Below are 115343 nucleotides of genomic sequence, written 5' to 3' on the forward strand. Positions count from 1 at the left end.
ATTTCATTGCCGATCTTGGGGAAGAGTGGCAGCCGTTGACCGCCGCCGATGGCCAGACGGCCATGAGCATCGTGTCGGCCTCGCCGGTCGATGCGGTCATTGCCTGCCCCACCCTGCCCGATCTCACCGCGACCACGCTGCTGGGCCAGATCCGGACGCTGCGTCCGGAGACGATCCGCATCGCGCTGGTTGAAGCGCCGCAGGGCAACCGGCCGCCGCCGGCGCGCCTGATCGGCGTGGCCCACCGTTTCCTGCCGTTGCCGCTGGCGCCGGAAGTGCTGCTTGAAGCGCTGACCAGCCTGGAAGAGCTGCGCGAGCTGCTCGACAGCGAACGCCTGCGCAGCGCCATCGGCCGCATCGAAAAACTGCCGTCGCCCCCGCACCTGTACCTGAGCCTGACCCAGGCGTTGGAGCACGACGACGACACCGACACCGCCGACGTGGCCAAGCTGGTCTCGGCCGACCCGGCGATTGCGGCCAAGGTGCTGCAGCTGTCGAACTCGGCCTTCTTCAACAGCGGGCGGACCATTTCCGACCTGCGCAGCGCGGTGACCCGGCTGGGCCTGGCCACGCTGCGCGACCTGGTGCTGGCCAGTGAAGTGTTTTCGGCGTCGGCGTTGTCCGGTGCCGAGCGCAATGCGCTGCAGCAGCGCGCGCTGCTGGCGTCGCGGCTGGCGGCCAAGCTGCTGCCGGAATCCAGTGCCGAACTGGGCGCCACTGCAGCGCTGCTGGCCGACATCGGCCTGCTGCTGCCGGGCGTGCGCAACGAACGCACCGAGCCGGCCAGCGACGCCGACCCGCGTCCGGGCCACAGCGAAGCCGGTGCGTACCTGCTGGGCCTGTGGGGCCTGCCGATGCCGATCATCGAGGCGGTGGCGTTCCATCTGCAGCCGCAGCGTTCGAACACGCGCAGCTTCTGGGTGACCGGTGCGGTGCACGTGGCGCTGGCGCTGGTCAACGGCGAGCCGGTGGACGAGGAGTACCTGCAGCGTGCGGGCGTACTGGGCAAGTTGCCGCAGTGGCGCGACCATGCCAATGGGTTGATGGGATTGGCGACCGCCGACGCCTGATATCGGATTTGCGTGGAGCCGAAAAGCCGACCTTTCCAGGTCGGTTTTTTTTTCCTGCGTTGCGGGCAAAGAAAGAGGGCGGCCCTTGCGGGCCGCCCTCTCTTTATTGCACCAGTGGTTCGATGGATCAGAACTTCTGGGTGTACTTCATGTACAGGAAGCGGCCGATATCGAAACCGCCGTAGTAGGCGAAGCTCGAGTTCTGCTGCGAGTACATCAGCGGACCCTTGTGGTCGAACACGTTGTTCGCGCCCAGGGCGATGGTGGCATCCCACGGTGCCTTCCAGCTGACCTGCAGGTCGTGGAAGGTGTTGGAGCCAGTCTTGCGCAGCGGAGCGGTCTCGCCGTAAGCGATGCGGTCCGGATCGGTGCAGCCGATCGCGATGCAGTCTTCGTTGAGGCCCGAGTAGTAGCGCGCGGTGTAGTTGACACCGAAGTCACCCAGCGCCCAGTTGACGTTCAGGTTCGAACGCACGCGGAACAGGGCATCCTGCGCCACGCGGCCGATCATGATGTCCTGGCCCTCAGCGTTCTGCGCCGATTCGTCGTACTTGGACAGGTAGCTGGTCTGCCAGTCGATGCTGAACTGACCGATGCTCAGTTCCGGCAGGCGGTACTTGATGCCCAGGTCGTAACCTTCGGTGTCCATCTTGCCGAGGTTGGCGGTGCCGTAGGTGATGGCGCTGATGTGGCCATCGGCGGCACGGGTCACGCTGCCGCAACGGCTTGCATCGCCCAGCACGTAGCAGTCACGCAGGATGCGATCGACGGAGTCGTCGATGATCATGTTGCTGATTTCGTAGCGGTACCAATCCAGCGAGACGTCCAGGCCCTGCACCCAACGCGGGCTCCAGACCAGACCCACGGTCTTGCTCTTCGAGGTTTCCGGCGACAGGTTCGGGTTGGCACCCGAGATGAACTGGTCACCCGACTGGCACGGCGTGGTCGAGCACGGGACGTTGCCCTGGCCCAGCTGCACGTAGTCAGCCGGAGCGCCACCGGCCAGGCAGGCGGCATTGCCGGCCACGCTGCCCGAAACGCCCACGGCGCACGGATCGGTGTAACGCTCGAAGCTCGAGCTCAGGCCGCCGTAGAGGTCGGCGATGGTCGGAGCGCGGAAGCCCTCGGCGTAGGTGCCGCGGACCAGCAGCTCGTCCATCGGACGCCAGGTCAGACCGAACTTGCTGTTGGTGGTGCCACCGAAGTTGCTGTAGTCCGAGTAACGGCTGGCAACGTTCAGGGTCAGTTCCTTGGCGAACGCCATGTCGGCCAGGATCGGCACGTTCAGTTCGAGGTAGACCTCGTTCAGATCGTACTCACCCTGGGTCGGCTTCTGGCCCAGACCGGTGGACATGCCCGACTGCGCGAAGGCGTCCGGCACGTAGGTGCCTTCTTCCTTGCGGTGCTCCACGCCCACGGCGAAGCCGAGGTCGCCGGCCGGCAGGGTCACGATGGAACCGGCCAGGTTGGCGGTGAAGCTGGTGGTCTTGGTTACACCACGGGTGGTGTAGGTCGGGAACAGGAAGTCCTGCAGTTCCGGGTCAGCCAGCGAACCCTGGCCTGCAACGCCGTACGGCAGCAGCGGGTTCCACGGACGGCAGTCGCCCAGCGCGATCGGGTTGGCAGCGGTACCGCACTGTGCCACGCCCTGCGCGTTGATGAAGGAAGCACCCAGGGCCTGCTCGGAACCGATCAGGCTCATGTCGCCGCGCTGGGTCTTGATCGACTCATTGCGGTTCCACAGCGCGCCGACGTCCCAATCGAAGGTCTTGTCGGCCAGTTCGAAGTAGCCGCTGATGGTCGGCGCGAAGCGCAGGGTCTTCAGCTGGCTGTCGGTGGTACGCGGCACTTCCCACAGGCGGCGACGGAAGCTGACGTCCTGGCCGACCGGGTTGAAGGCGCTGTCAGCGGCCAGCGGAGTCTCGAACGAAGACGACTGGTACGGGTAACCGGCAATCTGCTGGAACGTGTTGCGCTCGTTGTAGAGCACATCGGTGTTCAGGCTGATGGTGTCGGTGAAGTCGTAGGTGCCGTTGACGTACAGCGACTTGCGCTCGACGCCGGTCAGCAGGCTCATCTGCTGGTTGGAGTTGGCGTACTCCTCGGCAGTGAGGGTGTGGTAGTCGTTCGGGTTGTTCGGGTTGCCACCGGCGTTGAGGGTCTTCCACACGGCGGTCTTGGAGTCGGCGCAGTTCACCTGCAGCGGGTTGCACCAGCTGCCGTACTGGCTGATCGGGCTGCCGTCGGCAGCGACCGAGTTCGGACCACGGCCGCCATCACGGCTGTACCAGCGGTCCTTGGCCCACACCGGATCCTGCTTGGCGTATTCGGCCGACAGGGTCAGGCTGCCGCGCTCGCCGGTAGCACCCAGGGTCATCGAGTACTGCTGGTTCTGGCCATCGCCCTGGTCGTACTGGCCGATGTAGACGTTGGCTTCGCCGCCGTCGAAGTTCTTGCGGGTGATCACGTTGACCACGCCGGCAATGGCGTCGGAGCCGTAGATCGAGGAAGCGCCGTCCTTCAGGACTTCAATGCGCTCGACCGCCGACATCGGGATCTGGCTCAGATCCTGGTAGCCGGCCGTGGTGGCGCCCAGGCGCTTGCCGTTCATCAGCACCAGGGTGCGCTGGGCGCCCAGGTTGCGGATGTCGACGTAGTAGCCGCCCACGTTCTCGCCCGAGGACAGCGAGTCCGAACGCGAGATGGCCGGCGAGCCGGCCGAGGTCAGGTTGTTCAGCACGTCTGCGACGTTCGAGAAGCCCTGCTTTTCCAGGGTTTCGCGGGTCATCGTCAGGATCGGCTGCTGGGTCTCCATGTTGGCGCCGCGAATACGCGAGCCGGTGACCGAGATGCGATCGAGGTCAGTGGTGCCGGAGGCTGCTTCCTGTGCCGAAGCGAAGCTCGGCACGAGCGCCAGCGCAATACCGGCCGGCAGGAGGCCGAGCCGCACTGCGGGAGTACGAAAATTCATCAATCTCTCCAAGGTACGTTAGTAGCGTGTTAAACCGCCTCGGAAAGTTACGATTGCGTTACCGTTAATTATTTGCGCGATGCCACCGGACTGTTTGCCGACTTTGGCGGAAGCGATCCACCGGTCTGGCGGAAGCCCGACGCAGACTGGCCATAACGGGCGCGGAACGCACGCGCGAAGCTGCAGCAGTTGTCGAAACCGCTGGCCGCTGCGACTTCTCCGATCATCATGTCGGTGTCGCGCAGCAGGTCCGCGGCGCGTTCCAGGCGAAGACGCGCCGACAGCGACTGCGGGCTTTCTTCGTACAGGCTCTGGAAGGTTTTGGACAGGTACCAGCTGGAGAAGTTGGTCAGCTCGGCCAGTTCGCCGATGCGCACCACGCGGTGGCTGTTGCCTTCCAGGTACAGGCGCGCACGCTGCATGCGCCCGAACACCTGGCGCTTGCGGATGCGCGAACGGCCGGGGCAACGCTGCACGCCGGTGGCCATGCCACGCTGCATCGCGGCCAGGTGCAGCAGCACCGGACGTAGTGCCTGCGCCGGCTGGCCGCTGGCCAGTGCGTCGCGCCACAGGCGCAGGGCCACCCGCACTTCGCTGCGCGACATGCTGCCGCGACCTGCGTACAGGCTGCAGTCGGCGAGTTCGCCCAGTGCACGCAGCGCGTCCGGGGTCAGGCTCAGGCCGATGCACAGGCCATCGCGGCCGGCCTGGATCATCGGCTTGGACTCTCTCTCGAACGCAATCCATTCGCGCTGGCGCAGGCGGAAGCGGCCCTCCTTGGATTCGACCCAAGCGCTGCCACGCAGCTGCATCCACACGGTGAACGTGGTGCCGGCGGTCTGCAGGCTGCCCAGCCGGGCGACACCGAGACAGGTCGGCAGCGGACCGTCGTCGACGATCTTGTCCAGGGAGAGCGATTGGCCGCGATCGGCCAGGGAAAGCTGACGCATGACGTACACCGGGGTTTGCCGTAACAGGGCTCCCGTTTTGCCAAATCAGGTCAACTGCGTCAGGACGATTCGACGAGATTGATCCGAATTCGTCACGATGCCATCACGAAGAAAGTACGACGACTACTTTCCCTTCCAGAACAACAGGTTGGGCGCGGCCGAGAACACCGGGCGCGGCGGTTCGGGCAGCGTCATCACGCCGATATCGGCGCCATCAGCGACCGCCAGGGCCAGGTACACCGCACTGCCGTCGGGCTGCGCGCTGAAGCCGTTGCCGGCACTGAGCCGATTCGCGTCCAGGCACACTTCTTCGCCATTGGAGGGCGCATTGATGCGCGCGAACACGGTAGAACAGTCGGCACGGCTGGACAGGTAATCCAGGCTGCCGTCGCGTGCGACCGCCCAGGTGCGGTAGCGCCAGCGCGACGGGCGGTCTTCGCTGACCTGCTGCACGCTGGCCGGATCCAGCTGCAGGTTGGCCGACCACAGGCCGCCTGCGGACAGGCGGGTGAACAGCACGCGCTGGTTGGCTGGATCCAGCCGCGCCTGGGACACGCCGTCCACGCTGCCGAGCAGCTTCCACGGTGTTGTGCGGCGGTCGAACAGCGACAGCCGCATGCGCTCGTCGTGGTCGCGCTCCACCACCAGGATGTGGTCATTGTCGCCGGCGTACAGCGCCTGCAACGGTTGCGCCACCGGTACCGGCAGTGCCACGACCTGCTCGTCGCGCGGTGAGACTTCGTAGATCACCGGCTGGGCCTGGGCATCGCGGCCGGACACCAGCAGGTGCCGGCTGTCGGGCGACCAGTCCGCGGACTGGCGGGTTTCGGGGCGCAACCCTTCCACCGGGCGCAGTGACTCCGGACGGCCCAGGTCGGCCCACCACAGGCCGTAATTGCCGGACCGATCGGAGGTGAACACCAGTTGCCGGCCATCGGGCGCCAGCATCGGCTGGCCATCGCGGCCGTTGGAGGGGAACAGGCGCTCGGGGGTGCCGGGGCGCCCGTCCTTGACCGGCACGCGGAACAGGCCGAACTGCGCCTTGCGGTGCACGAAGGCCAGCATGTTGTTGTGGCGCGACAGCGCCGGCGACTGCGCATCGTCCAGGCCGACATCGCGCAGCGTGCGCGTTTCGGTGTCCAGTTCGTACAGGCGCGCCTCGCTGTCGACACGCCGGCCGAACACGATGTGGCGGCTGTCGCCGCGCCAGGCCCAGCCACGGATCTCGGCCGAATCGCTGGTGAGCTGTTCGGGTTCGCCGCCGGTGGCGGGCAGGCGCCACAGGTCGCCGATCTGCGGATTGCGCACGAACACGATCCAGCGCCCATCGGGCGAGAACCGCGGCGCATAGTCGAAGCTGTCGTCGGCAACCTGATAGTCGATCGGGGTCCAGGCGCCGCTGGCGATATCCAGCACGCGGATGCCGCGGTGCGCATGGCGACCGGACAGCGAACCAAACACCAGGCCGCGCCCGTCCGGGGTCCAGTCGAAGCTGAGCAGCTCGGTACCGTCGCAGCGCGTGACGTGGCGGATCGCGCCGCCGGTCGCGCTGGCGATCAGCACTTCACAGCTGGCCTCGGGCCCGAAGCGCGCAAAGGCGATGTCGCGGCCATTCGGCGACCAGTTCGGGAAGCGGTCCGAATGCCCGACCGGGGTGTCGGTGAGCAGGCGCGCCGGTGCATTGCCCGAGGTCTGCACTTTGATCGCGCTGCCGCCGCCGCTGGCATCGTCGGCCTCGTAGGCGACCTGCGAGCCGTCCGGCGACACCGTGGGATAGGTTTCAAAGCCGGCCGTGGCGGTAATCAGCCGGTACGGGCGCTGCGGGCTGCCGACCACGCGGCTGCCGTCTTCCAGCACGCCGTTTGCCGTCGGGGCACTGGCCGGACGCTGCAGCAGCAGCGCGGTCAGCACCAGCAGCGCCACGGCCATGGCCAGGCCGATGGCCAGGAACACGTAACGCCGGGTACGCCGCCAGCGGCTGCGCGGACGCGGCGCGGGCGCAAGCGTGGGCGCGGCGAACACGGCGGCCAGCGCGTCGCGCTCGTCTTCACCGGGCGCACTGTCGACGTCGGGCAGCGGCTCGGCCAGCACCGATACCGGCTGCAGCAGCCGGTAACCGGTCTTGGCGATGGTTTCGATATAGGCGGTGCCGGCCTCGTCGTCGCGCGAGAACGCCTTGCGCAGCTGGGTGATGGCCTGGGTCAGCACATCGTTGGTGGGCAACGTGTCCGGCCAGACTTCGGCAAACAGGTCGTCGCGGGTCACCACGGCACCGGGCACGCGCATCAGCACCTTGAGCACACCCAGCGCTTTGGGCGTCAGCCGCCGGGGACGGCGCGCGCCATCCACCACCACTTCACGCGAGGACAGCGTGATGGTGCATTCGCCGATCCGGATGCGGTCGGCAGCGGGTGTCTCACTCTCTATGACGTTCATTCCGGTGCTGCTGCAACAACTGAACAACTGGAACGCAGCGACCGAACCGCCAGATTCCGCAAATGGCATCAGCGCAAAGCGCAAAAACACTGAAGCGCGCGAATACTAGCCTAAGCAGGTTAAACGGCGCCTGTGCGTCGGGAAGACATCAGGCCCTCTCTCGCCGACGAATCCATACAATTTGCTGCACTATTCGCGCCTTCGGGCGCGATTTTTTTATCTGCGATTCAGAAAAATTTTATTTTTGATTCAGCTTCGTGCATTCCGAATCATGGTCAGGCCCACCAGGCGCGATACCACCAGCGCCACGTACATCACGCCGGCGAACTGTTCGAGCATCACCAGCGCACGTGCCTGCGGATGGATCGGCACCACGTCGCTGAGGCCGACGCCGGACAACAAGCTGAAGCTCAGATAAAGCAATTCCATCCACGTGCGCAGCTCGTTCTCGCTGGTGGCCACGAAGCTGCCCGAGTACCACTGCTGGCAGACCGCGAAGGCGAAGGCGAACGCCCACGCCAGCAGGGTGAAGGTGGCCCCCGCGGCGAACAGCTCGTCGCGGGTGACCTTGTGGTCCTGCAGCATGTAGGCGATCAGGCTGCCGGCCGTATAGAAGTACAGCAGGCATTCGAGCAGCTGCGCGGTGGTGACCAGCGCCGGGCGCCCGAGCAGCGCGCCGGCGATGGATAACACGACCGAGGGAATGGCCAGCACCAGTGCCAGCCACATGCCCAACGGGCTGCGCCGCACCACCCAGATCGCCAGGCCAAGCACGGCGATGCCGAAGGCGCCGAACAGCGCGCGACCGGCCCCGGACTCGTCCATCGCGGGATAGAGCAGCACGCCCAGCAGCTGCACGGCCAGCAACCAGGCCGACGGATGCCGGCGGGCAATGGCCAGCCACTTGGTGGTGCGCGCTATCGCCATCGTCCGTCCCCCGGGGCCAGGTGTAATGCCCGGAGCTTAGCTCAGCCCTGCCCGGCCGCGTAGTCGCGCACGTCCTGGGTGATCTTCATCGAACAGAAGTGCGGCCCGCACATTGAACAGAAGTGCGCCTCCTTGTGCGCCTCCTTGGGCAGGGTTTCGTCGTGGAATTCACGCGCCTTCTCCGGGTCGAGGCCGAGGTGGAACTGGTCTTCCCAGCGGAACTCGAAGCGCGCCTTGCTCAGCGCGTTGTCGCGCACCTGCGCGCCGGGATGGCCCTTGGCCAGGTCGGCGGCATGCGCGGCGATGCGGTAGGCCATGATGCCGTCGCGCACGTCCTGGCGGTTGGGCAGCCCCAGGTGCTCCTTGGGGGTGACGTAGCAGAGCATGGCGGTGCCATACCAGCCGATCATCGCCGCACCGATCGCGCTGGTGATGTGGTCGTAGCCCGGCGCGATGTCGGTGGTGAGCGGTCCCAGGGTGTAGAACGGTGCTTCGCCGCATTCGTGCAGCTGCTTGTCCATGTTCTCCTTGATGAGCTGCATCGGCACGTGGCCGGGCCCTTCGATCATGGTCTGCACGTCGTGCTTCCAGGCAATCCTGGTGAGTTCGCCCAGCGCTTCGAGTTCGCCGAACTGTGCGGCGTCGTTGGCGTCGGCAATGCAGCCCGGGCGCAGGCCATCGCCAAGCGAGAAGGTCACGTCGTAGGCCTTCATGATTTCGCAGATCTCTTCGAAATGCGTGTACAGGAAGTTCTCGCGCTGGTGCGCCAGGCACCACTTGGCCATGATCGAACCGCCGCGCGAAACGATGCCGGTGACCCGCCTGGCGGTGACCGGCACATGGCGCAGCAGCACGCCGGCATGGATGGTGAAGTAGTCCACGCCCTGCTCGGCCTGTTCGACCAGGGTGTCGCGGAAGATCTCCCAGCTCAGCGCTTCGGCGCGGCCGTCGACCTTCTCCAGCGCCTGGTAGATCGGCACGGTACCGATCGCCACCGGCGAGTTGCGCAGGATCCATTCGCGGGTTTCATGGATGTGCTTGCCGGTGGACAGGTCCATCACAGTGTCGCCGCCCCAGCGGATCGCCCAGACCAGCTTCTCCACTTCTTCGGCGATGCCCGAGGACACCGCGCTGTTGCCGATGTTGGCGTTGATCTTGGTGAGGAAGTTGCGGCCGATGATCATCGGTTCGCTTTCGGGGTGGTTGATGTTGTTGGGCAGCACCGCACGCCCGCGCGCGATTTCCGAACGGACGAATTCGGGGGTGATCACGGCGGGAATGGCCGCGCCGAACGACTGCCCGGGGTGCTGGGCCAGCAGCGCCTTGTCGCGCACCTGCTCCAGCCGCTGGTTCTCGCGGAGGGCGACGAATTCCATTTCCGGGGTGATGATGCCGCGTCGCGCGTAATGCATCTGGGTGACATTGGCGCCGGCCAGCGCGCGGCGTGGCTGCAGACGCGAGGGGAAGCGCACGGCGTCCAGGCGGGCGTCGAGTTCGCGCGAGCGTCCAAACGCCGAGCTCAGGCGCGGCAGCAGTTCGGTGTCGCCGCGTTCGGCCACCCAGCCGGCGCGCAGCGCTGGCAGGCCGGTGGAGAGGTCGATGCGCGCTTCTGGGTCGGTGTAGGGGCCGGAGGTGTCGTAGACGGTCAGCGGGGCGTTGTCGCCGCTGAGCGCGATCTCGCGCATCGGCACCTGCAGGTCGCTGCGCGAACCGGGTACGTGGATCTTGCGGGAGCCGGGGATCGGCCGGGTGACCGAGGCGGAGAGTTGCTGGGCCTGCTGCTGCAGGCTGGAAGGGTGTGCGTTCATCGGCAGCGTCCTGGGTACTCGCCCGCACGGGGTGTGCGGAACGGGGACGAAGCGGCGGCGCACGGCAGGCGCATGGCGCACGCGGTCGGCGCGGCCTGCAGCTGCTGTAGCGAAGCTTCCCTACGCCGGTATCAACCGGATCAGGTTCGATGGGACTGTCTCAACCGTGGCCCCAGGGCCGCGGTACCCCCGCTTCGGGGCGGATTAGAGCACAGTGGCGGCGTAACGTGAACAGGAGGGTCATGCGCGGTTGGCTAGACTGCCGCGCATGGTATTTCGACTCTCCATCGCGCTGGTGGTGCTGCTGGTGCTGGCGGCCGGTGTTGCGCCGGACCCCTTCAACGACGTGGTGCGTGGCGGCCTGGTGCATATCGTGCGGAGCGCCGGCTGGCTGTACCTGCTGGTGGTGTTCATCACCCTCTCCTTCCTGCTGTACCTGGCGTTCGGCCGGCTGGGCAGCCTGCGCATCGGCGGCGAAGACGCCGAGCCGGAGTTCTCCAACGCCAGCTGGATGTCGATGCTGTTCGCGGCCGGCATGGGCATCGGCCTGGTCTTCTGGGGCGCGGCCGAACCGGTCTCGCACTTCGTGATTCCCCCGGAGGGCCTGCCGCCGCAGAGCATGGAAGCGGCGCGCGCATCGATGCGCTATGCGTTCTTCCACTGGGGCCTGCACCCGTGGGCGATCTATGCGCTGATCGGGCTGGCGATGGCGTGGTTCCAGTTCAACCGCGACGGGCGGGGCCAGATCAGCGACCTGCTGCAGCCGTTGATCGGCGCGCACCACCGTGGCTGGATCGGCACGGTGGTGAACGTCGCGGCGGTGGTCGCCACGGCGATCGGCGTGGCCACCACGCTAGGCTTCGGCACCATTCAGATCGCGGCCGGCATGGAGCGCGTGTTCGGCATCCGCGCCAACGTGCCGTCGCAGTTGACGATCATCGCGGTGGCGTTCGTGCTGTACATGGCCTCCACCGCCAGCGGGGTCAACCGCGGCATCAAGTGGCTGTCCAACTTCAACCTGGGCCTGGCCGCGCTGCTGCTGGCACTGGTGATGGTGCTGGGCCCCACGGCCTTCATCTTCGATACGTTCACCACCACGATCGGTTCCTACCTCAACCAGCTTGTGACGATGAGCCTGCGCATGTCGCCGTTCTCGGGCAGCACGTGGGTGGCGGACTGGACGATCTTCTACTGGGCGTGGTGGATCGCGTGGGCACCGTTCGTGGGCTCGTTCATCGCGCGGGTGTCGCGCGGCCGCACCATCCGCGAGTTCGTGCTCGGCGTGGTGATCGCGCCGAGCGTGCTCGGCTTCCTGTGGTTCTCGGTGTTCGGCGGCACCGCGCTGTGGTCGCAGATCTTCGGCCACGTCGACCTGGTGCAGGCATTGGGCAATGGCTACGAAACCGTTCTGTTCACCATGTTCGACAGCCTGCCGATGCCGACCGTGCTGTCGGTGATCGCGCTGGTGCTGTTGATGATCTTCTTCGTCACCTCGGCCGACTCGGCGGTGCTGGTCCTGGCCAGCATGTCCACCGACGAAGCGGGCGACCCACCGCTATCGCGGAAGGTCACCTGGGGCGTGGCGATTGCGCTGATTGCAGGCGTGCTGCTGTTGGCCGGCGGCCTGGATGCATTGCAGGGCATGATCACCATCGCCGCCCTGCCGTTCGCGCTGCTGATGCTGGCGGTGATCTACTCGCTGTACCGCGTGTTGGATGTGGAATACCAGCTGCAACGCCGCCGCGCATTGCGTGCGCGACGGATGATGGACGCATGGATCGAGCGCGAGATTGCCGCGCAGGAAGAGACGCGGGATGAGGCTTCTCGGGCTGAGTCCTAGAAGCAGCGTCTCAGTACTACGTGCAGGGGCGGCCGCCCCCATACATGGTCGCGTGCGGTGAGAAAGAGCAGCCGGGCAAGGCCCGGCTCTACCGCTTTTCGGTGACTCACCTGTCCACCGTCGGAGGGTCGGCGGGGGTGGGTTTGAGGGGGCACGAGCCGCATGGATGCGGCGATGAGCTTACATGGACGTACTTGCAGCGTCCCCCACAAACCCACACCCGACGGCCCTGACCAGGGAAACCATACAGACGGCGGCTGTTCGCCTTAATCCAACAGCGAGCCGGGCAGAGCCCGGCTCTACGGCATTCATGCAATCCGGGGTTTGCAGTTATTCCATGCAATCCGGGACCTGCACTCGTCAGTACCCCGCAGCCTGCCCATCCTTGCGGCTTTCCGAAGCGCCGTAGTACACGCCCGTTTCCGGGTCGCGCATGATCGCCTGGTAACCGCCGTACGGGCCGTCGGCGAAGGTAACGCGGTGCCCCTTGCGCATCAGCGCGCGCACGGTTTCGTACGGGTAGCCCGTTTCCAGGTTCACCTCGCCGCCGTCGCTCATCGCCGTCGCCTGCCCGGTCGGCTCCGTCGAACCCTCGTGCTGGATGCGCGGCGCATCGCCCGCCTCCTGCAGGTTCATCCCGAAGTCCACCATGTTCATCACGATCTGCGCATGGCCCTGCGGCTGCATCGCACCGCCCATCACCCCGAAACTCATGTACGGCTTCCCGTCCTTGGTCACGAAGCCCGGAATGATCGTCTGGAACGGACGCTTGCCCGGCGCATAGCCGTTCGGATGATCCTTGCGCAGCACGAACATCTCGCCGCGATCCTGCAGGATGAAGCCCAGCCCCGGCGGCGCCATCCCGCTGCCCATGCCCCGGTAGTTCGACTGGATCAACGACACCATCATCCCGTCCGCGTCCGCCACCGTCATGTAGATCGTGTCGCCTTCCTCCAGCTGCTTCGGCGTGCCCGGCTGCACCTCGCGCAACGCCTTGTCCATCGAAATCAGCTTGCGACGCTCCGCCGCATACTCCTTCGACACCAGCTTCTGCACCGGCGCCGGCTGGAACGCCGGGTCCGTATAGAACCTCGCACGATCCGCAAACGCCAGCTTCTTCGCCTCCACGAACAGATGCACATGCTCCGGGGACCCGAACGGAATCTTCGAGAAATCGTAGCCCTCCAGCACGTTCAGGATCTGCAGCGCCGCGATGCCCTGGCTGTTCGGCGGCAACTCCCACACGTCATAACCCCGGTAGTTGCTGCTGACCGGCTCCACCCACTCCCCGTGGTGGCTCGCCATGTCCTCATAGCTCAGGTAGCCACCGTTCGCCTTGAAGTACGTACCGATCTTCCGCGCGATGTCGCCCTTGTAGAACGCATCGCGCCCGCCCGTTGCAATCTGCTCCAGCGTGTTCGCCAGGTTCGGATTCTTCCACATCTCACCCTTGCGCGGCGCATGCCCGTTGATCGTGAACTGCTCCTTGAAGCCCGGGTACTGCGACAGCTTCGGCACCGAACGGTCCCAGTAGTACGCGATCACCTCCGCCACCGGATGCCCCTCGCGCGCATAGCGGATCGCCGGCGCCAGGTTCTCCGCCATCGGCTTGCGCCCGAACTTTTCATGCAGCGCGAACCAGCCATCCACCGCGCCCGGCACCGACACCGGCAGCGGCCCCGTCGCCGGAATGTCCTTCAGCCCACGCCGCTGGAACTCCGCCAGCGTCAGCGACTTCGGCGACCGGCCCGAACCGTTGTAGCCGTACAGCTTCTGCGTCTTCGGATCCCACACGATCGCGAACAGATCCCCGCCCACCCCGTTACCGGTCGGCTCCATCAACCCCAGCGCCGCATTGGCCGCAATCGCCGCGTCCACAGCCGACCCGCCGCCCTTCATCACCTCCAGCGCGATCTGCGTGGCCAGCGGCTGCGACGTCGCCGCCATCGCGTGCGGCGCGATCACCTCCGAACGGGTCGCGAAGTCCCGCCCGGTCACCCGGTCGGCAGCGGAAGAGAACAGCGGCAACGCGCACAGCAGCGCGGTGGCCAGTACGGCACGGGCAAGGGGTCGGGACACGGTTGGGGATTCCAGGTAGAGAGATAACCCACCGATGGTCGCCGCAGTGGCCGCATTCGCACATCCGACAATGGTCATGCACGACACACGCTCAAGCCGATATTCCGCGCGGAAACCCCGCTTCAATACTTGAACCCGGGTTCACCGGAACGATTTCACCCGCAACCATCCTTGTGCGACAGGGCTTTGCGCTCGATACAGGCGAAACTGTTGGAAATCGGCTTTCCACGGTTGACAGCGGCAAAACCGCTGTGGTTTTCTCGATCACATGTTGCAGCGCCACACGCCCATTCGCGAATCCATCGAGCACGCCGGACCCGGCGCGGCCTCGATCCGTTCGCTTCTTGTCCTCGTACTTATTACCCAACCAACAGGTGCGGGACGGACCGGCGTGTAAGCAGAACTGCCAGGTATCCATCAAAACCCGCACCCACCCAGGTGCGGGTTTTTTCGTTTCAGAACCCTTCGATTCTTCTTCCTTCCGCCACACCTTCCAGAGGACCTCCCCCATGAGCACCAACGACCTGCCCCAGATCAAGATCGCTGTTGTCGGCTATGGCAGCCAGGGCCGCGCCCACGCCCTGAACCTGCGTGAGTCCGGATTCGATGTCGTCATCGGCCTGCGTCCGGGCGGCCCGACCGAGGTCAAGGCGCAGGCGGACGGCTTTACCGTCAAGGCCCCGGCCGAGGCCGTCAAAGACGCCGACCTGGTCGCCGTGCTGACCCCGGACATGGTGCAGAAGAAGCTCTACGAAGACGTGCTGGCGCCGAACATGAAACAGGGCGCGGTGCTGCTGTTCGCGCACGGCCTGAACGTGCACTTCAACATGATCGCCCCGCGCGAGGACCTGGACGTGGTGCTGGTCGCGCCCAAGGGCCCGGGCGCGCTGGTCCGCCGCGAATACGAAATCGGCCGTGGCGTGCCGTGCATCTGGGCGGTCTACCAGGACCGCAGCGGCAAGGCCGCCGAGTACGCGCTGGCTTATGCCGCCGGCCTCGGCGGTGCGCGCGCCAACCTGATCCAGACCACCTTCAAGGAAGAAACCGAAACCGACCTGTTCGGTGAGCAGGCGGTGCTGTGCGGCGGCGCCTCGGCGCTGGTCCAGGCCGGTTTTGAAACGCTGGTGGAAGCCGGTTACCAGCCCGAAATCGCCTACTACGAAGTGCTGCACGAACTGAAGCTGATCGTGGACCTGTTCTACGAAGGCGGCATCACCCGCATGCTGGAGTTCATCTCCGAAACCGCGCAGTACGGCGACTACGTGAGCGGCCCGCGGGTGATCGATGCCGGCACCAAGGAGCGCATGAAGGCGGTGCTGACCGACATCCAGGACGGCACCTTCACCAAGAACTGGGTGGCCGAGTACGAAGCGGGCCTGCCGAACTACAACAAGTTCAAGCAGGCCGACCTGGAACATCCGATCGAGAAGGTAGGCAAGGAACTGCGCGCCAAGATGGTCTGGTTGCAAAGTCAAGCCGCGTAACCGCGGCTCCCCCACCGCTTTCGCAAAGGTCACCGCATGAACACCTCCGCACACAGCACCGCGCCCCGCAACGGCGCACGCTGGTTGACGCAGGCCCTGGAAGCCGAGGGCGTCGACACGCTGTTCGGCTATCCGGGCGGCACCATCATGCCCTTCTACGACGCCCTGGTGGACTCGGGGCTCAAGCACATCCTGGTCCGCCACGAACAGGGCGCGGCCCTTGCCGCCAACGGCTACGCCCGCGCCAGCGGACGGGTCGGGGTGTGCGTGGCCACCTCCGGCCCGGGCGCCTCCAACCTGGTCACCGGCATTGCCGACGCGATGCTGGATTCGGTACCGATGGTCTGCATCACCGGCCAGGTCGCCACCCCGCTGCTGGGCACCGACGCGTTCCAGGAACTGGACGTGTTCGGCCTGACCCTGCCGATCGTCAAGCACAGCTGGCTGGTGCGTTCAGTCGACGAGCTGCCGCGCATCGTCCGCGAAGCCTTCCGCATTGCCCGCGAAGGCCGCCCCGGCCCGGTGCTGATCGACCTGCCCAAGGACGTGCAGGTCGCTGACGCCAGCCACCTGCCGGCGCATGTCCCCGAAACGGTGAACCCGCCTGCGGGTCCGCAGGATGAGGCCGTGGCGGCCGCCATCGCCGCGATCCAGGCCGCCGAAAAGCCGGTGATCTATGCCGGCGGTGGCGTCGCCCTGGGCGATGCGGTCGAGGACTTCCGCGCCTTCGTCAACGCCACCGCCATTCCCACCGTGCTGACCCTGCGCGGCCTGGGCGGCCTGCCGGCGCAGCATCCCCATTACCTGGGCATGCTGGGCATGCACGGCACCCGCGCGGCCAACATGGCGGTGCAGGAAAGCGACCTGCTGGTGGTCGTGGGCGCACGTTTCGACGACCGCGCCACCGGCAAGTTGAACGAGTTCGCCCCGTTCGCGCGGGTCATCCACATCGACGCCGACGCCTATGAAATCTCCAAGCTGCGCACCGCAGACGTCGCCGTGCCGGGCAACGTCGGCACCGCGCTGCGCGCACTGACCGCCGCACTGCCCAGCCCCGCACCAACACAGGACGCGTGGCGCAAGCGCTGCGCGGGCCACCGCGAGCGCTTCGCCGCGCGTTACGACGCCCCCGGCGTACACATCTACGCCCCGGCGCTGCTGAAGCGCCTGAGCGAAGTCGCCCCGGCCGACGCCATCATTGCCTGCGACGTGGGCCAGCACCAGATGTGGGTGGCCCAGCACTGCCGCTTCAACCATCCGCGCAACCACCTGACCAGCGGCGCGCTGGGCACCATGGGCTTTGGCCTGCCGGCGGCGATGGGCGCGCAGTTCGCCTGTCCCGAGCGCACCGTGGTACTGGTCTCCGGCGATGGCAGCTTCATGATGAACGTGCAGGAGCTGGCCACCATCGCCCGCTGCCGCCTGCCAGTGAAGATCGTACTGCTGGACAACAGTTCGCTGGGCATGGTCCGGCAGTGGCAGGAACTGTTCTTCGCCGAGCGCTACAGCGAGATCGACCTGTCCGACAACCCGGACTTCGCCGCACTGGCCAAGGTGTTCGGCATTCCGGCCACCCGCATCGAGGCGCGCGACGACGTCGAAGGCGGCCTGGCCGCGCTGCTGGCCGAGCCCGGCCCGGCCCTGCTGCACGTGGCCATCGACGCGCGCGCCAACGTGTGGCCGCTGGTCCCGCCCAACAATGCCAACAGCACCATGCTGGAAAGCAACCCCGCCCACCAGCCGCAGGAGTTCCCCCATGCAATACCGGCTTGACCTGGTGCTGGTTCCGGCCGAAGGCGCGCTGCTGCGCGTGATCGGCATGGCCGAACGCCGCGGCTTCGCCCCGCGCGCGATCGTCGGCGCGCCCAATGCCGCCGACGATGGCCGCTGGCACCTGCAGCTGGTGGTGGACAGCACCCGTCCGCCGGAAACCCTGTGCCGCCAGATCGAGAAGATCTACGACTGCGTGTCGGTGCGGATCAGCGCGCTGGAGCCCGGCGCTGGAGTATCGGCATGAACGCCCGCACCGTGGTTACGGTGCCGGTACGGAGGGGCCTTCTCGCAGGCCCGTCGACGTCGCGCAACCGCCTCGCGCCTGCGTGCCATGGCCATGCCTGCTAGCCGCGCGCCCCAGGAACCGGAAGTAGGCGACGTAAGCGTCGCCGACGTGCTGGCCGCGCAGGCGCGGCTGCGCCGGTTCCTGCCGCCGACCCCGCTGCATTACGCAGAGCGGTTCGGTACCTGGCTGAAGCTGGAGAACCTGCAGCGCACCGGGTCGTACAAGGTGCGCGGTGCGTTGAATGCGCTGCTGGCCGGGCGCGAGCGCGGCGACGACCGTCCGGTGATCTGCGCTTCGGCCGGCAACCACGCCCAGGGCGTGGCGTGGTCGGCCTATCGGCTGGACATTCCGGCGATCACGGTGATGCCGCATGGCGCCCCGGCGACCAAGATCGCCGGCGTTGCGCACTGGGGCGCCACCGTGCGCCAGCATGGCAACAGCTATGACGAGGCCTACGCCTTCGCCCGCGCACTGGCCGAACAGCACGGCTATCGCTTCCTGTCCGCGTTCGACGACCCGGACGTGATCGCCGGCCAGGGCACGCTGGGCATCGAACTGGCCGCGCACGCGCCGGACGTGGTGATCGTGCCGATCGGCGGTGGCGGCCTGGCCTCTGGCGTGGCGCTGGCACTGAAATCGCAGGGCGTGCGCATCGTCGGCGCGCAGGTCGAAGGCGTCGATGCGATGGCCCGCGCGATCCGGGGCGACAGCCGTGAGATCGCGCCGGTGCCGACCCTGGCCGACGGCGTCAAGGTAAAGATTCCCGGCCAGCTGACCCGCCGCCTGTGCAGCGCGCTGCTGGACGACGTGGTGATCGTGCGCGAAGCCGAGCTGCGTGAAACCCTGGTACGGCTGGCGCTGGAAGAACACATCATTGCCGAAGGCGCCGGTGCGCTGGCACTGGCGGCCGGCCGCCGCGTCGCCGGCCGGCGCAAGTGCGCGGTGGTATCCGGCGGCAACATCGACGCGATGGTGCTGGCCCAGCTGCTTTCCGATATCCGCCCGCGCGCGCCGCGCAAGCCGCGCCGACGCGCCAGCGAGCGAACACGGCCGCCCCTACCGACCGTGCTCGCGCCACCCCCGACTTCCCCTGTTCTTCCTTCCCCTGCCTTGCCATCCGACCTTGCCGTCGAGGAGACCTCCTGGTGACTACGCCCAACTCCCCCCGAATTCGAATTTTCGACACCACCCTGCGCGACGGCGAACAGTCGCCCGGCTGCAGCATGAGCCCGCAGCAGAAGCTGGTGATGGCCCGCGCGCTCGATGAGCTGGGCGTGGACATCATCGAGACCGGTTTCCCGGCAAGCTCGCAGTCCGACCGCGACGCGATGGCGATGATCGGCCGCGAAGTGCGCCGCCCGACCCTGGCAGTGCTGTCGCGCTGCCTGGCGGCCGACATCGAGACCTCGGCCCGCGCCCTGGACGCGGCCGCCAATGCGCGCCTGCACGTGTTCCTGTCGACCAGCCCGCTGCACCGCGAGCACAAGCTGCGCATGAGCCGCGAGCAGGTGCTGGAGTCGGTGCACAAGCACGTCAGCCTGGCGCGCAGCTACATCGACGACGTGGAATTCTCCGCCGAGGATGCGACCCGCACCGAAGAAGACTTCCTGGTGGAAGTCGCGCGCGTGGCGGTAGCCGCCGGCGCCACCACCATCAACCTGCCCGACACCGTGGGCTTCACCACCCCCGAAGAGATCCGCGGCATGTTCCAGCGGGTCATCGCCGGGGTGCCCGACAGCGACCGCATCATCTTCAGCGCGCATTGCCACAACGACCTGGGCCTGGCCGTGGCCAACTCGCTGGCCGCCATCGAAGGCGGCGCGCGGCAGGTGGAGTGCACCATCAACGGCATCGGCGAACGTGCCGGCAACTGCTCGCTGGAAGAACTGGCGATGGTGCTGAAGGTGCGCAACGCCTTCTACGAGGAAGACACCCGGATCAACACCCCGCGCATCGTCTCCACCTCGCAGCTGCTGCAGCGCCTGGTCGGCATGCCGGTCCAGCGCAACAAGGCGATCGTGGGCGCCAACGCCTTCGCGCACGAGTCGGGCATCCACCAGCACGGCATGCTGCGCCATCGCGGCACCTACGAGATCATGCGTCCGGAAGACGTGGGCTGGGAAAACTCGCAGATGGTGCTGGGCCGCCACAGCGGCCGGGCCGCAGTGGAAGCACGCCTGCGCGCCCTGGGCTTCTGGCTGGAGGAAGAAGAGCTGAAGCTGGTGTTCGAACAGTTCAAGTCGCTGTGCGAACAGCAGCGCGTGGTCACCGATGCCGACCTGCAGGTACTGATGCAGGGCAGCTCCACCCAGAACGGGTACCGCCTGGCCTCGATGACCATCAGCGACGTCGGCAGCCGCGCGAACGCGCTGGTCGAACTGTCCGACCCGGACGGCAACCGCGTCGCCGAAACCGCGCAGGGCGACGGCCCGGTGGATGCACTGTTCGGCGCACTGGCGGCCGCCACCGGCGTACAGCTGATGCTGGACAGCTACCACGTGCACAGCGTAGGCATCGGCGCCGACGCGCGCGGCGAAGCCAACCTGAGCGTGCGCCACGAGGGCGTGGAGTACGAAGGGACCGGCACCAGCCGCGACATCATCGAAGCCTCCGCGCTGGCCTGGCTGGACGTGGCCAACCGCCTGCTGCGCCAGCACCAGGCCAGTACCGAACACACCGCCGCAACCGCGGCCGCCTGAGGAATCCCGCATGAGCGCCTTCGACTCGCCGTTCGTCCCCGACAGCACCCAGCAATGGAATTCGCACGACTACGCCATCGACGCCGGCTTCGTGCCGGTGCTCGGCGGCGCGGTGGCACGCCTGCTCGACCCGCAGCGCGGCGAGCGCATCCTCGACCTGGGCTGTGGCGACGGCGTGCTGAGTTTCGACCTGGCGCTCAGCGGTGCCACCGTGGTCGGCGTGGACAGTTCGCCGGAACTGATCGGCGGCGCCCGCGCGCGCGGGATCGACGCGCGCCTGATGGACGCGCACGCGATGACCTTCGAGCGCTGCTTCGATGCGGTGTTCAGCAATGCCGCGCTGCACTGGATGCGCGAACCGGACCGGGTGATCGACGGCGTCCGCCGCGCCCTGCGCAGCGGCGGTCGCTTCGTCGCCGAGATGGGCGGCCAGGGCAACGTGGCCACCGTCACCAGCGCACTGCAGGCCGCGCTGTGCAGCAACGGCCATGCGGTGCCGGCGTTCCCGTGGTACTTCCCCAGCGCCGACGAGTATGCCGAGCGCCTGCGCGCGCAGGGCTTCCAGGTCCGCCATATCGAGTCCCTGCCGCGCCCGACCGTGCTGCCCACCGGCATGGCCGGCTGGCTGCGCACCTTCGCCTCGCCGTTCCTGGCCGGGCTGGACAGCGCCCAGCGCCAGCGCGTGATCGACGACACCGTGGCGCTGCTCGCGCCCAGCCAGCGCAACGCGCACGGCCAGTGGACCGCCGACTACGTGCGGCTGCGCTTCGACGCGCGCCTGCGCGCTTCCTGATTCGACCTTTCCGCACTATCGTCACATGAACCCGCAAGGCCATCCCATGACCCCAGCTCCCCGCACCCTGTACGACAAACTGTGGGACGCCCACGTGGTCGTACCCGAATCGGACAGCGCGCCCGCCGTGCTGTACATCGACCTGCACCTGATCCATGAAGTGACCTCGCCGCAGGCGTTCACCGAGCTGCGCGAGCGCGGCCTGTCGCCGCGCCGCCCGGACCGGACCAAGGCCACCATGGACCACTCCACGCCGACCCTGCCGGCGGCGGCCGACGGCACCCTGCCCTACGCCAGCGCTGCTTCCGAAGCGCAGGTGGCGATGCTGGCGCGCAACTGCGCCGAGCACGGCATCGAACTGTTCGACATGCAGTCGGCCAACCGCGGCATCGTGCACGTGATCGCGCCCGAGCAGGGCTTCACCCAGCCGGGCATGACCATCGTCTGCGGCGACAGCCACACCTCCACGCATGGTGCGTTCGGCGCGCTGGCGTTCGGCATCGGCACCAGCGAAGTGGGCCACGTGCTGGCCACCCAGTGCCTGCTGCAGCGCAAGGCCAAAACCATGGCGATCACCGTCGACGGCGCGCTGGCGCCGGGCGTGGGCGCCAAGGACGTGGTGCTGCACATCATCGGCGTGATCGGCGTCAACGGCGGCACCGGGAACGTGCTGGAGTTCCGTGGCAGCGCGATCACCGCGATGGACATGGAGCAGCGCATGACCCTGTGCAACATGTCGATCGAAGCTGGCGCCCGCGCCGGCATGGTCGCACCCGACCAGGTCACCTTCGACTGGGTCGCCAACACTCCGCGCGGCCCGAAGGGCATCGAGTTCGACGTGGCCGTGGCGCACTGGAACCAGCTGCGCAGCGATGACGGCGCGCGCTTCGACGCCGAAGTGCATATCGACGCCGCCGACATCCGTCCGACCCTGACCTGGGGCACCCATCCGGGTACCGCTATCGCGGTGGACGCGCCGATTCCGGCCGCCAACGATGCCGCCGACCAGAAGGGCCTGGACTACATGCACTTCCACGCCGGGCAGACCCTGGCTGGCACCCCGGTGGACGTGGTGTTCGTCGGCTCCTGCACCAATGGCCGGCTGAGCGACATGCGCGAAGTGGCGCAGGTGCTGCAGGGCCGCCACGTGGCCTCCGGCGTGCGCATGCTGGTGGTACCAGGCTCGGAGATCGTCAAGCGCCAGGCCGAAGCCGAAGGCATCCACGCCATCGTTCGCGCGGCCGGTGCCGAATGGCGCGAACCGGGCTGCTCGATGTGCATCGCCATGAACGGCGACCTGGTCGCCCCCGGCCAGCTGGCGGTGAGCACCAGCAACCGCAATTTCGAAGGTCGCCAGGGCCCCGGTTCGCGCACCCTGCTGGCCTCACCGATGACCGCTGCCTGGGCCGCGGTGAACGGCCGGGTGGCCGACCCGCGTGACCTGTATGCCGCACAGGAGGTGGCCTGATGAGCGGCTTCCGCACCCTGACCTCGACCAGCGTCGTGCTGCGCGAGACCAACATCGACACCGACCAGATCATTCCGGCGCGGTTCCTGTCCACCACCGAACGCGCCGGGCTCGGCAAGCACGCCTTCAACGACTGGCGCTGGCAGGCCGATGGTGCCCCGAATCCCGGGTTCGCCTTCAACCAGCCGCACAACGCTGGCCGCAGCATCCTGCTGGCCGGACGCAACTTCGGCTGCGGCTCCTCGCGCGAGCACGCGCCGTGGGCACTGGCCGACCTGGGCCTGCGCGCCATCGTCAGCAGCGAGATCGCCGACATCTTCCGTGGCAACGCCTTGAAGAACGGCCTGCTGCCGATCGTGCTGGACGAAGCCGACGTACAGACCCTGATGCAGCGCCCCGACGATGCCTTGACCGTGGACGTCGCCGCGCGCGAACTGCGCACGCCCGACGGCCGCGTTTACACCTTCCCGCTGGACGGCTTCTCGCAGACCTGCCTGCTGGAAGGCGTGGACCAGCTGGGATATCTGCTGGGCCGCACCCCTGACATTGAACGTTACGAGAGTGAACATGCACGCTGAGATCGTCGTTTTACCCGGTGATGGCATCGGTCCTGAAGTCGCCGCTGCCGCCGTTGCGGTGCTGGGCGCCGTCGCCGAACGCTTTGGCCACGCCTTCACCTTCAGCGAGCACGACATCGGTGGCATCGCCATCGACCGCCACGGCGAACCGCTCCCGGCCGCCACCCTGGACGCCTGCCGCCAGGCCAACGCCATCCTGCTCGGCGCCGTGGGCGGCCCGAAGTGGTCCGACCCGAACGCCAAAGTGCGCCCTGAGCAGGGTCTGCTGGCGATCCGCAAGGCCCTTGGCCTGTACGCCAACCTGCGCCCGGTGCGCACCCACCCCGCCGCCCTTGGCGCCTCGCCGATCAAGGCCGAACTGCTCGAAGGCGTCGACTTCGTGGTCGTGCGTGAACTCACCGGCGGCATCTACTTCGGCGAAAAGACCCGCACCGCCGACACCGCCAGCGACCTGTGCAGCTACAGCGTCGGCGAGATCGAACGCGTCATGCGCAGCGCCTTCCGCCTGGCCCAGCAGCGCCGCGGCAAGGTCACCTCGGTAGACAAGGCCAACGTACTGGAAACCTCGCGCCTGTGGCGCGACGTCGCCGCACGCATCGGCCGCGAAGAGTTCCCCGAAATCGCCCTCGAACACCAGCTGGTCGACTCCATGGCCATGCACCTGCTGGCCAAGCCGCGCGAGTACGACGTGATCGTGACCGAGAACATGTTCGGCGACATCCTGACCGATGAGGCGTCGATGTTGGCAGGTTCCCTCGGCCTGCTGCCGTCGGCATCGCTGGGCGAACCCGGCGCCGTGGGCATCTACGAACCCATCCACGGCTCGGCGCCGGATATCGCCGGCAGGGGCATCGCAAACCCGTACGCCACGATTTTCAGCGCCGCGATGCTGCTGCGCCATTCGTTGGGATTGGAAGCAGAAGCGGCAGCCGTGGAAGCCGCCGTGCATGCCGCGTTGGACGATGGTGTGTTCACCGCGGACCTGGCCGCAAAGAGCCAGGCGGTGTCGACCACGCAGGCCACCGACGCCGTGTTGGCGCGGTTGAAGTGACGGAAGGTGCCGGCCGTTGGCCGGCACCACCATTTCGATTCGGGGTCATGCGTTAAAGAACGTTGAGCAGTTCCGTGCGGTCGTTTGGGAACCGACCCTACCAGTGCAGCAATCCCTGGCATGCGTAGTGACACGCCATGCGTGTCCGCCGTTCCCTCCGCGCACGACCATCTATCGGGGGCGGCCGCCGGGTAGCCCCCGGAGGGACGCTAGAAAACATGGATGTTTTCTAGCAGCCCCCATGGATGGGATCACGGCGTGTCCCGGAGCGGGGCTGCCCGGCGGCCGCCCCTGCACGTAAGAACTGAAACGCCGCCGCTTTGCGCTTTACGCTTCCCCAGCCTCATCCGGTTTAACCCGGAACCATGCCGCATACAACGCCGGCAGGAACACCAGCGTCAACACCGTGCCCACGATCAGCCCGCCCATGATCGAGATCGCCATCGACCCATAGAACGCGCTGCGCGACAGCGGAATCATCGCCAGCACCGCCGCCAGCGCGGTCAGCACGATCGGACGGAAACGGCGCACCGTCGCATCGATGATCGCGTGCCAGCGGTCATGCCCCGCATCGATGTCCTGCTGGATCTGATCGATCAGGATCACCGAATTGCGCATGATCATGCCCGCCAGCGCAATCGTACCCAGCAACGCCACGAACCCGAACGGCGCCCGGAACAGCAGCAGGAACAGCGTCGCCCCGATGATCCCCAGCGGCGCCGTCACCAGCACCATCGCCGCCCGCGAGAAACTGCGCAGCTGCAGCATCAGCAACGTCGCCACCACGATCAGGAACAACGGCATGCCCGCCTTGATCGAATTCTGGCCACGCGCCGAATCCTCCACCGTACCGCCCGTCTCCAGCAGATACCCCGACGGAAGCTCCGCCCGGATTCCTTCCAGCGTCGGCAACAACTGCTGCACCACATCCAGCGGCTGCTTCCCGTCGCCGATGTCCGCACGCACCGTCACCGTCGGCAACCGGTTGCGATGCCAGATGATCCCGTCCTCGAACACATACTCCAGCCGCGCCACCTGCGACAGCGTCACCGACGTACCGCTGGCCGTCGGAATTGCCAGGCTGCCCAGCATGTCCAGCCGCACCCGCTCATTGTCCGGACCGCGCAGCAGCATCTCGATCAGGCGGTTGCCCTCCCGATACGTGCTCACGCTCATCCCCGACAGCGACGTGCCCAGCAACTGGCTCACCTGTGCACTGCTTACCCCCAGCGCCCGCGCACGGTCCTGGTCGATCACCAGCCGCACCACCTTGCTCGGCTCGCTCCAGTCCAGGTTCACGTTCATCACGTGCGGGTTCTCCCGCACCTTCGCCTCCACCTTGCGCGCGATCGCCTGCACCTGCTCGATATGCTCGCCCGAAACCCGCATCTGCACCGGATAGCCCACCGGCGGCCCGTTCTCCAGACGCGTCACCCGCATCTGCACGTCCGGGAACTGCGGGATCACCTCCTTCAGCAACCAGCTGCGAGTCGCCTCACGCGCCTCCGCGTTCTCGGTCAACACCACGAACTGCGAGAAATTGGTCGCCGGCAGCTGCTGGTCCAGCGGCAGGTAGAAGCGCGGCGACCCCGTGCCCACGTAGGCCACGTAGTTGCTGATGCCCTCCCGCCCCTTCAGCAGTTTCTCCAGCTTGTGCGCCTGTGCCTGCGTCGCCTGCAGCGACGCACCTTCGGCCAGCTCGATGTCCACCATCAGCTCCGGCCGGGTCGAATCCGGGAAGAACTGCTGCGGCACGAAGCGGAACATCAGCAGCGAGAACACGAACAACGCCGCCGTCGCCGCGATCACCCACCAGCGATGGCGCAGGCAGCCGTCCAGGAATCGCCGGAAGCGCGTATAGAACGGCCGCTGGTACGGATCGTGGTCGTGCGCGTGCTGCTTGGGCACGATGAACCGCGCCAGCGCCGGGAACCGATCACCCCACGCCTGCCGCCGCGCATGCCAGCGCGCCGCGAAACTGCCCGGCTTCGGCGGCTGCGGATTGAACAGGTCCGGCAGCATCTTGTCGCCCAGGTACGGAATGAACAGCACCGCCGCGATCCACGACACCACCAGCGCAATGGTCACCACCTGGAACAGCGAACGCGTGTACTCGCCCGTGCTCGACGCCGCCGTCGCGATCGGCAGGAAGCCCGCCGCCGTGATCAACGTACCGGTCAGCATCGGAAATGCAGTGGACTCCCACGCAAAACTCGCCGCGCGCAGGCGGTCGTAGCCCTGCTCCATCTTGGTGGCCATCATCTCCACCGCGATGATCGCATCGTCCACCAGCAGGCCCAGCGCCAGCACCAGCGCGCCCAGCGAAATCTTGTGCAGGCCGATGTCGAAGTAGTGCATGACGAAGAACGTCATCGCCAGCACCAGCGGAATGGTCACGCCCACCACCAGCCCGGTGCGCAGCCCCAGCGAGAAGAAGCTCACCAGCAGCACGATCACCACCGCCTCGGTCAGCACCTGCACGAACTCGCCGACCGACTCTTCCACCGCATGCGGCTGGTCGGAGACCTTGCGCAGCTGCATTCCCGCCGGCAGCGTCTTCTGCAGGCGTTCGAACTCCGCGTCCAGGGTCGAACCCAGCTTCAGGATGTCACCGCCGTCCTTCATCGCCACCGCAATGCCGATCGCGTCCTCGCCCATGAAGCGCATCTTCGGCGAGGCCGGGTCGGCGAAGCCGCGCTTGATCTCGGCGATGTCGCCCAGGTGCAGGGTGCGGTCGCCCGCCTGGATCGGGAAGCGACGAATATCGTCCACGCTCTGGAACTGGCCGGTCACGCGCAGCTGCACGCGGTCGGTCGGCGTTTCGAAGAAGCTGGTCGCGGTGATCGCGTTCTGGTCGGCCAGCGCCTGCTGCACCTGCTGCAGCGACACGCCCAGCGTGGCCAGCTTGGTGTTGGACAGCTCGATCCAGATCTTCTCGTCCTGCAGGCCTTCCAGCTCGATCTTGCCCACGTCCGGCACCCGCTGCAGCTCCAGCTGGATGCGGTCGGCGTAGTCGCGCATCACCGCGTAGTCGAAGCCCTGCCCGGTCAACGCATAGATGTTGCCGAAGGTGTCGCCGAACTCATCGTTGAAGAACGGCCCCACGATCTCGCGCGGCAACGTCGGCTTGATGTCGCCCACCCGCTTGCGCACCTGGTACCACAGGTCGGGAATCGCCTTGGAACGCAGGCTGTCGCGCGCCACGAAGATCACCTGCGACTCGCCCGGGCGCGAGTACGAGCGGATGAACTCGTACTGCCCGGTGTTCAACAGCGCCTTTTCGATCGGCTCGGTCACCTGCCGCGAGACCTGCTCGGCGGTGGCGCCCGGCCACAGCGTGCGCACCACCATCACCTTGAAGGTGAACGGCGGATCCTCGGACTGGCCCAAGTGCTTGTACGACCACGCACCGATGATGGCGAAGGCGAGCATGGCAAACAGCACCAGCGCGCGGTTGCCCAGTGCCCACTCGGAAAGATTGAAGCGGCGCACGGGTCAGTGCGCCTTGGCTGCGGCAGCCGGCGCGGCGGCCGGCGTCAGCACCGGCCGGTTCTGCCGGTCGACCGGGGTCACCACCTGGCCTTCGCGCAGCAGGTGCCCGCCCGCAGCGACCACCCAATCCTGCGCGGCCACGCCGGAAAGCACCGGCACCGATTCGGGACCGTACGCACCTACCGTGACCGGCGTGGATTTCAGCGCCCCGTTGGCCGGGTTCACCACCCACACGCTGGGCGCGCCGTTGGCACCGCGCAGCACCGCACCCAGCGGCAACTGCAGGGTGCCACTGCGGCCGGCGGCGGCGAACACGCGCGCGCTCTGGCCCAGTTCCACTTCGGCCAGCGCTTCCGGCGCCAGGCTGACGCGGGTCGCGTAGGTACGTGCCTGCGCGTCGGCGGCCGGCGCGATCTCGCGGATCGTGCCCGGCAGCATCTGGCCCGGACGGTTCCACAACTCGACCTGCACCTCCTGGCCGACCTTGTAATCGCGGATGGTGCTTTCCGGCAGCGCGATCAGCACCTCGCGGCCGCCGTCGGCGGCCAGCGTGAACACCGTCTGCCCGGCGCCGACCACCTGCCCGGCTTCGGCCTGGCGGCTGGCGATCACGCCGTCGGTCGGCGCACGCAGCTGCGCGTAGCCGGTCTGGTTGCGGGCCACCGCCAGGTTGGCGCGGGCGGCGTTGGCCTGGCCCTGCGCGGCCTTGAATGCGGCGGTCTGCGCATCCAGCGTGGATTTGCTGACCAGCTGCTGCTCAGCGAGCGTGGCGTAGCGCTTCTGGTCATCGCGGGCGCGCACCAGGTCGGCCTCGGCGGCAGCCAGCTGCGCCTGCGACGCGCTGGCCTGGGCCGCGAAGTCGGCCGCGTCCAGTTCGGCCAGCAGGTCGCCCTTGCGCACGCGCTGGCCGGCATCGACATGCCGCTTGACCAGGTTGCCCCCAACCCGGAACGACAGCGGACTTTCCTCGCGGGCATGCACCTCACCCGGATACGCGGCCACTTCCTGGCCGCTCACCGTGCCCGGTTGCACCACCAGCACCGGGATCGGTGCGGCCGGTTCGGCGTCCTGCTTGCCACACGCTGCCAGCATCAACGCCAGCAGGCCACTGCCCATCCATTGCAACTTGTTCATGAGGTCTCGGACCTTGAAGTACCGGAGGAAGACCGCGTGGAATGCGACACTCTATTCCACGACGGATAATAGTGAACCAGCCGGTATAGTATAAATATCGAACCGATTGGTCTAGTATTGTTTGCATGACCGATCCCACCGCTCCTGCCGCCTCGTCCAAGCCCGCTGCCAAGGCCGCCGGACCCGGTCGCCCAAAGGATCTGGGCAAGCGCGCGGCGATCCTGGACGCGGCCAAGGCATTGTTCGTCGAACAGGGGTACGGCGGCGTCAGCATGGACAGCATCGCGGCCCAGGCCGGCGTGTCCAAGCTCACCGTTTACAGCCATTTCGGCGACAAAGAGACGCTTTTCACCGAAGCTGTGAAGTCCACCTGCGTCGAGATGCTGCCCGACGCGCTGTTCGTCACCGACGCCGAAGGCGCCCTGCGCGAGCAGCTGCTGGGCATCGGGCGGGCGTTCTTCAACATGATCACCTCTCCGGCCGCGGTGGCCGTGCAGCGGGTGATGATGGCCCCGGATACCGACGACCGGATCCGCGAGATGTTCTGGGAAGCCGGCCCGCAGCGCACCAGCGATGCCCTGGCCGAGTTCCTGCGCGCCCGCACCGAGCGCGGCGAGCTGGAGATCAGCGACTTCCACACCGCCGCCCTGCAGTTCTTCACCCTCATCAAAGGCGAGCTGCATACGCATATGATGTGCGGGCTGCGACCGGCCCCGGCCGAGTGCGACGCCACCACCCACGTGGAGGAAAGCGTCACTTTCTTCCTGAGGGCCTACGCCACCCGCCCCGCGCGGTGACACCAAGATGAATAGCTGGAGGTCGCGGTGACTTCCGGCACTGCGACCCCGGCGCGACGGCAGCGATGCTCCCAGTGCGCCGCCGGCTCCCGGCACCGGTAAAATGGCCGGCCCACTGCGCTGGATTAGAACCTCATGACGATCGATTACGCCCACGCCCGCGAACTGATGGTTGAACAGCAGATCCGTCCCTGGGACGTGCTGGACATCCGTGTGCTCGATGTACTGGCACAGTTGCCGCGCGAGGCGTTCGTCGCCGAAACGCACCGCAAGCTTGCCTACACCGACGTGGAACTGCCGCTGGGCTTCGGCCAGAAGATGATGAAGCCGGTCATCGAGGGCCGCACCCTGCAGGCGCTGGACCTCCAGCCCGGCGACGAAGTGCTGGAAATCGGCACCGGCAGCGGCTACCTGAGTGCCTGCATGGGCGCGCTGGCCCGCGAAGTACTGAGCCTGGAAATCCAGCCGGAACTGGCCGCCACCGCGCGCGCCAACCTGGACGCCAAGGGCCTGGGCACCAACGTCCGCATTGAAACCGCCGACGCGCTGACCTGGGAAACCGAACGCCGCTTCGACGCGATCTGCGTGACCGGCGCGGTCGACACCATCCCGGCCCGCTTCACCCAGTGGCTGCGCCCGAACGGTCGCCTGTACGTGATCCGCGGCCAGTCGCCGGTGATGGAAGCAGTCCTGGTCAAGGCCGATGGCAGCATCGATTCCCTGTTTGAAACCGATATCGACTACCTGCGCGGTGCCGCGCCGGCACCCCAGTTCCAACTCTGAGTCCAAGGAAGCCGCAATGATCCGCCGATCCCTCGCTATTGCGCTGGCCGCCGCACTGCTGCCCATGACCGCCTCTGCCGCCGACCTGCTGCAGGTCTACGAAATGGCGCGCAACGGCGATCCGCAGCTGTCCGCCGCAGAATCGACCCGTCTGTTCGACAAGGAAGGCGCCGTGCAGGCGCGTGCGGCACTGCTGCCGCAGATCAACGGCGAGGCGTCGTTGACGCAGAACCGCACCAACCCGAACCACGACATCAGCTCGAATTCGTACACCACCAAGAACCGCAACTACGGCGTCAACGCGTCGCAGACGCTGTTCAACTGGACCCAGATCTCCAACCTGCGTTCGCAGCGCGAGCTGAGCAAGGCGGCGGACTTCACCCTGGATTCGGCCAACGACGACCTGATCGTGCGCACCTCGGCGGCGTACTTCAACGTGCTGGTGGGCATCGAATCGCTGTCGGCCGCGCAGACCAACGAAGCGGCCGCCAAGAAGCAGTTCGACTTCGCCGACAAGCGCCTGGAAGTGGGCCTGGCCCCGATCACCGACGTGCATGAAGCGCGCGCCCAGTACGACCAGGCCCGCGCCAACACCATCGTGGCGCAGAACACCCTGGCCGACTCCTACCAGGCACTGACCGAACTGACCGGCCAGCCGGTCACCGACCTGCGCGCGCTGCCGACCGACTTCCGTCCGGAACTGCCGGCCAAGTACGCCACCGTCGACGAGCTGGTGAACCGTTCGGTCGAACAGAACCCGGCGCTGAAGGCGCAGGAGCTGAAGGTCAGCGCTGCCGAATCCAGCGTCCAGGCCGCACGTGGTGGCCACTACCCGACCCTGTCGCTGGGTGCCAGCGCCGGCCGCCAGGCCAGCTGGGGCGACGTGGTGGGCAGCGGCTCGAACTTCAGCCCGGATGCGCGCAGCAACAGCATCGGCCTGACCCTGAGCGTGCCGATCTTCTCCGGCGGCGCCACCCAGTCCGGCGTGCGCCAGGCCCTGGCACAGCGCGACATCGCCCAGGACGGTTACGAGCAGCAGAAGCGTGCCCTGGACCGCAACACCCGCAACGCCTACCAGACCCTGAAGGCAGGCATCAGCGAAGTGGAAGCGCGCCGCCTGGCGGTGGTCTCGGCACAGAGCGCGTATGACGCCTCGCAGGTGGGCCTGGAAGTGGGTACCCGCACCGTGCTGGACGTGATCCAGAACCAGCGCATCCTGTTCGCGGCCCAGCTCGAGTACGCCAACGCGCGCTACACCTTCCTGCAGAACCGGCTGCTGCTGGGCCAGGCAGTGGGCGTGCTGGACATCGCCGAACTGCAGGACATCAACCGCCTGCTGACCCAGCAGGCGGCAACGCCGAGCACCACGGTCAACAACTGACCGTACCGCAAAGCGGAAACGAAAAAGCCACCCGCAAGGGTGGCTTTTTTCGTACCTGGTCCTGGAACATGTCTTCGTTCCATCCGGTAGAGCCACGCCCTGCGTGGCTGCGCGGGAACATGTCTTCGTTCGACCCGGTAGAGCCACGCCCTGCGTGGCTGCGCAGGAACATGTCTTCGTTCGACACTGCAGCCACGCGTGAATCACGTCCCGTGTTGGCGGCAGGTTCCGCGCGCATGGCGATGCGCTCATCCTACTGGCGCCCGTCGGTCATGCGGCGCGGCGTGGCTCTACCCGGCGAGTGCCGTCATTTGTAGTAATCGCTCCGTCCACCCGGCTGCCGCTTGAACCGCCGGTGGATCCACAGGTACTGGTCTGGCGCCTCACGCACCATCGCTTCGATCGCCTGGTTGACCCGCGCGGTATCCGCTTCCACATCTTCGCTGGGGAAGTTTTCCAACGGCGCACCGATCTTCAGGAAATACTTCCCACCTTCGCGACGGTGGAAATACGGAATCACCGCGCACCCCGTCATCCGCGCCAGCTGGTGCGTCGCGGTAATGGTCGACGCGGTATGGCCGAAGAACGGCACGAACACCGTGTCCTTGCCACGCATGTCCTGGTCCGGCGCGTACCACAGGAAGCCGCCTTTCTTCAGATGCCGCACCGTGGCGCGGATGTCTTCATTGGCATACATCGCCTTGGCGTACCGTAGCCGGCCGAACTTCACTGCCCATTCGTACACCGGGTTGCGGTGCTTGCGGTACATCCCCGAAAGATCCACGTGGTCGCACAGCAGCCGGCCGCACATCTCCAGGGTCATGAAGTGGCCCGACACCAGCAGCACGCCACGACCTTCGGCCTGCATCTGCTTGAGGTGCTCCAGGCCTTCCACCTGGACCTTGGGTCGGATGCTGTCGATGCTGCCCCACCAGGCCCGGGCGAATTCGAAGATACCCACGCCCAATGCGTCGAAGCTGTCGCGCAGCAGGCGTTGGCGCCAGGCGTCGTCCTTTTCCGGGAAGCACAGCTTGAGGTTCACCTCGGCCGCGCGGCGGCGGCTGCTGGCCACGTGATAGGCCACGGTGCCCACGCCACGGCCCAGCGCGCGCTGCAGGCCCCAGGGCAGCTGGGCGACCACGAAGGCGGCCAGGATGAAGGCGAAGGTCGGCCAGTGCCGCGGATTGCGCAGGGACGGCCGGGTGGCGGTGGAAGCGTTATCGGACATGCCCCGATTCTAAGTCATGCGGCGGCCGCGCATGTCTTTCCCGGTGCCGCTCCCGTATCCTCCGTACATGCGTAAAAGCCCTGTCGAATGGATCCTGCGCGGCCTGTACTCGGTCGTGCTGTACCTGCTGTTGCCGATCACCGTGTACCACCTGGTCTGGCGGGGTTTCCGGGTGCGCGAGTACTTCCAGCGCTGGGATGAGCGTTACGCGTCCTACCCGCATTCCAGCGCCCAGCCCCGGGTCTGGCTGCACGCGGTGTCGGTGGGCGAGGTGAATGCCGCCGCGCCGCTGGTCAACGCGCTGCGCCAGCTGCGCCCGGACATCCGCTGGGTGATCACCACCATCACCCCGACCGGCTCGGAACGGGTGCGCGCGCTGTGGGGCGACGCGGTGGACCACGTGTACCTGCCCTACGACGTGCCCGGCAGCGTCGGCCGCTTCCTGGGCCACTTCAAGCCCAGCCTGGCGCTGATCCTCGAAACCGAGCTGTGGCCGAACCTGCTGTTTGGCTGCCGCGACCGCGGCATCCCGGTGTACATCCTCAATGCGCGGCTGTCGGCCCGCTCGCTGCGCGGCTACCGCCTGCTGCGCCCGCTGATCGGACGCACCCTGCGCACGGTGACCTGCGTGGCCGCGCAGTCGGCCGACGACGCCGAACGTTTCATCCAGCTGGGCGCTCTGCCCGAGCAGGTGCAGCCGCTGGGCAACCTGAAGTTCGACATCGCCACCCCGAACGTGCGCGAGTTCACCGCCCACTTCCACGCGGCCGTACCAAGTGCGCGACCGGTGTGGATCGCCGCCAGCACCCATGAGGGCGAGGAGCAGGCCACCATCGACCTGCACCGGCGCCTGCGCGCGGAGATTCCCGGCCTGCTGCTGCTGTGGGCGCCGCGCCATCCCGAGCGGTTCCCCCGTGTCGAAGCGCTGGCTCGCGAACAGGGCTGGAAGGTCAGCACGCGCCGCCAGCAGCAGTGGCCGCAGGCCGACAGCGATGTGTTCGTGATCGACACGCTGGGCGAGTTGATGGCGTTCTACGGCTGCGCGCAGGTCGCCTTCGTCGGTGGCAGCCTGCAGCCGATCGGCGGGCACAACCTGCTTGAGCCGGCCGCGATGGGCACCGCCACGGTGACTGGCCCGCACCTGCACAACTTCGCCGAGATTTCCCGGCGCATGCGCGAAGCCGGCGCGGTGCTGATTGCCGATGACGTGACCGGTGTGGGCGATGCACTGCTGGCACTGCTGCGCGACCCGCAGGCCCGCGAAGACATGGCCAGCGCCGGCTGCGCGCTGGTCAGCAATGGGCGTGGCGCGTTGAAGCGCACGGTGGAGCTGATAGCCCCAAAATTGCCGCCGCCGTTGGGGTAGAGCCACGCCCTGCGTGGCTGTCGCGGTGCCCGGACACGCACGGTAGAGCCACGCCCTGCGTGGCTGTCGCGGCGCCCGAAGGAAGAGCAGCCACGCAGGGCGTGGCTCTACCGGTCCCAGCGACACCAGGCATAGGGGTATCCCCCTATTTTTTCGGCGAGCCCCGCGCGTAGCGGATTTTCCACGATGTACCGCGCCTGACGCTCCAGCGACTCATCATTGCGCACTGCATGGTCGTAGTAGCCGTGTTGCCACACCCGTTTCCCGCCCAGCTTCCGGCTGCTGTATGACTTGAACACATTCATGCAGGTCGCAAGCGTGCCGCGCCGCAGCTCCATCAGCCAGTGCACGTGATCCGGCATTACCACCCAGGCCAGGGACCAGCTTCGACCGCTGCGCTCAACATGCCGCAGCGCGTCGATCACCAGCTCTGCGTTGCCCTCGTCTTCGAAGAGACGCCGCCGGCCGTCCACGACGGTGGTGAGGATGTAGAAGTACCCGATTTCGGAGACGCGACCGTGGCGGAGACGTGGACTGGACATGTCCACACGATGGGGGCAGCAGGACGCGGCAGATATCGCCGAATGCCGCACCAGGCGGTAGAGCCACGCCCTGCGTGGCTATCGGGATGTTTGAAGAAAAGCAGCCACGCAGGGCGTGGCTCTACCGGGGTTCGTCGCTGGCAAGAAGGCTGCCTGCGTACAACGCGGCCAGCAACAGCGTCAGGCCGCCCCAGAAGGTGGAATAGAACGCCAGGTGGGTGTTGAGCGGGAATACGGTGACGGCCAGCGCCAGCATGGCCGGGCGCGCGCGCTCGCGGGCGGCGTTCGGTGCGAAACGCCAGGCGCGCCATGCCTGCGCGGCTGCGGCCAGCCATAGCAGCAGGCCCAGCACGCCGGTTTCAGCCAGGATTTCCAGCAGGATCTGGTGCGCGTGCAGGGCCGGGCCGGCGCCCCACACTTCCTGCGCTTCCGGGCGCGGATTGCACTCCGGGTACGCGTCGCGGAAACCGCGGGCGCCTACGCCGTTGATGGGATGCTGTTCGATCATGCAACCCGCCGCCGCCCAGATCTGCGCGCGTCCGGACAACGCCTGGTTGACGCCGTCGCTCTCCCCTTCCCACGCCATCGCGGTGCGCTCCAGGCGATCGCGGACCTGCGACGAGCCCACGCCCAATCCAACCGCCACCACCAGCCCCACCGCCACGCAGGCCAGCAGCGTGCGTGCGCCAAGCAGGCGCCAGCCGGAGAACACCAGCACCAGCGCATAGGTGAGCCACGCCGCGCGCGAACCCGCCAGCACCAGCACCACGCCCAGCGCCGCAGCGGACACCATCCAGCCCCAGCGCCCGAACCGCGCCGCTGCAGCAAACAACAGGAACGGCGACAGACTCGCCAGCACCTGGCCGAACTTCAGGTTGCACGGGCCCAGCACGCCACTCAACCGATCCGCCGCCGCCATTTCCGCCGGCGGGCACAGGCCATGGCCACTGATCGCCCACTTCAACTGATCCATCGACCAGAACAGCGGGCTGGTGCCGAACGCCGCCTGCGCCAGCCCATCCAGCGTCCAGATACCGGTGATCACGGCAATGCCCTTCAAGGTCAGCGCGCGCCGCTCCGACGTGCCCACCGCAATTGCCACCAGCCACATGAACGGCAGGTAGCGCAGCCCGGCAGCGGTCTTGCGCCAGGCCGTGCCGGGGTCGATCGCATCGAAGGCGGAAAACGCCTGCGGCAGCCAGTAGCCCAGGAACAGAATGCTGGTCAGCGCCCACGCCGGGCTGCTGAGCATGCGCTGCTTGCCCTGCAGGCGCAGCTGCACCATGCGCGCGGCGGCATAGATCGCCCCCAGCCCCAGCACGGTTTCGGCAATGCCGGGCAGCGGCAGCAGCGCCACGAAGGCGATCACCCACCACGGCGCCCAGCGGCCCGCGCGGAAGCCCGGCGAACCCGGCGCCTTCAGCGGCTCAGCCAGCGAGGGAGGTATAGAGCTGGAGCGTGTCACGTTGCATCGCCTGCAGGGTGAACGGAATGCGCGAAGGCAGCGCCGGCGCCTGCGCCAGCAACTGCAGCGCGCGCGCCAGCAGAGCGTCGGCGTCGCCCAAGGGTACCGCGCCCGATGGCTGGAGGTGTTGCAGGAGCTCGCCCACCCCGCCGTGGTTCCAGCCCAGTACAGGTCGGCCCACCGACAACGATTCGACCACGGTGCGGCCGAATGCCTCGGGTTTGTCGGACAGCTGCAGCACCAGGTCGCTGGCCGCATACGCTTCTGCGATGCGCGAGGTGGGGGGCGTCATCAGCACGGCGTCGGCGATGACCAGGCTGCGCGCCTGCGCTTCAAGCTCGTCGACGTAGCGTTCGCGCCCCGGCTCACGGGTACCCGGCATCCACAGCTTCGCCGGCACCCCGGCGGCATGCAGCCCAGCCAGCAGCGTCAGCGCGTGGCCATGTCCCTTGAGCCGGGTGCCACGTCCGGGCAGCAACAGCAGCGGCGCATCACCGGCCAGCGCCGGATGCTGCGCGGCCACCGCCAGCCGTGGGCGCCGGTCCTGTCGACCGACGCGCGGAAACTGGGCCACGTCCACGCCACGCGGAATCACCTGCAGGCGCTCGGCCGGCACGCTCGGGTAATGGGTGAGCACGAACTCACGCACGGTGTTGGAGACACAGATCACCCGCTCGCCACTGGTCATCACCGCGCTGTAGCGGCTGGGCGAATTCAGCCCGTGCACGGTGGTGACCCAGTGCGGGCGCGTGGCAGCAGGCAGGTTGCGCACCGCGTACAGCCCCAGCCAGGCCGGCAGCCGCGAGCGGGCATGGACGATGTCCGCACCCGTTTCGGCCAGCAGGTTGCGCAGCGTGCGCACGTGGCGCAGCGTCCACAGCGACTTGCGGCCGATGTCCAGGGTGAGGTGTTCGGCGCCGCTGGCCAACAGCGGTTCCACCAGCCGGCCACCGGCCGACACCACGATCGCGCGGTGCCGGGCCGCGACCAGCGCGGCGGCGATTTCCAGCGTTGAGCGCTCGACCCCGCCGGAGTGCAGCGCCGGCAGCAGCTGCACCACGGTCAATCGGCGCATGTTCAGTGGTGCCTGCTCAGTCGGCCAGCACGAACACCGAACCGCAGTACGGGCACGCGGCTTCGCCGTTGGCCTCGTCTTCGATCGGCAGGTACACGCGCGGGTGCGAGTTCCACAGCGCCATTTCCGGCGTCGGGCAGCTCAGCGGCAGGTCGCTGCGGTGCACGGTGTAACGCTTTTCAGCATTGGCGGGCGCGGTGGCGGTATGGCTCATGGCGTGGACACGAAAGGGATTGCGAGGGCCACGATTCTAGCACCCGGGGGCCACCGCGCGATGCCGCCGGTCCGGCGCCGCGCCGCCGCCCGGAAACCCCGACATGCGATTTTTCCGGGTTTAGATCGAACTAATTTCACTTGCGGAGCCGCGCCGGGTGTTGCAGGATCGGACGCGTTCCGATCAAACACCCGATCGCATGGCCCGTCCCCCGCCGGACCTGCATCGCTTCGACTGCCCTTCCCGGGCGGCCGGCGCGCTGCTGTCTGCCGAGGTCGCCGATGCGGGCTTGCCCTGCCGCCTGTCCCACCCGGGAGATCCCTGCATGACCCTGCCGCACCCCCGTCCTGCCCGCCGCGCCCTGCTTCCGCTCGCGCTTGCCCTGGCCTGCTCGCCCGCCTTCGCACAGGGCCTGCAGACCTCGTTCGAGCCGGGTGAACCGGCCCCGCAGGCCAGCCAGAACGGCGTGCAGGTGAAGATCGGCGCGGGGCCGAAGGCGCCATACGCCGCCAAGTCGGGGGTCGGCTACAGCGGCCTGCATGCCCTGCACTACGCCAGCGCCGGCGGCACCGCCAGCACGAAGCTGTTCGCCACCGACGTGACCGTCGACGCCGACACCACCCTGTCCTGGCTGGTGCTGCCGGAGATCGTCGGCGACGACACCGTGGCCTCCACCTATGTCTCGCTCGACCTGATGCTGGACGACGGCAGCCGCGTTTCGGCCAGCGACGCGCGCGACCTGCACGGCATCGCGCTCGGCGCCATGGCCCAGGGCGACTCGAAGACGCTGTACCCGCAGCAGTGGGCGCACAAGTCGGTGCGCCTGGGCGACGTGCCCGCGCTGCGCGGCCGCCGCGTGGTCGGCGTGGAGCTGGCCCTGGCCAGCGCCGCGAACGCGCCGGTGTCGGGCTGGATCGACGACGTACGCCTGGACAGCCAGCCGCGCACCGCGCCGGCCCGCCCCTCCGACTGGGTGCTCACCACCCGTGGCACCCAGGCCAACGGCACCTTCTCGCGCGGCAACAACTTCCCCGCCACGGCGGTGCCGCACGGTTTCAACTTCTGGACCCCGGTCACCGACGCCGGCGCACTGAACTGGCTGTACCGCTGGAACGAGCAGAACAACGCCGCCAACCGCCCGCAGCTGCAGGCGCTGGCCCTGAGCCACCAGCCCAGCCCGTGGATGGGCGACCGCCAGACCTTCCAGGTGATGCCCTCGGCCAGCCATGGCGTGCCCGAAGCCGACCGCGCCAAGCGCGCACTGGCCTTCGACCGCGACAACGAAAGCGCGCGCCCGTACCGCTACGCGGTGCGCTTCGACAACGGCATCGCGGCGGCGATCGCGCCGACCGACCATGCCGCGCTGTTCCAGTTCGATTTCCCGAAGGACGGCGACGCCAACCTGCTGTTCGACAACGTGGACGCACGCGGCGGGCTGACCCTGGACGCGGCCACGCAGACCCTGTCCGGCTACACCGACGTGCGCAGCGGCCTGTCCAACGGCGCCACCCGCATGTACGTGGTGGCCAGCTTCGACAGGCCCTGGCGCAGCAGCGGCCGCATCGACACCGGCCGCCCGACGGCGTACATCAAGTTCGACCTGGGCAGCGACCGCCGCGTGAACATGCGCATCGCCACCTCGCTCATTTCGGTGGAACAGGCCCGCCACAACCTGGCGCTGGAGCTCTCCAGCGCCGACACCCTGGACAGCGTTGCCGCGCGCGCGCAGGATGCCTGGGACCAGCGCCTGGCCCGCTTCGACATCGGCCAGGCCAGCGACGACCAGAAGACCACGCTGTATTCCAGCCTGTACCGCCTGTACCTGTATCCCAACTCGGGCTTCGAGAACGCCGGCACCGCAGCAGCACCGGACTGGCGTTACGCCAGCCAGGCCAGCGCCGAAGACAACAACACCGACGGCAGCGCGGTGCGCAGCTTCGCGCCGATCCGCGACGGCAAGGTGTACGTCAACAACGGCTTCTGGGACACCTTCCGCACCACCTGGCCGGCCTATGCGCTGTTCACTCCGGACGACGCCGGCGCGCTGGTGCAGGGCTTCCTGGAGCAGTACCGCGCCGGTGGCTGGGTGGCACGCTGGTCCTCGCCGGGCTACGCCGACCTGATGGTGGGCACCAGCTCCGACGTGGCCTTCGCCGATGCCTACCTCAAGGGCATCACCGGCTTCGACCCGGACGAGGCCTACCAGGCCGCGCTGAAAAACGCGACGGTGGTGCCGCCGGACCGCCATGTCGGCCGCAAGGGCATGGACCGCTCCACCTTCCGTGGCTACGCCAGTGCGGACGTGCACGAAGGCATGTCGTGGACGATGGAAGGCGCGCTCAACGACTTCGGCATCGCCAACATGGCCGAGGCGTTGGCCAAGCGTGCCAACAGTGCGGCCGCGCGTGAGCGTTACACCACCGAAGCGGCGTACTTCCGCGCGCGGGCCGGCGTGTACAGCACCGTGTTCGACCCGGCCGCCGGCTTCTTCCAGGGCCGCAACGACGACGGCAGCTGGCGCGTGGATGCGAAAAAGTACGACCCGCGCGTGTGGGGCCACGACTACACCGAATCCAACGGCTGGACGTTCGCCTTCACTGCCGCGCACGACGGTGAAGGCCTGGCCGGCCTGTACGGTGGCCGCGCCAAGCTGGCCGAGAAGCTGGACACGTTCTTCAGCACGCCGGAAACCGCAGACCCGGCCTTCTCCGGTTCCTACGGCGGCACCATCCATGAAATGACCGAAGCGCGCGACGTGCGCATGGGCATGTACGCGCACAGCAACCAGCCCTCGCACCACATTCCGTGGATGTACCTGTACGCGGGACAGCCGTGGAAGACGCAGCAGCATGTGCGCGAGATCCTGTCGCGCCTGTATGTGGGCAGCGAGATTGGCCAGGGTTATCCGGGCGATGAAGACAATGGCGAGACCTCGGCCTGGTACGTGCTCGCCTCGCTGGGCCTGTACCCGCTGCGCATGGGGTCGCCGGAATATGCGATCGGCTCGCCGGCGTTCAAGCACGCCAAGGTCGAGCTGCAGGGCGGCGCGGTGCTGACCGTGAATGCGCCGAACAACTCCGACCGCAACATCTACGTGCAGTCGTTGAAGATCAACGGCCAGCCGTGGACCAAGACGTGGGTGCCGCACGATGTGATCGCCAAGGGCGCGACGCTGGACTTTGAGATGGGGCCGGCGCCGTCCACCTGGGGTACCGGGCCGGATGACGCGCCGCGCTCGCTCACCGCACGCGGTGAGCGCCCGGCGATCCTGCACGACCTGCTGGGCAAGGGCGCGCGGGCGACGGCGGAGAATGGCCGCGAGCTGGCTGCGCTGATCGACGATGACGCGGGTACGGTGGTGCCGATTGGCGGCGCGGGGACCGTGGTGTTCACCGGCGTGGCCGAGGGTGCGCCGACGATGTACACGCTGACCAGTGGCAATTCGCCGATTCGTGGGGCGAAGTGGACGCTGGAGGCGCGCACGGCCGGTGGCAAATGGGTTGCGCTGGACCAGCGTACGGGTGAGAGCTTCGAGTGGTCGCAGCAGACGCGGCCGTTCCGGATTGCCAAGCCCGGTCGTTATGCCGAGTACCGGTTGCGGGTGGAAGGGTCCGGGCGTGCGCAGTTGGCGGAAGTGGAGTTGTTGGCGCCGTGATTCGGTAATCGGTCCCCCGGTAGAGCCACGCACTGCGTGGCTTTGCCGTGGCCTGACCGGAATGCAGCCACGCAGGGCGTGGCTCTACCCGGCCTATCCTCCATGTATCAGAGCGGTGTTCCGGTTGGCGCGGAACTGCCCGGGCGCGTGACGACGCGTTCGTCACTATGGCGCCCGTGGGCTGACCTGGCGTGGTCGGGCCCGGGGTGGCAGGGTCTCAAGGACCACCGCCAAGCCGGGCCGCGTGGGCATATTGGGCCAGTACGAGGTTGCATCCGGGTTACGGTGCGGCTGCGGGAAAGTGGCAGGGTGTGAAACGTAAAAGGGATCGGCGCCAAGGCACCGATCCCTTTGTTTTACAGGCGTCCAGCCAACGGCCGGGGCGACCCGTTACGCCTTTTCCGATTCCAGCTGCTTCCGGATTTGCGCATCCACCGCCGCAATGGCGGTCATGTTCAACACGCGGCGCGAGGTCGCGCTGGTGGTGAGGATGTGCGCCGGCTTGGCCACGCCCATCAGGATCGGGCCGATCGCCACGCCGTCGGTGAACACGCGCACCAGGTTGTAGGCGATGTTGGCCGCTTCCAGATTGGGCAGCACGAACAGGTTGGCGCGGCCCTTCAGCGTGCTGTCCGGCAGCAGCTTCTGGCGCAGCGCTTCGTCCCATGCGGTGTCGCCCTGCATTTCACCGTCCACGTTCAAACGCGGGTTGCGCTTGAGCAGCAGGGTGCGCACGGTACGCATCTTCAGCGCGTCCTTGGAATCGTGGCTGCCGAAGTTGGAGTGCGAAAGCAGCGCCACCTTCGGTTCGATCCCGAACAGCTTCATGCGGTAGGCCGCCTGCAGCGTGGCTTCGCAGATCTGCTCGGCGGTCGGGTCTTCCTGCACGTGGGTGTCCACGAAGAAGAACACGCCCTGCTGGTTGATCACACCGGTCATCGCCGAGGTCGAGGTGACCTTGGACTCCAGCGGCAGCACGCTGCGCACATAGCCCAGCTTCTTGTGGAAGCGGCCGACCACGCCGGTCAGCAGGGCATCGGCTTCGCCGCGCGCCACCATCACCGCCGCGATCAGGGTCGGGCGCGAGCGCATCAGGTTCTTCGCTGCCGCCACGGTGACGCCACGGCGGCCGGTGAGGTTGTGGTAGTACTGCCAGTACTCGTTGAAGCGCGGGTCGTCGTTGATGTTGGTCACATCGAAGTCGGTGCCTGCCTTCATGCGCAGGCCCATGCGCTCGATGCGCGACTCGATCACGTCCGGGCGGCCGATCAGGATCGGGAAGGCCAGGCCTTCGTCGACCACGTTCTGCACCGCGCGCAGCACCACTTCTTCTTCGCCCTCGGCATACACCACGCGCTGCTTGTCGGCGCGCGCACGGTCGTACACCGGCTTCATCATCAGGCTGGTGCGGTACACGAACTGCGCCAGCTTCTCGCGGTAGGCGCCCATGTCGGCGACCGGACGCGTCGCCACGCCCGAGTCCATCGCGGCCTGGGCCACGGCGGCCGACAGCTCCACCAGCAGGCGGCGGTCGAACGGGCGCGGAATCAGGTAATCGCGGCCGAAGCTCGGGGTTTCATCGCCATAGGCCGAACCCAGGTCGCTGGCTTCGCGGCGTGCCATGGCGGCGATCGCGTGCACGCAGGCGATCTTCATTTCTTCGTTGATCGCGGTCGCGCCCACGTCCAGCGCACCACGGAACAGGTACGGGAAGCACAGCACGTTGTTGATCTGGTTCGGGTAGTCCGAACGACCGGTGCCGATCAGCGCGTCCGGGCGCACGCTGCGCGCCAGTTCCGGCATGATTTCCGGGGTCGGGTTGGCCAGCGCGAAGATCACCGGGTCCTTGGCCATGGTCTTGACCATGTCCGCAGTGAGGATGCCCGGGGCCGACAGGCCCAGGAAGATATCGGCGCCGTCGACGATCTCGGCCAGCGTGCGCTTGTCGGTGTCGCGCGCGTAGCGCTTCTTTTCCGGGTCCAGGTCGGCACGGCCGGTGTGGATCACGCCCTCGCGGTCGAAGGCCAGGATGTTCTCCGGCTTCAGCCCCAGCGAAACCAGCATGTTCACGCAGGACACGCCCGCCGCACCCATGCCGGTGGTGGCCAGCTTCACTTCCTCGATCTTCTTGCCGGTGACCACCATGGCGTTCAGCACCGCTGCACCCACGATGATCGCGGTGCCGTGCTGGTCGTCATGGAACACCGGAATGTTCATGCGCTCGCGCAGCTTGCGCTCCACCACGAAGCATTCCGGCGCCTTGATGTCTTCCAGGTTGATGCCGCCGAAGGTCGGCTCCAGCGAGGCAATGATGTCGACCAGCTTGTCCGGGTCGTTTTCATTGATTTCGATGTCGAACACATCGATGCCGGCGAACTTCTGGAACAGCACGCCCTTGCCTTCCATCACCGGCTTGCCGGCCAGCGGGCCGATGTTGCCCAGGCCCAGCACGGCGGTACCGTTGGAAATCACCGCCACCAGGTTGCCGCGCGCGGTGAGCTCGCTGGCCTGCTGAGGGTCGGCCATGATCGCTTCACAGGCGTGTGCCACGCCCGGCGAATAGGCCAACGACAGGTCGCGCTGGGTCAGCATCGGCTTGGTCGCCGTGACCTTGATCTTGCCCGGCGGCGACATGCGGTGATAGTCGAGGGCGGCCTGTTTGAAATCTTCGTTGGACATCGCTTTCTGCAGATGAATGGGCGAGAGGAACAGGGGATCATACCCCCGTTGGCGTAGGCGGACCTGTCGCTACGCTGTCGCGATGGTGCTGCGACCGCACAAAACAGGCCGTTCGCTGGCGTATGTGCTGCCAGCCTGCCGGGTTCCGATGACAGACAACATCATCAGGATACTGCATTGAAAAAAGCCGGGCCCCGCCGCCCGGGAGGACGGCGGGGCCCGGCCACACACACTCGGGGGGAGGGCGTGTAAGGGGTCAACCTCAGCGGGCCGGGGCCGGCAGCGGCGACGGCAGGTCGTCGGTGGCCAGCGGCGGCAGCTCGGCTTCGCGGCCGTCCAGCGCCAGCGCCAGGCGGTCGCGGTCCAGCGCGCCTTCCCAGCGCGAGACCACCACGGTGGCCACCGCATTGCCGATGAAGTTGGTCAGCGAGCGGCATTCGCTCATGAAGCGGTCCACGCCCAGGATCAGCGCCATGCCGGCCACCGGCACCTCCGGCACCACGGCCAGGGTGGCGGCCAGGGTGATGAAGCCCGCGCCGGTCACGCCGGCCGCGCCCTTGGAGCTCAGCATCGCCACCAGCAGCAGCGCGATCTGGTGGCCCAGGGTCAGTTCGGTATTGGTGGCCTGGGCAATGAACAGCGCCGCCAGGGTCATGTAGATGTTGGTGCCGTCCAGGTTGAACGAGTAGCCGGTGGGAACCACCAGGCCCACCACCGACTTGCTGCAGCCGGCCTTTTCCATCTTCTCCATCAGCGACGGCAGCGCCGATTCGGAGGACGAGGTGCCCAGCACCAGCAGCAGCTCGGCCTTCAGGTAACGGGCCAGCTTGAACACCGAGAACCCGCACATGCGGCAGACCACGCCCAGGATCACCGCCACGAACAGGAACGCGGTGAGATAGAACGAACCCACCAGCCAGGCCAGGTTGATCAGCGACCCCACCCCGTATTTGCCGATGGTGAAGGCGATGGCACCGAATGCACCGATCGGCGCGGCCTTCATCAGGATGTGCACCAGGCGGAACACCGGGGCGGTCAGGGCCTCCAGGAAGGTGAGCACCGGGCGGCCGCGCTCACCCACCAAGGCCAGCGAAATACCGAACAGCACCGCCACGAACAGCACCTGCAGGATGTTGCCATCCACGAACGCGCTGACCAGCGTGGCCGGAATGATGTCCATCACGAACCCGGTGAGGGTCAGCTCGTGGGATTTCTCCACGTAGCTGTGCACCGCGGTCTGGTCCAGGTCGGCCGGGTTGATGTTCATGCCGGCGCCGGGCTGCACCACGTGCGCCACCACCATGCCCACGATCAGCGCCAGGGTGGAGAAGAACAGGAAGTAGGCCATCGACTTGGCGAACACCCGGCCCACGGTACGCAGGTGGGTCATGCCGGCGATGCCGGTGACGATGGTCAGGAAGATCACCGGGGCGATGATCATCTTCACCAGTTTGATAAAGCCATCGCCCAGCGGCTTGAGCGATTCGGCGAAGGCCGGCTCGTAATGGCCGAGAATGGCGCCCAGCACGATCGCCACCACCACCTGGAAATACAGCTGGCGATAGAACGGCAACGGCTTGGCTGCCAGGGGGGCAGCGGTGGGAATGTGCATGGGAAACTCCGGCAGTGTCACGGGGATGCCGGCCGCAGGCGGCGGCATCGGGCGTGGTCTTTTTACGCCGGCTGCATCGCCACGCAGATAACCTATTGGTACTAGCCCCCCTGTTCAGCCACCCCCAGTGCCTACACTGCAACGGCACCGCGCCCCCACGGCGGCGGGTGGCCGTGTCGTTCCGGGCCTTGTGGGCCCACAGTTTTCCCGCTCGCGGCCGTTCTTGTACTGCCCCACTTTTTTGAAGCCAGACCCACTCCATGCGCCTGACCCCCCTCTTTGTTGCACTGACCGCCCTTTCCGCCCCACTTGCTGCGTCCGCCGCAGACTGGGACAACTGGCCCACCAAGGTCGCCTTCAGCGACGGCACCGAACTGGCCGCCACCGGCAACATCGCCTACGACCTCAACGACTTCTCCGGCAACAACGCCTTTGAAGACGACGACGCCGTGCGCCGCAAGGAATTCGGCGCCACCCTGAAGAAGAAGGGCGTGTACGACGCCATGGTGTATTACGACTTCCAGTCCGACACCTGGCTGGACGTGTTCTTCCGCTTCGAGAGCAAGGCCCTGTTCGGCAAGGACATCGGCCGCTTCCGCTTCGGTTACATGAAGACCCCGGTCGGCCTGGACGCCAACACCTCCTCGCGCGCCGGCAGCTTCGTTGAAACCGCCCTGCCCGTGCAGGCGTTCTACGCCGGCCGCCGCACCGGTGCCGAATGGGTGCTGGAGCGCCCGGCCTACCTGCTGCAGGCTGGTGCCTACGGCGGCAAGGACCTGCAGGGCGACAACCCCGGTACCACCCAGGCCGTACGCGGCGTGTGGACCCCGGTGAAGGCGCCGGGCGACGTGATCCACCTCGGTCTGGCCTATTCGCAGGAAAACCCGCGCGGTTACCGCGACGGCCGCGACGTGCACCACGAAGCCAGCGCTCGTCTGCGCGCCCGCCCGGAAGCCGGCCTGACCGACATCCGCCTGGTGGATTCGGGCGCGCTGGTTACCGCCGACCAGATCCGCCGCACCGGCCTGGAAGGCATCTGGATCCATGGCCCGCTCTCGGTGCAGGCCGAAGCCCTGCGCACCACCGTGACCCGTGACGGCAAGCCGGACTACACCGGCGACGGCCAGTACGCCATGGCCACCTGGATCGTCACCGGCGAATCGCGCCCGTACAACGCCGGCGCCGTGGCCAACGTGAAGCCCGCCCACAACTACGGCGCGGTGGAACTGCTGGCCCGTTACAGCCGTATCGACCTGGACGACGCCGACGTCTTCGGCGGCCGCCAGCACGACTGGACCGTGGGTGCGAACTGGTACCTGACCAGCCACTTCAAGTTCCAGGCGAACTACGTGTGGGCTGACGCGAGCCGTCGTGGTGTGCGGACGAAGCCGGAAATCTTCGAGCTGCGTGCGCAGGTTCATTTCTGATGTCCCACGGCGGGTGCACGCAACGTGCACCCGCCGGTACACCGTAAACTGACGCCATGTATCGCGTCTCCCGCTACCGCCCGCTGCTTCTGACCCTGCTGGTCATGGTGGGCGGTACGCTGCTGGCCGGCCTTGTTGCCGGCCGCTACGCCCAACAACGCGCCTTGGCCGCGGAAAGCACCCAGGTACGCCGCCAGCTCGACCTGTACGCCCAGACCCTTCAGCAGCGCATCGACCGATTTGGCACCCTGCCGCAGGTGATGGCGCTGGACCCGGACCTGCAGCAGGCGCTGCGCCAGCCGCTGGATGATGCAGAGCGCCATCGCTTCAACCTGAAGCTTCAGCAAGCCAACAACGTAACCCGCGCCTCCACCCTGACCCTGATCGACCGCCATGGCGTAGCGGTGGCCGCCAGCAACTGGGATCAGCCCACCACAAACGTGGGCGAGGACTACAGCTACCGCCCCTACTTCCAGCAGGCCATGGAAAAGGGCAGCGGGCGTTTCTACGGCATCGGCATGACCACCGCGGTGCCGGGCTACTTCCTGTCGCAGGCGATCCACGACAGCGACGGCAGCGTGCTCGGCGTGATCGCGATCAAGATCGAACTGCGTGCGCTGGAACAGGAATGGCTGCAGAGCCCCGACATCGTGATGGCCAGCGATGCGCACGACGTGGTGTTCCTGTCCAACCACGATGACTGGCGCTACCGCCTGCTGCGCCCGCTGGCGCCGGCGGAGCGCCGCGAAATGCTGGCCACCCGCCAGTACGCCGACCGCTCGCTGCAGCCGCTGCGCTCGCGCACGCTCAACCTGCTGGAGGATGGCGGCCGCATGGTGCGGCTGGAGCAACCTTCCCTGCCCCGCCCGGTGCTGTGGCAGACCTATGTACTGATCGACCCGCACTGGAAGCTGCACCTGCTGCACGACGCCGGCGCCAGCGCTGCCGTGGGCCGCAGCACCGCGCTGGCCGCGGGCGGCATCTGGCTGGCGCTGTGCTTCCTTACCTTGTTCGTGCAGCAGCGTCGCCGCCTGGCCTCGCACCGCCAGCGCAGCCGGCTGGAGCTGGAAGCGGTGCTGCAGCAGCACGCACAGGAACTGCGCACCGCGCAGGACGGCATCCTGCAGGCCGCGCAGCAGGCCGACAGCGGCCTGGCCCGCAGCCTCGCCCACCTGCCGCAGGGCGTGGTGGTGATCGACAGCGAACAGCGACTGGTGGCGTGGAATGCGCGCTATCTGGAACTGTTCCGATTCCCGCCGGACCTGATCCAGGTGGGCCGCCCGATTGCCGATGCCTTCCGCTACAACGCACGGCGCGGCCTGCTCGGCCCCGGTCCGATTGAAGAGGCCATCGAGCGCCGCCTGAACCACCTGCGCAGCGGCCGCCCGCATATGCGCGAGAGCGAGAAAGACGACGGCACCGTGCTGGAGATCCGCGGCAACCCGCTGCCGGATGGCGGCTTCGTCACCAGCTACGCCGACATCACCGCCTACAAGAACACCGCACGCGAACTGCGCTCGCTGGCCGACGCGCTGGAACACCGCGTGGCCGAGCGCACCCGCGACCTGGATGAAGCGCGCCGCGAAGCCGAGCGGGCCAACCGCTACAAGAGCCGCTTCGTGGCCTCCGCCGTGCATGACCTGCTGCAGCCGTTGAATGCCGCACGCATGTTCGTATCGGTGCTGCGCGGCAAGTTGAGTGGCGATGCGCGAGAGCTGAGCGAGCATGTGGACGCGGCGCTGGCGGCGCAGGACTCCATCCTCAACAGCCTGCTGGATATCTCGCGGCTCGAGTCGGGCACGCTTCAGACCCACGTGCACGCCTTCGCTCTGTCACCGCTGCTGGAAACGCTGGCGCGCGAGTTCGGCATCGCCGCGCAGAGCCGTGACCTGCAGTTGGACTGGGTGGACACGCGCGCCGTGGTGGTCAGCGATGAAGCGCTGCTGCGGCGCATCCTGCAGAACTTCCTTTCCAACGCGCTGCGCTATACCCCGCGTGGCCGGGTGCTGATCGGCTGCCGACGCATGGGCGACCAGCTGCGCATTGAAGTGCACGACCAGGGCCCGGGCATTCCGGAAAGCCTGCAGGGCGAGATCTTCGAAGAGTTCCGCCGGCTGGACGATGGCGTGGACCAGGAGCGCGGCGCCGGGTTGGGGTTGGCGATTGTGGAGCGCATCGGCCGCCTGCTCGGCCACCGCATCAGCCTGCGATCCACCCTGGGCCAGGGCAGCGTGTTCGCAGTAACCGTTGCGCTCGGCGATGCGGCGGCGATTCCCGTTCCAGTTCCCGCGCCCGTGGCACCCGTGGACGCCGGCGATGACAGCCCGCTGCGCCAGTGCCGGGTATGGAGCATCGACGACGACCCGCGCGTCTGCGCCGCCACCCGCGCCCTGCTGGAGCGCTGGGGCTGCATGGTGGAGCTGGCCGATGGCCCCCAGGCCGCGCTGGAGATCGCCTCCACCTTCAACGTGCCACAGTTGTTGCTGCTGGACGTACGCATGGGCCAGTGGCACGGCCCGGACCTGTACGAGCAGCTGTGCGAACTGTGGCAGGCGCGCCCGCCGGTGATCCTGGTCACCGCCGAGCGCGACGACGCGCTCAAGGCGCATGCATCAGAGAACGGCTGGGGCTTCCTGCCCAAGCCTGTACGCCCGCCGGCGTTGCGGGCGTTGATGACGCAGTTGTTGGTGCGGCACAGAGGGTAAACAAGCGAGCGGCAACCCGCTTTGCCAGGGTTCAATGAAACCAGGGGGAGGAACGATGGAAGCAGCCAAACTGAGACACTGGATGGAGGCAAACAGCGCTCGACTACGTTCGAACGGATATGCCTTGACCTTCAAAGATCATGAACAAGGGCAGACAAGCCTGGACTTGGACTCCACTGAGTTCATGGGCACGATCTCATGCTGGCCCAACGGACCATGCGAAGTTCAATTTCACTCCACCAAAAGCGGAGACGTTCTCTTTCTCATCCCCGAGATCGAGCTCGAGGGAGATCACCTCATCAAAGCTCTTGAGCAACACCGGGTGATCTGACGAGAGACGTAGCCCCGGTAGAGTCGCACCCCAGTCGACTGCACGTAACGGTGATCACCGCGACGAAGGCATGACCCCAAACCGAAACGCGCTTTTCCGCCTCAGGTCATGCCCCACCGACCGCACAACCATCGCCTGCGGTCGATTGGGATGCGACCCTACCGATCACGCCTGCCCATCGGCACCTTTTGCGTGACGCTTCTTCTTCGGAACATGATCCCGATACCGGTACGGCACCGGAATCGGCGTTTCATCCAACGTCAACGTGATCCGCTTCGGCTCCACCTCCACGATCACCTTCCCGCCAACCGGCAGCTCAAACCGCTCCATCCACATGCCACGCAACATCAGGCACGGAATGCGCCCACCGTCGGGCATTGGCACACCGCCAGGATGGTTGAGCGAGCCAATGCGCAGCGTATCCGGCGCATGCATGCCGATACGGGTCTGGGGTTGCTCGGTTGAGGGAACTTCGGAATTCGAACGACGCATTTGCCACCTCCGTGGAAGTCTCCCTCGCCAGAATGGCGAGGGAGTCGGGAGGCTGAAACCGCTCGAAAACACACGGCATGACGTATTCCCGCGAAGGTGTTGTATTCCGCCACCCTCCCGACATGAGACGTCCACACTGTTGTTTTCGAGGAGTGTTCAGGCTCCGAGGCAACACCATGCGCCACGGCGCACGCAAAGTGAAATTGCTTGTTTTGAATGATATTTGGATTTCGATAGGCACGCACTACTGAACGTCGTGATCGGCACGATTTCACCGCTACACCCTCGCACCCCTTTGTTAGTTGCGGGCAAGCCACGCCTGAGTTAATGTCCGGCAAACTGCATGGGGACAGTTACCGGGGATCCGATGAAGACCGCCTTCGCACTGGCTGTGACGTTCGCCGCGCTTACTGCAGTGCGCGCGGAGGCTACAACTATCAACTTATCGGACAGCGTTCAGATCGAGCCGATCACTACTGTCTCTACCCAAGAGCTTTGGAGTACAGCTGCTTCCAAGTCCGTGGAGTCAGGGGTCGTGATTGTAGAGCAGCTCGATATCGACCCCGAGGCGGCCCGCATGCGTGGCGGGTGGCGCTCGTGCACGCTAATTTCAGTTGGCACGAGCGACCTCGGAATCAAGCCTGTCGCGGTGCGAGTCTGGACCCTGCAACCGTGCGATGTCTCGATTTCCGTAGTTCGAGCACCCAATGCGCCAGGCGAAGAGAAGTTCCTCATGCGAATAGACCGGAAACAGAACTTCACGATCCACGTGACTGGCAATCAGAAGGTGACCATCTCAGACGTCGAGCTGGGTTCCATCGACTACTGATTTAAGTGCAATCTTGGCACCTGTGACTCATCTGTGAGCCCTTCCACCGCCGGCACGCTAGCCAGGGCTACCGCTTCATGCTGGCCATCAACCCACAATTCACGTCGAGCGTGGATGCCAAGGAAACTTAAAGTGGAAGCGCGCGACACAATCTCCATCCTTGCAGCCTACAACCTCCTCTACTACGCATTGGCGCGACGGGCTATGAAGCTCTTGGCAAGAGAGGCAGAGGGACCCCATGCGACGTTGAAGACTGGAATGTCGACCTCACTCAAAGTGATGTCAATGATCTTAAATTCAGAGCTGCCGCGCGAGAACCAGTCGAGACAGTTCAAGCTCCTCCTCATGACATCGCGAGTGATGCTTGGTGCCTCGCCCCTGGTGTTCTCAGTGGCTTTCCTGCTCCTTTAGCAGAGGGATCACGAACTACCATGCGCAAAGAATCATGCAAGACAGCCCTTCTTGCGGTGGCCAGCGTCGCAGCAGCTCTGACGCTGTTCATCCTGATCTTCGACAGATATGTCGACTACGACTATCGAGATGCCGAGTGCAAGGCAGGAGCAGTCACGTTGCGCGCCGCCCTGGTGGGCGACCCTCAGTCCGACGATCACAAGGGTCGGACCAGTCCCTACAGAGCGGTTCTTTCGGTGACCAGTCCGGAGAGATACTTCGCACTTCTGGATGTATCACTTTCCTCGAAGCAGTCTGGAGAACGGATCAGTCTTTCCGATGGACAGAGGGTTGCAGACATGGATTTCAAAGAGGACTCCGCGACCCACACCTTCGTGGTGCAGCCGCTCCACATCAGCTACGACGACTACGTGCTGAACGGAGTCCTTCGATCATTACCCCCTTCAGATGAGGTTGACGCCCCATTCTCCTGCCCACTTGTCCGGAATCGGCACAGCGAATGGCGGATGCCCTGGCTCGATGCCCTGATGAGCGTGTGAACTGACCCGTAGAGTTCCCCCGAGGACTGAACAGATGACAGGCGAGGCTGATGGATTCTGCGCGATAGCAATTCTGATGTATGGAGACTCGCTTTCGATGGATGAAGTATCAGCCCTGATTGGGCTGACGCCCACACGCACGCGAATCAAGGGAGACGTACGAACCACTTCCTCAGGCTCGCAAGTAGTGCAGCGCATCGGGTTTTGGGGATACAGGGTTAGAGTAGGAACCGATCAGATCGAATCCACCATCTCGGCGCTGGTCGGCGCGATTGATGCGGACTGCCTCGTTGGCCAATGCGGAATCGAGAAGGCGGAGGTGGACATCTTCGTACCGCTCGATCCTGACCTGCCAAGCGACGGTCCGCGCTTGAGCATGGAGCTGACCTCTGGGCTCATGCGCAGGTTGGCCGCGCTTGGATTCGACGTAATACTTACTTCGTACTGATCAAGGAGCCTCTACACTCATACAGAAGACTTGCAGCCAATGAGCAGGCTATCTTTCGCACTGGCAACAGCGCTCCTCGTTTGCGCCCAGAGCGCGCAGGCGCAACCCTACATCAACTACGCCCCCGACCTGAGCTGGGCGGGTGATGACTTCACCTCGCGGATCACCTTCGTGGTGGACAAAGGCCTTTTCGGCTACGGTCATAGCTACGGCGAGCTTGGACGCTGTAGGGACGGCGATTCGAGCTGCATGACCGTTGATTTCATGGCACTGCGGCCGCTTCCTGTTGGCGCGGAGCCTGGAACCAGCTACAAGGAGGTTCCTTACACCTTCAGGGTTTCACGAACGGTTGATCTTGCGATCCTGGGCCACCAGCTTCGGACGCTCCGCGTCGATGTTACAAAGGACGGGAAAGCCGCCAACGCTTACCTGTTTGACAGGGAGCGAGGCATCGTCGCAATCATGACCGTGAACTTCGGCGTCAAAGGCATTCCGGAATCAATTTATCTGTTGGAGGGCGAGCGCGGAGTCTTCGCAGAGGCTCCAAGATGAGGCGTGCATCCCGGCCATGACGACACACGTCGCGCTACTGTCACTGGAGCTGATCCATGAAAATGCGTAAGGCCGGTATCGTTGTGGGATTCGTTCTCATGCTACTCACCGCTGGCACCGGTTGCAGCGACAGGCCTAGGGCCCGCCAGAACGATGACCCCAAGCTAATTACCTTCTCCTCATGCCCCGGGTTGCCGGGCCCGGCCCTCCCTGTTTCGGTTTCAGCCATCACATCAGACCCATCGTCTCTAGATGGCAGGAAACTCTCCGTTACAGGCTATTTCTGCGCCGGTTTTGAGCTAAGCGGAGTCTTTGGAACCCAAGGCTGCGATGCTCCTGCGCAATCCGGCCTGTGGGTCGAGGGTGTTCCGGTAGATCTCGAGTTCAACGGCGAGAAGGTGGAAATTGTGGGCGCGTTCGGCAGTTCGCGTAGTGGCCATCTCGGCCAGTGGCCGGGCACGCTGTGTGCTCAGAGTATTCGACTGATTGATCCAGAAGCAGCGTTCAAGCGTCTGCAGACTTCAGGTGTACCCGGTAGCTAGACTTGCCTAGGCATACCGCAGGTCCTGATGTAGCTAAGTGAATCGAGGAGGTGGCCCATGTGGTACTGCGCCCACGCAATCTTCCATTATCGGTACGAGGGACAGACCTCGATTACCGTGCATGAGAACGTGTACCTCATTGAGGCTGCCAGCCCCGACGACGCCCTGCTTGAGGCGAAGCGACTCGCTTCAGAGTACGAGCAGGTAGGAGAAGACAGCTGTCTGGAGATTGGCGGCGTCAAGGCTGAGTATCGTTTCTCGGGTATACGCAAGCTCATCGCCGTCCAGCCGGATGGAGACAGCGCGACCGGAAAGGTGTGCTCTGGATCTGAAGTGACCTACTCCGTGTTTGAGGTCGACAGCCTGCAGGATGTTGAGTCGCTTGCTTCAGGCGACAGCACGGCTGTCGTTTACAGAGAGTAGTGATCCAGCGGTCTGGTCATGCAGACGCGCCCCTGCCTTGTCACCGGTTCCGTCTCCTTGCGCGCCGCGATTGGTTGCGGATCGCTTCCACCGGATCTTCATCATCTGCCGGCGATAGATCGAATGGCCTTTTACCAAGGCGGATGACGTTGCGGATTACGCCCAGCCAGGCATCTCCGAACAACAGTGACAGCGCTATCGCCGTATAGACCATGAGAAAGAAGCCCGGGGCCGCGATCATGCCGTCATCGGCGACTTGGCATGTTGAGAGCTGGTTGCCGAGGTGTGCGATTACGACCAGCTCTGTTGACAGCAGGAGGGCTGCTGACACGCGAACCGCAATCACGTTGGCTTTGAACAGCCCTGTTCTCATGAAGTCGAACTTCGAGTAGATCGCCAGGACCAGCAGGGAAAGTAGCCATGGCCAGAGGAAGGCGCCTGGGTATTGTTCCTGGTTGCAGGTCATGGTGAGCATGAGCTCGCCCAGGGCGAACAGGATGTAGGCCGTTCCAGCCAGCAGGGCGGTCCGGAGGCATTTTACGAAGATCTGTTCGCCGGTTAGAGGCATGGGGCTCGTCCTTGAGGGTTGTTGCGGGTGTTGCTTGATCGCAGGCAGAGAAGCCTGTCTTCGGTTTGGATCATGCCCTATCGCGGTGGGGTGCAGGGTCGGCGGTCGACTGGGGTGCGACCCTACCGCGGGTGTTTCGGCGCCAGGAAGGGCGGCGCGCAGTCTGGCGTTACGTCAGGTCTGCGCCTGCGTCGCCTTCGGGTTCCAGCGCCTTTACCAGCACGGCGGCCTGGGTGCGGCTGTGGCATTCGAGCTTTTTGAGGATGGCGGTTACGTGCACCTTTACGGTGTTTTCGGCCAGGCCCAGTTCGTAGGCGATCTGCTTGTTGAGCAGACCGTCTGCCAGGGACAGCAGGACGCGGAACTGCTGCGGGGTGAGCTGGGCGAGGCGCGCTGCGAGCAGGGCGTCGGATTCGGAGCGCTCTGCGGCCATGGCGGGGAACCAGAGGCTGCCGTCGAGGACGGCGGCTACGGCCTGGCCGATGGTTTCTGCCGGGGCGGATTTCGGGATGAAGCCGGCGGCGCCGAACTGCTGGGCGCGGCGGATGACGCGGGGGTGGTCGTTGGAGGAGACGATGACCACCGGGATGTCCGGGTGCGAGCCTCGTACGTGGAGGAGTGAGGAGAAGCCCCGGGCGCCGGGCATGGTGAGGTCGAGGAGGACCAGTTCGATTTCGGCGTGCTGGTTCAATGCCGTTTCAAGCGCCTGCGCGCTGGCGACCTCGATGACCTGGACGGCCGGGAGGGCCTGGCGCAGGGAGTGGACCACGGCGGCGCGGAGTAGCGGGTGGTCGTCGGCCACGAGGATGGTGATTTCGCTCATGGGGGCATTGTAGGGGGCGTTTTGGGTTGGCGCTAAGGGCGGACACGCATGGCGTGTCACTACGTGGGTTTTTTGCCACCGGGGTATGAAAATGCCATCGTCGCGGCGTAGAGACACGCCATGCGTGTCCCGCGCGCAAATGAGCGCAGCAGACGCGCCCGGGGAGTCAGCGGGGCTGCGTACTGCCCTTCCAGGCATCCAGGAACTGGCGGCGTTTCAGGCCATCCAGGTAGACCAGCAACCCCGGGCCCAGCAGGATCGGGCGGTAGCTGCGCCCCGGCGTCGGGCTGCGCTGGTTGGGGAGGATCGACATGAGCCTGGCTTCACGGGATAGCACCTGCTGGCCTCGTGGAGACAGCAGATAGTCGAGGAAACGCCGCGCTTCGGTGGCGTTGTGGGCCGTGCGCGGTATGACGGCGGTGCGCAGGACCACCAGGGTGTAATCCTCCGGTTCAACGATGCCCAGTGGGGCACCTGCATCAATTCGTGCCTGCGCATACGAGCCAAGCACGTTGTACACCAGCGAGAGCTGGCCGCTGCTCACCTTGTCCAGCAACACGCCGGTGCGCTCTTCCAGCTGAACCTGGTTGTCGCCGAGCGCGCCCAGCAACGCGCCCGCCATGCTGCCGCGCTGGCCGTCCTGGGTGGCGAGCAGGTAGCCCACGCTGCTGCGCTCCACGTCGTAAGTGCCCACCTTGCCGGCCAACGGGGCATCCGGCGCACGCAGCAGTTCGAGCAGCTGGCTGCGGGTTCGGGGGACGCGGGCGGCAGGCAGGGTGCGGGTGTTGTAGACCATCGCCACCGGTTCGTAGCTGATGCCAAAGGCTTCATGCCGCCATTGCGCCCACGCGGGCAGTGCCTCGGTCTGCGGCGAACGGTGCGATAGCGCGTAGCCGTCGTTGACCAGCTTGGCCTGCAGGTCCATGCCGCTGCTGATCAGCATGTCCGGGCCGTCGGGCCGGTTCCGCTCGCGCAGGTACTGCGCGTACATGTCCTGGGTGATGACATCTTCGTAGACAACCTCCGTGCCCGGGTACAGGCGCTGGTAGTCGGCGATGACGGTGCTGAACACTTCGATGTCGGTGGAACCGTGGATGCGCAGCTCGGCGGTGGCGGTGCCGGTGGCCGGAAAGCGCTGGATGTCGCCCGGCGCGGCGAGCGCGGGCGCGGACACTGCCAGCAGTGCGAGAAGAACGGCGCGCATCATGCGTGCAACCTCGGCAGACGAATGGTGGCGACCAGCCCGCCACCGGGGCGGTTGCTCAGGTCGATGTGGCCGCCGTGGCTGTCCACTACGCGCTTGACGATGGCCAGGCCCAGCCCTGCCCCGCCCGCCGGGGCTTCTTCGCCGCGCGCGAAGCGCTCGAACACGCGCTCGGCGTCGCCCGGTGGAATGCCCGGGCCATGGTCGGCAATGGTGATGACGCAGTGCTGCGCTTCTTCGGTAAGCGCCACCTGCAGCGGGCCGCCGCCGCCGTACTTGATGGCGTTGTCGATCAGGTTCTTGATCGCTTCGCGTAGCAGCAGCGCGTCGCCCCGCACTCGGCTGGATGCCACGCCCACGGCCAGTTGCACGCGCGGGGCCGGCAGCGCCTGCGGCAGCGCTTCATGCAGGGCCTGGTGCACAGTTTCCACCATGTCCACCGGGGCGAAGCGCTGAAGGTTGGAACGGTGGATGACGCTGGCGTCGCTGAGTAGCTGGTTGAGCAGGCGGCTCATATGGGTGGCGTTGCGGTCGATGGCGACCAGGCTGCGGCGCATGTCTTCGGGGTCTTCGTCGTCGAGCGCGAGCTGCGCCTGTGCACGCAGCGCGGCCAGCGGGGTGCGCATCTGGTGGGCGGCTTCCGCCATGAAGGCGCGCAGGGTTTCATTGCTGCTTGAGAGGCGCGCCATGAAGCGGTTCAACGCGGCCACCATCTGGTCCATTTCGCGCGGTACGCGGGCGTCCAAGGGGCTCAGATCGGACGGCTCGCGTCGCGACAGTTCGCGTTCCACCTTCACCAGTGGGCGGAATGCACGATGTACGCCGAAGGCGACCAGCGCCAACGACAGCAGCGAGAGCACGACAATGGCAATCAACGCGCGGTTGACGATCTCCTGCGCCACCGCTTCACGCGCAAGTCGTGTCTGGCCGACCTGCACCCGCACTTCGGCCTGTGCCGAGGGCGAGGAAACCCGCCGCGAGACCACCACGAACCGAATCGTTTCCCCGCTGTACTGCGCATCGAACAACTGCGGTTCGTCGGTAGGCGTACGCGGCGGTGTCGGCAGGTCCGGGTAGCCGGTAACGGTGCGACCCTGCGCGTCGTAGACGCGGTAAAACACGCGATCGTCCGGCGCCATCGCCAGCAGGTCGAGCGAGGCATACGGCAAATCTACCTGCCACTGGGCATCCACCAACGCCACTGAGTCGATGATGGACATGGCAGACGACACCAGCAGATGGTCGTAGGAACGGTTGGCGGCACGCTGACCGTAGTCGCGCGCGGCGAACAGCAGCGCCACCGCGAACACCGCCAGCAGCACGCCCAGGTACAGGGTGAGGGTGCGCCGCAGCGAGCTGGGCGCGCGGGCTTCAGCCTTGGGCATCGGGCGTGCCGTCGATGGCTTCAAGCAGGTAACCGCTGCCGCGTACGGTGACGATGCGCAGCGGTGCGTCGGCCAGCTTCTTTCGCAGGCGACCGACGTAAAGCTCGATGGCATTTGGGCCGGCTTCGTCGTCGAAACCGAACAGGCCGTTGCCAATCTCGTCCTTGCCGACCACATGGCCCAGCCGGCCCATCAGGATTTCCAGCAGGCGGTACTCGCGGTTGGGCAGCTCAATGGGCTGCCCATCCAGGCTCACCCGGTGCGAGGCGTTGTCGAACTGGAAGCCGCCAATCTGAACCACTTCACTGGCCTGCCCGCGCGTGCGCCGCAGCAGTACGCGGCAGCGCGCTTCGAATTCGCGGAAGTCGAATGGCTTTCCAAGGTAATCATCCGCACCTACATCCAGCGCCTGCACGCGATCTTCAATTCCGTCGCGCGCGGTGAGCATCAGCACCGGCGTGGCGTCGCCGCGCTCACGCATGCCGGCCAGCACGCGCAGGCCATCCAGCTTGGGCAGGCCGATATCCAGCACCACCAGGTCGAAGCTCTGGTAGCCCAGCACGCTGGCGGCGGCCAGGCCGTCGCTCTGCCAGTCCACCGCGTGGCCGCTGCGGCGCATGCGGCGAACGATGGCGTCGGCCAGGTCCGGGTTGTCTTCTACCAGCAGGATGCGCATGGGGCAGGAATGGGGAACGGTGCGGGAATCCTAGCGCGAGCGGCGTGTTTCGTGGGTCGCGCTGCGCTGCAACAGGCGCCGACAGGTGGATGACAGCTTCCCCGATCTAGGCTGCGCCATCGACAACCTGCGGGAATGCGCGGCCCTGGTGCCCTGCCCTCCCACGCCATGTACCTGGGAGGGTTCATGCACCACCAACTCCTGCGCTGCCGCGGGCTGGCCGCCTGCACCCTGCTGTTGGCCGCCGCCCCGCTCTGGGCCGCCGACGACACCGACACCGACCGCCCGGTCACCGCCACCCTCGGCGGCCGCCTGCACCTGGATTTCGCCGACTTCGACAACGATTCGCGCGGCACCCCGAACAAGAACGACACCGAGATCCGCCGCGCCTGGCTGGACGTCTCCGGCAAGTTCTTCGTGGTGGACTACAAACTGGAAGCGGACTTCTCCGGCGACCGGGTGGAAGCCAAGGACGTGTATGTCAGCCGCGATTTCAGTGGCGGCAAACTCAGCATCGGCCAGTTCAAGCAGTTCTTCTCGCTGGACGACCGCACCGGCTCCAACTACGGCAGCTTCCTGGAGCGCGGCAACGCCGGCACCACGCTGGCGCCGCTGTACCGGCTGGGTGCCTCGTGGCAGGCGGCCAAGGGCGACATGACCTGGGCCGCCAGCGCTTACAGCCTGGAAAGCATCGACGCGTGGCAGGTGAAGGGCCGTGCAGCCGGCGGCCGTGCCACCTGGGCGCCCGGCGCCACTGCGGGCGATGTGCTGCACCTGGGCCTTTCGCTGGCGCACGAGCGCTACGACACCCCCGGCGCCAACGGCGTGCCGGCCCTGCGGATCCGCCCGCGCCCGGCCGGGCACCTCTCCGACAACAGTCGCCTGACCCTGATCGACTTCTCGTCCGGCCGCGACACCGACGTGAACAAGTGGTCGCTGGAATACGCACAGGTGCGTGGTCCGCTGAGCTGGCAGGGCGAGTTCAGTGGCGCCACCTTCGATGACGGCAGCCAGCGCGGCACGGTGCTGGCCGGCTACGGCATGCTCAGCTGGTTCGTCACCGGCGAGTCGCGCGGCTACGACCGCAAGACCGGCCGCTTCGCGCGCATCAAGGACATCCGACATAAGGCCGGTGCCTTCGAGCTGGCACTGCGCTACGACCAGATGCGCGGCGAGCAGCACCTGTTCGGACAGCCGGACCTGATCGATGCGCGTACCGAGGCGTGGACGCTGGGCGGCAACTGGTACATGCGCCCGAACCTGCGCTTCATGCTGAACCTGATCGACAGCCGCAACCGCGATTACCTGGCGGCGGCCACCGTGGACCACACCCGCGCGGTCACCGGCCGCCTGCAGTTCGATTTCTAACCCCCTTTGCAAGGAAACCCGCAGATGATGCTGAGCATCCTCGGTTTTGGCATGGTCATTACGTTCATGTACTTGATCATGAGCAAACGACTGTCGCCGCTGGTCGCGCTGATCACCATTCCCATCGTGTTCGCGCTGTTGGGCGGCTTCGGTGCGGGTATCGACCAGATGATGCTCGACGGCATCAAGAAGATCGCACCGACCGGCGTGATGCTGATGTTCGCCATCCTGTACTTCGGGGTGATGATCGACGCCGGCCTGTTCGACCCGCTGGTGCGGATCATCCTGCGCCTGGTCAAGGGTGACCCGATGAAGATCGTGCTGGGCACGGCGGCGCTGGCGATGCTGATCTCGCTGGACGGCGACGGCTCCACCACCTACATGATCACCGTCTCGGCGATGCTGCCGCTGTACCAGCGCCTTGGCATGAACGCGTTGAACATGACCTGCGTGACCATCCTGGCCGGCGGTGTGATGAACCTCACCCCGTGGGGCGGCCCGACCGCTCGTGCGGCCACGGCGCTGCATGTGGACCCGGCGGACGTGTTCGTGCCGCTGATTCCGGCGATGGTGCTGGCCTGTGCGTCGGTGCTGCTGCTGGCGTGTTATCTGGGCCTGAAGGAACGCCGTCGCCTGGGCGTGGTGAAGCTGCCGACGGGTGGAAGCTGGATGGATTCCAGCGTGTCCGATGACGGCTCGCTGCCCACCGTGGAAGATGCCGAAGACACCAAGCGTCCGAAGCTGCTGTGGGTGAACCTGGCCCTGACCCTGGCGCTGATGACCGCGCTGGTGATGGGCGTGCTGCCGATGCCGGTGCTGTTCATGGTCGGCTTTGCGATCGCGCTGGTGATCAACTACCCGAACCTGGCCGAGCAGCGCCGCCGCGTGGTGAACCATGCCGGCAACGTGCTTTCGGTGGTGTCGCTGATCTTCGCCGCGGGCATCTTCACCGGCATCCTCAACAACACCGGCATGGTAGAGGCGATGTCGCGCAGCTTCCTTGCGGTCATTCCCGATGCCTGGGGCCCGTACCTGGCGGTGATCACCGCGCTGGCCTCGATGCCCTTCACCTTCTTCATGTCCAACGACGCGTTCTACTTCGGCGTGCTGCCGATCCTGTCCGAGGCGGCCGGCAACTACGGCATCACCCCGGTGGAAATGGCGCGCGCCTCGCTCGCCGGCCAGCCGGTGCATCTGCTCAGCCCGTTGGTCCCCTCTACCTATCTGCTGGTGGGGTTGGCCAAGGTGGAGTTCGCCGACCACCAGAAGTTCACCCTGAAGTGGGCGGTGATGGTCTCACTGGTGTTGATGTTCGGCAGCCTGCTGTGCGCGCTGTATCCCTTCGCGGCCTGATCCTGGAGCACTTGAAATGACTCTTCGCATTGCATACGTCACCAGCGGCATGGGCAGCGTGGGTACCGCCATCTGCCAGAAGCTGGCCCGCAACGGCCACACTGTGGTGGCGGGCTGCGCACCCGATTCACCGCGCAAGGCCGCATGGCTGCGCGAACAGCGCGAGCTGGGCTTTGATTTCATCGCCTCCGAAGGCAACGCGGCCGACTGGCAGTCCACGGTGGCGGCCTTCACCAAGGTCAAGGCCGAGGTGGGCGAGATCGACGTGCTGGTGAACAACGCCGGCGGCAGCCGCGACGTGTTGTTCCGGCAGATGAGCCAGGACGACTGGAACGCGGTGATGGGCTCGAACCTCCATGCGCTGTTCAACATCACCAAGCAGGTGATCGACGGCATGGCCTCACGCGGCTGGGGCCGGATCGTGAACATTGGTTCGGTGAGCGCGCACAAGGGCCAGATTGGGCAGGTGAACTTTGCGACCGCCAAGGCGGCGATGCATGGGTTCAGCCGGGCGCTGGCCAATGAGGTGGCTACGCGCGGGGTGACGGTGAATACCATCTCGCCCGGGTATATCGCCAGCCAGTCGATCAGCAGCTTTCCGCCGGATGTGCTTGATCGCTTGGCCGGATCGGTGCCGATCAGGCGCCTGGGCAAGCCGGAAGAAGTGGCCAGCCTGTGTGCGTGGTTGGCTTCGGATGATGCGGCGTATGTGACCGGCGCGGACTATGCGGTGAATGGTGGGTTGCATATGTTCTGAGCGGCGCCGCCCCGAACGGCAGGCCGCACCCGACCCTCGAACCGCCGGCCGCACCCGACCCTCGTAGTGCCGGCCGCTGGCCGGCTCCAGGCGGTATGTCGCACGAGACGTAGACCGCTTGGAGCCGGCCGGCGGCCGGCACTACGTCAGAATTCCGCGCCGAAGGTCAGGAATACCTGCCTTGGCGCGCTTGCGTGAATCGCGTAGCGCGTTCCATTGGGGTCGGTCGGCGCGAACGAACTCAGCTGACCTGCATATCGCTTGTTGGTCAGGTTGGTGGCATTCAGCGCCACCTTTACATCCCGCAGCCCCATCCCCGGACCGAACGAATACCCCATACCGGCGTCAAACGTGGTCACACCGGGCACCGACTGGTCATTGATATATGTGTAGTACCGCTTTCCGGTGTACTTCCCGCGCAGGCTGGCAAAGAAGCCGTCCCGGTTCCAGCTGATCTCGCTGGACACCATCTGCTGCGGCGTATCCACGGTGATCTTGCCGGCCACCGGTACCACGACACCGCCGGAGATGTAGTCATCCTCGTATGTAGTCTTGTTCCACGACACCGCGTTGTACCACTGCAGCCCTTCCACCGGCTTGAGGATGAAGGTCAGCTCGGCGCCCTGGCTCTTCACCGAACCGACGTTGATGAAGCGTGTGATGCACTCCGGCCGCGTTCCCACCTCAATGCTGGTGCACGGGTTGAGCGACAGCAGGCGGTTGTCGAACATTACGTGGTAGGCCGCGATGGAGGCTTCGTACTTATCGCCAAACGTACGGAAGCCTGCTTCCAGCGTGCGCGACTTCTCCGGCTCCAGGTCATCCACGCTGGCCGCGAACGACTCCGGCGAGACCTGCAGCGGGCCACCACTGCCGCCACCGACGAACGCGGCGATGTTCTCTGCATAGGACGCGAACACCTCATTTCGCTCGCTGAGCTTGAAGCCGATGCCTGCCTGCGGCAGCACCGACTCCTTCGCGGTGAGCGTGCCCGACGCATAGCTGGACTCGGTTCCGGGCTTTGAAACCGCCGTCATGCGGGTGTTCGGGCTCTTGATGCCTACGTCCACGGTCAGCCGGTCGTCCAGGAAACGCATGCGGTCCTGCACGTAGAACTGGCGGGTGCGGATGTCGTAGTCCTGGTCGAACAGGCGACGGTTCGGGTAGTTCAGGTAGCCGTCGTCCAGGAACGGACCCGTGATGTAGTAGAAGTTGCGCTCAACGTTGTGGTCATTCCGCCCGTACCACAGCCCTGCTTCCAGCTCATGCAGACCCCACTGCCAGCTCAGCGCAGCGGTGATGCCCTGCCGGTTGATGGTGTAGTTGGTGCTGCGGATGGAGATCGGCAGCGCCTGCGGCGTGCCCGGGTTGGACGGCTGGCCCGGCGCCCACCAGTGACCCTGGCCACGGTTCTCATGGTGGTAACCGAGCAGCTTCAGGCGAGCGGCGTCACCCAGCGCGAAGTCTGCGTCGAGCGCGTACAGGTTGTCGTCGCGCAGCGCACGACTCTGGTAGTACGCGTCGTCGATGCTGTTGACGCCGCCACTGAAGGCGCAGCGTTGCGCATCATAGGTGGCCGGTGCGCAGTAGGCGGCGGCCAGGGCGCGGTCCCAGTCCGGTGCATAGATGTTCCAGTCCCAGCCCAGGCCACGGGCCAGCATGCTCTTGGACAGGTAGGCATAGTTCGCCTGGCTGACCCGCGAGGTGGCCGCGAACGCGCCGAAGCGGTGGTCGCCCACCTGCCACACCGCCTTGGCGTTGAACTGCTTGGTGGTCTGGTTCTGGTTCGGCTCGGCCCACATATCCGCGTCTTGATGCACGCCGGAGACATAGGCCGAAAAGCCATTGAGGTCGCCGGTATCCACGCGCAGGTAGCCACGGCGCTGGTTGTCCTCGCCCACGGTGACGCTGGCGCGGCCGCCAAATTCCGTGGACGGGTCCTGCGAGAAGTACTGGATGGTGCCACCCAGGTTGCTGGTGGAGGCCACGCCCAGCGAGCCGATGCCCTGCGAGAGCTCGGCACCGGCCAGGTTCTCGGCGATCAACGCACGCGCGATGCTCAGGCCGTTGTAGTTGCCGTAGCTGTTGTCGCCCAGCGGCAGGCCGTCCAGCGTGTAGCCCAGGCGGCTCTTGTCAAAGCCGCGCAGGCTGATGGTCTGGGACTCTTCATTGGCGCCGAAGGCGTCGTTGGACTGCACCGAGACGCCGGGCAGACGGTCGAGGATCTTCTGTGCGCTGGTACCGGGCGGCAACACCTGCTTGTCGGCGGTGGTGATGCGCTGCACCTGGCGGGTCTCGCCCTGACCGATGACGGAGACGGCGTCCAGGGTGCGGGCGGTGGCAGCGGAGTCCGCGCTCAACGCTGCGTCTACGTCGGCAGCATTTGCATTGGCAGCGCACAGCGCGATCGCTACGGCGATCGTCAGGGGTCGGTTGAGCATGAGGGTCCGTTGCAAGATGGAGATGGCCTGCGTGGAGCAGGTGCATCGCCATGGTGCGAGCGGAAGATTAAGGGATTCTTACGTACGGACTCTGCTGGCCCAAAGTGCGACCTTGATCATGGAATGCTGATCCATTGGTCATGGAGGCTGGCAATGTGGCCCTGGCCTGAAAATCAATGACGTCGCTAAGCAGAGAGTGGGTCTGCTCGTGGCCAGAAGCGGACACACCCGCGACTCATCGCCGCGCGGTGCGGAAGCGAGCTACAGATGCAACGCGCGGTACGGCCGTCCGCGGCTCCTAGCCAGCCGCCCTCATCATTGCTGTTGCCGTATGAAAGCTTCCACAGCTTCCTCAACCGCCTCGGTCGGATTGCGGGGAAGAATGTTCACAGGAATCACCACTTCGCAGTCAATCGGCTCCCGACCTTCCAGAAGGAGTTCGACGACTGCGTTTCCTATCACGCGGTGAAATACCGTATAGAACGCCCGGACGTCTTGCTCGACCGGACGATGCTCGTCGTTCTGGAGGAGGCAACTGTTATCAAGCTGCGTGTGGACCTGCCCGTTCCGAAAATCCAGAACAAGGGCAAACATCATCGTCATTCGATCATTAAATAGCAGCACTCTAGCCGCGCCTTCATGGACCGCATCCACACGCATCGTCATGGCGCCGAGGCCTGGAAGCGGGTCATCTGGCCAAAGTCGCAATCCGACTCGAAGCCCTTCTAGCTCAAGCAAAGCTGAGTCGGGAGTACCGCCGGCCTTGAGCGTCGCCAATGCCTGAGGATCAATGAGCGGCTCCCATGGTTCCAGCCGATTACGCGACGCGTAGACTGACCTAGCAGTAGGTACGTTCAATTCGTGAGCGATGTAGCGCCGTGCCAGCTCCCTCATAAGGACCAAGTCTGCGGCAATGCGACGCCGATCAAAGGGGATATCGGGATCGACGATATCCCCGCCGAACGATGCATGAGCCACGGCATTGCGCCCACTGTCATACAAGTGACGACCAACATCCTCGCCCGCCGCCCGCAGCTCCGCAATGCGAGCAACTGCGCGCTCTTCAGGTAAATGGTCGAGGTTTCTCGTGAACCAATCGGCCCGCCCTCGTCCATCCTGATACTGCGACTCGATAACCTTGAAATAGCTCAGGAACGCATAGCTGTCGTGAACACCCGACAACCTTTCCCCCTCTCGCCAGAAGGCTAATGCGATCCGGACATTCTCGTCCTCGATGATTGGCATATAGTTGCAGTCGAAACTCTTACTCCCGGACTGCCCGACTGAGGAATGCGCCAGGCGAGTTCCGACGCCAAAGACTGTCGCCCGACTCCCGTGCATGATATCGACTACGTCCACGAAGCCATGGCGAAACCAGCCCAGAACCGAGGTGAAGCGATACAGCCTGGATAGACATTCGTCGCGCCGCTGCATGGCGCCCGGCATTGTGATCGCTGGCGCCAGCCGCTGTTCGCCATTATCCGTTCCACGAAGAATGAAATCGTCACCTGCGTATTGGATCCAGACGTCCTTAGCTGGCCAGGGAATGGACGACGCAACTGCTCCCGTAAACCATCCCATTTGGCTACGAAGCTTCTGATCGACAGCATCACCAAAGGCATGGGGAATATATGGCGTTCGCATTTGCGCTCAGTTGCCCTGCCGGATGTTTCTATCCTACTAGACAGGTGTCAATAGTTCCCAGTGTCTGTCGGAATTGGGTCCGAATTGGACATTACCAAGGTCGCAAAACGCGCTGCCCTGGCGGGTGCCCGCTTGTGGCCCGAAGCTGACATCCACTCTAGCGTTCACCCATGCGACTTGATGCAGACCGGCTTAGTAACGCATCCCACTCCCACTCTATCCAGATCACTCTGTCTGTGGCTGGGTCGTCTACTCCAATTCGATGGGGAAACTGGGCACAGTAAAGTGCGGAAGAAAGCGACTCCACAAGTCGCGATGCTTCCAGCCACGTGGTGGCAAGTGCACCCGACGCATGCATCACGTCGTGGGTTGAAGGATCCATCGCAAAGTCTGAGTCATCAAGGCCGATATAGCGCAGAATCACTTGGCCGTTGAGGGCGGACTCGTGCGACTCAAGAGGGATAAGGCAATCCAAGAGGTAGGGCTCAATGCCCCTGAGACCATGAGGGGCGTAGATTTCGATCTGGAAGTGACATCCGGTCATGAAGCCTCGCAGCAGTCGGGCCTAATCATCCTCACTTCCAATGTCCGCCTTTGGGTCGAAAACGGACTGTAGCACCACTGTCGCGCCGCGCCCCGGCCAAACGTCCGGTCTCGGTCATTGGGGGAACATAGCTCGGCGCTTTGGCCGGATGCTCTCGTTACGCAGCAGGCGAACCGTCGGCAGCAAAATCCGCGATCATCGCGGCGGTTTCCTCGACGCTACTGCATATGCAGGGCGATCTTGCATCGTCCCAACTGGGTACAGAAGAGACCTGAGACGCTACCTTGTAAAGGAACTCTGCACGGACGCATACGCGTCTTACCCGAGCCAGTCCAAGTATGTCGCCCGCATGATTGAAACCTACGATATTCTTCCGACCTCTATAGTCGCCGTCCCCGTCAAATAGCAGCGCGCCATCGAACTTGCCGTCGCGTGCCAAATCTACGATTGAGGTCATCCAGGAACTCCTCCTGAAGTGTGCCAATTGGTGAAACGGCAGCATATCCCCGCTTCAGGTCGGTCGCCGACATTACCATCTTCCCCGGCGGTCGGTCTCGGCACAGTGTCCGCTCTCGGCCAACAACTTGCATCGAACTTAGCGGAGTCCGAGCATCGCATGAGCACGGCCGCTCACTCCGCAGCCAGCTGGTCCATCCGGATCCTATTGGCAAACAACGAGAACGCCAGCATCCCCGCCAACCCATTGGCCCGACTCACCCAATGCGGCAGCCAGCGCGGTGGGCGCAGGATGCCCTCTTCGAACAGCGGCGCAAAATCAATTGCGTCGGTCAATGACATCTTCCCGGCGAACAACCAGCGGCAGTTCTGCAGGCGGTCTTCTGCCAGCATGTGGCGGAAGAAGGTGTGCACGGACACCAGGCCGCGCAGGTAAACGGTGTCTTTGGTGAACGCCGCGCCGCCGGTAGCGGGTACGCCGCGGAACACGCGTTGCGCCGATGCGAAGCTCTCTTCGTTGTTCTGCCCCGCATCGCAGAAGTAGCGGAACACCTGGATGAAGTCCGCCCCCTCCCGCGCCATCGCAATGGCTTCGGTACGCAAGCTGATGCGCTTGAGCCGCTCGATGTCGATGCTGCCGGTGATCTGCTCGGCGAAAGTAGCCAACCCTTCCTGGGTGGCCGTCACGCGCGGCGACGACAACGCCAGGCTGGGCAGGTGCGGCTGTTCGCGACCATTGAGCGCAGTGAGCGAATGCACCAGCGCTTCATGGTGGAACAGCTGCGCACGATCGTAGGCACTGAAGCGCGCACTGGTGCGCAGGCGGATGCGGGTGGGGCCGGCGGCGGCCTTGGAGATCAGTTCCGGGTCCAGCTGCACGCTGATGATGCGCGATTCGAAGAAGGCGTCCAGGTCGCTCTGCAGCTGAAGCTGCAAGGCCGTAGCCGAAACGGGCACCTGTTCTTCCGGAGCCAGCAGCTCGTGGTCGAGCTCCTGTGCGATCTGTATGAAATGCCGGGCCGCCTCGCGGGTGCTGGGGCCGTTACCGGGTAGCGGCTGCTCCGGCGAGCCGAACAGCTCCACCGAGTAGCGGTCCACTTCGGCGGTACCGAGGGACTCGAGCAGGCCAGCGGCCAGGTCCCAGCTGTGGGCCGAGCGCTGGATGTACAGGCCCAGCGGATGGCTGAGGTCGCACTGGGCGCTGAGCGCGGCCAGTTCGCGGCGGGTGTCGGTGAAATCGAGTTTGGGGTACTCCAGCACCGGCAGGACCGGGCGCCCGCGCGCCACGCTGGCGAGAAAAGGGGCCTGCAGCGAGGCCGGCCAGCTGGTCAGGGTCAGCAGGCGGATGCCGCCAACAGCCTCCACCAACCGGGCGTCCAGCGCGGTGTGGTGGGTCACATCCCGGTCCACGGTCATCGGCGGGCGGTGAGGAGCGATGCTCATGAGGCGGACATTAGCAGGGTCGCCCGGCGATGTCGGCCCCTCCCCTGCGTACAGCCACGCAGGGCGTGGCTCTACCGGTAGATCGTCAGCGTTTTTTGCCCGGGGGGCGCCACTGTGCGCCTTTGCTTACATGCTTGCGCTCCAGCGCTTGCTGCGCCTGGCGCACCGCCAGCTTGGCGGCGGCCGCGGCCACTTCTTCCTTCAGCTTGAAGTAGTTCAGCAGCCGCTCTTCATCCAGCTCACCCGACTCGATGGCCGCACGCACCGCGCAGCCTGGCTCGCGCTGGTGGGCGCAGTCGCGGAAGCGGCACTGTTCGGCCAGCGCTTCGACGTCGGCAAAGCCCACTTCGCCCAGCGCTTCTTCACCGGTGGGCTTGAGCTCGCGCATGCCGGGGGTGTCGATCAGGCAGGCGCCGGACGGCATCGGAATCAGCGCGCGGTGGGTGGTGGTGTGGCGGCCCTTGGAGTCATTGCCGCGCACTTCGGCGGTCTTCATCAGCTCGTAGCCGAGCAGCGTATTGGTCAGGGTCGACTTGCCGGCGCCGGAGGAACCCACCAGCACCACGGTCTGCCCGGCGCCCAGCCACGGCAGCAACGCGCTGGCGCTGGCCGGGTCGCGGCCGTTGATGGCCAGCAGCGGGATGTCCTGCGCGGCCAGCTCTTCGAGCACGGCCAGGGCGTCTTCACTGTATTCGGTCTGGTCGGCCTTGGTCAGCACCACCACCGGGCGCGCGCCACCGCCGCCGACCAGCATCAGGTAACGCTCGATCCGGCGCGGGTTGAAGTCCGAATCCAGCCCGCAGACGATGAACACGGTATCGATATTGGCCGCGATCACCTGCTGGTGGTAATGCTCGCCCGCTGCACCGCGCTTGATCGCGGTACGGCGGGGCAGCAACGCCACGATCAGGTTGCCTTCCAGCAGCACCCAGTCGCCCACCGCCGCACGCTCGTGGCTGGGGAAGCGCGGGCGCTGCCATTCGGCGGGCGATTCGGTCTTGATTGCCGCGCCGGGGGCGTCGGCCACCACGTAGCCGGTGCGGTGCTGTTCCACCACCCGGCCCGGGCGGGCCTGCGGGTGGGCGTCGAACAGGGCCTGCCAGGCCGGCAGCTCGGGGGCGCCTGCCCAGGGCCAGCCCATGGTCTGCAGGGCGTGGAAGTCGATCGGTTCGCTCATGGGCCCATTCTAGGCGAAGGGCCGCAACCGCACCGCAGCATTTCCGCTACCATGCGATTTCCATGCCCGAAACCACGGCCCAGTCATGTCCACGCCCCCGCTGAAGCCGCTTGCTACCCGCGAGCGCCTGTCCGAAGTCCGCTACGAGATCCGGGGCGAACTGGCGCGGCGAGCGCGGGAGCTGGAGGCGCAGGGGCGCAAGCTTATCAAGCTGAACATCGGCAACCCGGGCAACTTCGGGTTCCGCGCGCCGGAACACCTGCAGCGCGCCATTGCCGACGACATGGGCCGCACCGACCCCTACACCCACCAGCAGGGCCTGCCCGAGGCACGCGAGGCGATTGCCGCCGCGTATGCCCGCCGTGGCGCCCCCGACGCGCACCCGGACCGGGTGTTCATCGGCAACGGGGTGAGCGAGCTGATCGACCTGTCGCTGCGCGCCCTGCTCAACCCCGGCGACGAAGTGCTGGTGCCCTCGCCCGACTATCCGCTGTGGTCGGCGGCGACCATCCTCAACGACGGCCGCCCGGTGTATTACCGCTGCGCGCCGGAGAACAACTTCCAGCCGGACCCGGTGGAAATCGAGTCACTGGTGTCCTCGCGCACCCGCGCGATCGTGCTGATCAACCCGAACAACCCCAGCGGCGCCAGCTATCCGCGCGAGCTGCTGGAGCGCATCGTGGCGGTGGCGACCAAGCACAACCTGCTGCTGATGGTCGATGAGATCTACGACCAGATCCTGTACGACGGCGCGCAGTTCCAGCCGGTAGCCCCGCTGGCCGGCGACCACCCCTGCATCACCTTCAGCGGCCTGAGCAAGGTGCATCGCGCCTGCGGCTGGCGCGTGGGCTGGGCGATGCTGTCCGGCGCCGCCGAGCGCCTGGGCGAGTTCCGCGCGGCGATGGACCTGCTCAGCGCGCTGCGCCTGTGCGCCAACGTGCCGGGCCAGTACGCCATCGACGCGGCCGTGAACGGGCCGGACACGGTGTCTGCGCTGTGCGCCCCCGGTGGACGCCTGTATGAAACCCGGCGTGCGGTGATCGAGGCCTGCAACGCCAGCGAACACCTTTCGCTGGTGGCCCCGGCCGGCGCGCTGTATGCGTTCCCGGCGGTGGTGGGCGATGCAGCGCGTAGTTTCGACGACCATGATTTCGCGCTGGACCTGATGAACCAGGAAGGCGTGCTGGTGGTACCCGGCTCGAGCTTCAATGTGCCCTACCGCCACCACTTCCGCGTGACCCTGCTGCCGGAGGCCGAAGTGATGCGCGATGTATTCGCGCGCATCGACCGGGCGCTGGCGCGCCGCGCCGAGGCCAATACCAAGGTGGTCCCGCTCAAGCCGCGCAGTGCGGTGGCCTGAGGTGGCGGTGTCCTATCTGGCGCTGGGCGACTCGTACACCATCGGTGAAGGCGTGGCCCCGGCCGGGCGCTGGCCGGTGCAGCTGGCGACGGCGCTGCAGGAAGACGGCCACGTGGTGGCCGAACCGCAGATCATCGCCACCACCGGCTGGACCACCGACGAGCTGGATGCCGGCATCGATGCCGCCGCGCCGCAGGGCCCGTTCGGTTTCGTCAGCCTGCTGATCGGGGTCAACGACCAGTACCGTGGGCGCAGCGTGGACGACTACCGCCCGCGCTTCACCGCGCTGTTGCAGCGCGCGATCGCGTTCGCCGACAACCGCCCGAAGCGCGTACTGGTGCTGTCGATTCCCGACTGGGGCGTGACCCCGTTCGCACGCGAGAAGGGCCGCGACCCGGCGCAGATCGCACGCGAGCTGGACGCCTACAATGCCGCCGCGAAGGCGATCTGCGCCGACCATGGCGTGGCCTTCGCGGACATCACGCCCGTCAGCCGCGAACGCGGCGCCGAACCGGCGATGCTGGTCGAAGACGGCCTGCATCCGTCCGCCACGATGTACACCGAATGGACGCGCCTGGCCCTGCCGGTGGCGCGCACCCTCCTGGACGACGAGGCAGCACGCTGAGCCCGAACGCCCCCGGCCCCCGCCATTCCGCGCTGGGCATTGCGGGACTGGTGGCGAGCCTGGTCGCGTTGGTGCTGTTCGCGGTCACCGCGCACGTTGCCCACCTGCCCAGCCATGCCGCCATGCAGGAAACCCCGGTGGCCGTGCTGGTGCTGCTGTTTGTCGGTCTGGGGGTCACCACCGTGGCCCTGCTGCTGGGTATCGGCAGCGCGCTGCAGCACCAACGGCGTCGCGTGACCGGGGTGCTGGCGCTGGGGCTGGCGTTCACGCTGCTGCTGGCGCACGCCTCGCTGGCCAGCTGGATGCACCAGCAATGGCAACAGGCGCATCCCGACGTGGCGTCGGACGAGGGTTGAGGCAGGCCGCCCCGTGGCGGTCGGCAGTGCGATGCAACGTTTCCGGTACGGTCACGTGCCCCGGGGCGAGGGCGCGTAGAATACCGGGTTCGAAACTCCGGACCCCGACCGCCATGTCCCTTGATCCCGCCCTGCGCTCGCGCATCGAATCCATCCTCACCGCCAACCGCGTCGTGCTGTTCATGAAGGGCCAGCCGACCATGCCGCAGTGCGGGTTCTCGGCCAAGGCCGTGGGCGCGCTGCAGGACCTGGGCGTGGAGTTCGCCCACGTCAACGTGCTGGCCGACGCCGAGATCCGCGAAGGCATCAAGGCCTATGGCGACTGGCCGACCATCCCGCAGCTGTACATCGAAGGCGAACTGGTCGGCGGCAGCGACATCATCCTGCAGATGGCCAGCAGCGGTGAGCTGAGCAGCGTGCTCGGCCTGGCCGCGCCTGACCGCACCCCGCCGCGCATCACCGTGACCCCGGCTGCGGTGGAAATGCTGCGCGGCGCGCTGGCCGACGCCCCGGGCGCCGCCCTGCAGCTGGGCGTCGACGCGCAGTTCCAGCCGAACTTCCAGCTGGCCCCGCACGACGACAACGCGATTGCCGCCGAATCCAACGGCCTGCGCGTGCAGTTCGACCTGGCCAGCGCGCGCCGCGCCGAAGGCATCACCATCGACTGGGTGGACGACATCCGCGGCAAGGGCCTGGCGATCGACAACCCGAACGCGCCGAAGACCGTGCAGGAGCTGTCGGTGCGCGACGCCGACGACCAGCGCCGCGCCGGCAGCGTGACCATCGTGGATGTGCGCCCGGCCGACGAGCGCGCCATCGCCGCCATCGACGGTGCGTTCGAAACCTTCGACGGCGACAACCGCGCCCGCCTGGAAGCCCTGCCCAAGGACACCCCGCTGGCCTTCCTGTGCCACCACGGTGGCCGCAGTGCGCAGGCCGCCGAGCAGTTCCGTGCGCTGGGCTTCAGCAAGGTGTTCAACATCACCGGCGGCATCGACGCCTGGTCGGATGCGGTGGATAACAGCGTGCCCAAGTACTGATCGCACGCGAAAAAACGCCGGCAGTGCCGGCGTTTTTTTTGGGCGATCCGCCGCAGCGTAGCGACACGCCATGCGTGTCAACGCACCAATGAATCACCCGGCAAACCCACCCTCGGCCAGGAAATCCAACTCCTCTGCCGTAGGCATCCGCCCCAGCACCGCATTGCGATGCGGGAACCGCCCGAAGCGCCGGATGATGTCGCGGTGCAGTTCGGCGTATTGCAGGTACTCCTTGTCGCCCAGCACATCGAACATCGCCACCGACCGCTCCTGGTCCTGCGGGTCTTCGGAATGCTCGAACGGCAGGTAGATGAAGGCGCGCAGCTTCGGCACCAGCTCCAGGTCCAGCCCCTCTTCCACCGCGCGCATGGCGTAGTGGCGGGCCAGCCCGTCGGTGGCGTAGGAATGGGCGGTGTCGCGGAAGCAGTTGCGCGGGAACTGGTCGAGCAGGATCATCAGCGCCAGCGCGCCCTCGGACGTGGCCAGCCAATGCTCGCGCGCACGCTTTGCCGCCGCGTAATGTTCCTCCAGGAACATCTCGCGGAAACGCGCATCGAACGCGTCATCGCGCGCGAACCATTTCTCCGGTCCCGCGTCGCGCCAGAACTCCACGATGTGTGCCGCCACGTCCATTCACTGCCCCTGCGGGCGGCGCGCCATCCCGGCGCCCACCCCTGCCAATGCCATCACTCGTCAAAGCGCAGGTGTCGGACCGACTTGCCGTTGCGCCGTATAAGCTTAAGCGCCTCGATACCGATCTGGATATGGTTTTCGACGAACTGCGAGCTGACCTTGGCGTCGGACGCCTCGGTCTTGACCCCGTCCGGGATCATCGGCTGGTCCGAGACCAGCAGCAGCGCCCCGATCGGGATGTGGTTGGCGAAACCTGCCGCGAACAGGGTAGCCGTTTCCATGTCGATGGCCATGCAGCGCATCAGCCGCAGCCGCTCCTTGAACGCCTCGTCGTGCTCCCAGACCCGCCGGTTGGTGGTGTAGACGGTGCCGGTCCAGTAGTCGTGGCCGAGGTCGCGGATGGTGGTGGACACCGCCCGCTGCAGCGCGAAGGCGGGCAGCGCCGGCACTTCCGGCGGCAGGTAGTCGCTGGAGGTGCCCTCGCCACGGATCGCGGCGATCGGCAGGATCAGGTCGCCCAGCTGGTTCTTGCGCTTGAGCCCGCCGCACTTGCCCAGGAACAGCACCGCCTTGGGCATCACCGCCGAGAGCAGGTCCATCACGATGGCCGCGTTGGGGCTGCCCATGCCGAAGTTGATGAGCGTGATGCCGTCGTGGGTCACGCTGGCCATCGGCCGGTCCAGGCCCTGCACCGGCGCGCCGGTGAGGTGGGAAAACACGTGCAGGTAGCCACCGAAGTTGGTCAGCAGCACGTGCGGGCCGAACTGGTCCAAGGGCACGCCGGTGTAGCGCGGCAGCCAGTTTTCGACGATTTCCTGTTTGTTCTTCATTGCCCGGTTCCGTTTCGCCTCTGCTTTCGTGCGCCAATTGTCATGGGCTTGAACGAATAAGCAAGCCGGAAACGGTCGCACCGTGCGCTTGGTCACTTGGCAACGCCGCGCCCAGCCGCTAGCGTCGCGGAAAGATCTTTCACGCCGCATCGGGGACAACATGCGTACACGATTGACCGTCGGGCTGGGCCTGGCGCTGTTTGCACTGGCCGCGCCCTCGGCGCCGGCCGCATCACGCTTCACCCAGGACCCCTACCCGAGCACCTACGCGCCGATTCCCTCGGCCCCGGTGCTGATCCGCAATGCCACCGTGCTGACCGGCACCGGGCAGCGCCTGGAGCGTACCGACCTGCTGCTGCGCGACGGCCGCGTGGCGGCAGTGGGCACCGCGCTGGAGGCCCCGGCCGGTGCGGTGCAGGTGGACGCCAGCGGCAAATGGATCACCCCCGGCATCATCGACGTGCACTCGCACCTGGGCGTATACCCCAGCCCCAGCGTGGGCGCGCATGCCGACGGCAATGAAATGACCGCACCGGTCACCGCCAACGTGTGGGCCGAACATTCGGTCTGGCCGCAGGACCCCGGCTTTGCCGCGGCGCTGGCCGGCGGGGTGACCTCGCTGCAGATCCTGCCCGGCTCGGCCAACCTGGTCGGCGGGCGCGGAGTGACGCTGAAGAACGTGCCGGCAACCACCTACCAGGCGATGAAGTTCCCCGGCGCACCGTGGGGCATGAAGATGGCCTGCGGCGAGAACCCCAAGCGGGTGTACGGCAGCGGCAAGGGCGTGGCACCGCAGACCCGCATGGGCAGCGTGGCCGGGTACCGCGCGGCCTTCATCGATGCCAGCGAGTACCTGGCCAAGAATTCGCCGAAGACGGTCAAGAAGAAGCGCTGGTTCAGCGGCAGCGACAAGGGCGACAGCGCCGGCGACAGTGGCGGCAAGCGCGACCTCAAGCTGGACACGCTGGCGGGGGTGATCGACGGCGACATCCGCGTGCACATCCACTGCTACCGCGCCGACGAAATGGCCACCATGCTCGACCTGGCCAAGGAATTCGGCTTCAAGGTCGCCGCGTTCCACCACGCCACCGAGGCCTACAAACTGTCCGACCGGCTGGCCGCCGAAGGCGTGTGCGGTGCGCTGTGGGCCGACTGGTGGGGCTTCAAGATGGAAGCCTTCGATGGCATCCAGGACAACATCGCACTGGTCGACCGACCGGCCAACAGCTGTGCGATCGTGCATTCCGATTCGCCCGAAGGCATCCAGCGCCTCAACCAGGAAGCGGCCAAGGTGATCGCCAATGCACGCCGTGCCGGTATGCCGATCACGCCGGAGCATGCCATCGCCTGGCTGACCCTCAACCCCGCCAAGTCGATGGGCATCGAACAGCAGACCGGCAGCCTGGAGGTGGGCAAGATGGGCGACGTGGTGATCTGGAACGGCAGCCCCTTCAGTTCCTACGCACTGGCCGAAAAGGTCTATATCGACGGCCACCAGGTGTATGACCGCCAGGACGCACGCCGGCAGCCGCTGTCGGACTTCATGCTCGGCCAGGAGGGACGCCCATGACCGCGCGCGCGAAGGCTTCACTGCTGGCGCTGGCGCTGCTGGCGGCGGCACCGGCCAGCTGGGCGCAGGACCTGCTGGTGCGCAATGCCACGGTGCATACCGCCACGGCGCGCGGCAGCCTGGAGCACAGCGACGTGCTGGTCCAGGGCGGGGTGATCCGCGCGGTCGGCACCGGCCTGGCCGCGCCGGCCGGGGTGACCGTGGTGGAGGCCAACGGCCGCCCGCTGACCCCGGCGCTGTTCGGCGGCATCACCGACATCGGTATCGAAGAGGTGTCGGGTGAGTCGACCACGGTGGACAGCACGCTGAAACTGGAAGACCAGCCGCTGCGCCCGGAATTCGACGTGACCCTGGCCCCTACAACCCGGCCTCGGTACTGATTCCGGTGGCGCGGCTGGATGGCATCGGCTTTACCGCGCTGGGCGCGAACAGCGGCGGCGGCTTCGTCGCCGGCCAGGGCGGGGTGATGCGCCTGGACGGTAGTGCCGACCCGATCGGTCCGCTGGCGCTGTACCTGCGGCTGGGCTCGGCGGCTGCCGAGCTGACCGGCAACTCCCGCGCCGCGCAGTGGATGCTGCTGGAGCAGATGGTGAGTGAAGCGCGCGGCCGGGTCCCGGTCGATTCGCCGCATGCCCTGCTCACGCCGGCCGGGCGCGCCACGCTGGCGCGCTACCTGGCCGGCCAGGGGCGGCTGGTGGTCGAAGTGGACCGCGCCGCCGACATCCGCCAGCTGCTGCGCTGGGCCGCGCGCGAAAAGATGAAGATCGCCATCGCCGGCGGCGCTGAAGCCTGGCGGTTGGCGCCGCAGCTGGCCCAAGCCGGGGTACCGGTGTTCGTCGACGCGCTGGGCAACCTGCCGGCCAGCTTCGACCAGCTCGGCGCCACGCTGGAAAACGCCGCACGCCTGCGCTCCGCCGGCGTGCCGGTCAGCTTCACCCAGCGCGACGACCCCTCGCACAACGCCCGCAAGATGCGCCAGCTGGCCGGCAACGCGGTGGCCAACGGGCTGCCGTGGCAGGACGGCCTGGCCGGGCTGACCCGGGTGCCGGCACAGGCGCTGGGGGTGGGCGACAGGGTGGGCAGCATCGAGCCGGGCAAGCTGGCCGACCTTGTGCTGTGGGAAGGCGACCCGCTGGACGTGGGCCACTATGCCGAGCAGGTCTGGCTGGGTGGCCGGGCCATGCCGATGCGCTCGCGCCAGACCGAGCTGCGCGACCGCTATGCGGCGCCGGCCGGCAGCGAGCCGCGGGCGTACTCACGGTAAGGTGGGATGGCGATGCCGGCGGCAACCGGCATCGCCGAAGCTGACCCGCGCGGTCAGGTAAGCGGACGCGTTTTGAGATAGCTTTCACATTTTCGAACGGACACCCTGCCTGGAGGGGGCAAACAGGATGCGCATCGGAATCGTGGTCGACTCTGCCTGTGATCTACCGCAGGACTTCATCCAGCAACACAACATCGTGGTGCTGCCCATTACCGTCCGGATTGGCGAGGCCGTACTGGCCGACCACCGCGACGAGCAGGCGACCCTGAGCTTCCTGCACGCCCATGTCGCCGAGAACGGCGCCGAGGCCGAGACCATTCCCTTCAGCGTCGCGCAGATCCGCGACCTGTTCCTGGGCAAGCTGGTGATCGATTACGACCATGTGTTCTGCATGACGATCACCAAGACCCGCAGTCCGATCTATGACAACGCGATGCAGGCCAGCTTCGCGATCCTCAACGACTACAAGCCGGTGCGCCAGGCGGCAGGCTACAACTCGCCGTTCGCGCTGCGCGTGCTGGACACCCAGAACCTGTTCGCCGCCCAGGGCATCACCGCGGTGGAAGCGGTGCGCCTGCGCGACAGCGGTGCCGGCGTGCAGCAGATCCGCGAGCGGCTGGAGCAGCTGTCGCAGAACGTGCACGGCTACATGGTCACCCGCGACCTGTACTACCTGCGCGCGCGTGCCCGCCACAAGGGCGACCGCAGCGTGGGCCTGATCAGCGCCGCGCTGGGCAGCGCGCTGGACATCAAGCCGGTGCTGCATGGCTTCCGTGGCGAAACCGGGCCGGTGGCCAAGATCAAGGGCTTCGACAACGCGGTGCAGAAGCTGTTCGAGTTCGTCGGCCAGCGGGTCCGCGCCGGGCTGCTCTCGCCCACGGTGTGCGTCAGCTATGGCGGCGAACTGGCCGACCTGCAGACGCTGCCGGGTTACGCCGGCCTGCGCGAAACCTGCAAGGCGCACGGGGTGGACCTGTACGAGTCGGTGATGAGCCTGACCGGCATGGTCAACGTGGGCAAGGGCGCGGTGACGGTCGGGTTTGCCGACGAGCCGCATACGTTCAGCGCCTGAGTCCTGCGGCTGGACCTCCCTGCGGAGGTCCAGCCAGCCGCCGGTTTCCTGCACGCCGATTGCACCCGGCTTCTGCGACTCTTTCCCGCATTCAACGGAGGCCACCATGTCGCAGTACTACATCAGCCTGCCGGACCCATCCAAGGCCCGCGGCAACGATACCGATCTTTCCTTCCATTCCCAGAGCGCCGCCGGCTTCGCAGAGGAGCTCCAGGACGCCCTGCGCAGCACCGCGCTGTTCGAGCGCTGGCGTGCGAAGCAGCCCGACCCGGACGCGGTTGAATCGCAGTGGGGGGCGACCGACCCGGCCGCCACCGTGACCGGCGAGCAGAAAGACCTGCGCATCAACCTGGTCGTCACCACGACGATCAACAGCGACGTGTTCAAGGAGCGCCTGCGCCTGCTCGCCGGCCATCATTGGGAACTGCGCGACGTGCGTTGAGGTGTCACCGCCTGACGGTCAGCCGGCCGTCAGGCATTTCACGAAACCTGCGCAGCACGCTCCGGCATGGTGATGACGAACCCATCCCGGATCACCCGATGACGCTGCGACTGCCTGCTTCCGTTTCCCTGCTTGCCCTGGCCCTCGCTGCCGCTTCGCCGGTGATGGCACAGGCCCCTGCCGCACTTCCCGCGCCCATTGCAGAGACCGCCACGCTCGCTACCGGCCCACGTTCGGACCTGCACGCGCAGGTGCTGCTGGATCGCGCGCAGTTCTCGCCGGGGCAGATCGATGGCCTGCTGGGCTCGAACCAGAAGCGTGCGGTGGCGGGATTCCAGGCCGCGAAAGGGCTGAAGGTCACCGGTGAGCTGGACGATGCCACCTGGCAGGCGTTGCAGCCCGACGCTGCAGGGCCGCTCGCGACCTACACGCTGACTGCGGAAGACGTGGCCGGACCGTTCCAGCCCGTACCGAAGAAGCCGGCCGACCAGGCGAAGATGAAAGCCCTGGGCTATGCCTCGGTGGCCGAGTCTTTGGGCGAGCGGTTCCATGCCGATCCGAAGCTGCTTCAGACGCTCAACCCGGGCGTGGACCTGGGCAAGGCCGGCAGCCAGATTCAGGTGCCGAACATCGCCCCGACGGCGCTGCCCAAGGCGGCCAAGCTGGTGATCGACAAGTCTGATTCGACCCTGCGCCTGTACGACGCCGCGGGCAAGGTGTACGCACAGGTGCCGGTGTCCTCGGGCAGCCAGCACGATCCGCTGCCGATCGGCGAGTGGAAGATCCTGGGCATCTCGCGCGATCCGCCGTTCCACTACAACCCGAAGCTGTTCTGGGATGCGAAGAAGGGCGATAAGAAGGCGACCATTCCGCCGGGTCCGAACAATCCCGTGGGCCCGGTGTGGATTGATATCTCCAAGCCGCATTACGGCCTGCACGGCACGCCGGAGCCGGGCCACGTGGGCAAAACCGAATCGCACGGCTGCGTGCGCATGACCAACTGGGACGCCCTTCGGGTGGCCGACGCGGTGGACGCGTCGGTGCCCGTCATCATGCAGGAGTAAACGACGATGCTGACGCGACTGCTGGCGCTGGGCGTGGTGATCGGAGTGGCCGGCTGGTGGTTGCTGGCTTCGGACAGCGGCGCGGATGTGCGGCTGCCTTCCGAGGTCGCAGGCAGCCGGGCAGAGCCCGGCGCTACCTCGGGGGTGCCCCAACCGGTAGAGCCGGGCCCTGCCCGGCTGCCCGTAACGCCGGACCCCCACCCGGTAGAGCCGGGCCCTGCCCGGCTGGCGGGAACGCCTGACGCGCCGAAAAGCAGCCAGGCAGGGCCTGGCTCTACCGGGGCCGGTGCCACCGCAGCCACCAGCGCCGTCGCAGCGCCGTCGGCGCTGCTGCTTCCCGTGGAGGGCATCACCGCCGCGCAGCTGCAGGACACCTTCACCGACGCGCGTAGCGAAGGCCGGGTGCATGACGCTATCGATATCCTCGCCGCCGAGGGCACCCCGGTGCTGGCGGTGGCCGACGGCACGGTCGAGAAACTGTTCGACAGCGAGCGCGGCGGCCTGACCGTCTACCAGTTCGAGCCCGGCGGCAAGTACTGCTACTACTACGCCCATCTACAGCGCTACGCCGACGGGCTGGCCGAGAAGAAAACCATCAAGCGTGGCGAGGTGATCGGCTACGTCGGCCACACCGGCAACGCCAGCCCCGACGCCCCCCACCTGCACTTCGAGATCCACCGGCTGGGCCCGGAAAAGCAGTGGTGGAAGGGCGAGTCGCTCAACCCCTACCCGGTCCTGCGCGGCACCCAGGCCCTGCCCTGAACCCGCGCCCCCGGGGCCTGGCTGAACCGGCCGGGCCCCGGCGATTGGCCCGGCCGCCGCGAAGGTGCGAGAATCGCCGCCCCTTCCCTTGCTGGCCGGTGCCTTGGCGCCGCCCCCCTGACCGAGACTACGTGAAGACCCCCGAAAGCCTGCAGGCGCTGATCGAAGACGGCGTCATCGACGAGGTGCTGCGGCCGCTGAAGAGCGGCAAGGAAGCGGCCGTGTACGTGGTACGCAGCGGCGACGATGTGCGCTGCGCGAAGGTCTACAAGGACATGGCGCAGCGCAGCTTCCAGCAGCGCACGCAGTACCAGGAAGGCCGCAAGGTGCGCGGCAGCCGCGAGGCGCGCGCCGTGGGCAAGGCCAGCAAGTACGGCCGCAAGCAGCAGGAAACGGCCTGGAAGAACACCGAAGTGGACGCGCTGTACCAGCTGCGCGACGCCGGGGTGCGCGTGCCGGTGCCGTACGGCTATTTCCACGGCGTGCTGGTGATGGAGCTGGTGACCGATGCCGAAGGGTTCTCCGCCGCGCGCTTGGGCGAGGTGGAGCTGGAGCCCGACCAGGCGCGTGAGTTCCACCAGGTCCTGGTGCGGCAGGTGGTGCTGATGCTGTGCTGCGGCCTGATCCACGGCGACCTGTCGCCGTACAACGTGCTGGTGGGGCCGGACGGTCCGGTGGTGATCGATTTCCCGCAGGTGGTCAGCGCCGGCGGCAACAACGCCGCGCGCAGCATGCTGCTGCGCGATGTGAACAACCTCACGGCCTATCTGGGGCGGTCGGCTCCGGAGTTGCTGGACACCTGGTACGGCGAAGAGATGTGGGCACTGTTCGAGGCCGGCGACCTGCGGCCGGACAGCGAGCTGACCGGCACCTTCGTGCATGACGAATCGACCATCGACCTGGACAGCGTGCGCCATGCGATCAATGACGCGCGCGAAGAGGCGTTGATTCGCCAGCAGGGTCGGGAAGCTGCGGAAGAAATGGACGATTGAAAGGGTGCAGCCACGCAGGGCGTGGCTCTACCGGTTCCAACGTTCGCATTGCCACCCGCGGCCCGGTTTCAACGCCCGGATCACCACCCGCGGTAGAGCCACGCCCTGCGTGGCTGCGCGGAATCGAACGAATCAGCCATACAGCGCCTTCGCGTGGTGCGCGATGTGCTCACCGATGAAGCTGCTGATGAAGTAATAACTGTGGTCATACCCCGGCTGCAGTCGCAGCTGCAGCGGGTGCCCCGCCGCAGTGCACGCCGCCTGCAGCCACTGCGGCTGCAGCTGGCTGTCGAGGAACTCATCCCCGCCGCCCTGGTCGACCAGCAACGGCAGCTTTTCCGTCGCCGTGGCCACCAGCTCACTGGCATCCCACTGCGCCCAGCCGGCACGATCTTCGCCCAGGTACGCCGAGAACGCCTTCTGCCCCCACGGCACCCGGGTCGGCGCGACGATCGGCGAGAACGCCGAGACGCTGCGGTAGCGCCCCGGGTTGCGCAGCGCGATCACCAGCGCGCCATGCCCACCCATGGAGTGACCACTGATGCTGCGTGCATCGGTGGCCGGCAGGTGCGCTTCGATCAGCGCGGGCAACTCGTCCACGATGTAGTCGTACATGCGGTAATGCGCCGCCCACGGCTGCTCGGTGGCGTTGAGGTAGAACCCCGCGCCCTTGCCCAGGTCGTAGCCTTCCGCGTCGGCCACATCGTCGCCGCGCGGGCTGGTATCCGGCGCGACCAGGATCACCCCGTGCTCGGCGGCATAGCGCTGCGCACCGGCCTTGGTGATGAAGTTCTGCTCGGTGCAGGTCAGCCCGCTCAGCCAGTACAGCACCGGCAGCTTCTGCGTGGCGGCCTGCGGCGGCAGGTACACCGCCACCTTCATCTCGCAGCCCAGCACCGCCGAGCGATGCTGGTACACGTCCTGCCAGCCGCCAGAGGCGGCGCGGTGTTCAATGCGTTCCATGGAAGGCTCCGCCGGGATCAGAAGTGGACGACCGAACGGATCGACTTGCCTTCATGCATCAGGTCGAAGGCGTCGTTGATCTGTTCCAGTTCCATGGTGTGGGTGACGAACGGCGCCAGTTCGATGTCGCCCTTCATCGCGTCTTCGACCATGCCCGGCAGCTGGCTGCGGCCCTTCACGCCGCCGAACGCAGTGCCCTTCCACGAACGCCCGGTGACCAGCTGGAACGGACGGGTGGAGATTTCCTGGCCCGAACCGGCCACGCCGATGATCACCGACTGGCCCCAGCCGCGGTGCGCGCATTCCAGCGCCGCACGCATCACGTTGACGTTGCCGATGCACTCGAAGGTGTGGTCCACGCCCCAGGTGGTCTGCTCGACGATGACCTGCTGGATCGGCTTGTCGAAGTCCTTCGGGTTGATGCAGTCGGTGGCACCAAACTGCCTGGCCAGTTCGAACTTGGACGGATTGGTATCAATCGCGAAGATGCGGCCGGCCTTGGCCTGGCGCGCGCCCTGGATCACCGCCAGGCCGATGCCGCCCAGCCCGAACACCGCCACCGAATCGCCTTCCTGCACCTTGGCGGTGTTGTGCACCGCGCCGATGCCGGTGGTCACGCCGCAGCCCAGCAGGCACACGTGTTCCGGGTTGGCTTCCGGATTGATCTTGGCCAGCGAGACTTCCGCGACCACGGTGTATTCGCTGAAGGTGGAGCAGCCCATGTAGTGGTAGATCGGCTGGCCGTTGTAGCTGAAGCGGGTGGTGCCATCCGGCATCACGCCCTTGCCCTGGGTGGCGCGCACGGCCACGCACAGATTGGTCTTGCCCGAGGTACAGAACAGGCACTCGCCGCATTCGGCGGTGTACAGCGGAATCACGTGGTCGCCCGGCTTGACGCTGGTCACGCCCTCGCCCACTTCCACCACGATGCCGGCGCCCTCATGGCCGAGCACGGCCGGGAACAGGCCTTCCGGATCGTCGCCGGACAGCGTGAACGCGTCGGTATGGCAGACCCCGGTGTGGGTGATGCGCACCAGCACTTCGCCCTTCTGCGGCGGGGCAACGTCGATCTCGACGATCTTCAGCGGTTCGCCAGCGGCGAAGGCAACAGCGGCACGGGATTTCATCGGGAATACTCCAATACAGGGAACAGGATGCTTATTTCAGGTAGGAACGGATCAGCGCGCTCATGTCGCGCACGCGCTCGGCGCGCTGGTCGTCGGACTGTGCCGGCTGGCCGAATTCTTCTCGCAGGTGGGCTTCCATCACTTCGGACATCAGTCCGTTGACGGCACCGCGGATCGCGGCGATCTGCTGCAGCACCGGGCCGCACTCGGCGCCAGCCTCCAGCGCGCGGTCGAGCGCGTCGCACTGGCCGCGGATGCGGCGCACGCGGGCCAGGACCTTCTTCTTTTCTTCCGGAGAATGCGGCACGGCGACCCGACCAGAGAACTATACTGGGGGATAGTATACACACCTCGCCCACCGGCGCTGCACGAGGCCGTCACGGCGGACCGTGGATGCTCGTTCCACCCCACCACCTCGCGGACCGACGATGCCCGACGCCCCTACCTTCGTTGTCCGCGCCTTCGAGGCGAACTACACCGCCGCCGGCGCCGTCGAACGCATCCTGGCCCTCACCGTGGGCTGCGGCCAATGCGGCACCACCTCGTCCTGCGGCGGCAGCCAGCTGATCCACCTGCCCGGCGGCGCCCTGTTCCGCTGTGAGAGCTGCGGCTCGCACCAGGCGATCAGCCACGCGCGGCTGGATGCCAGCAACGTGCCGGCTGCACCGCGCGCCGCCTTTACCCCGATGCACAACCGCGCACCGGTGGTAACGCTGCGTTCCTGAGCGGCATGGCCAAGCCATCCGGTTCGCGCCTCGTTGTCTACGCCGCGCTGGTCGGCAACCTGTGCATCGCCATCGCCAAGTTCATTGCGGCCGGCATCTCCGGCAGCTCGGCGATGCTCAGCGAAGGCGTGCATTCGCTGGTGGACACGCTCAATGAAGTGCTGCTGCTGTACGGACTGCACCGGGCCGACAAGAAGCCCGATACCGTGCACCCGTTCGGTTACGGGCGCGAACTGTATTTCTGGAGCTTCATCGTCGCGCTGCTGGTATTCGCGGCCGGCGCTGGTGTCTCGGCGTATGAGGGCGTGCTGCATATCCGCAATCCCGAGCCGGCCACCAACCATGCGCTGAGCTACACGGTGCTGGGCATCGCCTTCGTGTTCGAAGGTGTCTCATGGTGGGTGGCACTGCGCGAGTTCCGCGCCACCAAGGGCAACATGGGTTACTTCGAAGCGTTCCGGCGCAGCAAGGACCCGGCCACCTTCACCGTGCTGCTGGAAGACAGCGCCGCCCTGCTCGGCCTCGCGTTCGCTGCCGCCGGCCTGGCCGCTGCGCAATGGTTCGACATGCCAGAGCTCGATGGCGTTGCCTCGCTATGCATCGCCGGCGTGCTGGCGGTCACCGCGTTCCTGCTGGCGCGCGAGACCAAGGGGCTGCTGGTCGGCGAACCCGCCCACCCCACCGTGGCCCGGCGCATCCTGGCGGTGGCCAACACAGACCCCGACCTGCGCAACGCCAACGGCGTGACCACCATGCAGATGGGACCGGAGCAGGTGGTGGCCATGCTCAGCGCGGAATTCGAGGACGACTGCACCACCCCGCAGATCGAGGCCTGCATCACCCGTATCGAGCAGGCGGTGAAGGCCGAATACCCGGAGCTGGTGGCGCTGTTCGTGAAGCCACAGACCCCCGAAGTGTTCCGCGCGCGCCGCGCAGCGCTGGGCGACCCGGGATGAAGCGTTCAGTTGGCGCCACGCGGTAGCGCGCGGCGTCTTCATGGCCATTACACGCGATCAGATACTCTACCCGGCCTCCGCTTGCCCCCGGCCCACGAGCTCCCCTTGAACGTAACGGATCCTACCGACCACCACCGCCGGCGTGATACCGAACGCGTGGAGATGGCGCTGGCCGCCGGCGCCATCGTGGGAACCTGGTTCTGGGACATTGCCAACGACCGCGTCACCGTGGACGACGGCCTTGCCCATGCGTTCGGCCTGGATCTCGCGGCCACCCAGCGCGAACTGCCGTTGAAGCAGATCCTGCGGTCGGTGCATCCGGACGACCATGACGGACTGGTCGAAGCGATCAATGGCGCCATGGCATCCGGCGGCCGCTACGCGCATCAGTACCGCACCCGCAATGCCGACGGCGAGTACCACTGGCTGGAGGCCATCGGCCGGGTCGACCTGAACCCGACCGGGCAGCCGCTCGGTTTCCACGGCGTGCTGATCGACATCGACGAGCGCCGCCAGGTCGAAGCCGAGCGCAACCAGGCGCAGGCGCTGCTGCGCTCGTTCGTGGAAGCCGCGCCGGGGTGGTGTATGCCAAGGACCGCCAGGGCCGCCTGCTGATCGGTAACCACGGCACCACCGAGCTGATCGGCCTGCCACCTGACCAGTACGTGGGCCGCACCGATGCCGAGCTGCTCAACGACCCCGCCCAGGCGGCGGCGGTCATGGCGGCCGACGAGCGGATCATGGCCAGCGGCCACTCAGAACAGCTGGAGGAAGCCGTGAGCTTCCCCGACGGCCGGCGCGCGCACTGGCTGTCCACCAAGGCCCCCCTGCGCGATGCCGACGGCAACGTGGTCGGGCTGATCGGCACCTCGCTGGACATCACCGCGCGCAAGGACGCCGAGGCGCGCCACCAGGAGATCGAAGAACGCTACCGGCTGGCCGCGCGCGCCACCAACGATGCGATCTGGGACTGGCGCATGGCGGATGGCCAGGTGATCTGGAACGAGGCACTGGCCACGCTGTTCGGCCACACGACCATGGAAACCGATGCGCAGTGGTGGCTGAACCATATCCATCCCGACGACCGCGCCGGGATCGACGCCGACATCCACCAGGTGATCGAAGGCGACGGCACCACCTGGTCGGGCGAGTACCGCTTCCGCCGTGACGATGGCAGCTACGCCTCGGTGCTGGACCGTGGCGCGGTGCTGCGCGGCGCGGACGGCGAGCCGCTGCGCATGATCGGCGCGATGCTCGACCTGACCGCGCGCAAGAGCGCTGAAGCGGCGCTGGCCGAGAGCGAGGAGCGCCTGCGCTTTGCCACCGACGCCGGCGACATGGGCTTCTGGGACGTGGACCTGGTCAACGATCTTCTGATCTGGCCGCCGCGTACCAAGGCAATGTTCGGCATTTCGGCCGACGTCGAAGTGCACATGCAGGACTTCCTTGACGGCCTGCATCCGCTGGATCGCGAAGCGACCCTGGCTGCGTTCGCCGCCGCTGCCGATCCGGCGCAACGCGCGGTGTATGACGTGGAGTACCGCACCGTCGGCAAGGAAGACGGCGTGGTGCGCTGGGTGGCCGCCACCGGTCGCGGCCATTTCGAAGGCGAGCGCTGCGTGCGCGTGGTCGGCGTGGCGATCGAGGTCACCGCGCGCAAGCAGGCCGAAGCGCGCCTGCAGGAATTGAACGAACACCTGGAAAGCCGCGTGGCCGAAGAAGTCGCGGAGCGCACCCGGGTGGAAGATGCGCTGCGCCAGAGCCAGAAGATGGAAGCGGTGGGCCAGTTGACCGGCGGCATCGCGCACGACTTCAACAACATGCTGGCGGCGGTGATCGGTCCGTTGGACCTGCTGGCCATGCGCCTGGGCGAAAGCGATCCGCTGGTCACCCGCTACATCGACATGGCCATCGACGGCGCCAACCGCGCTGCGCAGTTGACCCAGCGATTGCTGGCATTCTCGCGGCAGCAGCCGCTGCAGCCGGTGCCGGTGGACGCCAACCGACTGGTGGCCGGCATGGCGGACCTGTTCGCACATTCGCTGGGCGCCAGCATCCGGCTGGAGACCTCGCTGGCCCCCGACCTGTGGCTGACCTTCGCCGATGCCAACCAATTGGAGAATGTGATCCTCAACCTGGCGGTCAACGCGCGCGACGCGATGCCCGGTGGCGGACGACTGGCGGTGGAAACCTGCAACTGCACGGTAGATGCCGCCAGCACCGAGACGCACCCGGGCGTTCCGCGTGGCGAGTACGTCCTGGTCGCCGTGTCCGACACTGGCGCTGGCATGTCGGCGGAGGTGATCGCCAAGGCGTTCGATCCGTTCTTCACCACCAAACAGGTTGGCCAGGGCACCGGACTGGGGCTGTCGCAGGTGTACGGCTTCGTGAAGCAGTCTGCGGGGCACGTGAAGCTGTGCTCTGCGGTGGACGAGGGCACGACCGTGAAGGTGTACCTGCCGCGCCTGTTGGCGGAGGCGCCAATCGCGGAGGCACCTGTGGTGAACGGGTCGCCGCTGCCGAATGGCGGTCGCGAACTGGTTCTCGTGGTGGAAGACGAGCCGGCCGTACGGCAGTTTTCGGTCGAGGCGCTCACCGCGTTGGGGTACGACGTTTTGTCCGCCGAAGGTGCGGCACCGGCCTTGGCACTGCTGGACGGCCACCCCGACATCGCGCTGCTGTTCACCGACGTGGTGATGCCCGAGGTCAACGGCCGCGAGCTGGCCGACGAGGCGCTGCGTCGGCGTCCGGATCTGAAAGTGCTGTTCACCACCGGCTACAGCCGCAATGCGCTGGAGCGCGACGGGGTGATCGATCCGGGCGTGCAGGTCATCGGCAAGCCGTTCAGCGTGGAGACGCTGGCGTCGCGGGTGCGGGCGGTGTTGGAGGCGCGGTGATGTTTCTTTCTGCCACGCAGGGCGTGGCACTACCGGGACAGGGCCGCTGACAGTTCCAGGGACGGTAGGAGGCCGAAGGTGCGGTGGTACATGCCGGCGAAGCGGCCCTGGTCCCATACGCCGAACTGGGTGCAGATGCTGGTGACCGTGTCGCCGGGGCTGGCTTCGCGCAGCGCCTTGCGGATCACGTGCAGGCGTTCGAGCATGTAGTACTGCTGCGGGCCCATGCCGAAGGCTTCGTCGAAGGCGCGGTTCAACGAGCGCTGCGAGGTGCCGGCACTGAGCATCAGGTCGCCGATCACCGCGTCGCCGCGAATGGCCTTGTGGATGTGGTCGAGGCTGCGCCGGATGATCTCGTTGCGTGGCACCGGCGGGCGCCCGCGCGAGCGCCGCACCGCCTCGGGATTGTCCAGCACCATGCAGCGCAGCAGCGCGTGGATGACCTGCCCGCTGAAGGCCTTGCGCACGCTGGACGCCTGGAACAGCGTGGGATCTTCCAGGTCGATCCTCAGCGCGCGCGTCACCAGGGTGACGATTTCGGTAATTTCCACGCGACCGATGTTGACCGTATGGGTACGCGCCACGTGCTCATCAAACAGCCCTGCCACCTCGCGTGCGCGCTGCACTACGGCGCCCGCATCCATGCTCAATCCCATGAAGCGCGAGATCCTGCGCGTGTGACCATGGATCTCGGCGAGCGGCGGAAACCAGACGAACAGATCTTCGGAGGTATCCTGCCCCTGCATGGCCGTGTCACTGCCGGGCAGCGCAATGTAGGCGAGGTAACGGTCGGCATGGTTCAGACCGTTGTAAACGCCGGTCGCACCGTCGCGGCCCAGCGAGGCGGTGACCTCGCCCGCGTCCAGCATGTGCAGGATCCACTCGCCCTGGTTGGGCGACAGCGCGCGCAGGATTCCATCCACCCCGGCGAAGGCGTCCGAATAGGCCTCGAAATCCTTGAACCTCAGCAGCGGCATGGGCGTCGCCGTGATCGGGAGGAAGGTCCTGCACGTGCCGGTTGCCAGGCGCTGCCTGTCGGGGGCGGTCAAGCCCCGGGGCCGACTGTGCCACATCCAGTCCCCCCGGGGTATTGGCCCTGGGTCACATATCAGGGCATCGGATCGGCCGGAACGCCTTCATGGCTGATCTTGACCGGGAGGACATGTCCCTGCGCGTCGAAGGACATGCGCTCGATGGCGGTGACCCGGTGGTCGCGCGCTTTGTCGCCCAATGGACGGCGGTGATAGACGATGTACCAGTTGTCGCTGCCCGGGGCATGGATCACCGAGTGGTGGCCGGCGCTGGTGGCGATGGCGGGGTCCTGCTGCAGGATCCGTCCGATGCGCTTGAACGGCCCGGTGGGCGCGTCGGCGATGGCGTACGCCACGGAGTAGTCCGGCTGGCCCCAACCGCCTTCGGACCACATGAAGTAATAGCGGCCGTCGCGCTTGAACATCAGCGAGCCTTCCACGTACTCCGGTGCGGGAGTGATTTCCTTGAACACGGTGCCGTCGGCGAACGGCAGCACGCCGGTGAAGTCATCTTTCAACCGCACGATGTTGGCGTGCTTCCAACCGCCATAGAGCATGTACCAGCTGCCATCGTCGTCCTTGAACACGAACTGATCGATCGGCTGCGCGCCATTGTGGAAGGCGCCCACCAGCGGCTTGCCGAGCAGGTCGCGGTACGGGCCTTCGGGCTTGTCGGCCACGGCCACGCCGATGCCGCCGAGCTCCTGGTCGTTCTTGATGTCATTGGCGGAGAAGAAGAAGTAGTACTTGCCGTCCTTTTCGACCACCGAGGGCGCCCACATCGCCTCACGCACCCACGACACCGCTTCCATCTTCAGCACGTCGGGGTGCTTCTTCCAGGTCACCAGGTCCGAGGAGGAGAACGCGTCGAACGAGGTCTGGTCGGCGTACTCGCGCGAACTGGTGGGGAATATCCAGTACTGGTTGTTGAACACCGCCGCTTCCGGGTCGGCGTACCAGCCCGGCAGGATCGGATTGCCCGACATGGCCGGCGCGGCGGCCGGTGCTGCGGGGGCTGCTGCGGCCCCGAATGAAACCATTGCCGCCACCGCGGCGGCGATCAAGGTATTGCCGAACGTCATGCCCTGCCCTCCCGAACTGGTCGATGAGGGCTGAGTTTAGATCGATTTAAGCGGCCACGGGTCTACGCAGTCCTCAAAAGCGATAGACGAAGCCCAGCCGCAGCCCGGCGTCGGTGAAGTTGACGTTGCCGGTGAAGCTGGTCTTGTCGGCGTCCGCTTCGATCCGCGTGTAGGTGTAGTCCAGGCTGAAACCGGCACGCTCCCACGGGAACCACTCCACCCCGGCACGCCCGAAGTAGATGTCGCCGTCGATATCGTCGACGCTGATGGTGAAGTAGCCGACATCGGCGGACAGGCGCCAGTCGTCCAGCGGGGTCCAGCGCCAGCCACCGCCGATCATCGGCGCCGGTACGTCGGCGGAGACTTTGCTCTTCGCGGACGCGCCGCCCTGGTTGCCACCCACGTCCACGTCCAGGTCGATGCCCAGTTCCATGCGGTACCAGATCAGGCCGACGCGCGGGCCCAGCGCCCAGCTGCTTTCGTTGGCCGCCCACCAGGTATACGAGGCCTCGTAAGCGTCGACGTCGACGTCGGTACGGATGCGGCTGGAGGCTTCGTACAGGGTGCCGTCGAACTCGATGTCGCGCTCGATGGTGCGCGTGGCGTCGGCGCTCTGGGTGTAATAGGAAACGGCGAATTCGTGGTTCTCCCACGGTCGCCAGGTGAACCCGACGTTGGCGATCAGGTTGTCGTCACCCAGGCCGAGGTCGCGATGCAGATCGATGTCGGTGCCGCGCCTGCCTTCACCGTCGGCGCGGATCTCGGTATCGAACGAGGTGATGTAACCACTGATGTGCGCGCTGAAGGTGTCCAGCGGTTCCACCGCATGGGCCCGCGGTGCGAACGCAAGCAGGCCGGTGACGGAGGCGCAGAGGGCGATGGCGGTTCTGCGGAACGGCAGGGAGAGCGACATGGTGGATCTCCGGGTAGGCCGGTCTCGGACCGAAACCTCGGTGTCCGCCCGGTGAGGCCATGGTTACTCCGTTGCCATGGATTTGAAAGATGAATTCACGCAGAAGGGGGCAGTAAATCTACGTAGCCCCATGGGGTGGGGTATCGTGCGCGCATGGACTTCCTGGTCAACATCGACGTCGACGATCTCGATGCCGCGCTGTCGTTCTACACGCGCGCCTTCGACCTGCGTCCTGGCCGTCGCTTCGGCGCCAACGGCGTGGAACTGCTCGGTGGACCTGCCCCGATCTACTTGCTGGTGAAGCCTGCCGGCAGCGCGGCCACGCCGCAGGTGCGCGACCGCCGCGATTACCGCCGGCACTGGACGCCGGTGCACCTGGACTGGGTGGTGGACGATCTGGATGCCGCGCTGGCGCGCGCAGTCGCCGTGGGTGCACGCGTTGAGAAAGCACCGGCCACCCACGCCTGGGGCCGCATCGCCCTGCTCGCCGACCCCTTCGGCCACGGCTTCTGCCTGCTGCAGTTCCTGGGGCGCGGCTACGACGCGATCTGCGACGCGTAGCCGTCGCGCAGCATGTCCACGAACGCGCGCAGCGCCGAGGACATCTGCCGCTGGCGCGGGTAGTACAGCACCCAACCGGCGAACGGTTCGCTCCAGTCCTGCAGCACCGCCACCAGCCGACCGTCTTCCAGGCAGGGCCGCGCCGCATCTTCCAGCACGTATGCCAGGCCCAGGCCATCCAGCACCGCCTGCAGGATGGTGTGCTGATCGCCCAGCGTCAGTCGACCCGGCACGTCGATGTCCAGCGCCTGGCCGTCGCGCTCGAACTGCCACTTGTACAGGTGCCCGCTGGCGAAGCGGAAGCGCACGCATTCGTGGTCGACCAGCTCGCGCGGATGCTGCGGAACGCCGCGCTCGCGCAGGTACGCGGGCGAGGCCACGATCAGGCCGCGCAGCGGCGGCCCCAACGGCACCGCAACCATGTCTTCGGGCACGAACTCGTGCAGGCGCACGCCGGCGTCGTAGCCCTCGGCCACGATATCCACCAGCCCGTCGTCCTGCGCCACCTCCAGCCGCACGTCCGGGTGCGCGCGCAGGAAGCTGGCCAGGCGCGGACCCAGCTGCGTGTGCACCGCTGCGCGGGTCGCATTGATGCGCAGCAGCCCGGCCGGCGCCGCGCGGAAGTGGTTCATTTCCTCCAGCGCGTCGTGCACCTGTCCCAGCGCCGGCTGCAGCCGGTCGAGCAGGCGCTGGCCGGCCTCGGTCAGGGCAACGCTGCGGGTGGTGCGGTGGAACAACCCCACTCCCAGGCGCTCTTCCAGAGCGCGGATCGCGTAGCTCACCGCCGAAGTGGAAAGCGTCAGCTCTGCCCCGGCGCGGCGAAAGCTGCGGTGCCGCGCCACCGCAGCGAAGGCGGCCAGGTGGGTGAGGTTGTCAGTGGCCACGATTGTGCAGTCTGCCTTGATGAATCATGCCGATATCCGGACTGTATACCCATCCGATCGGGGCGTATTGTAAAGCGCCTTTCCACAAATCCCAGGATACCCCCATGTCCCTTGCCCATGGCTATGCGGTGCACGACCAGACCGCGCCGCTGGTGCCGTTCTCCTTCGAACGCCGCCCGGTGGGCGCCGGCGATGTCCGCATCCAGATCCTCTACAGCGGCATCTGCCATTCCGACCTGCACCAGGCCCGCGACGATTGGGGCGGTTCGAAGTTCCCGATGGTGCCGGGCCATGAAATCATCGGCCGCGTCACCGAGGTCGGTGCCGGCGTGACCGGGCTGAAGGTCGGCGACTTCGCCGGCGTCGGCTGCATGGTCGACTCCTGCCGCCACTGCGAAGCCTGCGACCAGGACCTCGAGCAGTACTGCCACAACGGCGCCACCTTCACCTACAACAGCACCGAGCGCGAAAGCGGCAAGCCGACCTACGGCGGGTATTCGGACCACATCGTGGTCGAGCAGCGCTTCGTGGTGAAGGTGTCCGAGAAGCTGGACCTGAAGGCCGCCGCACCGCTGCTGTGTGCCGGCATCACCACCTACTCGCCGCTGCGCCACTGGAAGGTCGGCCCCGGCCAGAAGGTCGGCGTGATCGGCCTGGGCGGCCTGGGCCACATGGGCGTGAAGTTCGCCAAGGCGATGGGCGCCACCGTGGTGATGATCACCACCACCCCGGAAAAGGGTGCCGACGCCAAGCGCCTGGGCGCCGATGAAGTGCTGGTCTCGCGCGAGCCGGCGCAGATGAAGGCCCACGCCGGCAGCTTCGACTTCCTGCTCAACACCATTCCGGTCAGCCACGACACCAACCCGTACATGTCGCTGCTCAAGCGTGACGCCACCATGTGCCTGGTCGGCGTGCTGACCGAGCTGGATCCGCCGCTGATGGGCGCCAGCGTGATGTTCGGCCGCAAGCACATCACCGGTTCGGCAATCGGCGGCATGGCCGAAACCCAGGAAATGATGGACTTCTGCGCCGAGCACGGCATCGTCAGCGACGTGGAAGTGATCGACATCAAGACCGTCAACGAAGCCTGGGAACGCATGGCGAAGAACGACGTGCGCTACCGCTTCGTGATCGACATGGCGACGCTGGCCGCGTAAAAGAAAAACCCCGGCAATGCCGGGGTTTTTTCTGTAGTGCCGGCCGCTGGCCGGCAACCTCAATAAGCAAACTGCTTGAACACCGGGTCCACGCTCTGGCCCCATTCCCCGTGGTACAGCGCGAGCTTGCGCTCGGCCGGGGTCAGGCCCGAGTCCACGATCTCCTGCAGCACGTCCAGGAAATGGCTTTCATCCTGGCCGTCGGCATTGCGCGCCGCACGGCGCTGCAGGCCGGCCACCGCGATCTTCAGCGCCTCGCGCGCCAGGTCGCGCACGGTGCCGTTGCGGAACGGCAGGTTCAATGCCTGCTTCGGCACGCCGTCACGCAGTGCGTGGCGTTCGACCAGGCTGAAATCGCGCACCAGGTCCCAGGCCGCATCCAGCGCCGCGTCGTCATACAGCAGGCCCACCCAGAACGCCGGCAGCGCGCACAAGCGGCTCCACGGACCGGCGTCAGCGCCGCGCATTTCCAGGTACTTCTTCAGGCGTACTTCCGGGAACGCGGTGGTCATGTGGTCCGACCAGTCGCGCAGGGTCGGCAGCTGGCCCGGCAGCACCGGCAGCTTGCCCACCATGAAATCGCGGAAGCTCTGCCCGCTGGCATCGTGGTACACGCCGTCGCGGTAGGAGAAGTACATCGGCACGTCGAGCAGGTAATCGACGTAACGCTCATAGCCGAAGCCGTCTTCGAACACGAAGTCGAGCATGCCGGTGCGGTCGGCGTCGGTGTCGGTCCAGATGTGCGAGCGGTAGCTCAGGTAGCCGTTCGGCTTGCCTTCGGTGAACGGCGAATCGGCAAACAGCGCGGTGGCGATCGGCTGCAGCGCCAGCGACACGCGGAACTTCTTCACCATGTCCGCTTCGGTGGCGTAGTCCAGGTTGACCTGCACCGTGCAGGTGCGGGTCATCATGTCCAGGCCCAGCGAACCGACCTTGGGCATGTACTCGCGCATGATCCGGTAGCGGCCCTTGGGCATCCACGGCATCTCCCCGCGCGTCCACTTCGGCTGGAAGCCCATGCCGAGGAAGCCGAGCTGCAGCTCCGCAGCCACCTGCGCCACTTCATTGAGATGCGTGCCGGTTTCCACGCAGGTCTGGTGGATGCTCTCCAGTGCCGCGCCAGACAGCTCCAGCTGCCCGGCCGGTTCCAGCGTGACCGAGGCGTTGTCGCGCAGCAGCGCGATGGTGCGGCCGTTCTCCTGCACCGGCGCCCAGCCGAAGCGGGTCAGCCCGGTCAGCAGCGCTTCGATGCCGCGCTCGCCGTCGAAGGTGGGCGGGCGCAGGTCGTCCAGGCGGAAGCCGAACTTCTCGTGCTCGGTCCCGATGCGCCACTGCGCCTTGGGCTTTTCGCCGGAGGCCAACGTGGCGACCAGTTCGTTGCGGTCGGTGATCGGCGTCTCGGCGACGTGGCTGGGGCTCGACAAGGGGGGGCTCGCAGGGATTCTGGTCAGGACGGGGATGGGGGGCTCGGTACCCCGCATCGCAAGGCCGCACTATATCGTGGCCGTTCCAGCCGTCGCGTCACCGTGACGGTTTTCTGCATCCTATCGGGAACCCCTTGACGCGCCTGGATCAGGCGACGGGCGCGTCCGGTGCCGGCGCGTTGAGGCCGAGCCAGCCGCCGATGATGGCGCGCGCTTCGTCCACGCCCTGGCGGGCCGGACCGGAGAAGGTCTGCACGCTCACCGTGTCGCCGAAGGCGGACTGCAGTTCCTTGCGCACCTTCTGCAGGGCGATGCCCTGCTGGCCACGGCCGAGCTTGTCGGCCTTGGTCAGCAGCGCGTGCGCCGGCAGCCCGCGCCGGACCGCGTAGGCCAGCATCTGGCGGTCGTAGTCCTTCAGCGGGTGGCGGATGTCCATCACCACCACCAGGCCACGCAGTGCCTCGCGGGTGCGGAAGTACTGGTCGATGAAGGCCTGCCAGTGGGCCTGCAGGTCCAGCGGCACCTTGGCGTAGCCGTACCCGGGCAGGTCGACCAGCTTGGCCTCCGGGGTGACCTCGAAGAACACCAGCTGCTGGGTGCGGCCGGGGGTCTTGGAGACCCGGGCCAGGCTGTTCTGGCGGGTCAGGGCGTTGAGGGCACTGGATTTGCCGGCGTTGGAGCGGCCGGCAAAGGCCACTTCGGCCCCCACGTCGTCCGGAAGTTGCCGGATATTGTGGGCCGAGAGCAGGTAATGGGCGCGTTCGAGGAGCAATGACATGCGCATAGGATCGCACGCCACCGGTTTTGCCGCACTGCCGCGTTGACCCTGGCGTGAAAGCGCATGGATAATCGGGCGATCCCCGCGTGTGCATCCTGCACATGCCAGGCCGGTCCACACGGAGCTTCCGCATGCGCCATGCTCGCGTTCTTGCCGTTTCCGCTGTTGCTGTATCGCTGTTGGCCGCTGTTGCGGTCGCCCAGACCGCCGTGACCCCGCTGCCGGACAACGCACCGGTGCGCACGGCGTCGCTCGAAGTCGATTTCAGCAAGACCACCTGGGGCGACCCCAAGGCGGGCCAGGCCAAGGCAGCCGCCTGCGCGGCCTGCCACTCGGCCGACGGCAACGCCACGGTGGAGATGTACCCGAGCATCGCCGGGCAGAGCGAACGCTACGTGGCCCAGCAGATCGCGCTGATCGCCAACGGGCAGCGCACCTCCGGGGCCTCGGCCGCGATGGTGCCGTTCGTACAGGACCTCACCCCGCAGGACATGCGCGACATCGGTGCGTATTTCGCAACGCAGAAGGCCAGCGCCGGCCTTGCCGACGACAGCGCGGTTGGCGAAGGTCCCTACAAGGGCATGAAGTTCTTCGAGATCGGGCAGCAGCTCTATCGCGGCGGCGATGCCCAGCGCGGCATTCCGGCGTGCATGGCCTGCCATGGACCCACCGGTGCCGGTAATCCGGGCCCGGCCTACCCGCACATCGGCGGCCAGCATGCGTCGTACGTGGCGCGGCGGCTGCAGGAGTACCAGGCCGGGGTCACCCAGGAAACCGACAAGGCGCACTTCCAGATCATGGCCAGCATTGCCAAGTCGCTGACCGAGCAGGAGATCCAGGCGCTGGGCAGCTACCTGCAGGGCCTGCACAACCGCGCCGACGACGTGGCTGCGGCGGCCCCGCGGGCAGGCGCGACGCAGTAAGCCTGGTCCTGTACCGGGACCGATGACAGATGCACCCCGCCCCGGTGGCGGGTTATGTTCACCACCACGCCGGCACTGGGCCGGCGTTGTTTTTTCCGATGGAGAGGGATGTAGATGTCGCTGATGCCCCGTTTGATGCTGTTGCTGCTGGCCCTGAGCCCCCTGTCGGCCCTGGCCGCGCCCGCCCCCGTCACGCTGGTGGAAGGCGAAGACTACGAGGTCATCGCGCAGCCCGGCCCGTTCGCGCCGCTGGCCGGCAAGATCGAAGTGGTGGAGATGTTCGGCTACACCTGCCCGCACTGCGCGCACTTCGAGCCGACCCTGGAAGCCTGGACGAAGAAGCTGCCCAAGGACGTGCGCTTCACCCCGGTGCCGGCCGCCTTCGGCGGTGTCTGGGACTCCTTCGCCCGCGCCTACTACGCCGCCGACCAGCTGGGCGTGGCCAAGCGCAGCCATGCGGCCATGTTCGACGCTCTGCACGAAAAGGGCTCGCTGCCGATGCAGAACGTGTCGCCGGACGAACTGGCGGGCTTCTACGCCGCCTATGGGGTCAAGGCCGATGCCTACACCGCCGCGCTGAAGAGCGACGCGGTGGAGCAGAAGATCAAGTACGCCCGTGCCTTCGCCCAGCGCACCAAGGTGCCGGGCACCCCGGCGCTGCTGGTCAACGGCAAGTACCTGGTCAAGGGCACCTCGTTCGACGACATGCTGCGCAATGCCGACGCGCTGATCGCCCGCGAGCGCCTCGCCAAGGCTCGCTGAACCGTCACACCCCCTGCACGCGGCGCCCCGGCGACCGCGTGGCATCATGCCCCCCTGGCTGGCGCTCGACCCGCCGGCCCCACCATGCCCCTGCTGGAGTCGCTTCGATGAAGACCCGTTTCGCCCTCATGCTGATGGCCCTGCTGCCGATCCTTGCCGCCTGCAAGGCCCAGGACGGCACCGCCAACACCGCCGCCCCGACTGAACCGGCCACCCCGGCCACCGCGCCGGCCGCCGAAACCGCGCCGGGCCAGACCGAAGCGACCCCGACCGAAGCCGCCCCGGCCGCCAGCGGCGAAACCGCCGCCGCCGAGACCGCTGCCGCCGAAGCCACCACCCCGGCGCCGGCCCCCGCCTCGTCGCAGCCGGTGGGTCCGGCCCCGGTCGAAGGCACCGACTACGTGGTGATCGCCAACGGCGCACCGTTCGAACCGGCCACCGGCAAGATCGAAGTGGCCGAAGTGTTCGGCTTCGTCTGCCCGGCCTGCGCCGCGTTCCAGCCGCTGATCGGGCCGTGGAAGGCCGGCCTGCCGAGCGACGTGAACTTCGTCTACGTGCCGGCCATGTTCGGCGGTACCTGGGACAACTACGCCAAGGCGTTCTACGCCGCGCAGGCGCTGGGCCTGGAAGACAAGACCCATGAAGCGCTGTACAAGGCGATCCACGTCGACCAGAGCCTGAAGGGCGAGCGCGGCCGCGATACCCCGGAAGAAATCGCGGCGTTCTACGCCAAGCACGGCGCCAACCAGAAGCAGTTCCTGGCCGAAATGTCCGGCTTCAACGTGACCAACAAGACCAACAAGGCCAAGAAGTTCGCCCAGGACACCCAGATTTCCGGCACCCCGTCGGTGATCGTCAACGGCAAGTACCTGGTCAAGGGCAAGAGCTTCCCCGACATGCTGCGCATCGCCGATCACCTGATCGCCCGCGAACGCGCCGCCAAGGGCAATTGAGTTTCCAGGAACCTGCAACCGTCGTGACTTCCCCCAACACGCGGACCCTGCGCCTGCTCACGGCCAACATCCAGGCCGGCTCGAGCACCCGCCGCTACAGCGACTATGTGACCCGCAGCTGGTCGCATGCGCTGCCGGCGGGGCGCAAGCGGACCAGCCTGGACGCCATCGCCCAGCTGGCCCGCGGCCATGACATCGTCGGCCTGCAGGAGGCCGACCCCGGCAGCCTGCGCTCGGGTTTCACCAACCAGACCCACTACCTGGCCGAGCGCGCCGGCTTCAATTACTGGAGCCACCAGCCCAACCGTCGCATGGGCGGGGTGGCCTCCAGTGCCAACGGCCTGCTGAGCCGGCTGGAACCGGTGGAAGTCCAGGACCACGCCCTGCCCGGCCGCATCGGCGGACGCGGCGTGCTGCTGGCCAAGTTCGGCGAAGGCGCCGAAGGGCTGGCGGTGGCGGTGGCGCACCTGTCGCTGGGGACCAATTCGCGCATGTCGCAATTGGCCTTTATTGCCGACCTGCTGTCCGACCACCCCAACGCGGTGCTGATGGGCGATTTCAACTGCCTGGCCGAGCGTCCGGAAATGCAGGTGCTGTACCAGAAGACCACCCTGCAGCCCCCGGGCTGCGCGGTGCCGACCTTCCCCAGCTGGCGCCCGGACCGGGCCATCGACCACATCCTGCTCAGCAACGGCCTGCAGCAGCGCAGCGCCGAAGCGGTACCGGCGGCGTTCTCCGACCACCTGGCCCTGGCCATGGCCATCGACGTCCCCAGCCAGGCCCTGCGCTGACCACGTGAACGCCCTGTCCACAGGGCGTATGCGCTAATTCATGGGTCTGCCGGCAACGGCACCGGGGCCCCATCATGAACACCGTGGAGACACCTCCCAGCGAGGTGCGCACGCTGCGGCCGGTCTTCCTGCTCGCCGCCACCCTGGTGGCGGCCTTCGCGATCCTGGTCACCGCGTTTCCGTCCCAGTCCGGCGTCCTGCTGCTGCAGGCGCAGACCTGGGCGTCGCGCAATGTCGGCTGGTATTACCTGCTGGCGATGACCCTGTACCTGGTGTTCGTGGTCGGCGTGGCATTGTCCGGCTACGGCAACGTGAAGCTGGGCGCGGACCACGACGAGCCGGAGTTCAGCTACCTCTCCTGGGCCGGCATGCTGTTCGCCGCCGGCATCAGCATCACCCTGTTCTTCTTCTGCGTGTCCGAACCGCTTACCCACTACCTGCAACCGCCGCAGGGCGGTGTCGGCAGCGGCGAGGCCAGCGCGCGCCAGGCGATGCAGCTGCTGTTCCTGCATTGGGGCCTGCATGGCTGGGGCGTGTTCGCGCTGGCGGCGATGGCGCTGGCCTACTTCGCCTACCGCCACAACCTGCCGCTGGCGCTGCGCTCGGCGCTGTATCCCCTGATCGGCAAACGCATCAACGGCCCGATCGGCTACACCGTGGACGCGCTCGGCATCGTCGCCACCGTGTTCGGGATCGGCGCGGACATGGGCTTTGGCGTGCTGCACCTCAATGCCGGGCTCAACACGCTGCTGCCGGTACCGCATGCGCCGTGGGTGCAGGTCGCGCTGATCGTGCTGATGATGGGCGCGGCGATCACCGTGGCCGTGTCCGGCGTGGAAAAAGGCGTGCGGCTGATGTCGGACATCAACATGCTGCTGGCGATCGCGCTGCTGCTGTTCATGCTTTTCGCCGGTCCCACCCAGTACCTGCTCAGTACCCTGATGCAGAACCTGGGCGACTACCTGGGCAACGTGGTCGGCAAGAGTTTCGACGTGTACGCCTATGGCGGCCGTGCCGACTGGCTGGGCGACTGGACGGTGTTCTACTGGGCATGGTGGATCGGCTGGGCGCCGTTCGTGGGACTGTTCATCGCGCGCATCTCGCGCGGCCGCACCATCCGCGAATTCGTGTTCGGAGTGCTGCTGATACCACTTGGTTTCACCCTGGCGTGGCTGTCGATCTTCGGCAACAGCGCGCTGGACCAGGTGCTGCATCATGGCCAGGAACACCTGGCGCAACTTGCCGTGGACAGCCCGCCGACCGTGCTTTACGCGCTGCTGGAAAGTTACCCGTGGAGCCGCGCGGTCATCGCAGTGGTGGTGTTCGTCAGCTTCATCTTCTTCGTCACCTCTGCCGATTCGGGCACCGTCGTGTTGTCCACGCTCTCCTCGCACGGCGGTGTGCCCGAGGAAGACGGCCCGCGCTGGTTGCGCGTGTTCTGGGGCGTGATGATCGCGCTGGTGACCACCGGGCTGCTGCTGGCCGGCAGCATGGATGCGCTGAAGTCGGCGGTGGTTCTCGCGTCGCTGCCATTCTCGGTGGTGCTGCTGTTGATGCTGTGGGGACTCACCCGCGCACTGGGCGAAGAATCCCAACGCAAAAAGGCGTCGCAGTACTCGCCCGTGCCGTTGATCGGCCAGTCGCGACACCAGCGCGGCTGGCGCCAGCGGATCACCCAGGCCGTGCATTTCCCCGTGCGCGACGAGGTCTACCGCTTCATGGACAGCGAGGTGCGCCCGGCCATGGAAGCGGTGGCCGCGCAGCTGCGCGAACAGGGGCTGGACGTGAGCACCGACTTCGAGCCCGGCCAGATGACGCTGGAAGTCGACCACGGCGAGCAGCAGGTGTTCCGCTACCAGGTGGTGTTGAAGGGCTACCTTACCCCTTCATTCGCTGCGCAGCGCTTCCGCAACCAGCGCTATTACCGCGCCGAGGTCCACCTCTATGAAGGTGGACAGGACTACGAGCTGGTCGGCTACAGCCGCCAGCAGATCATCAACGACATCATCGACCAGTACGAGCGCCACCTGCAGTTCCTGCACCTGACCCGCTGAACCCGCTGGCCGCCCCACGCACAGGAGTCATCGCCATGCCCACCTTCCCAGACCAGCTGCTCTACATCGGCGGCCGCTACGTCCCCTCGCAGGGCAACCGCACCTTCGAGGTGGTCAATCCCGCCAACGGCGAGGTGCTGGCCAACGTGCACAACGCCAACAGCGACGACCTGGATGCGGCGGTCGAAAGCGCGCAGGCCGGGCAGAAGGCATGGGCGGCACTGACCACGGTGGAACGCTCGCGCATCCTGCTGCGCGCGGTGGCGCTGCTGCGCGCACGCAACGACGACCTGGCCGAACTGGAAAGCCTCAACACCGGCAAGCCCCTGAGCGAAACCCTGAGCGTGGACATCGTTACCGGCGCGGACGTGCTGGAGTACTACGCCGGGGTGATGCACGGGCTGGAAGGCAGCCAGGTGCCGCTGCGCGAAGGCAGCTTCTTCTACACGCGGCAGGAACCGCTGGGCGTGGTCGGTGCGATCGGCGCCTGGAACTATCCGATCCAGATCGCGCTGTGGAAGGCCGCACCGGCACTGGCCGCCGGCAACGCGATGATCTTCAAACCCAGCGAAGTGACCCCGCTGACCGCGCTGAAGCTGGCCGAAATCTTCACCGAGGCCGGCCTGCCGGACGGGGTGTTCAACGTGCTGCCCGGTGACGGTGCGGGGGTCGGCTCGGCGCTGACCGAGCATCCGGGCATCGAGAAAATCTCCTTCACCGGCGGCACCGCGACCGGGCGCAAGGTGATGGCCAGCGCGTCCAGCTCCACGCTGAAGGAGGTGACGATGGAGCTGGGCGGCAAGTCGCCCCTCCTCATCTGCGCCGACGCCGACCTTGGGCTCGCCGCCGACATCGCGATGATGGCCAACTTCTACAGTTCGGGCCAGGTCTGCACCAACGGCACCCGCGTATTCGTGCCGCAGGCGCGGCTGGCCGAGATGGAACAGGCACTGTTCGCGCGCGTGGCGCGGATCCGGATCGGCGACCCGATGGCGGTGGACACCACCTTCGGCCCGCTGGTGAGTGCCGCGCACATGCGCAGCGTGCTGGCGCACATCGAGCGCGGCAAGGCCGAGGGTGCGCGCCTGCTCTGCGGTGGCGAACGCCTCACCGACGGCGCACTGGGCAAAGGCTGCTACGTGGCCCCGACCATCTTCAGCGACTGCCGCGACGACATGGCGATCGTGCGCGAGGAGATCTTCGGACCCGTGCTCAGCCTGCTGTCCTACGAGGACGAAGACGAGGCCGTGCGGCGTGCCAATGCCACCGAGTACGGACTGGCGGCGGGCGTGGTGACGCCCCACCTCAGTCGCGCGCACCGCCTGATCCACCAGCTGGAAGCGGGCATCTGCTGGGTGAACTGCTGGGGCGAGTCGCCGGCGACGATGCCGGTGGGCGGTTACAAGCAGTCCGGGGTCGGGCGCGAGAACGGGTTGGCCACGCTGCGCGCGTATACCCGTACCAAGTCCGTGCAGATCGAGATGGACCGCTACGCGTCGGTGTTCTGAACCGGCCTGACCAGGAGATTCCGCGATGAAGCGCGAATACGACTACATCATCATCGGCGCCGGCTCGGCGGGCAACACGCTGGCCGCGCGCCTGACCGAAGACGCCGGGGTCAGCGTGCTGCTGCTGGAGGCCGGCGGCCCGGACTACCGGCTCGACTTCCGCACCCAGATGCCGGCCGCGCTGGCCTACCCGCTGCAGGGCCGGCGCTACAACTGGGCGTATGAAACCGAGCCGGAACCGCACATGGACAACCGGCGCATGGAATGCGGGCGCGGCAAGGGCCTGGGCGGCTCCTCGCTGATCAACGGCATGTGCTACATCCGCGGCAACGCGCTGGACTTCGACCAGTGGGCCGGTTTCGATGGCCTGGAGGACTGGAGCTACCGCGACGTGCTGCCGTACTTCCGCAAGGCGGAAACCCGCGACATCGGTCCCAACGATTACCACGGCGGCACCGGCCCGGTCAGCGTGGCCACGCCGAAGAACGACAACAACGTGCTGTTCCACGCCATGGTCGAGGCCGGCGTGCAGGCGGGCTATCCGCGTACCGATGACCTCAACGGCTACCAGCAGGAAGGTTTCGGCCCGATGGACCGCACCGTGACCCCGAACGGGCGCCGTTCCAGTACCGCGCGCGGTTACCTCGACATGGCCAAAGGGCGGCCGGGGCTGCAGATCGTCACCCACGCCACCACCGACCGTATCCTGTTCGACGGCAAGCGCGCAGTAGGTGTGCGTTACCTGGTCGGCGGCAGCGCCGAACCCACCGACGCGCACGCACGCCGCGAAGTGCTGCTGTGCGCCGGGGCCATCGCCTCGCCGCAGATCCTGCAGCGCTCCGGCGTGGGCGCGCCGGCGCTGTTGGCCGCGCTGGGCGTGCCGCTGGTGCACGACCTGCCGGGCGTGGGCGAAAACCTGCAGGACCACCTGGAGGTGTACATGCAGTACGCCTGCACCAAGCCGGTGTCGCTGTACCCGGCGCTGCAGTGGTGGAACCAGCCGATGATCGGCGCGGAATGGCTGTTCAACGGCACCGGGATCGGCGCCAGCAACCAGTTCGAGGCCGGCGGCTTCATCCGCACCCGCGACGACTTTGCGTGGCCGAACATCCAGTACCACTTCCTGCCGGTGGCGATCAATTACAACGGCACCAACGCGGTGAAGGAGCATGGCTTCCAGGCGCATGTAGGTTCGATGCGCACGCCCAGCCGCGGCCATGTGCATGCGCGCTCGCGCGACCCGCACCAGCATCCGTCGATCCTGTTCAACTACCAGTCCACCGACCAGGACTGGCAGGAGTTCCGCGATGCGATCCGGATCACCCGCGAGATCATCGCGCAGCCCGCATTGGACCCGTATCGCGGGCGCGAGATCAGCCCCGGCGCCGACTGCCGCACCGACGCCGAACTCGACGCGTTCGTGCGGGCGCGGGCGGAGACCGCGTACCACCCTTCCTGTTCGTGCGCGATGGGCACCGACGCGATGAGCGTGGTGGACGGCCAGGGCCGCGTGCACGGCATGCAGGGCCTGCGCGTGGTGGACGCGTCGATCATGCCGCTGATCATCACCGGCAACCTCAACGCCACCACCATCATGATCGCCGAGAAGATCGCCGACCGGATCCGGGGGCGCGAACCGCTGCCGCGCAGCACGGCGGCGTACTACGTGGCGGGTGACGCACCGGTAAGGCGGTAGAACGACGTCATGCAGGCGCGCCCAGGAGGGGTGTCGGCGCCCGCTTTGCGGTCACGGTGCTGCCGATGGAGGCCACCACCGTGCAGCCGATCGCCGCCCACTGCAGCGGGGTCAGGTGCTCGGCCAGCAGGCCCATCGCCAGCAGCGCGGCCACCGCCGGCTCCATGCTGATCAGGATGCCGAAGGTCTCCTTGGGCAGCCGCTTCAACGCGGCCATTTCCAGCCACATCGGAATCGAGCTGGATACGATCGCCACACCCAGCCCGAACAGCAGGATCTTCGGGTCCAGCAACGCCATACCCGCATGCGCCACGCCCACCGGCACCACCACCAGCGCGGCGGCGCACAGGCCCAGCGACACCGTGTGCCCGGCCGGCAGGTGGCCGGCGCGCTTGCCGAAGATGATGTACAGCGCCCAGCACACCGCCGCGCCCAGCGCATACAGCACGCCGACCAGGTCCAGCGGTTCGCCGTGGCCCAGCGGCAACAGCATCAGCAGGCCCGCCGCCGCACAGCCGACCCAGACGAAGTCGATGGGGCGGCGCGAGGACCACATCGCCACCGCCAGCGGCCCGCAGAATTCGATGGCCACCGCGATGCCGAATGGAATCGTGCGCAGCGCCATGTAGAACAGCAGGTTCATCACCCCCAAGGTGACGCCGTAGCGCAGGATCGCCCCGGCATCGGCGCGCGAGGTGACCCGACGCCACGGCCGGAACACCGCCAGCAGCACCAGCGCGGAGAAGCCCACGCGCAACGCGCTGGTGCCCTGCGCGCCGATCAGCGGGAACAGCTGCTTGGCGAACGAGGTGCCCACGGCGAGAGAGGTAACCGAGCCGAGCACGGCCAGGACGGGAAGCAGCGATGAGAGGCGCGAGGTGGACATCGCGAGAGGATACGCTCAAACCCGTAGCGACACGCCATGCGTGTCCTGCGTGCAGCCTGGCACCTCGCGGGACACGCGTGGCGTGTCGCTACGCTTTCACCGCAGCCTCTATCTTTGCTACGTCTATCTTCTTCATGGTCATCATCGCTTCGAAGGCGCGTTTGGCCACCGCGGGGTCGCTGCTGTTGAAGGCTTCGGTCAGTACCCGCGGGGTGATCTGCCAGGACAGGCCCCATTTGTCCTTGCACCAGCCGCAGTCGCTTTCCTGCCCGCCATTGGCGACGATGGCGTTCCACAGGCGGTCGGTTTCGGCCTGGTCGTCAGTGGCGATCTGGAACGAGAAGGCTTCGCTGTGCTTGAACGCAGGGCCGCCGTTCAAGCCGATGCAGGGAATGCCGACCACCGTGAACTCCACGGTCAGCACGTCGCCCTTCTTGCCGGAGGGAAAGTCCGAAGGCGCGCGGTGGACCGCCTTGACGGCGCTGTCCGGAAACGTCGCGGCGTAGAAAGCGGCTGCTTCTTCGGCGGTGCCGTCATACCAGAGGCACAGGGTGTTCTTGGCAATCATCGGGGCATTCCTGGAAACGGGCCGAACCCGGGTGCCGCCACGGTAGGCCCCACCCCGTTAACCCCCGGTGGCGCCGCGTCTGAGACCGGTAGACATTGCGGATGGGACTGATTCGCATTACCATAATCAGATCCCGTTCGCGCCAGGGAGGCGCGGCGGCGATCAGTTGCCACAGCCCGTGCCTCATCGCACCCGCCAATCGCGCACTGCCCCCACCCTCTGCAGCGCGCCGGCATCCGTGGATCCCGCCTGGTGCGCGCCGTCGCCCAGGAAACGCTGATGACCCGAACTTCCGCTGTGCTGTCCCGCCCCCTGCCCCACGGCCGCCTGCCGCAGGCGCTGCTGATCGCGCTGGCCACCCTGGCCGCCGCCCCGGCCTTCGCCGAAGACGCCGCTGCCGACGCCACCACCCTGAACAAGATCGTGGTCAAGGGCGAGCGCGCCGAAGGCTACTCCGTGCGCCGCACCTCGGCCGGTACCCGCTTCGACCTGGCGCCGCGCGAGATTCCGCAGTCGGTCAGCATCATCAGCCACCAGCGCATCGAGGACCAGAACCTCGACGACATCATCGACGTGCTGGCCAACACCACCGGCGTGAGCAGCACCCAGTCCGACACCGAGCGCACCGAGTTCTACTCGCGCGGCTTCTATATCGACAGCTACCAGTACGACAACCTGCCCACGCAGATGGTGCAGAACTGGAGCTACGGCGATTCCGGCCTGGACCTGGCCCTGTACGACCGGGTGGAAGTGGTGCGCGGCGCCACCGGCCTGCTCACCGGCGCGGGCAACCCGTCGGCCTCGGTCAACCTGATCCGCAAGCACGCCGACAGCGCCGAACTCACCGGCAGCGTCTCGGTCAACGTGGGCAGCTGGGGCCGCACCCGCAGCACCGTGGACGTGACCACCCCGCTCAACGCCAGCGGTTCGGTGCGCGCCCGCGTGATCGGCAGCTACCTGGACACCGAATCGCAGATGGACGGCTACGACCAGCACAAGACGCTGGGCTACGCGGTCATCGACGCCGACCTGACCCCGGACACCCAGCTCAGCGTGGGCTACGACTACCAGCAGAAGCGCGCCAACGGCGTGACCTGGGGCGGCTTCCCGATGCTGTTCTCCGACGGCAGCCCGACCCCGTTCGACAAGACCTTCAGCGCCAACCCGCGCTGGACCTACTGGGACACCACCAGCAAGCGCCTGTTCGCCACCCTGGAACACGGCTTCGCCAACGACTGGAAGGTCCGCGTGGGTGCCACCCATGACGAGACCAAGGCCGACGACAAGCTGTTCTACCCCGCCTACAACGACTGGACCACCGGCGCGTCGCTGCTCGACCCGGTCACCGGCGCCGGCGTCACCCCGTCTGCCGGCTTCTACAACACGGAGCGCAAGGTCGACGCGGTGGACGGCTACGTGGAAGGCCCGTTCCAGCTGTTCGGCCGCGAGCACCAGCTGATGGCCGGCCTGAGCTACAACAAGCGCGACTACGCCAACTACGGCGACTACCAGATGGGCTGGGCGCCACTGGACAACTACCTGGCCGGCGTTGCCAACTTCCCGGAACCCAACTGGCTGGATACCCTGCCGCTGCAGAGCGAAGGCACCATCACCCAGAAGGCCGGCTATGCCGCCACCCGCCTGTCGCTGGCCGATCCGCTCAAGCTGATCCTGGGCGCGCGCTACACCGACTGGAAGAGCGAGGGCGAAGGCGCCGACCGTTCGCACAAGGTCAGCACGCCGTACGCCGGCCTGGTCTACGACCTCAATGACACGTGGTCGACCTACGCCGCCTACACCGAGATCTTCCAGCCGCAGACGCTCAAGCAGCAGGACGGCAGCTACCTCGATCCGGTGGACGGCAAGAGCTACGAAGTGGGCGTCAAGGCGGCCTGGTTCGACAACCGCCTGAACGCGTCGCTGGCGGTGTTCCGCATCGAGCAGGACAACGTCGGCCAGGCCACCACCATCCCGGTGCAGGGCAGCCCGAACGAGTTCGCCTACATTGCCGCGCGCGGCACGGTCAGCCGTGGCTTCGAGCTGGAGCTCAACGGCGAACTGGCGGCCGGCTGGAACGCCACCTTCGGTGCCTCGCGCTACGTGGCCAAGGACATCAACGGCGCGGACATCAACACCAACCTGCCGCAGACCACGATCAAGCTGTTCACCAGCTACACCCCGCAGTCGCTCAGCGACCTCACCGTAGGCGGCGGCGTGAACTGGCAGAACGGGATCTACTACCCGGTGCCGGCCTACGGCCGTATCGAGCAGGACGGCTACGCACTGGTCAGCGCGTTCGTGCGCTACCGCCTGGCCCCGCAGTTCAGCGTGCAGGCCAACCTCAACAACCTGCTCGACAAGGAATACTTCTCGCAGATCAACGGGTACGGTGCGTACGGCGACGGCCGCAACGGCTCGATCACCTTCACCTGGTCGTTCTGACGCGTGAACCAACGGTAGTGCCGGGCCCTGCCCGGCAAAACAGGGGCGCCAACGGCGCCCCTGTGCTTTCCAGCCTTAGAACCGCAGATCCGCGCGCACGTACCAGTAACGGCCACGCGGAATGTCGTACGTCGACGCGTCATACCCGTTCAACGAGCACGACAGGCAGATCGGCGGATCCTTGTCGAACGCATTGTTCAAGCCGGCGCTGAGCTGCAGGCCCTTCATCCAGTCGAACTTGTAGCCCACCTGGAAATCATTGTAGGTGGTGGCCGCCAGCTCGTTGGTACCGGCCATCTGGTCGCTGCACACCGGGAACGCAGCCGCATCGCCGCACTCTTCGGTGAGCTTGGAAATGTGCCGCACCGTCCACGATGCATTCCAGTTGCCCAGGTTCCAGCTCAGCGAGGCGTTGCTGGTCCATTCCGGAATCGAGCTGTCGGTGACTTCCACGCCCGGTTCCTGCGGCTGCCGCTGGCCCGCAGCACCCACGGCCTCGTAACGGCCCACGAAGGTGTTCTGCCAGCCCAGCTTGAACTGGCCGATGTCGCTCTGCGGCAGGGTCCAGAACAGGTCCACGTCCCAGCCGTCGGTCTTGATCGACCCCAGGTTGGTCAGGCGGTTGTTGAAGCCGCTGACCGCACCGGTGGAGGCGCGGGTGATGCCGCCGCAGTACAGCGGGTCCAGCGTGTCCACGCACAGGTCAAGCTGGGTCTGCGCGTTGATTGCCTGGATCGCGCCTTCGATGTTGTGGCGGTAGAAGGTCACCTCCACGTCGAAGCGTTCCGACCACGACGCGTTGTTGCCGAACCACGGGCTCCACACGAAGCCTGCACTGAAGCTGCGCGAGGTTTCCGGATCGAGCTGGTCGTTGCCGCCGGTGGTGACCGAGATCTGCGAGTTGGCCTGCTGGAACCCGACCGGCACACCCAGCGCCGCACAGTTGGCCGCACTGCCGCGCGGCGGCGTGCCGCCCAGGCCGACCGAGCACGGGTCGAACAGCTGCAGGTCTGCACGCGCGGCCGAACCATACAGCTCACCGATGGACGGTGCGCGGAAGCCTTCGGCATAGCTGGTACGCAGCACGAAGTCGTTGGTCACCTGCCAGCGCAGGCCGTACTTCGGCGTGAACTCGCCACCGAAGGTGGAGTAGTCCGAATAGCGCCCGGCCAGGCTCAGGTCGAGTTTTTCGCCCAGCGCGTTGTTGGCGAAGATCGGGACCGCCAGCTCCAGGTACATTTCATTGACGTCGTACGAACCGGACGTCGGCAGCGACGGTACGCCGTTGTAATGCCCGCGCACGGTGATCGGATCTGGCTGGTATTCGCCCTCGTACTTGCGGTACTCGTAACCGGCCGCGAACGAGACCGGGCCGGCCGGCAGGGTGAACAGGTCGCTGCTCAGGTTGGCGGTGAACAGGCTCAGTTCGTTCTGGCTGCGGTCGCGCACCACCGGCTGGATCCAGTCCAGCATCTGGCGGGTGATGGTGCCGGGGCCACCGAAGATGTTCAGCGGCACGCAGCCAGGCGTGGCCGCGCACACCGCCGGATCACCCAGCGCGATGTTCGCGTTGTAGATGTTGTAGCTGCCGAAGTTGGTCTGTTCGGCCTTGTTCTTGCTGTACATGCCGTTGACGTCCCACGACCAGCTGCGGTCGGCGGCCTGGAACAGGCCGGTCAACCCGGTGGCGAAGTACGTGGTGTTCACCTCCTGCTCGAAGATGCGCGGCCCGCCTTCCACCGGGCGACGCCCGATCATGCTCAGGTTGCTGCCCGAATCCAGGTCGAAGCCGAACGGGTTGTACGGGTTGAGCGCGGAGATGACGATGTTGTCGGCCAGCGGATTGCCGGTGGCGCCGTCAGGACCGAAGAACAGCGGTTCCGGACCGGCCTGGTTGGTCGACTCGCGCCGGTTGGCCAGCGCCTTGATGTACCACTGCACGTTGTCGGTGATGTCGAAGCGGAACTGGCCGAAGATGCCCTTGCGCTCGGACGGGGTGAGCAGCAGGTTGTACTCGGCGAAGTTGAAGCGGTCCGCGGTAGTGAAGCAGTGGTAATCGTCGGTGCGGTCGCAACCGCCCACGCCGTTGAAGGTCGGATTGGTCGCGCCGTTGTTCGGGGTGATGTTGTAGGCGATGCCGGTGTTCGGGTCGGTGAACATGAAGCGCCCGGTCGGCGTGGCCGAGCTGCCGAACGACAGGCCGGTGCCGGGGATCGGGTAGCGCGACTGTTCGCGGCTGCTGGCCTTCACGTCGTCCTGCTTGGTCCAGCTCGCGCCAAGGAACAGGGTGTAACGGTCGCCGCTGGTGCCCCAGGCCAGGTCCACGCCCTTCTGGGTACCGTCGCCCTTGGTGTACTCGCCATAGTTCAGGGTGACCTGGCCACCGTCGAACTCACGGCGGGTGATGATGTTGACCACGCCGGCGATGGCGTCCGAGCCGTACAGCGAGGACGCGCCGTCTTCGAGAACTTCGATCCGCTCGACGATGGCCAGCGGAATCGTGTTGAGGTCGGTCGCCGCGCCCACGCCCGAGGCGGAGGATTCGTTGACCCAGCGGATGCCGTCGACCAGCACCAGCACGCGCTTGGCACCGAGATGGCGCAGGTCGACCTGGGCCGAACCGGCGCCGACGCCGCTGCCGTCAGGCGGGAAACCGAAGTTGCCGGACGAGTTGAACTTGGCGTTGAGCGCCGAACCGGAGCCGGTCAGCTGCTGCAGGACTTCGCCGATGGAGTTGAGACCGGTGCGTTCGATCTCGCTGCGGGTCAGGGTCTGGATCGGCACCTGGCCTTCGACCTCGGCGCGCTTGATGCGGGTACCGGTGACCTCCACCCGGTCCAGGTCGGTGGTGGTGCGGGGAGCGTCCTGCGCGGTGGCAAGGGCGGGGACGGACAGCAGGCACAGCGCTACGGCAGCCGCCAAGGGGCGGTAATGCAGGTTGTTCATTCGCTCTCTCCAAAGGAATGGCTAGCTGGGACCGCCACGCATCCCCCTTGAAACGCGGCAGCGTCTCCTTTGTAAACATTCTGTAAAGGTGAAGGTGTGATGAAATCTTCACTTTCGCAGGGAGCTTACGAGAGCGTCATTGAGAGGCGCATCTGGACAGACAAACGGTCTAGTGACTGCCAGCACGCTCCAGACGCAAAGAGAGCTTTGCGTATGGTGGGAGACAGCGACGCGGCATCATCTACAGACGTCGCTGGTCAGCTCACGTCCGTGGAAGGTGTTCCACTGGAACTGCCTGCCCTTCGCGTCGGCCAGGAACAGAAGTTCCTTCGCAACGAACGCCTGAGGCGGCCCGGCTCGCCAGTCGTCCCGACACCAGGCATGCAGTGCCGCGTCGGCGGGAATTGATGCCCCGAACCCCAGCGTTCTGACTGCCCTGTCCCTCGCTTCCGTGTCGATGCGCAGCATGTCTTTGGCCAGCCGCGCGTACTGCGGGTCGGTCGTCAGATAGGAGATATGAAACAGATCAGTCCCTGCGCCGCGCGTCACTTGGATGCTCGTCGCATCATCGGGGACAGCCAGTTGCGCAACGATAAAGGCGTCACCCGTCCCACCCAACTCTGCCAGATTCTCGTAATAGCGAACTTCATTTCTGCTGCATGCGGAGGTAGAAATCAGGAGAACAAGTGCAAGAAACGCCTGGAAAGTCATTACCCAACTCTGCTTTCTATCTGATCTTTCCAGAGCGTCGCATCCGTACTCGTCGAAGCGAACGGACGATTCACTTCTTGGCAACCCAGTAGAACGCCACTCTAGTTGAACGGTCAACGGCGACGCCCGCAGCTAAGAGCGAGCCTGCGTGATCCATTTCACGACATTCGAAGAGTGTCCACCTCGACCGAGATGCGGTATCGGCGCCGTCAGTTAACTCCCTCGGCCACCATTCCGCCGCCCTGGCGCTCCTTCGAGACTCCGGAAAGTTCACCGACGCACCCTCGATGCAATGCCCGATGAACTCTTTGAATCCACGCTCATCATATGAAAACCTGATCCAAATTTCTCCTGAATCTATGTTGTGAGCCTCTTCGATGTTCGTGGCAGACACCGGTATACGCGCTGGAAGCCAACCGTTCTGCAGAGCCCGCATCTCACTTGCAGCTGAGTAGTCACTATAACGTCCATGAACAACGTCTTCGGATCCAGTCACCGCTGAGCAGCCCGAGATCAAAGAACACACCACAACAAGGCTTAGAGGACATTTCTTCATGGGTACGTAAAACCCCTTGGCATCAGCGAGGCACACGATGAAGCACATGATTGATTGCGAAGCCCCGCCGCTATGCCTTGTCCGTTAGCCTGGTTATCGGCTGCGCATTCCAGCGCCGGTTCGCCCTTCACGTGCTGCTGATACAGCTCACGTGCGATACCTGCCGACATTGCGAACGACGCATCAAGTGCCCCGTTCGAGGAGACTTCACACATGGCCAGGCAGTGATAGAACTTATCCGCACCTACGAAGTTTCTTTCAACCATATCATTTGCCCTTGCGCGCAGAGTATCCAATGCGTTCGCGAGCTCCGTGAGGACAGGAGGTTGAGATCCTTTCTCCCATTTGACAGGAGTGCCGCCATTGTTGAAAGACCCTACTGCCTCCAAGCCGAATCTATCAGATAGCGATGTGGGCGAAGCCTTTACATAGAGATAAGTATTCACCCCCCCTTTCAAACCTATCGGGTCGCTCTGCAGGAAACGCCCAACAGCGGGGTCATAGTCACGCTGGTAGTTATAGTGCAGTTGACTCACGTCTGCAGCCTGCTGTCCGGGAAATCGAAGTTCGAGCTTATAAACAGCGCCGTCTCCGTCTGGGTCAATATTGGGCGCTTGGTTGCCAAAGACTTCGCTTTCGCTGCTCCACTCCCATATCGCGACATCGCGTACTGGATCAATGGCGACCCGCGCGGTGCCCAAGTGGTCCGTTTGGATGTAGCTCAAATTTTGCGCCCCCTGTCCGGCGGTTTCGATCAACGCAATCGGATGGCTGCCAAGCCAGACTGCTTGCTGCAGCGCCTGGCCTTCTTCGTTGTAATTGCCCAGCCACTGTCCGACCTCGTCGTACAGCGTCACACGCGTGTCGTCTCCGCTTGCAGTGCGCAACAGGCGCTCGCCAAGATGGTTGTACTTGTATGTTTCCGCCACCACACCGGCGCGCTTGAGTTGGCTGCTTCGATTCGCATCGTTGTATATCAGCTCCCCGCTTTCCAGGCTGACAGTGTTCCCGGCGGAGTCGTAGCTGCGCGGGGCGGCGTCGATGGCAACCAGTCGGTGACTGTCTACCGGATAGGTGTAGGCCATCGTGCCGGACGAAGTGGTCAGCGAGGTCCGGTTCCCGGTGGCGTCGTACGTGTAGGCTTCAATCGGGGTGCTTGTGGCACCATCTTGTGTTTGGGTAAGTCGGCCCAAAGTGTCGTATTCATACTTCGCCAAGCCTGTGCTGCCAATGCCGTCCTTCAACTCGGTGATATTGCCTACTACGTCATAGCCAAAGCTCAGGGTTAGTCCGCCTTGAGATGGGTCATGGACAGCCTGCGGACGGTAGTCAGCATCCACCGGACGCTGAAGCCGCCGTCCGTTGCCGTAGGTCCAGCCCGTGGCCGGCCCGAAGGGCGCGTAGGTAACGTCGGTGACGACGACCTGCCGAGCCTGCCCCGGAAGAGTCAGGCCAATCTGTGTGATGCGGCCGAGAATGTCGCGTACATGGTCAACGACGCTGCCATCGGGGTAGGTCAGCTCCGCCAAACGGCCGGCAGCGGTGTACGCATAGCGCAGGGTTTGGCTGACACCGTTCACTGTCTGGACCTTGCGCGTGACCTGGCCAAAGCGGTCATGGCAGTACGCGGTGCTACCGGCGGCGTGCTGTACGTGGCCCAGCCTGCCGGTAGCGAATCCCTCGCTGGCCTCGCATGCGGCGGGCGCGGCGTCGTAGGTGTAGCCGACGTCCAGATTCGGGTCCGGATAGGCGATGCCGGTCAGGCGGTTGAGCGCGTCGTAGTGGTAGGTGGCGGTAATGCCCCGGGCATCGGTGCGAGTCGTGCGGTTACCCGCCGCGTCTACGGTGAAGCCTGTAGTACCGCT

94 protein-coding genes, 1 pseudogene and 1 riboswitch (2 of these 96 cut by a window edge) are annotated in these 115343 nt (G+C 66.4%); of the genes and pseudogenes, 52 read left to right on the top strand and 43 right to left on the bottom strand.

Annotated elements, in window-relative coordinates; all coding sequences use genetic code 11:
• Window positions 1-1070, top strand: the 3' portion of a protein-coding gene (locus HGB51_RS07355) for an HDOD domain-containing protein (RefSeq protein ID WP_070207299.1). Its footprint begins 52 nt before the window's first position; 1070 of the gene's 1122 nt are visible here — the last part of the coding sequence; its start codon lies off the left edge, out of view; it ends in the stop codon at window positions 1068-1070.
• A 127-nt stretch (window positions 1071-1197) separates the two neighbouring features.
• On the opposite strand, the gene HGB51_RS07360 is transcribed toward HGB51_RS07355, so the two are convergent.
• From HGB51_RS07360 to thiC, 5 genes are all read right to left on the bottom strand, one after another.
• The gene (locus tag HGB51_RS07360; RefSeq protein WP_070207298.1) at window positions 1198-4041 is read right to left on the bottom strand and encodes a TonB-dependent receptor; all 2844 of its coding nucleotides are present in this window, start codon (window positions 4039-4041) and stop codon (window positions 1198-1200) included.
• 68 nt (window positions 4042-4109) lie between these two features.
• Window positions 4110-4991, bottom strand: coding sequence for a helix-turn-helix transcriptional regulator (locus HGB51_RS07365; protein WP_070207335.1), 882 nt, complete (start codon window positions 4989-4991; stop codon window positions 4110-4112).
• 123 nt (window positions 4992-5114) lie between these two features.
• The gene (locus HGB51_RS07370; protein WP_070207297.1) at window positions 5115-7427 is read right to left on the bottom strand and encodes a winged helix-turn-helix domain-containing protein; all 2313 of its coding nucleotides are present in this window, start codon (window positions 7425-7427) and stop codon (window positions 5115-5117) included.
• A gap of 249 nt (window positions 7428-7676) precedes the next feature.
• Window positions 7677-8354: an ion channel gene (locus tag HGB51_RS07375; RefSeq protein WP_070207296.1), complete on the bottom strand. Its 678-nt coding sequence runs from the start codon at window positions 8352-8354 to the stop codon at window positions 7677-7679.
• A 41-nt stretch (window positions 8355-8395) separates the two neighbouring features.
• Window positions 8396-10162: a phosphomethylpyrimidine synthase ThiC gene (thiC, locus tag HGB51_RS07380; RefSeq protein WP_070207295.1), complete on the bottom strand. Its 1767-nt coding sequence runs from the start codon at window positions 10160-10162 to the stop codon at window positions 8396-8398.
• Window positions 10163-10261: 99 nt separating this feature from the next.
• Window positions 10262-10363: riboswitch (TPP riboswitch) on the bottom strand.
• A gap of 67 nt (window positions 10364-10430) precedes the next feature.
• Here thiC and HGB51_RS07385 point away from each other — a divergent pair.
• Window positions 10431-12002, top strand: coding sequence for a BCCT family transporter (locus HGB51_RS07385; protein WP_070207294.1), 1572 nt, complete (start codon window positions 10431-10433; stop codon window positions 12000-12002).
• Between the two features lie 360 nt (window positions 12003-12362).
• On the opposite strand, the gene ggt is transcribed toward HGB51_RS07385, so the two are convergent.
• Window positions 12363-14081 carry a gamma-glutamyltransferase gene (gene ggt / locus HGB51_RS07390; protein ID WP_070208857.1) on the bottom strand — a complete coding sequence of 573 codons (1719 nt, stop codon included), beginning with the start codon at window positions 14079-14081 and terminating at the stop codon, window positions 12363-12365.
• 374 nt (window positions 14082-14455) lie between these two features.
• Here ggt and ilvC point away from each other — a divergent pair, with 374 nt between their 5' ends.
• The 9 genes from ilvC to leuB all read left to right on the top strand — a co-directional run bounded on the left by ilvC (window position 14456) and on the right by leuB (window position 24213).
• On the top strand, window positions 14456-15565 hold the full coding sequence (ilvC, locus tag HGB51_RS07395) for a ketol-acid reductoisomerase (protein WP_484600363.1): 1110 nt from the start codon (window positions 14456-14458) through the stop codon (window positions 15563-15565).
• Window positions 15566-15601: 36 nt separating this feature from the next.
• Window positions 15602-17338: an acetolactate synthase 2 catalytic subunit gene (ilvG, locus tag HGB51_RS07400; protein WP_070208855.1), complete on the top strand. Its 1737-nt coding sequence runs from the start codon at window positions 15602-15604 to the stop codon at window positions 17336-17338.
• Entirely contained in the window at window positions 17322-17582 is a 261-nt protein-coding gene (locus HGB51_RS07405; protein WP_070208854.1) for an ACT domain-containing protein, read from the top strand. Before ilvG ends, HGB51_RS07405 begins: the two co-directional genes overlap by 17 nt.
• A gap of 93 nt (window positions 17583-17675) precedes the next feature.
• A complete protein-coding gene (locus HGB51_RS07410) occupies window positions 17676-18773 on the top strand; it encodes a threonine dehydratase (protein ID WP_070208860.1) in 1098 nt (365 codons plus the stop codon).
• Entirely contained in the window at window positions 18770-20323 is a 1554-nt protein-coding gene (locus HGB51_RS07415; protein ID WP_425505362.1) for a 2-isopropylmalate synthase, read from the top strand. Before HGB51_RS07410 ends, HGB51_RS07415 begins: the two co-directional genes overlap by 4 nt.
• Window positions 20324-20333: 10 nt before the next feature.
• Window positions 20334-21116: a class I SAM-dependent methyltransferase gene (locus HGB51_RS07420; RefSeq protein WP_070208853.1), complete on the top strand. Its 783-nt coding sequence runs from the start codon at window positions 20334-20336 to the stop codon at window positions 21114-21116.
• Window positions 21117-21162: 46 nt separating this feature from the next.
• On the top strand, window positions 21163-22584 hold the full coding sequence (leuC, locus tag HGB51_RS07425; protein WP_070208858.1) for a 3-isopropylmalate dehydratase large subunit: 1422 nt from the start codon (window positions 21163-21165) through the stop codon (window positions 22582-22584).
• Window positions 22584-23162, top strand: coding sequence for a 3-isopropylmalate dehydratase small subunit (gene leuD, locus HGB51_RS07430; RefSeq protein WP_070208852.1), 579 nt, complete (start codon window positions 22584-22586; stop codon window positions 23160-23162). Before leuC ends, leuD begins: the two co-directional genes overlap by 1 nt.
• Entirely contained in the window at window positions 23152-24213 is a 1062-nt protein-coding gene (gene leuB, locus HGB51_RS07435) for a 3-isopropylmalate dehydrogenase (protein ID WP_070208851.1), read from the top strand. Before leuD ends, leuB begins: the two co-directional genes overlap by 11 nt.
• Window positions 24214-24540: 327 nt before the next feature.
• Here leuB and HGB51_RS07440 read toward each other — a convergent pair whose 3' ends face one another.
• Window positions 24541-27705, bottom strand: coding sequence for an efflux RND transporter permease subunit (locus HGB51_RS07440; protein ID WP_070208850.1), 3165 nt, complete (start codon window positions 27703-27705; stop codon window positions 24541-24543).
• A 3-nt stretch (window positions 27706-27708) separates the two neighbouring features.
• A complete protein-coding gene (locus tag HGB51_RS07445; RefSeq protein ID WP_070208849.1) occupies window positions 27709-28839 on the bottom strand; it encodes an efflux RND transporter periplasmic adaptor subunit in 1131 nt (376 codons plus the stop codon).
• 125 nt (window positions 28840-28964) lie between these two features.
• Here HGB51_RS07445 and HGB51_RS07450 point away from each other — a divergent pair, with 125 nt between their 5' ends.
• The 3 genes from HGB51_RS07450 (at window position 28965) to HGB51_RS07460 (ending at window position 31800) form a co-directional block, all read left to right on the top strand.
• Window positions 28965-29636: a TetR/AcrR family transcriptional regulator gene (locus HGB51_RS07450; RefSeq protein WP_070208848.1), complete on the top strand. Its 672-nt coding sequence runs from the start codon at window positions 28965-28967 to the stop codon at window positions 29634-29636.
• 135 nt (window positions 29637-29771) lie between these two features.
• Entirely contained in the window at window positions 29772-30419 is a 648-nt protein-coding gene (locus tag HGB51_RS07455; RefSeq protein WP_070208847.1) for a protein-L-isoaspartate O-methyltransferase family protein, read from the top strand.
• A 16-nt stretch (window positions 30420-30435) separates the two neighbouring features.
• The gene (locus HGB51_RS07460) at window positions 30436-31800 is read left to right on the top strand and encodes a TolC family outer membrane protein (protein ID WP_070208846.1); all 1365 of its coding nucleotides are present in this window, start codon (window positions 30436-30438) and stop codon (window positions 31798-31800) included.
• A gap of 307 nt (window positions 31801-32107) precedes the next feature.
• On the opposite strand, the gene HGB51_RS07465 is transcribed toward HGB51_RS07460, so the two are convergent.
• Window positions 32108-33028, bottom strand: coding sequence for an LpxL/LpxP family Kdo(2)-lipid IV(A) lauroyl/palmitoleoyl acyltransferase (locus HGB51_RS07465; protein WP_070208845.1), 921 nt, complete (start codon window positions 33026-33028; stop codon window positions 32108-32110).
• A gap of 67 nt (window positions 33029-33095) precedes the next feature.
• Here HGB51_RS07465 and waaA point away from each other — a divergent pair, with 67 nt between their 5' ends.
• The gene (waaA, locus tag HGB51_RS07470) at window positions 33096-34394 is read left to right on the top strand and encodes a lipid IV(A) 3-deoxy-D-manno-octulosonic acid transferase (RefSeq protein WP_171966770.1); all 1299 of its coding nucleotides are present in this window, start codon (window positions 33096-33098) and stop codon (window positions 34392-34394) included.
• Between the two features lie 107 nt (window positions 34395-34501).
• Here the strand turns inward: waaA and HGB51_RS07475 are convergent, their stop codons facing one another.
• From HGB51_RS07475 to HGB51_RS07490, 4 genes are all read right to left on the bottom strand, one after another.
• Complete coding sequence (locus HGB51_RS07475) at window positions 34502-34936, bottom strand: REP-associated tyrosine transposase (protein WP_070209584.1); 435 nt, start codon at window positions 34934-34936, stop codon at window positions 34502-34504.
• Window positions 34937-35057: 121 nt separating this feature from the next.
• Window positions 35058-36383, bottom strand: a complete 1326-nt coding sequence (locus HGB51_RS07480) for an O-antigen ligase family protein (RefSeq protein ID WP_070209585.1) — start codon at window positions 36381-36383, stop codon at window positions 35058-35060.
• Window positions 36364-37476 carry a glycosyltransferase gene (locus HGB51_RS07485; RefSeq protein WP_070209582.1) on the bottom strand — a complete coding sequence of 371 codons (1113 nt, stop codon included), beginning with the start codon at window positions 37474-37476 and terminating at the stop codon, window positions 36364-36366. Before HGB51_RS07485 ends, HGB51_RS07480 begins: the two co-directional genes overlap by 20 nt.
• Window positions 37477-37492: 16 nt before the next feature.
• Window positions 37493-37690 (bottom strand): zinc-finger domain-containing protein, encoded by a 198-nt coding sequence (locus HGB51_RS07490; RefSeq protein WP_070209583.1) that lies wholly within the window; start codon window positions 37688-37690, stop codon window positions 37493-37495.
• Between the two features lie 325 nt (window positions 37691-38015).
• Between HGB51_RS07490 and HGB51_RS07495 the strand changes: the two genes are divergently transcribed.
• Window positions 38016-41345: a GH92 family glycosyl hydrolase gene (locus tag HGB51_RS07495; RefSeq protein ID WP_171966822.1), complete on the top strand. Its 3330-nt coding sequence runs from the start codon at window positions 38016-38018 to the stop codon at window positions 41343-41345.
• Between the two features lie 390 nt (window positions 41346-41735).
• Here HGB51_RS07495 and HGB51_RS07500 read toward each other — a convergent pair whose 3' ends face one another.
• A complete protein-coding gene (locus HGB51_RS07500) occupies window positions 41736-44024 on the bottom strand; it encodes an NADP-dependent malic enzyme (protein WP_070209372.1) in 2289 nt (762 codons plus the stop codon).
• A gap of 262 nt (window positions 44025-44286) precedes the next feature.
• Window positions 44287-45636 (bottom strand): dicarboxylate/amino acid:cation symporter, encoded by a 1350-nt coding sequence (locus tag HGB51_RS07505; RefSeq protein ID WP_070209373.1) that lies wholly within the window; start codon window positions 45634-45636, stop codon window positions 44287-44289.
• A 260-nt stretch (window positions 45637-45896) separates the two neighbouring features.
• Between HGB51_RS07505 and HGB51_RS07510 the strand changes: the two genes are divergently transcribed.
• Together HGB51_RS07510 and HGB51_RS07515 are read left to right on the top strand one after the other, a co-directional pair.
• On the top strand, window positions 45897-47063 hold the full coding sequence (locus HGB51_RS07510) for an OprO/OprP family phosphate-selective porin (RefSeq protein ID WP_070209374.1): 1167 nt from the start codon (window positions 45897-45899) through the stop codon (window positions 47061-47063).
• A 56-nt stretch (window positions 47064-47119) separates the two neighbouring features.
• Window positions 47120-49768, top strand: coding sequence for a hybrid sensor histidine kinase/response regulator (locus HGB51_RS07515; protein WP_070209375.1), 2649 nt, complete (start codon window positions 47120-47122; stop codon window positions 49766-49768).
• Between the two features lie 496 nt (window positions 49769-50264).
• Here HGB51_RS07515 and HGB51_RS07520 read toward each other — a convergent pair whose 3' ends face one another.
• Window positions 50265-50591 (bottom strand): SymE family type I addiction module toxin, encoded by a 327-nt coding sequence (locus HGB51_RS07520; protein ID WP_171966772.1) that lies wholly within the window; start codon window positions 50589-50591, stop codon window positions 50265-50267.
• A gap of 367 nt (window positions 50592-50958) precedes the next feature.
• Between HGB51_RS07520 and HGB51_RS07525 the strand changes: the two genes are divergently transcribed.
• From HGB51_RS07525 to HGB51_RS07550, 6 genes are all read left to right on the top strand, one after another.
• Window positions 50959-51420: a hypothetical protein gene (locus tag HGB51_RS07525; RefSeq protein WP_070209593.1), complete on the top strand. Its 462-nt coding sequence runs from the start codon at window positions 50959-50961 to the stop codon at window positions 51418-51420.
• A gap of 431 nt (window positions 51421-51851) precedes the next feature.
• Window positions 51852-52370, top strand: coding sequence for a hypothetical protein (locus HGB51_RS07530; protein WP_070209591.1), 519 nt, complete (start codon window positions 51852-51854; stop codon window positions 52368-52370).
• A 34-nt stretch (window positions 52371-52404) separates the two neighbouring features.
• On the top strand, window positions 52405-52818 hold the full coding sequence (locus HGB51_RS07535; protein WP_084739121.1) for a DUF4279 domain-containing protein: 414 nt from the start codon (window positions 52405-52407) through the stop codon (window positions 52816-52818).
• A 39-nt stretch (window positions 52819-52857) separates the two neighbouring features.
• Window positions 52858-53370, top strand: a complete 513-nt coding sequence (locus HGB51_RS07540; RefSeq protein ID WP_070209589.1) for a hypothetical protein — start codon at window positions 52858-52860, stop codon at window positions 53368-53370.
• 56 nt (window positions 53371-53426) lie between these two features.
• Window positions 53427-53912 (top strand): hypothetical protein, encoded by a 486-nt coding sequence (locus HGB51_RS07545; protein WP_141739250.1) that lies wholly within the window; start codon window positions 53427-53429, stop codon window positions 53910-53912.
• A 57-nt stretch (window positions 53913-53969) separates the two neighbouring features.
• Complete coding sequence (locus tag HGB51_RS07550; protein ID WP_070209588.1) at window positions 53970-54335, top strand: DUF4288 domain-containing protein; 366 nt, start codon at window positions 53970-53972, stop codon at window positions 54333-54335.
• 40 nt (window positions 54336-54375) lie between these two features.
• Here the strand turns inward: HGB51_RS07550 and HGB51_RS07555 are convergent, their stop codons facing one another.
• The 5 genes from HGB51_RS07555 to HGB51_RS07575 form a co-directional block, all read right to left on the bottom strand.
• Window positions 54376-54903 carry a hypothetical protein gene (locus tag HGB51_RS07555; RefSeq protein WP_070209587.1) on the bottom strand — a complete coding sequence of 176 codons (528 nt, stop codon included), beginning with the start codon at window positions 54901-54903 and terminating at the stop codon, window positions 54376-54378.
• A gap of 169 nt (window positions 54904-55072) precedes the next feature.
• On the bottom strand, window positions 55073-55726 hold the full coding sequence (locus tag HGB51_RS07560; RefSeq protein ID WP_070209586.1) for a LuxR C-terminal-related transcriptional regulator: 654 nt from the start codon (window positions 55724-55726) through the stop codon (window positions 55073-55075).
• 166 nt (window positions 55727-55892) lie between these two features.
• On the bottom strand, window positions 55893-56933 hold the full coding sequence (locus HGB51_RS07565; protein WP_070209684.1) for an ABC transporter substrate-binding protein: 1041 nt from the start codon (window positions 56931-56933) through the stop codon (window positions 55893-55895).
• On the bottom strand, window positions 56930-58315 hold the full coding sequence (locus HGB51_RS07570) for a sensor histidine kinase (protein WP_070209683.1): 1386 nt from the start codon (window positions 58313-58315) through the stop codon (window positions 56930-56932). Before HGB51_RS07570 ends, HGB51_RS07565 begins: the two co-directional genes overlap by 4 nt.
• Window positions 58302-58991 carry a response regulator transcription factor gene (locus HGB51_RS07575; protein ID WP_171966773.1) on the bottom strand — a complete coding sequence of 230 codons (690 nt, stop codon included), beginning with the start codon at window positions 58989-58991 and terminating at the stop codon, window positions 58302-58304. Before HGB51_RS07575 ends, HGB51_RS07570 begins: the two co-directional genes overlap by 14 nt.
• Window positions 58992-59177: 186 nt before the next feature.
• Between HGB51_RS07575 and HGB51_RS07580 the strand changes: the two genes are divergently transcribed.
• The 3 genes from HGB51_RS07580 to phbB are packed head-to-tail and all read left to right on the top strand — an operon-like array spanning window position 59178 to window position 62469.
• On the top strand, window positions 59178-60359 hold the full coding sequence (locus HGB51_RS07580; RefSeq protein WP_070209656.1) for an OprO/OprP family phosphate-selective porin: 1182 nt from the start codon (window positions 59178-59180) through the stop codon (window positions 60357-60359).
• A gap of 27 nt (window positions 60360-60386) precedes the next feature.
• Complete coding sequence (locus HGB51_RS07585; RefSeq protein WP_070209655.1) at window positions 60387-61712, top strand: CitMHS family transporter; 1326 nt, start codon at window positions 60387-60389, stop codon at window positions 61710-61712.
• A gap of 16 nt (window positions 61713-61728) precedes the next feature.
• On the top strand, window positions 61729-62469 hold the full coding sequence (gene phbB, locus HGB51_RS07590) for an acetoacetyl-CoA reductase (protein ID WP_070209654.1): 741 nt from the start codon (window positions 61729-61731) through the stop codon (window positions 62467-62469).
• Window positions 62470-62615: 146 nt separating this feature from the next.
• Here phbB and HGB51_RS07595 read toward each other — a convergent pair whose 3' ends face one another.
• The 5 genes from HGB51_RS07595 to rsgA all read right to left on the bottom strand — a co-directional run bounded on the left by HGB51_RS07595 (window position 62616) and on the right by rsgA (window position 70174).
• Window positions 62616-64910 (bottom strand): TonB-dependent receptor, encoded by a 2295-nt coding sequence (locus HGB51_RS07595; RefSeq protein WP_070209687.1) that lies wholly within the window; start codon window positions 64908-64910, stop codon window positions 62616-62618.
• 315 nt (window positions 64911-65225) lie between these two features.
• Window positions 65226-66554, bottom strand: a complete 1329-nt coding sequence (gene mauJ, locus HGB51_RS07600) for a methylamine utilization protein MauJ (protein ID WP_141739202.1) — start codon at window positions 66552-66554, stop codon at window positions 65226-65228.
• A gap of 701 nt (window positions 66555-67255) precedes the next feature.
• The gene (locus HGB51_RS07605; RefSeq protein ID WP_141739203.1) at window positions 67256-67555 is read right to left on the bottom strand and encodes a hypothetical protein; all 300 of its coding nucleotides are present in this window, start codon (window positions 67553-67555) and stop codon (window positions 67256-67258) included.
• A gap of 173 nt (window positions 67556-67728) precedes the next feature.
• Window positions 67729-68997, bottom strand: coding sequence for a flavohemoglobin expression-modulating QEGLA motif protein (locus tag HGB51_RS07610; RefSeq protein ID WP_425505363.1), 1269 nt, complete (start codon window positions 68995-68997; stop codon window positions 67729-67731).
• Window positions 68998-69082: 85 nt separating this feature from the next.
• Entirely contained in the window at window positions 69083-70174 is a 1092-nt protein-coding gene (gene rsgA / locus HGB51_RS07615) for a ribosome small subunit-dependent GTPase A (RefSeq protein WP_070208895.1), read from the bottom strand.
• Between the two features lie 85 nt (window positions 70175-70259).
• On the opposite strand from rsgA, the gene HGB51_RS07620 reads away from it, so the two are divergent.
• The 4 genes from HGB51_RS07620 to grxD all read left to right on the top strand — a co-directional run bounded on the left by HGB51_RS07620 (window position 70260) and on the right by grxD (window position 73555).
• Window positions 70260-71534 (top strand): pyridoxal phosphate-dependent aminotransferase, encoded by a 1275-nt coding sequence (locus tag HGB51_RS07620; protein ID WP_070208896.1) that lies wholly within the window; start codon window positions 70260-70262, stop codon window positions 71532-71534.
• 1 nt (window position 71535) lies between these two features.
• Window positions 71536-72159 (top strand): SGNH/GDSL hydrolase family protein, encoded by a 624-nt coding sequence (locus HGB51_RS07625; protein WP_070208897.1) that lies wholly within the window; start codon window positions 71536-71538, stop codon window positions 72157-72159.
• 50 nt (window positions 72160-72209) lie between these two features.
• A complete protein-coding gene (locus HGB51_RS07630; RefSeq protein WP_070208898.1) occupies window positions 72210-72515 on the top strand; it encodes a hypothetical protein in 306 nt (101 codons plus the stop codon).
• Window positions 72516-72628: 113 nt separating this feature from the next.
• Window positions 72629-73555, top strand: a complete 927-nt coding sequence (grxD, locus tag HGB51_RS07635) for a Grx4 family monothiol glutaredoxin (protein ID WP_070208899.1) — start codon at window positions 72629-72631, stop codon at window positions 73553-73555.
• Between the two features lie 93 nt (window positions 73556-73648).
• On the opposite strand, the gene HGB51_RS07640 is transcribed toward grxD, so the two are convergent.
• Together HGB51_RS07640 and HGB51_RS07645 are read right to left on the bottom strand one after the other, a co-directional pair.
• Window positions 73649-74188 (bottom strand): DUF924 family protein, encoded by a 540-nt coding sequence (locus tag HGB51_RS07640; protein WP_070208900.1) that lies wholly within the window; start codon window positions 74186-74188, stop codon window positions 73649-73651.
• Between the two features lie 53 nt (window positions 74189-74241).
• A complete protein-coding gene (locus tag HGB51_RS07645; protein ID WP_070208901.1) occupies window positions 74242-75018 on the bottom strand; it encodes an AMP nucleosidase in 777 nt (258 codons plus the stop codon).
• Window positions 75019-75178: 160 nt separating this feature from the next.
• On the opposite strand from HGB51_RS07645, the gene HGB51_RS07650 reads away from it, so the two are divergent.
• The 7 genes and pseudogenes from HGB51_RS07650 to HGB51_RS07680 all read left to right on the top strand — a co-directional run bounded on the left by HGB51_RS07650 (window position 75179) and on the right by HGB51_RS07680 (window position 82184).
• A complete protein-coding gene (locus HGB51_RS07650) occupies window positions 75179-76588 on the top strand; it encodes an amidohydrolase (protein ID WP_070208902.1) in 1410 nt (469 codons plus the stop codon).
• Window positions 76585-77852: pseudogene (locus HGB51_RS07655) on the top strand (amidohydrolase family protein). Before HGB51_RS07650 ends, HGB51_RS07655 begins: the two are co-directional and overlap by 4 nt.
• Window positions 77853-77979: 127 nt before the next feature.
• Window positions 77980-78924 carry a DegV family protein gene (locus HGB51_RS07660; RefSeq protein WP_070208903.1) on the top strand — a complete coding sequence of 315 codons (945 nt, stop codon included), beginning with the start codon at window positions 77980-77982 and terminating at the stop codon, window positions 78922-78924.
• Window positions 78925-79030: 106 nt separating this feature from the next.
• On the top strand, window positions 79031-79366 hold the full coding sequence (locus HGB51_RS07665; protein WP_070208904.1) for a hypothetical protein: 336 nt from the start codon (window positions 79031-79033) through the stop codon (window positions 79364-79366).
• Between the two features lie 98 nt (window positions 79367-79464).
• Window positions 79465-80430: a L,D-transpeptidase family protein gene (locus tag HGB51_RS07670; protein WP_070208905.1), complete on the top strand. Its 966-nt coding sequence runs from the start codon at window positions 79465-79467 to the stop codon at window positions 80428-80430.
• A gap of 6 nt (window positions 80431-80436) precedes the next feature.
• Window positions 80437-81192: a M23 family metallopeptidase gene (locus HGB51_RS07675; protein ID WP_070208906.1), complete on the top strand. Its 756-nt coding sequence runs from the start codon at window positions 80437-80439 to the stop codon at window positions 81190-81192.
• Between the two features lie 131 nt (window positions 81193-81323).
• The gene (locus HGB51_RS07680) at window positions 81324-82184 is read left to right on the top strand and encodes a PA4780 family RIO1-like protein kinase (RefSeq protein WP_070208907.1); all 861 of its coding nucleotides are present in this window, start codon (window positions 81324-81326) and stop codon (window positions 82182-82184) included.
• Between the two features lie 132 nt (window positions 82185-82316).
• Here the strand turns inward: HGB51_RS07680 and fghA are convergent, their stop codons facing one another.
• The 3 genes from fghA to frmR are packed head-to-tail and all read right to left on the bottom strand — an operon-like array spanning window position 82317 to window position 84581.
• Window positions 82317-83147 carry an S-formylglutathione hydrolase gene (gene fghA / locus HGB51_RS07685; protein WP_070208908.1) on the bottom strand — a complete coding sequence of 277 codons (831 nt, stop codon included), beginning with the start codon at window positions 83145-83147 and terminating at the stop codon, window positions 82317-82319.
• Window positions 83148-83164: 17 nt separating this feature from the next.
• Window positions 83165-84274, bottom strand: coding sequence for an S-(hydroxymethyl)glutathione dehydrogenase/class III alcohol dehydrogenase (locus HGB51_RS07690; RefSeq protein ID WP_070208909.1), 1110 nt, complete (start codon window positions 84272-84274; stop codon window positions 83165-83167).
• A gap of 31 nt (window positions 84275-84305) precedes the next feature.
• The gene (gene frmR / locus HGB51_RS07695; RefSeq protein ID WP_070208910.1) at window positions 84306-84581 is read right to left on the bottom strand and encodes a formaldehyde-responsive transcriptional repressor FrmR; all 276 of its coding nucleotides are present in this window, start codon (window positions 84579-84581) and stop codon (window positions 84306-84308) included.
• 121 nt (window positions 84582-84702) lie between these two features.
• Between frmR and HGB51_RS07700 the strand changes: the two genes are divergently transcribed.
• The 4 genes from HGB51_RS07700 (at window position 84703) to HGB51_RS07710 (ending at window position 88852) form a co-directional block, all read left to right on the top strand.
• A complete protein-coding gene (locus HGB51_RS07700; protein ID WP_070208911.1) occupies window positions 84703-84999 on the top strand; it encodes a hypothetical protein in 297 nt (98 codons plus the stop codon).
• 5 nt (window positions 85000-85004) lie between these two features.
• Window positions 85005-85955: a cation diffusion facilitator family transporter gene (locus HGB51_RS07705; RefSeq protein ID WP_070208912.1), complete on the top strand. Its 951-nt coding sequence runs from the start codon at window positions 85005-85007 to the stop codon at window positions 85953-85955.
• A gap of 105 nt (window positions 85956-86060) precedes the next feature.
• Window positions 86061-86570, top strand: a complete 510-nt coding sequence (locus tag HGB51_RS20165) for a PAS domain-containing protein (RefSeq protein WP_216666721.1) — start codon at window positions 86061-86063, stop codon at window positions 86568-86570.
• Entirely contained in the window at window positions 86534-88852 is a 2319-nt protein-coding gene (locus tag HGB51_RS07710; RefSeq protein WP_141739273.1) for a hybrid sensor histidine kinase/response regulator, read from the top strand. Before HGB51_RS20165 ends, HGB51_RS07710 begins: the two co-directional genes overlap by 37 nt.
• Before the next feature lie 29 nt (window positions 88853-88881).
• On the opposite strand, the gene HGB51_RS07715 is transcribed toward HGB51_RS07710, so the two are convergent.
• From HGB51_RS07715 to HGB51_RS07725, 3 genes are all read right to left on the bottom strand, one after another.
• Window positions 88882-89829, bottom strand: coding sequence for an AraC family transcriptional regulator (locus HGB51_RS07715; protein ID WP_171966774.1), 948 nt, complete (start codon window positions 89827-89829; stop codon window positions 88882-88884).
• Window positions 89830-89960: 131 nt separating this feature from the next.
• Window positions 89961-90965 carry a glycoside hydrolase family 43 protein gene (locus HGB51_RS07720; RefSeq protein ID WP_070208447.1) on the bottom strand — a complete coding sequence of 335 codons (1005 nt, stop codon included), beginning with the start codon at window positions 90963-90965 and terminating at the stop codon, window positions 89961-89963.
• Window positions 90966-91038: 73 nt separating this feature from the next.
• Window positions 91039-91878 carry an outer membrane protein gene (locus tag HGB51_RS07725; RefSeq protein WP_070208446.1) on the bottom strand — a complete coding sequence of 280 codons (840 nt, stop codon included), beginning with the start codon at window positions 91876-91878 and terminating at the stop codon, window positions 91039-91041.
• 153 nt (window positions 91879-92031) lie between these two features.
• Between HGB51_RS07725 and HGB51_RS07730 the strand changes: the two genes are divergently transcribed.
• Complete coding sequence (locus HGB51_RS07730) at window positions 92032-92439, top strand: VOC family protein (RefSeq protein WP_070208445.1); 408 nt, start codon at window positions 92032-92034, stop codon at window positions 92437-92439.
• Here HGB51_RS07730 and HGB51_RS07735 read toward each other — a convergent pair.
• A complete protein-coding gene (locus HGB51_RS07735; RefSeq protein ID WP_070208444.1) occupies window positions 92415-93323 on the bottom strand; it encodes a LysR family transcriptional regulator in 909 nt (302 codons plus the stop codon). The genes HGB51_RS07730 and HGB51_RS07735 overlap by 25 nt on opposite strands.
• 104 nt (window positions 93324-93427) lie before the next feature.
• On the opposite strand from HGB51_RS07735, the gene HGB51_RS07740 reads away from it, so the two are divergent.
• Entirely contained in the window at window positions 93428-94480 is a 1053-nt protein-coding gene (locus tag HGB51_RS07740; protein ID WP_070208443.1) for an NAD(P)-dependent alcohol dehydrogenase, read from the top strand.
• 59 nt (window positions 94481-94539) lie between these two features.
• Here the strand turns inward: HGB51_RS07740 and HGB51_RS07745 are convergent, their stop codons facing one another.
• Together HGB51_RS07745 and yihA are read right to left on the bottom strand one after the other, a co-directional pair.
• The gene (locus HGB51_RS07745; RefSeq protein WP_070208442.1) at window positions 94540-95904 is read right to left on the bottom strand and encodes a glutamate--cysteine ligase; all 1365 of its coding nucleotides are present in this window, start codon (window positions 95902-95904) and stop codon (window positions 94540-94542) included.
• 148 nt (window positions 95905-96052) lie between these two features.
• Complete coding sequence (yihA, locus tag HGB51_RS07750; RefSeq protein WP_070208451.1) at window positions 96053-96682, bottom strand: ribosome biogenesis GTP-binding protein YihA/YsxC; 630 nt, start codon at window positions 96680-96682, stop codon at window positions 96053-96055.
• A 131-nt stretch (window positions 96683-96813) separates the two neighbouring features.
• On the opposite strand from yihA, the gene HGB51_RS07755 reads away from it, so the two are divergent.
• The 7 genes from HGB51_RS07755 to betA all read left to right on the top strand — a co-directional run bounded on the left by HGB51_RS07755 (window position 96814) and on the right by betA (window position 105369).
• Window positions 96814-97605, top strand: coding sequence for a c-type cytochrome (locus HGB51_RS07755; protein ID WP_070208441.1), 792 nt, complete (start codon window positions 96814-96816; stop codon window positions 97603-97605).
• A 114-nt stretch (window positions 97606-97719) separates the two neighbouring features.
• On the top strand, window positions 97720-98367 hold the full coding sequence (locus tag HGB51_RS07760) for a thiol:disulfide interchange protein DsbA/DsbL (RefSeq protein ID WP_070208440.1): 648 nt from the start codon (window positions 97720-97722) through the stop codon (window positions 98365-98367).
• A 107-nt stretch (window positions 98368-98474) separates the two neighbouring features.
• A complete protein-coding gene (locus HGB51_RS07765; protein WP_070208439.1) occupies window positions 98475-99320 on the top strand; it encodes a thiol:disulfide interchange protein DsbA/DsbL in 846 nt (281 codons plus the stop codon).
• A gap of 53 nt (window positions 99321-99373) precedes the next feature.
• Window positions 99374-100111 carry an endonuclease/exonuclease/phosphatase family protein gene (locus HGB51_RS07770; protein WP_171966824.1) on the top strand — a complete coding sequence of 246 codons (738 nt, stop codon included), beginning with the start codon at window positions 99374-99376 and terminating at the stop codon, window positions 100109-100111.
• A gap of 74 nt (window positions 100112-100185) precedes the next feature.
• Window positions 100186-102165, top strand: a complete 1980-nt coding sequence (gene betT / locus HGB51_RS07775; protein WP_070208438.1) for a choline BCCT transporter BetT — start codon at window positions 100186-100188, stop codon at window positions 102163-102165.
• Between the two features lie 35 nt (window positions 102166-102200).
• Window positions 102201-103673: a betaine-aldehyde dehydrogenase gene (betB, locus tag HGB51_RS07780; protein WP_070208437.1), complete on the top strand. Its 1473-nt coding sequence runs from the start codon at window positions 102201-102203 to the stop codon at window positions 103671-103673.
• A 25-nt stretch (window positions 103674-103698) separates the two neighbouring features.
• On the top strand, window positions 103699-105369 hold the full coding sequence (gene betA / locus HGB51_RS07785; RefSeq protein WP_070208436.1) for a choline dehydrogenase: 1671 nt from the start codon (window positions 103699-103701) through the stop codon (window positions 105367-105369).
• A gap of 7 nt (window positions 105370-105376) precedes the next feature.
• Here the strand turns inward: betA and HGB51_RS07790 are convergent, their stop codons facing one another.
• Both HGB51_RS07790 and HGB51_RS07795 read right to left on the bottom strand, forming a co-directional pair.
• On the bottom strand, window positions 105377-106255 hold the full coding sequence (locus tag HGB51_RS07790; RefSeq protein WP_070208435.1) for an EamA family transporter: 879 nt from the start codon (window positions 106253-106255) through the stop codon (window positions 105377-105379).
• Between the two features lie 88 nt (window positions 106256-106343).
• Window positions 106344-106823, bottom strand: a complete 480-nt coding sequence (locus HGB51_RS07795; RefSeq protein WP_070208434.1) for a VOC family protein — start codon at window positions 106821-106823, stop codon at window positions 106344-106346.
• Window positions 106824-107102: 279 nt separating this feature from the next.
• Here HGB51_RS07795 and fhuE point away from each other — a divergent pair, with 279 nt between their 5' ends.
• On the top strand, window positions 107103-109265 hold the full coding sequence (gene fhuE / locus HGB51_RS07800; RefSeq protein WP_070208449.1) for a ferric-rhodotorulic acid/ferric-coprogen receptor FhuE: 2163 nt from the start codon (window positions 107103-107105) through the stop codon (window positions 109263-109265).
• Window positions 109266-109340: 75 nt separating this feature from the next.
• Here fhuE and HGB51_RS07805 read toward each other — a convergent pair whose 3' ends face one another.
• The 4 genes from HGB51_RS07805 to HGB51_RS07815 all read right to left on the bottom strand — a co-directional run.
• Window positions 109341-112211 carry a TonB-dependent receptor gene (locus tag HGB51_RS07805; protein WP_070208433.1) on the bottom strand — a complete coding sequence of 957 codons (2871 nt, stop codon included), beginning with the start codon at window positions 112209-112211 and terminating at the stop codon, window positions 109341-109343.
• A 237-nt stretch (window positions 112212-112448) separates the two neighbouring features.
• Window positions 112449-112922 carry a hypothetical protein gene (locus tag HGB51_RS07810; protein WP_070208432.1) on the bottom strand — a complete coding sequence of 158 codons (474 nt, stop codon included), beginning with the start codon at window positions 112920-112922 and terminating at the stop codon, window positions 112449-112451.
• 70 nt (window positions 112923-112992) lie between these two features.
• Window positions 112993-113526, bottom strand: coding sequence for a YbbD-related protein (locus tag HGB51_RS20555; RefSeq protein WP_484600364.1), 534 nt, complete (start codon window positions 113524-113526; stop codon window positions 112993-112995).
• Window positions 113475-115343 carry the end of an RHS repeat-associated core domain-containing protein gene (locus HGB51_RS07815; RefSeq protein ID WP_171966775.1) on the bottom strand. 2796 nt of this gene lie beyond the right edge of the window, so 1869 of the gene's 4665 nt are visible here — the last part of the coding sequence; its start codon lies off the right edge, out of view; its stop codon occupies window positions 113475-113477. Before HGB51_RS07815 ends, HGB51_RS20555 begins: the two co-directional genes overlap by 52 nt.

Origin of the sequence: Stenotrophomonas bentonitica, from assembly GCF_013185915.1 — a bacterium.
In the GTDB taxonomy this organism is placed as follows: Bacteria; Pseudomonadota; Gammaproteobacteria; order Xanthomonadales; family Xanthomonadaceae; genus Stenotrophomonas; species Stenotrophomonas bentonitica.

Coding starts and splice junctions, on each gene's coding strand:
- HGB51_RS07360 (WP_070207298.1), bottom strand. CDS start 4,041: ATGAATTTTCGTACTCCCGCAGTGCGGCTCGGCCTCCTGCCGGCCGGT.
- HGB51_RS07365 (WP_070207335.1), bottom strand. CDS start 4,991: ATGCGTCAGCTTTCCCTGGCCGATCGCGGCCAATCGCTCTCCCTGGAC.
- HGB51_RS07370 (WP_070207297.1), bottom strand. CDS start 7,427: ATGAACGTCATAGAGAGTGAGACACCCGCTGCCGACCGCATCCGGATC.
- HGB51_RS07375 (WP_070207296.1), bottom strand. CDS start 8,354: ATGGCGATAGCGCGCACCACCAAGTGGCTGGCCATTGCCCGCCGGCAT.
- thiC (WP_070207295.1), bottom strand. CDS start 10,162: ATGAACGCACACCCTTCCAGCCTGCAGCAGCAGGCCCAGCAACTCTCC.
- HGB51_RS07385 (WP_070207294.1), top strand. CDS start 10,431: ATGGTATTTCGACTCTCCATCGCGCTGGTGGTGCTGCTGGTGCTGGCG.
- ilvG (WP_070208855.1), top strand. CDS start 15,602: ATGAACACCTCCGCACACAGCACCGCGCCCCGCAACGGCGCACGCTGG.
- HGB51_RS07405 (WP_070208854.1), top strand. CDS start 17,322: ATGCAATACCGGCTTGACCTGGTGCTGGTTCCGGCCGAAGGCGCGCTG.
- HGB51_RS07410 (WP_070208860.1), top strand. CDS start 17,676: ATGCCTGCTAGCCGCGCGCCCCAGGAACCGGAAGTAGGCGACGTAAGC.
- HGB51_RS07420 (WP_070208853.1), top strand. CDS start 20,334: ATGAGCGCCTTCGACTCGCCGTTCGTCCCCGACAGCACCCAGCAATGG.
- leuC (WP_070208858.1), top strand. CDS start 21,163: ATGACCCCAGCTCCCCGCACCCTGTACGACAAACTGTGGGACGCCCAC.
- leuD (WP_070208852.1), top strand. CDS start 22,584: ATGAGCGGCTTCCGCACCCTGACCTCGACCAGCGTCGTGCTGCGCGAG.
- leuB (WP_070208851.1), top strand. CDS start 23,152: ATGCACGCTGAGATCGTCGTTTTACCCGGTGATGGCATCGGTCCTGAA.
- HGB51_RS07445 (WP_070208849.1), bottom strand. CDS start 28,839: ATGAACAAGTTGCAATGGATGGGCAGTGGCCTGCTGGCGTTGATGCTG.
- HGB51_RS07450 (WP_070208848.1), top strand. CDS start 28,965: ATGACCGATCCCACCGCTCCTGCCGCCTCGTCCAAGCCCGCTGCCAAG.
- HGB51_RS07455 (WP_070208847.1), top strand. CDS start 29,772: ATGACGATCGATTACGCCCACGCCCGCGAACTGATGGTTGAACAGCAG.
- HGB51_RS07460 (WP_070208846.1), top strand. CDS start 30,436: ATGATCCGCCGATCCCTCGCTATTGCGCTGGCCGCCGCACTGCTGCCC.
- HGB51_RS07465 (WP_070208845.1), bottom strand. CDS start 33,028: ATGTCCGATAACGCTTCCACCGCCACCCGGCCGTCCCTGCGCAATCCG.
- waaA (WP_171966770.1), top strand. CDS start 33,096: ATGCGTAAAAGCCCTGTCGAATGGATCCTGCGCGGCCTGTACTCGGTC.
- HGB51_RS07475 (WP_070209584.1), bottom strand. CDS start 34,936: ATGTCCAGTCCACGTCTCCGCCACGGTCGCGTCTCCGAAATCGGGTAC.
- HGB51_RS07485 (WP_070209582.1), bottom strand. CDS start 37,476: ATGCGCCGATTGACCGTGGTGCAGCTGCTGCCGGCGCTGCACTCCGGC.
- HGB51_RS07490 (WP_070209583.1), bottom strand. CDS start 37,690: ATGAGCCATACCGCCACCGCGCCCGCCAATGCTGAAAAGCGTTACACC.
- HGB51_RS07495 (WP_171966822.1), top strand. CDS start 38,016: ATGACCCTGCCGCACCCCCGTCCTGCCCGCCGCGCCCTGCTTCCGCTC.
- HGB51_RS07500 (WP_070209372.1), bottom strand. CDS start 44,024: ATGTCCAACGAAGATTTCAAACAGGCCGCCCTCGACTATCACCGCATG.
- HGB51_RS07505 (WP_070209373.1), bottom strand. CDS start 45,636: ATGCACATTCCCACCGCTGCCCCCCTGGCAGCCAAGCCGTTGCCGTTC.
- HGB51_RS07510 (WP_070209374.1), top strand. CDS start 45,897: ATGCGCCTGACCCCCCTCTTTGTTGCACTGACCGCCCTTTCCGCCCCA.
- HGB51_RS07515 (WP_070209375.1), top strand. CDS start 47,120: ATGTATCGCGTCTCCCGCTACCGCCCGCTGCTTCTGACCCTGCTGGTC.
- HGB51_RS07520 (WP_171966772.1), bottom strand. CDS start 50,591: ATGCGTCGTTCGAATTCCGAAGTTCCCTCAACCGAGCAACCCCAGACC.
- HGB51_RS07525 (WP_070209593.1), top strand. CDS start 50,959: ATGAAGACCGCCTTCGCACTGGCTGTGACGTTCGCCGCGCTTACTGCA.
- HGB51_RS07530 (WP_070209591.1), top strand. CDS start 51,852: ATGCGCAAAGAATCATGCAAGACAGCCCTTCTTGCGGTGGCCAGCGTC.
- HGB51_RS07535 (WP_084739121.1), top strand. CDS start 52,405: ATGACAGGCGAGGCTGATGGATTCTGCGCGATAGCAATTCTGATGTAT.
- HGB51_RS07540 (WP_070209589.1), top strand. CDS start 52,858: ATGAGCAGGCTATCTTTCGCACTGGCAACAGCGCTCCTCGTTTGCGCC.
- HGB51_RS07545 (WP_141739250.1), top strand. CDS start 53,427: ATGAAAATGCGTAAGGCCGGTATCGTTGTGGGATTCGTTCTCATGCTA.
- HGB51_RS07550 (WP_070209588.1), top strand. CDS start 53,970: ATGTGGTACTGCGCCCACGCAATCTTCCATTATCGGTACGAGGGACAG.
- HGB51_RS07555 (WP_070209587.1), bottom strand. CDS start 54,903: ATGCCTCTAACCGGCGAACAGATCTTCGTAAAATGCCTCCGGACCGCC.
- HGB51_RS07560 (WP_070209586.1), bottom strand. CDS start 55,726: ATGAGCGAAATCACCATCCTCGTGGCCGACGACCACCCGCTACTCCGC.
- HGB51_RS07565 (WP_070209684.1), bottom strand. CDS start 56,933: ATGATGCGCGCCGTTCTTCTCGCACTGCTGGCAGTGTCCGCGCCCGCG.
- HGB51_RS07570 (WP_070209683.1), bottom strand. CDS start 58,315: ATGCCCAAGGCTGAAGCCCGCGCGCCCAGCTCGCTGCGGCGCACCCTC.
- HGB51_RS07575 (WP_171966773.1), bottom strand. CDS start 58,991: ATGCGCATCCTGCTGGTAGAAGACAACCCGGACCTGGCCGACGCCATC.
- HGB51_RS07580 (WP_070209656.1), top strand. CDS start 59,178: ATGCACCACCAACTCCTGCGCTGCCGCGGGCTGGCCGCCTGCACCCTG.
- HGB51_RS07585 (WP_070209655.1), top strand. CDS start 60,387: ATGCTGAGCATCCTCGGTTTTGGCATGGTCATTACGTTCATGTACTTG.
- phbB (WP_070209654.1), top strand. CDS start 61,729: ATGACTCTTCGCATTGCATACGTCACCAGCGGCATGGGCAGCGTGGGT.
- HGB51_RS07595 (WP_070209687.1), bottom strand. CDS start 64,910: ATGCTCAACCGACCCCTGACGATCGCCGTAGCGATCGCGCTGTGCGCT.
- mauJ (WP_141739202.1), bottom strand. CDS start 66,554: ATGCGAACGCCATATATTCCCCATGCCTTTGGTGATGCTGTCGATCAG.
- HGB51_RS07605 (WP_141739203.1), bottom strand. CDS start 67,555: ATGACCTCAATCGTAGATTTGGCACGCGACGGCAAGTTCGATGGCGCG.
- HGB51_RS07610 (WP_425505363.1), bottom strand. CDS start 68,997: ATGAGCATCGCTCCTCACCGCCCGCCGATGACCGTGGACCGGGATGTG.
- rsgA (WP_070208895.1), bottom strand. CDS start 70,174: ATGAGCGAACCGATCGACTTCCACGCCCTGCAGACCATGGGCTGGCCC.
- HGB51_RS07620 (WP_070208896.1), top strand. CDS start 70,260: ATGTCCACGCCCCCGCTGAAGCCGCTTGCTACCCGCGAGCGCCTGTCC.
- grxD (WP_070208899.1), top strand. CDS start 72,629: ATGTCCCTTGATCCCGCCCTGCGCTCGCGCATCGAATCCATCCTCACC.
- HGB51_RS07640 (WP_070208900.1), bottom strand. CDS start 74,188: ATGGACGTGGCGGCACACATCGTGGAGTTCTGGCGCGACGCGGGACCG.
- HGB51_RS07645 (WP_070208901.1), bottom strand. CDS start 75,018: ATGAAGAACAAACAGGAAATCGTCGAAAACTGGCTGCCGCGCTACACC.
- HGB51_RS07650 (WP_070208902.1), top strand. CDS start 75,179: ATGCGTACACGATTGACCGTCGGGCTGGGCCTGGCGCTGTTTGCACTG.
- HGB51_RS07660 (WP_070208903.1), top strand. CDS start 77,980: ATGCGCATCGGAATCGTGGTCGACTCTGCCTGTGATCTACCGCAGGAC.
- HGB51_RS07665 (WP_070208904.1), top strand. CDS start 79,031: ATGTCGCAGTACTACATCAGCCTGCCGGACCCATCCAAGGCCCGCGGC.
- HGB51_RS07670 (WP_070208905.1), top strand. CDS start 79,465: ATGACGCTGCGACTGCCTGCTTCCGTTTCCCTGCTTGCCCTGGCCCTC.
- HGB51_RS07675 (WP_070208906.1), top strand. CDS start 80,437: ATGCTGACGCGACTGCTGGCGCTGGGCGTGGTGATCGGAGTGGCCGGC.
- fghA (WP_070208908.1), bottom strand. CDS start 83,147: ATGGAACGCATTGAACACCGCGCCGCCTCTGGCGGCTGGCAGGACGTG.
- HGB51_RS07690 (WP_070208909.1), bottom strand. CDS start 84,274: ATGAAATCCCGTGCCGCTGTTGCCTTCGCCGCTGGCGAACCGCTGAAG.
- HGB51_RS07700 (WP_070208911.1), top strand. CDS start 84,703: ATGCCCGACGCCCCTACCTTCGTTGTCCGCGCCTTCGAGGCGAACTAC.
- HGB51_RS07705 (WP_070208912.1), top strand. CDS start 85,005: ATGGCCAAGCCATCCGGTTCGCGCCTCGTTGTCTACGCCGCGCTGGTC.
- HGB51_RS07715 (WP_171966774.1), bottom strand. CDS start 89,829: ATGCCGCTGCTGAGGTTCAAGGATTTCGAGGCCTATTCGGACGCCTTC.
- HGB51_RS07720 (WP_070208447.1), bottom strand. CDS start 90,965: ATGACGTTCGGCAATACCTTGATCGCCGCCGCGGTGGCGGCAATGGTT.
- HGB51_RS07725 (WP_070208446.1), bottom strand. CDS start 91,878: ATGTCGCTCTCCCTGCCGTTCCGCAGAACCGCCATCGCCCTCTGCGCC.
- HGB51_RS07730 (WP_070208445.1), top strand. CDS start 92,032: ATGGACTTCCTGGTCAACATCGACGTCGACGATCTCGATGCCGCGCTG.
- HGB51_RS07740 (WP_070208443.1), top strand. CDS start 93,428: ATGTCCCTTGCCCATGGCTATGCGGTGCACGACCAGACCGCGCCGCTG.
- yihA (WP_070208451.1), bottom strand. CDS start 96,682: ATGTCATTGCTCCTCGAACGCGCCCATTACCTGCTCTCGGCCCACAAT.
- HGB51_RS07755 (WP_070208441.1), top strand. CDS start 96,814: ATGCGCCATGCTCGCGTTCTTGCCGTTTCCGCTGTTGCTGTATCGCTG.
- HGB51_RS07760 (WP_070208440.1), top strand. CDS start 97,720: ATGTCGCTGATGCCCCGTTTGATGCTGTTGCTGCTGGCCCTGAGCCCC.
- HGB51_RS07765 (WP_070208439.1), top strand. CDS start 98,475: ATGAAGACCCGTTTCGCCCTCATGCTGATGGCCCTGCTGCCGATCCTT.
- betT (WP_070208438.1), top strand. CDS start 100,186: ATGAACACCGTGGAGACACCTCCCAGCGAGGTGCGCACGCTGCGGCCG.
- betB (WP_070208437.1), top strand. CDS start 102,201: ATGCCCACCTTCCCAGACCAGCTGCTCTACATCGGCGGCCGCTACGTC.
- betA (WP_070208436.1), top strand. CDS start 103,699: ATGAAGCGCGAATACGACTACATCATCATCGGCGCCGGCTCGGCGGGC.
- HGB51_RS07790 (WP_070208435.1), bottom strand. CDS start 106,255: ATGTCCACCTCGCGCCTCTCATCGCTGCTTCCCGTCCTGGCCGTGCTC.
- HGB51_RS07795 (WP_070208434.1), bottom strand. CDS start 106,823: ATGATTGCCAAGAACACCCTGTGCCTCTGGTATGACGGCACCGCCGAA.
- fhuE (WP_070208449.1), top strand. CDS start 107,103: ATGACCCGAACTTCCGCTGTGCTGTCCCGCCCCCTGCCCCACGGCCGC.
- HGB51_RS07805 (WP_070208433.1), bottom strand. CDS start 112,211: ATGAACAACCTGCATTACCGCCCCTTGGCGGCTGCCGTAGCGCTGTGC.
- HGB51_RS07810 (WP_070208432.1), bottom strand. CDS start 112,922: ATGACTTTCCAGGCGTTTCTTGCACTTGTTCTCCTGATTTCTACCTCC.
- HGB51_RS20555 (WP_484600364.1), bottom strand. CDS start 113,526: ATGTGCTTCATCGTGTGCCTCGCTGATGCCAAGGGGTTTTACGTACCC.